Raw genomic sequence first — 115,343 nt, 5'->3', positions numbered from 1 at the left:
AGAAGACGCTGGCGCGGGCCTGCGGTGGCGTCCATCTCGATGCCGGCATCATGATCGCGCTCAACCCGGTGCTCGGGCGCGAGAACGCCGGCGAAACCTTCGCCGACATGGTCGAGGCCCGCAAGCTCGACCCGGCCAAGCTCGACCTGCATTTCAATTACCAGGCGCTCAGCACGGTTGCCGCGCGCGGTGCCGCGCCCGGCACCTGGGCCGACTACGTAAAGCCGTTCGGCCAGGTCGTGAACGGGCTGATCAAGCGCGGCTTCAAAGGCCCGTTCGTGCTGGCCGACGGCCGGCCGGTGCACGATGCCGGCGGATCCGAAGTGCAGGAGCTCGCCTTCACGCTGGCACTCGGCCTCGCCTATCTGCGCATGCTGGAAGCTGCCGGGATCGATCTCGACGCGGCGCGCGCGGCCGTCTCGTTCCGGCTCAGCGCCGATGCCGACCAATTCCTGACCATGGCCAAATTCCGCGCGCTACGCCGCCTCTGGGCAAGGATCGAAGAAGCCTGCGGCCTTGCGCCGAAGCCGATCTTCGTCAACGCGCAGACCGCGTGGCGAATGCTGACCCAGCGCGATCCCAATGTGAACATGCTGCGCGCGACCATTGCGACCTTTGCCGCCGGGCTCGGCGGCGCCAATGCGATCACCGTGCTGCCGCACACACTGGCGCTCGGCCTGCCCGATGACTTCGCCCGGCGCGTGGCGCGCAACACCCAACTGGTGCTGCTCGACGAGTCCAATCTCGCCAAGGTGTCTGATCCCGCGGCCGGTGCCGGCGGCATCGAGACGCTGACCTCGCAGCTCTGCGAGGCGGCGTGGACGCTGTTCCAGGAGATCGAAAGGACCGGCGGCATCTTCCCCGCACTCGAGCAGGGGCTCATCCAGAAGAAAGTCGCCGCGACGCGGGCGCAGCGCGAAGCCAATGTCGCGAAGCGCCGCGATGTGCTGACCGGCGCCAGCGAATTCCCGAACCTGCACGAAGACGTCCTCGCAGTGCTGAACGTGAAGCCGTTGGCGCCGATGTCGACGGCCGATGCCAAGATCAAGTTCGACGCCCTCGCGCCGATGCGGCTCGCCGAGCCCTTCGAGGCGCTGCGCGACAGATCGGACGCCGCGCTGAAGGCACGCGGCGCGCGGCCGAAGATTTTCCTCGCCAATCTGGGCACGCCGGCCGACTTCACGGCGCGGGCGACCTTCGCAAAAAGCTTCTTCGAGACCGGCGGGATCGAAGCCATCGACAGCGAGGGTTTTGCCGACCCGGCGGCGCTGGCGACGGCCTTCAAGGCCTCCGGCGCCGCGATGGCGTGCATTTGTTCCTCGGATAAGGTCTATGCCGTCAGCGCCGCGGAGGCCGCCAAGGCCCTTCACGGCGCCGGAGCAAGGCATATCTATCTGGCAGGGCGGCCCGGCGACCAGGAAGCGGCGCTGCGGGCGGCCGGCATCGGTGAGTTCGTCTTCGCCGGCGGTGACGCGCTGGCGACATTGCGCGACGCCTATCGGCGGATGGAGCAGGCATGACGGCTGAGGCACCCGCGAAACCCGTTCTGACCGGCGGCTGCCAATGCGGCGCCGTCCGCTTTGCGGTGTCCACGGCGCCGAACCGGGTCAGCATCTGTCACTGCCGGATGTGCCAGAAGGCCTCCGGTGCGCCGTTCGCCTCCTTCGCCGATATCAACAAGGAGGATTTCGCCTGGACCCGCGGCAAGCCGGCGGCGTTCAAATCCTCCTCGATCGCCGAGCGCGACTTCTGCGCCGCCTGCGGCACGCCGCTCAGCTTCCGCCGGATCGACGGTCCGCGCATCGAGATCATGACCGGCGCCTTCGATCGGCCCGACCGGGTGATCCCGACGCAGCAATTTGGAACCGAGTCCCGCCACGGCTGGGTGGTCGGCATCGCCAACCTGCCGAGCCAGACCACGATGCAGAATTACGGCCCGGACAAGATGGCGACCATCGTCAGCCATCAGCATCCGGACCATGACTAAGGAAGCCAAGGAATGACCCGCATTCCCAATTTCGCCGATGTCGCCTTCCAGCCCGTTGCCACCGCGATGCCGACCGCGAGCGCCGAGCCCTGGCTGACGCCCGAGGGCATTCCGGTGAAGTCCGTCTACAGCGAGGCCGATCTCCAAGGCATCGACTTCCTCGAGACCTGGCCGGGCATCGCGCCCTATCTGCGCGGCCCCTATCCGACGATGTATGTCAACCAGCCCTGGACCATCCGGCAATATGCCGGGTTCTCCACGGCGGAGGATTCCAACGCGTTCTATCGCCGCAACCTCGCGGCCGGACAGAAGGGTCTCTCGGTCGCGTTCGACCTTGCCACCCATCGCGGCTACGATTCAGATCATCCGCGCGTATCCGGCGACGTCGGCATGGCCGGTGTCGCGATCGATTCCATCTACGACATGCGCACGCTGTTCGCCGGCATTCCGCTCGACCAGATGAGCGTGTCGATGACCATGAACGGCGCGGTGCTGCCGATCCTCGCGCTGTTCGTCGCGGCCGCCGAGGAACAGGGCGTGCCGCCGGAGAAGTTGTCGGGCACCATTCAGAACGACATTCTGAAAGAGTTTATGGTGCGCAACACCTACATCTATCCGCCGGCGCCCTCGATGCGGATCATCTCCGACATCTTCGCCTACACCTCGCAGCGGATGCCGAAATACAATTCGATTTCGATCTCCGGCTACCACATGCAGGAAGCCGGTGCGACGCAGGACCTCGAACTCGCCTATACGCTGGCCGACGGCGTCGAATATTTGCGCGCGGGCTTGGCCGCGGGTCTCGACGTCGATCGTTTTGCCCCCCGCCTCTCTTTCTTCTGGGCGATCGGCATGAACTTCTTCATGGAAGTCGCCAAGATGCGCGCCGCGCGGCTGCTGTGGGCCAAGCTCCTGAAGCAGTTCAACCCGAAGGACCCGCGCTCGCTCAGTCTGCGCACGCACTGCCAGACCTCGGGCTGGTCGCTGACCGCGCAGGACGTGTTCAACAATGTGATGCGCACCACAATCGAGGCGATGGCGGCCACCCAAGGCCACACCCAGTCGCTGCACACCAACGCGCTCGACGAGGCCTTGGCGCTGCCGACCGATTTCTCGGCGCGCATCGCCCGCAACACGCAATTGTTCCTGCAGCAGGAGAGCGGCACCAATCGCATCATCGATCCCTGGGGCGGCTCTTACTATGTCGAGCGGCTGACCCAGGATCTCGCCAAGAAGGCCTGGGGTCACATCCAGGAGGTCGAGGAACTCGGCGGCATGGCCAAGGCGATCGAGGCCGGCGTGCCGAAGCTCAGGATCGAGGAAGCCTCCGCCAAGACCCAGGCGCGGATCGATGCCGGCCGCCAGGCGGTGATCGGCGTCAACAAGTTCAAGCCGGAGAACGAGAGGCCGATCGACGTGCTGAAGGTGGAGAATTCCACCGTGCGACGGTTGCAGATCGACAAGCTGGCGCGGCTCAAGACGGAGCGCAACCAGACCGACGTTGATGCGGCGCTGGCGGCGATCACCCGCTCGGCAGGTGAAGGCAACGGCAATCTGCTGGCCCTGGCCATTGATGCTGCGCGCGCCAAGGCCACCGTCGGCGAGATTTCGGACGCGATGGAAAAAGTGTTCGGCCGCCACCGCGCCGAGATCAAGTCGATCACCGGCGTCTACAAGCGAGAGGCAGCGGCGATGTCCAACAAGGTCGAGAAGGTGCAAGAGCTGATCGACGCGTTCGAGGAGGCCGAAGGTCGTCGTCCCCGCATCCTGGTCGCCAAGATCGGCCAGGATGGCCATGACCGCGGCCAGAAGGTGATCGCTTCCGCCTTCGCCGATGTCGGCTTCGACGTCGATATCGGGCCGCTGTTCGCAACCGCCGACGAAGCCGCGCGGCAGGCGGTCGAGAACGACGTCCACATCCTCGGCGTCTCCTCGCTCGCCGCGGCGCACCTCACCGCGGTACCGGAACTGAAGGCCGCGCTGAAGAAGCACGGCCGCGAGGACATCATGATCATCATCGGCGGCGTGGTGCCGCCGCAGGATTATGATGCGCTCTATGCCGCCGGCGCCGAGGCGATCTTCCCGCCGGGCACCGTGATCTCGGAGGCTGCCGAGGAGTTGATCCACAAGCTCAACACCCGGCTCGGCCACAGCGAGGCGGCGGAGTAGCACCGCCGCGCCTGCCCTCTCCCACTTGGAGTTTTCCATGCGCGCCGCTCGCTTGACGACGCCTGTCCGCATCATTGGTCTTGCCGGCGTGCTCGCCTGCCTCTGCCTTCCAGCGCGCGCTGCTGATCCCAAAGCCGATCCGAAGCCCGATGCCACGATCAAGAATGCGAGCATCGAGGCCAGCGTCTATCTCGACGACAAGATCAAGGCAGATAGCGCGCTGTCCGCCGATTGCCTCGCCGAAGGCCGAAAGTGGATAGACAAGCAGGCCGCCGAGGCTGCGAACGACCGCAAGCAGGAGCCCGACCTCTTCAAGGAACGCGGCGGTTATTCTTTCGAGCGCAAATATTCGGTGCGCTCCGTCGTCGACGGCCGCTACATCAGCGTGCTGCGCGATGACTACATGAACACTCTGGGCGCGCATCCGAACTCAGACGTCAACACTATCCTGTGGGACACGACGGAGAAGAAGCGGATCAGCATCCGCCCCTTCTTCACCGAGACCGCCGACCACGGCCCGACGCTGTCGGCAATGCGCAAGGCCGTCATTGCCGCGCTCAACGCCGAGAAGAAGCGGCGCGATGCCGGCGAGACGGCGACCGCCGAATGGTACAAGGAGCTCAAGCCGACCCTGCTCAAGATAGGCGCCGTCACGCTGGCGCCGTCGACCGTGTCAGGCAAGAGCTCCGGACTGACCTTCCACTACCCGCCCTATGCCGTCGGGCCCTACGCCGAAGGCCAGTACGTGATCTTCGTGCCGTGGGAAACGCTGAGGCCGTATCTGACGCCGGAAGGCGCGAGAATCTTCGCCGGCGCGCGGCCGAAGGGCGACGCGGACGAGCAGCAATAGTTCGTAGCCCGCATCAGCGAAGCGATATGCGGGAACGGTTTCCCTTGACATCGCAGAGGCTGTCATCGGGCGCGCGTACGCGCGACCCGTTGGCTCACCCGGGCTACGGGTTACTGCACGATTTCTGGATAATGGAAGAATGCCGCTGAGTTGCCCGACGTGTCAAGCCTTGTCGAACGCCGGCAGCCGCCGGCTACTTTGCATGGGGTTGTTTTCGATATTTTGGCAATGCGCCCCTGCGACGTGCCCAATCCGCGTTCCCCTCGCCTGCCATGACCAGCCGTTGTAAACCTAGACCATGACCCCCTCGAAGCCCGCCTCTCCCGACATCCGCGCCCTCGCCCGTGACCTCCGCGCCGGCCACCGCGCCGCGCTGGCGCGGGCGATCACGCTGGTCGAGAGCCGGCGCGGCGATCACCAGGCGGCGGCGCGCGAGCTGGTGCAGGCGCTGCTGCCCGACACCGGCAAGGCGGTGCGGGTCGGCATCACCGGCTCGCCCGGCGTCGGCAAGTCGACCACCATCGATGCGCTCGGCATGTTCCTGATCGAACGCGGCCACAAGGTCGCAGTGCTGGCGGTCGATCCGTCCTCGGCGCGCACCGGCGGCTCGATCCTCGGCGACAAGACCCGGATGGCGCGGCTCGCCGTCTCCGACCAGGCCTTCATCCGCCCCTCGCCCTCCTCGGGCACGCTCGGCGGCGTCGCGGCGAAAACCCGCGAGGCGATGCTGCTCTGCGAGGCCGCCGGCTTCGACGTGGTGCTGGTCGAGACCGTCGGGATCGGCCAGTCTGAGACCGCGGTCTGCGACATGACCGACTTCTTCCTGGCCTTGATGCTGCCGGGTGCCGGCGACGAATTGCAGGGCATCAAGAAGGGTCTGGTCGAGCTTGCCGACATGATCGCGATCAACAAGGCCGATGGCGACAACCTCAAGCGCGCCAACCTCGCTGCTGCGGACTATCGCAGCGCGCTGCACATCCTCAGCCCCCGCTCCGAGCACTGGCATCCGCCGGTCGAGACCTATTCGGCGCTGACCGGCGCCGGGCTCGACAAGCTCTGGCAGAAGATCCTCGATCACCGCACCGCGATGAACGCCTCGGGCGAATTCGCCGGTCGCCGCAGGGAGCAGCAGGTGAAGTGGATGTGGTCGATGCTGGAGAGCCGTATGATGGCGCGGCTGCGCACGGACGCTGCGATCCGCACCAAGGTGAAGAAGATGGAGGCCGAGGTCGCGGCGGGCCGCATCTCGCCCGCGGTCGCCGCCGAACAGATCGCGGAGATGCTGCATTGAGCGGGAAGCTTCGCATCCTGCTCACCGGCTTCGGCCCGTTCCCAGGCGCGCCGTTCAACCCGACCATGCCGCTGGTGAAGCGGTTGACCGCGCTGCGCCGCCCTGCCTTCGACGACGTTGCGCTATCGAGCCACATCTTCCACGTCACCTACGCCACCGTCGATCGCGAACTGCCGGAGCTTATCGCACGACACCGCCCGCAGGCGCTGTTGATGTTCGGCCTCGCCGGGCGCACCGCGTATCTGCGGATCGAGAGCCGCGCCCGCAATGCGGTCACCACCCTGTTCCCCGATGCCGGCCACCAGCACGCACGCAAGGGCTCGATCCAGGGCGGTGCCGATGCGAAGGTGTTCGGGCCACACACCGAGAAATTGCTGCGTGCAGCGCTCGCGACCGGCATCGACGCGCGCGCATCGCGCGATGCCGGCAGTTATCTCTGCAACTATCTCAGCTGGCGCGCGATCGAGGCCGTCAACGGCAACAACAGCCTGCACCTTGTGCAATTCGTCCACGTGCCGGCGCTCGCCCATGACGGAACGGCAGCCCCGGGCAAATCAGCGATCACGCTGGAGGCGCTGGTCGATGCCGGCGAGGCCATGCTGATGGAGCTGGTGAAACTGACGCGGCAGGCCGCGCGCGCGTGAGCGATGCTGGTCGGGGACTTCTCTCGAACAGAAGCACTGCGTCTCGGCCTCGCCATTGGTGAGGCCAGCCTACTGGACGGCAGCGTACAAATCCCAAGCCCCCGGGATGCCTTTGAGATCGAACGAGCCGCGCTCCGCGAATTTCAATCCGGCTCCTGCGACCAGGTCGGTCACGACGCGCGATACGAGCACTTCGTTTGCGTCCGACCGCCCCATCACGCGAGCGGCGACGTGGACGGCTATTCCGCCAACGTCGCTGCCGCGTACCTCAATCTCGCCGGTGTGCAGTCCGGCGCGCAGCGGCAGGCCGAGCTGGCGCGCGCCTTCGCCGAGTGCGAGGGCGCAGCGAACGCCGCGTCCCGGTCCATCGAACGTCGCCAAGATGCCATCGCCGGTATTCTTCACCAGCTTGCCTCGATGCCTCTCGACGACCTGCGCTGCCAAGCGGTCATGCGAATCGAGCAGTTCGTGCCAGCGGCGATCACCAACCTCAATGGCTTTCGTCGTGGAGTTGACGATGTCCGTGAACAGGACGGTAGCCAGCACACGATCAACTTCCTCTCCTGCCTCCGGTCGGTGACCGGTGACAAATTCCTCGATATCGCCAATCACTCGTTCGCATTCGGTCGTAAAGAAGACGCCGTGCGGAAGACCCTCATATTCGATGTATCTCGCGCCGGGGATTGCAGCCCCCAGCTTTCGTCCCTCCGACACGGGCACCACGGCATCGGCCTGGCTGTGCAGCACGAGAGTTGGGACGCGCACGCTCTGCAACACGGGCGTAACGTCGATCAGTCGGTTCATCACCATGATCGCCTTGAAGGCACCGGGGCTGCAACTCATCCGCTCGAACTTGCCGAGCGCCGCGAGCTGCTCTTGAGAACCGTCCGTCAGACCGACGACGTTCTTCATCATCTGCCCCGAGCCCCAGTTTGCGACAGCCCTGTCGGCAAACGCCTCGAACTGGGCCGCGGGGATCGAGTAGCCGGCGCGCACGAAGCCTCCGACCAGAACCAGGTGGGAAACACGGTCTGGGTGTGTGGCCGCAAAGAGGACGCTCATGGGACAGCCTTCCGACATGCCCAACAACACCGTATTGCGGGATCCCGCCGCATCGAGCACGGCGCGAACGTCATCCATTCGCTCTTCCAATGACGGCACCCCGGACACACGATCGGACAATCCTTGACCGCGCTTATCAAAGCTTATGATCCGGGCGAAGCGCCCTAGCCGCTGCGCGTTGCCGCTTATGCACGGCAACTCATGTACGACCTCAAGGTGGGAGATCGAACCGGGCACGATCAGAAGGTCGATCGGCCCCTCTCCGGTCACATGATAGGCAATATTGACATCGCCGCTGCGCGCGTATTGCGTCCGGGGCATAATGAAATCGGCCATATCCAACTCCAGTACCGCGACGTGTTGAAAAAGCTTTTCGTGGCAATGTCGAAAGACGAAATGAGAAATACTAGCACACGACGCAGGTCTCCATTGGAGAAAATGCCGCCGATCTGGACCTAGGGTGGCCTTCGCCGGGACGACGAGGTGTGGGGAGAACTGCGATCTCCGCTCCAGCGTCGGCGCCTCTGGAACACTGGATCACCCGGTTTCGCTTCGCGGGTGATGACGCCGCGAAATCGCTCTTTGAAGATGTGAACAGGCTCCACCCAGGGTTAACCCTACCGCCAACAATCGCCCGGTTGCGGCGGCGTGTTCACCATGCGGCGGCGGGTTTCGCGCTACCACTCGACCGCGAACGTCACCGCTCGCGACTATGTGCGAGGGCCATGCCCATGGACGTCAACCGCCGCCATCTGATCGGAGCAACCGCCGCCGGCGCAGCCGGTGCGCTCGCGATGTCGCCGGATGCTGCGCGCGCCGCGCAATCTGCCGGCTCGCTCGGCCGCGACGTCACGCAATATGGCGTCCGCCCCGGCAGCCCCGACGACCAGACCCGCAATCTGCAACGCGCGATCGATGACGCCGCGCGTGCGCAGGTGCCGCTGGCGTTTCCGCCCGGCGTCTATCGCAGCGGCCTGTTGCGGCTTGCGCCGGGCAGCCAATTGATCGGCGTGCGCGGCGCCAGTCGGCTCGTCTTCAACGGCGGCGCCTCGCTGCTGGAAGCCGAAGGCGCCGGCGGCATCGTGCTGATGGGTCTTTCCTTCGACGGCGGCAGCATCCCGCTGCCGGCGCGGCGCGGCCTCGTGCATTGCCTGTCCGGCCGCGACATCCGCGTCACCGATTGCCAGTTCACCGGCAGCGGCGGCAGCGGCATCTGGTTCGAGCAGATGGCGGGCGACGTCAGCAACAATGTCTTCACCGACATCGCGAGCACGGCGCTGGTGTCGTTCGACGCGCTGGGCCTGATGGTCGCGCGCAACACCATCAAGGGCACCAACGACAACGGCATCGAGATCCTGCGCACCGCGATCGGTGATGACGGCTCGATCGTCGCCGACAACCGCATCGAGGACATCAAGGCCGGGCCCGGCGGCTCCGGGCAGTACGGCAACGCCATCAACGCGTTCCGCGCCGGCAACGTGATCGTGCGCGGCAACCGTATCAGGAACTGCGACTTCTCGGCGGTGCGCGGCAATTCGGCGTCCAACATCCACATCACCGACAACAGCGTCAGCAATGTCCGCGAGGTCGCGCTCTATTCGGAGTTCTCGTTCGAGGCAGCTGTCATCGCCAACAACACCGTCGACGGCGCCGCGATCGGCGTCTCCGTGTGCAACTTCAACGAAGGCGGCCGGATCGCGGTGGTTCAGGGCAACATCATCCGCAATCTGCTGCCGAAGCGCCCCGTCGGCACCGACCCGAATGACGGGGCCGGCATCGGCATCTATGTCGAGGCCGACAGCACGGTCTCCGGCAATGTGATCGAGAACGCCCCGACCTTCGGCATCGTCGCCGGCTGGGGCAAGTACCTGCGCGACGTTGCCATTACCGGCAATGTGGTGCGCAAGGCGTTCGTCGGCATCGGCGTCTCGGTGGTGCCGGGCGCCGGCTCCGCGCTGATCAATAACAACATGATCTCGGAAACCCCGGGCGGCGCGGTGGTCGGGCTGGATCACGCCCGCCCGATCACGTCAGATCTGTCGGTGGGCGGCGCCCAGCAATATGCGCAGCTGACGGTTGGCGCCAACGCGGTGCGGCGTTAGCGCCGGATCCCTACAACGCGTTGCGCAGCAACGGATAGCGCCGCTGGATGGTGTCGAGATCGAGCACCGGCGGCGGCATGACCGGAGGGCGCGTCTCCAGCGGCGGCGCATCAGCCACGGTGGTGGGCTCCTCCAGCACCTCAGCCGCCGTCTCCAGCGCGGCCGCGACCGCGGTCATCGCAGCCTCCGCCAATGTCGCGGCCTCCGACCGGCGCTCCGGTGCCGGCGAGATGCGGCGCGGCGGCAGGATCGATGTGCCGCGGCCAAGCCAGGACAGGTCGATCGGCGAATTGTCGAGCGAAGCTTCGCGGGTCAGCAATTCCTGCCAGATCTCGACCGCAGCCCGTGCTTCCCTGATGTTCTCAAGAAAGGCCTGCTCGCTGTGATAGCGGCGCCAGCGTCCGGTTTCGAACAGTTCGGTAAGGTGTTCCAGCCTTTGCTCGGCGAGGTTGCACCAGCGTGCAACGATTTCCTGGCCTCTGGCCACGTCGGTCCGATGTGTCATTCAAACTTGCCCGCAGGGAAAGAAACGGACGCAGACGCAACCGAACCGAATCAACTGGACGCGACGCTGATATTCTGTGGAAAAGGTAAATAAAGTCTAACTAAATTCTTAATCGGGAACGGGCGATGAAAGAAGTCCGCTCGACTACGGAGTTTCTTGCGTGAACCATCGTCAAGTCATCGGCTTGCATGGTGGCGATGCGCATCGTTTCCACGGCCCGCGCAGCCCGATGATCCACAGCAATCGTCGCCGCTGCCGCGCCGTTCGCGATCGCCCTGCGCGCAGGCTCTGAGGCGTCGGCCGAGTTCAGCCAGCCGGTCATGTAAAGGTGTCCCCCAAAAGCAAAGACCCGTCCGGGGGGACAACCGGACGGGTCAAAGCCATATGGGCGCTTGGGGTGGATGGGCGCTCGCGCCTGATATAGCCGGGGAGGGATAAACCGCTCCCACACACATAAGTCGTGAGAGGAAGGCGGACGTTCAAATCCTCGGCGATTTTTTTAACCTTTTCGCCGTGCGGTTCCGCCGCACCGTTTCAGGCGTTCTGCGTTGAAAATCACGGCGTGGGATAGCGATTTGCAGCGGAAACCTCCGATGCGATCGACCGCGCGGGTTCATTCAACGCGCGGCTCACGGAAGTGTTATTGCTGTTGGGAGTCGGCAGGGCTGCGACGGTTTGTCCACGACCGCGACAACAGCTGCGTCTGGTCCGGCCACAAGTGCCCCAAGCCGGCGCAGAACCGTCGGCCGGCGTTTAAGGTGTTTCGACCGCGAGGCTGACGATCTTCTCTTTCTGCAAACGGGCAATCAGCGCGGCGACGCTGTCCTTGTCCATCGCGCGGAACTGCAAGCGGAACATGCCGCCCTTCCCGTCAACGATCGAGCCCTGGTAATTGTCCAGCAGCGCGGAGATGTCGGCGATCCTGGCATCCGGCGTGAAGCGCACCAACAACCGCGTCGGCGTGGCGGCCACGCTGGCACCGAGGTCGCGGGTGATCGGCGCACTCGGCGCAACGGCCGCGCTCGGCGCTGCGGGCGCGCTGCGTTGTTCAATGGCATCAAGCGAGGCGGTCTGGAACGAAGCCGGCTGGCTGCGCATCAGCACTGCCCCGATCACGCCCGCCTGCAACAGCACCACGACCGCACCGAGGCTGGACGACCAGGCCAGCGTCCGCGGCGACAATCTGGAAAAGAACTCCGAGATCCCGGCCGATACGCGCGCGCCCGCCGACGGCTTGCGCTCCGGCTCGGCGTCGATCGCGGCAAACAGCTTCTGCATGGCGCGCTGCGAGGGCGCACCGAGGCTCTCGTTGAGGCCGATGGTCTCGGCATATTCCTCGCGGATGACGGCATATTGCCGGGCGAGCTCCGGATCGGAGGCGAGCGCATCCTCGACACGGCGCGCGTCACGCGCGTTCAGCGTGCCGGCCGCGTGCCAGGGCAGCAGCATCTCGACATCGTCAGGATCTTGGCCCTGCACTTTCTTGTTGCTCGCAGCCATCATGGCCAACCTCGCTCGACACCGGCTGCCTTCAGCAACTCGGCAAGTTTCTTGCGCGCATAGAACAGGCGCGTCTTCACGGTATTCTCCGGAATCCCCACGATCTCAGCGACATCTTCCACGGATTTCTCGTGATAGTAGACAAGATCGACAATTTCCCGATGTTCCGCCGATAGTCCCGTCAGGCACTTGCGCAGCGTGTCACCGGTGTCCTTCTTCTGCACTACCGTTTCCGGATCGTCGGACGTGTCCTCGATCGCGTTCGCGGCCTCATCGTCCAGTTCGGCGTCTTTCCTTCGCCGCAGCGAAGATAACGCCTTGAACCGGGTAATCGCCAGAAGCCAGGTTGAAACGGCGGATCGTCCCTCGAATTTGCCCGCCTGACGCCACACGTCCAGAAAGACCTCGCTGATGAGGTCCTCCGCCACCTGTTCGTCCCGCACCAGCCGAAGCCCGAAGCGGTACACCCTGACATGGTGCCGTCCGTACAGCACCTGCATGGCAAGCCGGTCGCCTTGAGCGATCCGAGCGATCAGAACATCGTCTGAAGCCGCCTGTGTCGCGCTCAATGGCCGTCTCGCAAAGTTGGTCTGAGGGGGGTGGCGCGTGGTTCGACGCGAGAGCCAAGATTCTTCACATTACGGCAATGTCCGGACCGCATGTGTGATCTATGACACAGCCGGCGATTCCAATGAGGGAAAATCGTCGGCGACTCCAAAGATGGTATCATAATACTCTTAACTCTCGCAGGCATATTCCGCGCGGGACCATAGCAAGGCTTCGCCGCCATGCCAGCGCCGTCGCGAAGCGCGCTGCCGCGCGAGCCGGCGGCACGAGCGCTCCCGGCCAAACCCAGCCAACCGGATTCTCCTTACAAAACAAGGATGATGCCCGCATTACACCGGAGCCAGATTCGGTTCCCAAAGATACCAAACCTAAAGGCTTTCCCACTTAGATTTTCGCCAGATTTCAGCAATGGCGAGACCATGGGCAGCGCTGCGTCGTCACTTCCCGGCCCGATCGCGAACGCATCGGACAGCGGCCGTCCCAGGCTGACGCGCGAGCGCCTGGCGCGCCGGGCGAGGCAACGCCGCCAGATCCAATCGATGATTGCCGCCTGTTTCGTGCTCGATGCCGTCGTGCTGCTGATCTACGCGCATGCCGGCACCACGTCCGTTGCAGTGGCAACCGGGTATGCCCTGACCGGCCTCTGTTTGGTCGCCGTCTACGTCGTGCTCTCGGAACGCGGCTTTCACGAGCACTTCCGCGACCACTACCTGGTCGCACCGCAATCGGCCGTCAACATGGTGAACCTGCTGCTGTTCACCTACATCGCGCCGGAAGTCGGCGTGCTGTTCCTCTGCAACCTGTTCGTGGTGTTCGGCTTCGGCGCGCTGCGCACCTCAGCGCGGCAGACCGCTGTGGTCTGGACCATCATGGTGCTGGGCCTGGCCGCTCTGTTCCTCGGAACCGACAAGCCGATCGGGATGCCGACCGCCACAAAGATCGACCGCCTCGCCACCATGGTGGTATTCGCGCTCACCATCGGGCGCTGCATGTATCTCGGCATCTTCTCGAGTTCGATGCAGCAATCGCTTTATCAAAGCGGCCTGAAGCTGAAGGAAGCCTACCGCCGCATCGAGGAGCTCGCCGAGCTCGACGAGCTGACCGGCACCTCCAATCGCCGCAGCATCATGCGCACGCTCGAGGACGAGATCGCACGCTGCACCCGCAACGGCAGCGCCTGCGCGGTCGCGCTGATCGACCTCGACCATTTCAAGCGCATCAACGACGTCTACGGCCATCCGATCGGCGACGAGGCGCTGCGCACCTTCGCCATCGGCATGTTCGCCAATCTGCGCAGCATCGATCGCTTCGGCCGTTACGGCGGCGAGGAATTCCTGCTGGTGCTGCCCGGCCTGTCGCAGGACCAGGCGACGCGCGCGCTCGAGCGACTGCGCGCGATCATCGCCGACCTCGACTGGAGCGCGTTCTCGCCGGGCATGCGGGTCACGATCTCGGCTGGCGTCACGACACTGAAGCCGCAGGAAACCTCCGACACATTGCTCGCCCGCGCCGATGGCGCGCTTTACGCAGCCAAGGCCAGGGGACGCAACCGTATCGCCAGCGCCTGAAACCCCTTCATTTTCTCGATTCGGCGACGGAGAAACCGCCGCCACCGCTCCAGGACAGAGTCATGAGTTCGAAGCCCGCGACCGCCCCCGAAAATCTGCTCGACGAGTTGCAGACCACCCTCGCCCACGGCACCGTCGCACGCCGTGTCGAGACGCTGCGCCGGGTGACCGACCTCTTCATCAACGGCTCGGTGAGTTATTCGGACGAGCAGATCGTGCTGTTCGACGACGTCTTCCAATGCCTGCTCGAGCACATCGAAAGCTCGGCCAAGGCGCTGCTCGCCAACCGCCTCGCCCCGATCGACACCGCGCCGCCGCAGACCATCCGGACGCTGGCATTCGACGACCTGATCGAGGTCGCAGGCCCGGTGCTGACGCTGTCGCCGAGGCTCGACGACGACACCCTGATCGAGATGGCGCGCAGCAAGAGCCAGGCGCACCTGCTCGCGATCTCCAACCGCAAGACGCTGAGCGGTGCCGTCACCGACGTGCTGGTGCTGCGCGGCAATGACGAGGTGATCCAGAGCGCGGTCAACAATCCCGGCGCGGAATTCACCGAGCGCGGCTTCACCCGCCTGATCAGCCGCTCCGAGGGCGACGAGAACCTGTCGACCTGCGTCGGCCTGCGCCCGAACATCCCGCGGCATCTCTATCTCAAGCTGGTCGCGAAGGCCTCCGATACGGTCAGGCAGCGGCTCGAGGCGGCCAATCCGCAGCAGGCCAAGGAGATTCCGATCGCGGTGAAGGAAGCCACGCGACGCGCGCGCTCGGCCCCCGCTGCCGTGACGTCAGACACCACCATTGCGCACGCGCTGGTCAAATCGCTCTATCAGGACGGACGGCTCGACGAATTCCAGCTCGCGGCCTTCGCCGAGGCCGGCAAGTTCGACGAGACCAACGCCTCGCTCGCCGCGCTCGCCAACGTCTCGGTCAGCATCGCAGAGAACATGATGATCGAAACCCGCGCCGAGGGTGTGATGATCCTGGCCAAGGTCTCGAGCCTGTCATGGTCGACGGTGCGATCGATCATCAACCTGCGCGACGAGATCTCGGGCGCCGAACCGACCGACTTGCAAGCCTGCAAGGACACCTATGAGCGGCTGCGACCGTCGACCGCGCAGCAGGTGCTGCGCTTCCATCGCATGCAGCAGTCCGCGCCCGCGGCTTAGATGGTTGTTTGACGCGCTTTCTTCACGCGAAGCGCGACCGCTTCGCTTGAAAACGCTCTAATACCGCAACGCCCGATTTCCCATCAGCGCGCCGACACTCGCGACGATCGCGGTCGCCAGCGTGTACCAGGTGGCGACGAACAGCGGCGAGTCATCGGTGCAGTGCGATGCATAGACCGTTGCCGCGAGCCCTGCCGACAGCAGGCCGGCCACGGCACCTGCGACCGCCGGCCGCGCCGGCGCGCCCTGCCGCAGTCCGTACAGCGCGGCGACCAGCAGCGGCAGCGACATCGCGGGGATCGCGGTCATGCACGCCATCGAGTTCTTGCCGATCAGGCGTGTCATCATCGGCGTCCGCTGTGGCATCATCATCTCGCCGCTGATTGCGGCAACGAGGATGCCGGCCGGAATCAGCAGCCACCAGCCGAAGCTGCGCAGCGAAGCTTCCGGCCGCGACAGATGCAGGCTGACCGCGATCGCCGAGGCCGCGAGCGCCAGCGTCACCGCGAATTTCAGGTCGAAGAACGGATTATGCATCGCGCTCATCACGTCCGGTCGCACGCCGAGCTCGGCGAAGAAGATCAGCAGCGAGACCGGCGCCGCAGCCAGCAGCGCCAGCATCAGCGCCAGGCCGATCGGACGCCCGCGATAGGCATTGTCGGCGGTAAGGGTTCGAATGAGTTGATCGGTATCCATGCTCATCGGTCCCGTAATTTCGCGGTGAGGCTCGCAAGCCCGCGATGCAGTGCGACCCGCACCGCGCCCTCGGTCATCGAGAATTTCGCCGCGGTATCCTTGATCGAGGCACTGTCGACCGCAATCGACTGCAGGACGTCGCGCTGCCGCGCCGGCAGCGCCTGGAGCTGCGCAGTAACCTCGCCGGGTGAGGCCGTCGGCTCCGGTGTTTCCCCCGGCAGCGTCTCGGCGAAATCATCGATGTTGACGAAGATGCGCCGGCCGCGGCGGCGCAGCGCGTCGATCAGCTTGTTGCGCGCGATCGCGAACAGCCACGGCGCGAACGGCGCGTTCGCGTCCCAGGTCTGTCGCTTCAAATGCACCGCCAACAAGATGTCCTGCACGATGTCCTCGGACTGATCGACCGGTTGTCCCGCGCGCGCCAAGCCGCGTCGCGCCGCGGCACGGAGTACCGGCGTGATGGCCTTGAGCAGGCGATGATACGCCGCGTCATCGCCTGAAATGGCCGACCGCATCAGGTCGGTCCATTCATCCTCACGTTCGCGCACGCAGGCTCCTGAATTGCAATTCGGCCGATCTTTCAGTTCGTTACGCGGCAAGCCAACAATATCACGAATTCGTGATCGCGATCTTCCGGCCGGGCCGCGCCGAGCATCAGCCTCAAAGAATCGCTCCGGCGGGTTTGCAGACGGAACGGCTCATAACACCGATCGGTCCGACAAGCATCGGGGCTGCCGCCGTCGATGGCCTGATAGGACGAAATTGCCCAGCTTTCGCCCCCTCAGGCCCGAAGATTCCCTCTTTTTGCCCCGGTGTGGACACGCAGCAGGGTCTCTTTTCGCGTTTGGGCGGGCAAAATGGGGAGATCATCAGAATGAAGATCAAAGCCAGCGGGCGCTTGGCCTTGATGGTTGCGACAGGGCTGACAGGGCTTTGCCTGTGTCTCGCAGCGCCGTTGCCGGCGCATGCGGCCGGTTCGGACGCATCAGCATCAAAGTCCGACAGCGCGACCGACGCATCCGCGCAGCAGAGTTCGCGGCATGGCCGGCGCCATGCCCGTCACCAATCTGCCAAGACGGCTGAGAAGACGGCCGACAAATCCGAGAGCAAGAAGGCTGCGAGCACTGCCGGCAGCGTGACGTCGGCGGGCATGCCCGCCACGGTCGCCAATGCCAATGCGGAGCTGACCTCCGGCGACGGCAATGCGAGCCCCGCGCCCGCCAGCGTCAATCCCATGATGGCGGCCTCCGACAAGCCCGCCGACGCGCAACCCGATAGCAACGTGGTCGCGTCCGACCAGCTCAACGATGTCGACCGCGCCCTGCAGCAGGAGCAGCCGGCGGAACCGCCGCAACCGGCTCAACCGCAGACCGCGCAGCAGGAGGCACCTGCGCCGCAGCCCCCGCCTGTTACCGCAGCCGCACCCAAGCCGGCCCCGGTTCTGGCAAGCAGCGACAGCGCGAGCCTGGACCAGACCTCGCTGATCGGGAAGATCTTCATCGGGTTTGGCGCCCTGCTCACGGTGGCTTCCGCCGCACGGATGTTCATGGCCTAGCCAAGGCGGCCCGCGGCCTGTGGCGCAGCAGCGCCGCAGGCGCGGCCCAAAGCCTCGGTTCAGCCACTTGAAGCGCATCCCGTCAGCGGGCACATTGCCCGCCAAATCAGGCACGGGGTTTGCGTCATGGCTACGTTCGAATTCATCATCGTCGAGAGCAAGGGACCGGTCGGCGTCATCACGCTGAACCGACCGAAAATGCTGAATGCGCTGTCGTTCGGCGTGTTCCGCGAGATCGCGGCGGCGGTCGACGATCTCGAGGCCGACGACAAGATCGGCTGCATCCTGATTACCGGCAGCGAGAAGGCCTTCGCCGCCGGCGCCGATATCAAGGAGATGCAGCCGAAGGGCTTCATCGACATGTTCAACAGCGACTTCACGGCGATCGGCGGCGACCGCGTCGCGCGTTGCCGCAAGCCGACCATTGCGGCGGTCGCCGGCTATGCGCTCGGCGGTGGCTGCGAGCTCGCGATGATGTGCGACATCATCATCGCCGCCGACACCGCCAAGTTCGGCCAGCCGGAAATCACCCTCGGCACCATCCCGGGCATCGGCGGCACCCAGCGGCTGACCCGCGCCATCGGCAAGTCGAAGGCCATGGACCTCTGCCTCACCGGGCGGATGATGGACGTAGCCGAAGCCGAGCGCGCGGGCCTGGTGTCGCGGATCGTTCCGGCCGACAAGCTGATGGAAGAGGCGCTCGCCGCAGCCGAGAAGATCGCCTCGATGTCGCGTCCGGCTGCTGCGATGGCCAAGGAAGCCGTCAACCGCGCGTTCGAGACGCCGCTTGCTGAAGGCATGAATGTCGAGCGCAACCTGTTCCACTCGACCTTCGCGCTCGAGGATCGCTCCGAGGGCATGGCGGCGTTCATCGAGAAGCGCAAGCCGGTCAACAAGAACCGCTAGCCCATTCGGCTTCGCTGCAATGCCGCGGTGACGAGCGCGCGATAGGCGCGCTCGGCAACATGCGTCGGCTTGTCGAGGCCGAGCCGCGCCAGGCATTCGCGATCGGCGGCATCGGGCGGATGCCGCATACCCTGCCACAACAGGCCGGCGAGTTGCAGCGGCGCGCGCTGCGCCTGCTGCAAGATTTGCAAGGCCGGAATCAGCCGCTGCTCGACATCGGTGAAGTCGCTGCCGAACGGGAATGACGGCAGGAGCCCGGCGTCACGCGCGGGCTTTAGAGCGGCGCCGATGCGCTCGGGATAATTTTCGCGGTGAACCGCTGCTATCTCGTGGCTGCGCGGCAGCTTGCCGGCATCCTTGGCCTGCCGCATCAGCTCGCTTTGGAAACGCGAGTCCGAGACCTGCAACATCGCGGCGATCACGTCCGCGTCGGATTTCCCACGCGTATCCGCGACGCCATACTCCGTGACGAAGACGTCGCGCAGATGTCGCGGAATGGTCTCGTGGCCGTAGGACCAGCGGATGTTCGACTCCGCCTGCTTGCCGGACTGATGGGTCGCCTCCAGCGCCAGCACCGAGCGCGCGCCCTCCAGCGCAAACGCCTGCGCGACGAAATTATACTGGCCGCCGACGCCGCTCACGACCTGGCCGTTCTCGAGCCCGTCGGAGACCGCCGCCCCGAGCAGCGTCGCCATCATCGCATTGTTCACGAAGCGCGCATCGACGCGGGCGCGGCGCTTGCCCGCTTCGTCGCCGAAGATCTCGTTGGTGAAGGACACGGGCATCATCTCGATCCGCGCCAGCTGCTCGCCCGGCATCTCACGCAGCGCGCGGTAGAAGGATTTCGGCCCGAGGAAGAACGCGCCGTGCAGGATCACGCCGTCGACGTCGCGCTTGAGGATGCCGGCGTCGATCAGCCCGAGGAATGCCTCGAACAGCATCTCGCTGACGCCGTAGAGGCCCTTCTCGAACGGCCCGGTCTCGGCCGCCGCGAGCTGCTGGGTGCCGGGTGCAAGGCGCTGCATGATGCCGTGGAATTGGGCGTTGTCGCGATGGCGGACCACGAGCCCCTGCGCCAGCGCGTCGCCGACCTGCCCGATGCCGATCTGCAGCGTGCCGCCATCGCGGACCAGGCCCGCGGCATGCAATCCGATCGCATATTTGGTATCGCTGATCGGCTCCGATGGCGGCGCAAACAGCGGAAAATCGGTGTCCGGACTGTCGAGGACTGCGGCGAATTCATCCGCGGGCAAGTCGCCGGGGCCGGGCATGAACGGCAACTCGGAATTGACCTGGCCGACCAGCTTGAACGACGCCCGCCCCTGCGCCCTCGCGCGCAGTACGTCGAGCGTCGTGTCGGTGTTGCAGCTCAAACTGTAGCGCGGCACGCCGTCGACCATGCGCTTGGCGACCAGCTGGGGGACGACGTTCAATCCGCGTGACAACAAATATGACGCCGCGTGGGTGTAATTGGCGGAAATGTAATTCTGCTGGGCGATTGGCCGATACAGCCACTGCCCTGCGAGGAAGAAGAACTCGATCACCTTGATGTTGGGCGGAAGCGCGCCGTGATGCAGTGTCTCCGCATAGGCCAGGTCCGGATAACCGCCGAACAGCCGATCGATCACCGGGCCGATGAAGCGTTGTTCGAGCATGCTCTTCGGCTTCGGCTTTTCCAGCGTCAGCGCCGAGAACAGCGTCAGGTTGATGGAGCGGTCGGCGACCGCGCGCGCATACAGCGCATTGACGACGTGGTTGGCCTTGCCGAGGCCGAGCGGCAGCCCGACCACCAGTTCGGTTCCGACGTCACGAATGATGTATTCCGCGATCGCCTCGGGGTCAGAGAAAAGCTTGGGCATCTGCAATGAACCCGGGCAGGCAGTGGATAACCGGCGTCGCTGAATCGACGACCGGCGGTTCGAACTTATACTTCATATGACAGTTGCGTTCGCCTGTGACGAACCGGCAACAGACAAGAACCGAAATGATGTGCAGATGTCGCGTGGCGGTTTGCCTGTGGCGGCGCCGCCCCGTAAACAGGTAGATGTGTCGAAGGCGTCGGCGGAGGCGGACTGCCGGGGTTTTGGTGTGCGGGATCACATGGTTGAGCGTGCCGCGGATATTGGCGAGGTAGCGAGGCGCGTGCTTTTGTCGGGCATCGGCCTTGGCGCCTTGGCATGCGCGCTGCTGACCTGTCCCGCAGCCCGCGCCGAGAGCCTGCCCGAAGCTCTGGTCAAGGCCTATCAGACCAATCCACAGCTCAATGCCGAACGGGCGCGCCAGCGCGCCACCGACGAGAACGTGCCGCAGGCGCTGGCCGGCTACCGCCCCCAGATCGTCGCGGGTCTCTCGGTCGGCCTGCAGGCGGTGCGTGACCAGCTGCCCGGCAATGTCATCCAGACCGCGACGCTGAAGCCCTGGCAGATCGGCGTCACGGTGACCCAGACCCTGTTCAACGGTTTCAAGACCGCCAACAGCGTCCGCGTCGCCGAGCTGCAGGTGCAGTCCGGCCGTGAGGCGCTGCGCAATGTCGGCCAGGGCGTGCTGCTCGACGCCGTCACCGCCTATACCAACGTGCTGGCCAACCAGACCCTGGTCGAGGCGCAGCGCTCCAACGTCGCCTTCCTGAAGGAGACCCAGGCGATCACCCAGCGCCGCCTCAATGCCGGCGACGTCACGCCGACCGACACCGCCCAGGCCGAGGCCCGGCTCAATCGCGGCCTCGCCGATCTCAACGCCGCCGAGGTCAACTTCGCGATCAGCCAGGCCACTTATGCGCAGGTGATCGGCAACCCGCCATCGCAATTGCGGCCAGCCGAGACCACCGACCGGCTGCTGCCGCGCAGCCGCGAGGACGCGATTGCATTGTCGCTCCGCGAGCATCCCGCCGTGACCGCGGCCGGCTTCGACGTCGACGTCGCCTCGACCTCGATCCGCGTCGCCGAAAGCAGCCTGATGCCGAACGTCTCAGTGCAGGGCAGCGTCAGCCGCGCGCGTGATACCGACACCACGCTCGGCTCCTTCGGCACCGATCAGGCCTCGGTGATCGGCCAGATCACCCAGCCGATCTACGACGGCGGCACCGCGGCCTCGCAGACCCGGCAGGCCAAGGAAGTGGCGGCGCAGAGCCGGCTGGTGCTGGATCAGGTGCGCAATCAGGCCAAGACCGCCGTGGTCAGCGCCTGGGTCGCCAATGAGGGCGCCAAGATCGCGGTGTCGGCCTCCGAGTCGGAGGTGAAAGCTGCGGAGGTTGCGCTGGCCGGCGTGCAGAAGGAAGCCGCCGGCGGCCAGCGCACCACGGTCGACGTGCTCAATGCCCAGCAGGATTTGATCACGGCGCGGGCGCGGTTGATCGGTGCGCAGCGCGACCGCGTGATCGCTTCGTACACGCTGCTCAGCGCGGTCGGGCGCCTCGACGTCAAGACGCTCAATCTCAAGACGCCGGACTATCTGCCCGAGGTGCATTACCACCAGGTCCGCGACGCGTGGCACGGCCTGCGCACGCCGTCGGGACAATAGGTTTTGTGGAACCGTTCGCGCGGCGAACGGACCCTTTCCGCCCGCTCTCTCCGCCGATAACCTCCCGCCTCGCCGGCCATCAACAATGCCGGTGCGCGGAGTGCGCGCATAACAGCCGAGCACGCAGGGAGACGTCCAATGCTGACGCGACGCGATATGATGCTGGCTTCCATCGCAGCCGGAGTGACCATGACCAGCAGCAACGCATTTTCCAAGGCATCGCAACCATCGACCGCGGTGAACTTCGACGTGCCCGCCGGTGCGTGCGACTGCCACACCCACATCCATGGCGATCCCGCCAAGTTCCCGTTCTTCGCCGGCCGCGTCTACACCCCGGAGCCGGCCTCGCCGGAAGAGATGAGCGCGCTGCACAAGGCGCTGCATGTCGAGCGCGTGGTGATCGTGACCCCGAGCGTCTACGGCCCCGACAATTCGTCGACGCTGTTCGGCATGATCGCTCGCGGGCCGACCGCGCGCGGTGTCGCCGTGATCGACGACAAGACCAGCGAGGGCGACCTTGATGCCATGCACAAGGCCGGTTTCCGCGGCATTCGCCTCAACCTCGCGACCGGCGGCGTCAACGATCCCAATGTCGGCCGGCAGCGCTTCTCGGCCGCGATCGAGCGGATGAAGGCGCGCGGCTGGCATGTGCAGCTGTTCACCAGCCTCGCCATGATCTCCGCGATCAAGGATTTGGTCGCCACCGCACCCGTGCCTGTCGTGTTCGACCATTTCGGCGGCGCCGAGGCCGCGCTCGGCACTGGCCAGCCGGGGTTCGGCGACCTGCTCGCGCTGGTCAAATCCGGCAAGGCCTACGTCAAGATTTCCGGAGCCTACCGCGCCTCCAAGCTCGCGCCCGATTATGCCGACGCCGCGCCGCTGGCGCAGGCGCTGATCGCAGCCAATGCCGAGCGCATCGTCTGGGGCACCGATTGGCCGCACCCGGATTCGGTGACGCCACCGGGCAAGCAGGTCACCGACGTGACGCCGCTGTATCAGATCGACGACGGCCGCCTCCTCAACCAGCTTCCGGTCTGGGCGCCGGACGCCGCGGTGCGCAAGACCATCCTGGTCGACAATCCGGCACGGCTCTACGGCTTCACCTGATATTGTCCTTCGGCCGGCGCGAGAAGTAGGAGATCAGCACCGGCAGGGTGATCAGGATCACCAGCGGCGCCAGCATCATGCCGGTGACGACGACGATGGCGAGCGGCTTCTGCACCTGCGAGCCGATGCCCTCCGACACCGCCGCCGGCAACAGGCCGATGCCGGCGACGACGCAGGTCATCAGCACCGGACGAAGCTGCAATTCGCCGGTGCGGATCACCGCGCGCATCCGGTCGTAGCCTTCGTCGATCAGCTGGTTGAACTGCGACAGGATGATGATGCCGTCCATCACAGCGATGCCGAATAGCGCGATGAAGCCGATCGCCGCCGACACGCTGAACGGGATGCCGGAGATCAAAAGCCCGAGCACGCCGCCGAAGATCGCCATCGGGATCACGCTCATCGCCAGCATGGTGTCGACCATCGAGCCGAAATTGAAGAACAGCAGCACCGCGATCAGCACGAGGCTGATCGGCACCACGATCGACAGCCGCTTGATCGCGTCCTGCAGATTGCCGAACTCGCCGACCCATTCGAGACGCGAACCGGGCGGCAACTGGACCTGCTCGTTGACCTTCTGCTGCGCCTCCAGGATCGCGCTGCCGAGGTCGCGGTCGCGCACCGAGAACTTGATCGGCAAATAGCGTTCCTGCTGCTCGCGATAGATGTAGGCAGCGCCCGACACCAGCTTGATCGAGGCGACCTCGCTCAGCGGGATCTGCGTGACCCCGCCGTTGGGATTGCTTGCCCCGATCCGGAGGTTCTGGATCGCCTCGGCGCTCTTGCGATAGTCCGGCGCGAGCCGAACGATGATCGGGAAGTGCCGGTCGCTGCCGGGCTCGTAGAGATCGCCGGCGGTGTCGCCGCCGACCGCGACCTTGATGGTGGCGTTGATGTCGCCCGGGGACAGGCCGTAACGCGCCGCCCGCGCACGATCGACGTCGATCTGGACGGTCGGCTGGCCGAGCGAGGTGAACACCGCGAGGTCGGTAATGCCTTGCACGGTCGACAACACGGACTTGATCTTGTTGGCGGTGTCGGTCAGCGCCTGCAAATCGTTGCCATAGAGCTTGATCGAATTTTCGCCCTTCACGCCCGACACCGCTTCCGAGACGTTGTCCTGCAGATATTGCGAGAAGTTGAATTCGACGCCGGGGAACTTGTCCTGCAACTGCGCCAACAGTTGCGCGGTGAGTTCGTCCTTGTCATGTGTGTTTGGCCATTCGCCGGCCGGCTTCAGCGGCGCGAAGAACTCGGCATTGAAGAATCCGGCCGCGTCGGTGCCGTCGTCGGGACGGCCGTGCTGCGACACCACCGACACCACCTCGGGTCGGTTGCGGATCAGCTTGCGCATCTCGTTGACATAGGCGTTGCCCTCCTGCAGCGAGATCGTCGGCGGCAGCGTGGCGCGGATCCACAGATTGCCCTCTTCGAGCTTGGGCAGGAATTCGAGGCCGAGGAAGCGCACGCAGATGACGGTCGTGACGACGAGGCCGGCGGCGCCGGCCATCACGATCTTGCGGTTGGCGATCGCCCAGTTCAGGGCCGGCAGGTAGATCGCGTCGAGCTTCTTGACGATCCAGGTCTCGGTCTCATGGATATGCGCCGGCAGCACGATCGCGCTCAGCGCCGGCGTGATCGTGAAGGTCGCCAGCAGGCCGCCCGCCAACGCATAGGCATAGGTCCGCGCCATCGGCCCGAAGATGTTGCCCTCGACGCCGCCCAGCGTGAACAGCGGCAGGAACGCGGCGACGATGATGGTTGCGGCGAAGAAGATCGAGCGCGAGACGTCGGCGGCGGCCGACAGGATCGCATGGCTCTTCATGCCCATGACAGTATCTTCGGAGATATGGCTCTGCTCGGCCTCCGACAGCGCCGTGGTCTGCGACAATCGGCGGAAGATCGCCTCCACCATGATGACGGTGGCATCGACGATCAGGCCGAAATCGATCGCGCCGACCGACAGCAGGTTGGCGGATTCGCCGCGCAGCACCAGGATGATCACTGCGAAGAACAGCGCGAACGGGATCGTCGCGCCGACGATCAGCGCGCTGCGGAGATCGCCGAGGAAGATCCACTGCAGCAGCACGATCAGCAGGATGCCGACCACCATGTTGTGCAGCACGGTGTGGGTGGTGAGCTCGATCAGGTCCTTGCGGTCATAGATGCGTTCGATCTTGACGCCCGGCGGCAGGATCGTCGAATTGTTGATCTGGTTGACCAGCTGCTCGACGCGGGCGATCGTCGGCGAAGATTGCTCGCCGCGGCGCATCAGCACGATGCCCTGCACGATGTCGTCGTCACCATCGATGCCGGCGATGCCGAGTCGCGGCTTCTCGCCGATCGTGACCGCGCCGATGTCCTTGACCAGCACCGGATTGCCGCCGGACTGCGCGATCATGGTGTTGGCGAGATCGTCGATCGAGCGGATCAGGCCGACGCCGCGCACCACGGCCGACTGCGAGCCGATGTTCACGGTGTTGCCGCCGACATTGATGTTGGCGTTGGAAACCGCCTGCAGCACCTGCGGCAGCGTCAGGCCATTGGCGACCAGCTTGTTGAAGTCGACCTGGATCTCGTAGGTCTTGGTCTTGCCGCCCCAGCCGGTGACGTCGATCACGCCGGGCACGGCGCGGAAGCGGCGCTGCAGCACCCAGTCCTGCAGCGTCTTGAGGTCGAGCACGCTGTAGTTTGGCGGCCCCTTCAGCCGGTAGCGGAAGATCTCGCCGATCGGGCTGGTCGGCGAGATGCCGGGCTGCACGTTGCCCGGCAGTGGGGCGAGTTGCGACAGCCGGTTCAGCACCTGCTGCAGCGCCTCGTCATAGGTGTAGTCGAACGAGAACTGCAGTTTGACGTCGGAAAGGCCGTACAGCGAAATGGTACGGATGGTCTTCAGGTTCTTGATGCCGGCGACCTGGGTCTCGATCGGGATCGTGATGTAGCGCTCGATCTCCTCGGCCGAGAGGCCCGGGCTCTGGGTCACGATGTCGACCATCGGCGGGGTCGGATCGGGATAGGCTTCGATGTTGAGTTGCTGGAACGCGAGCAGACCGCCGATGATGACGATGGCGAACAGCGCCACCATCAAGTAGCGGCGATTGACGGCGATTGCGACAAGGCGATCCATTCAGATCGGAGCTTTCAACGGTGAGGATTTGTCTTGCTGAACATAGTCGATCCGGAAAAGCCGGGTCCCCGATTTCCGGATCATGCGTCGTTAGGTGCCGGACGCGGCGCGGTCGATGAAGAGGCTTCCCTTCGTCACGATCTGCTCGCCCGGCTTGAGGTTGCCGGCGACCTCGACGAGATCGCCATTGATGAGACCGGGCTTGATCTGACGCAGCTCGATGCTCTTGTCGTCGGGCTTCGCGACCCAGACGCGAACCTGATCACCCTCATAGATCAGTGCCTGCTTCGGCACGCCGACCGCCGGATGCTCGCCCTTCGAATACAGCGTCACGTTGGCGAACATCTCCGGCTTCAGCCGGTTGTCGGCGTTGTCGATGGTGGCGCGGACCAATAGCCGGCGCGAGGTCGGGTCGATCGCCGCGGCCACGTAGTTGATCCGGGCCGAGAACACCTTGCCCGGCAGCGCCATCACGCTGAAGCTGGCATCCTGCCCGACCGCGACATTGTCGGCATCGGACTCCCGGACATAGGCGATCAGCCAGACGGTGGAGAGATCGCCGATCACATAGACCGGGTCGCTGGCACCGGTCGAGACATACTGGCCCGGACCGGCCTTGCGCTGCACGATGGTGCCGCCGAGCGGCGCGAACACCGTCGTCTCCGGATTGAGCCGGCCCTTCTGCTGCAGCGTGGTGATGGCGTCGTCGCCGAAGCCGAGGATGTGCAGCTTGTTCTGGGCGGCTTCCAGCAAGGTCTGCGCCGAGCGCGCATCGTTCTGCGCCTGCACCAGCGTCGCCTGCGCCTGCTGATAATCCTTCAGCGGGATCGCCTTGCCGTCGGACAGGTCCTTGGCGCGCTTCTCCTGGATCGCGGCAAGGTCGAGCGCCGACTGCGCCTTGTTGAGGCCTGTCATCGCGGCGACATAATCGTTTTGCGCCTGCACCGTGTCGGCGGCTTCGATCACGAACAGCGGCTGTCCCTTGGTCACGCTCTCGCCCGGCCGCACCAGCAGACGGGTAACGCGGCCGGTATAGGGCGAATACACCGGGGTCGAGCGATCCTCATCGATCCCGATCTTGCCCTCGGTCACCAGTTCGGAGCGGAAGGTGTGCTCGGCCACCGGCTGGAAGGTCAGGCTGGCCCATTCGGGCGCGGTCGGGGTGTAGCGTGATCCCCCCTTGCGGGACTGGCTGGAAACCTCGGACGACGGCGTCGGCTTGGCCGCGCTGAGGCGCATATAGCCGTAGACGGCGGCACCGGCCACCGCCGCCACCACCACCACCGTCACCAGCCGCGGTCGGCTAAGGGTCTGCATTCGTTTGCTAAGCTCTCTAAGCATGCGGTCCGAGGCTCGGTCGTTGCAGCTTCCGGGGGGACGGCCGCAACGGTGCGCTAATAGTGCCGAATTGGTGTCGCAAACAACCTAAAAAACGCGGTTCGGCTGCGCTTGAGGTTAAAGTTTGGTCGGCATGAACAACGGCTGAATGTCTCATCCGGGAAACTCCGGGGGATTGCTGCCGAGCGGCATGGCCGGGCGGGACCAATGCGCCGGGGTCCGCGACAGAATCGCCGCGTGCCGGACCGAGCTCAGGGTGCCAAAACCGGACGGAAGCTGCTCGATGAAGGGCTGCACCGCGTCCGCCTTGAGGTCCTCGGTGGCAAGGCCGCCTTCAAGACGGCCGAGATTCCACAGCCAGCGCCCCGACTGCGCCAGCGACACCCGGACGTGCCAGCTGCCGCCCTCGCGCGCCTGACGGGCCCTGGCCATCATGGCGCCGAACGCCATGAAATATCCGGTGGCGTGGTCGAGCATCTGGGCCGGCAATTCCTTCGGTCCGTCGACGCCTGCGGCCTGCCCCTCGGCGTGATTGAAGCCGGTCGTGGTCTGCACCAGCGAATCGAAGCCGCGGCGCTCCGCCCATGGTCCGGCATGGCCATAGGCCGACAGCGTCACATAGACGATCCCGGGATTGATGCGCGCTGCCTCCTCCGGCGAAAAGCCGAGCCGTGCGATCGCCTGCGGACGATAGCCCTGCGAGAGGATATCGGCCTGCATCACGAGGCCGCGCATCGCAGCCCGGCCCTGCTCGCTCTTCAGCTCGATGAGGCTCGTCAGCTTGCCGCGGCCGGTGTCGATGGTCAGCCACGGGATCGCCGGCAGGTCGGGACCGGAGATCAACAGCACGTCGGCGCCATGCGCCGCGAGCGTGCGCCCGGCGACGGGGCCTGCGATCACACGCGACAGATCGAGCACCCGGATGCCGGCCAGCGGTCGGCCGCCGGCGGGCCATGGCTTGGGTGCGGCCTCGCCGATCTTCTCGATCGAGATCAACGGCAGTCTTGCCAGCTCCTTGGCATGAGGCGTCGCCGACCATTCGTCATATGAGCGCATCAAGGCGACGACGCCGCCGGCGGCATAGGCCGCGGTCTCGAACGCCTCGCCGTCCCATTGCAGCAGCGCGGCCTGGACGTCATCACGCTCGGCGTTGCAGCCAAGCACCTTGCAGACCGCGTCGCGGTGATGCGGAAAATTGGTGTGGAGCCGGACGAAGCGGTTGTCGCGCGTGCGGTAGACGCCGGCGATCTTGTCCCAGGCCGGCGGCGGCGGCTTGCCGTCCACGCGCAGATAGCGCTCGCTGCGGCATTCGACGACGGCATGGCGGATATCGACCGCGACCTTCTGCCCCTCACCGCTGCGGGCTTGCCAGATCTCGGCCGCGGCAAGGCCGGCCGCTGCGATCGGCGCCTGCGCGGCGGCTGCGACCCGAAAGGACGACGGCAGTTGCGGCTCGCTGCCGGTCAGGCTGACCGCATCAAGCGCGGACGGCTCGCCGCCGGCGCCGGTCCAGAGATCGGCTAGGATTTCACGGATGCCCTGCATGCGCATTCCTCTTTATGATCCTTCTATGCCCGAGCATGATGACAAAAAGGCGGTCCCTGATCTCTGCCGAACCCGAACAGGAGTTGCAATGGCTGCCATCGATCCCCTTACCGCCGGCGGTGTCTTCCTCGCGACCGCGGCGACCGACGCGGTCTATGTGATGTTCACCTCGGCCGTCGTGGCGCGCAAGCGCGTGCCGGCGGCGACCTGGAGCAGCGTCTGGTACGTGCTCTCGTCCTATGCGGTGATCAGCTACACCGAGAACTGGCTCTACGTTGCGTTCGCCGCACTCGGCTCATGGGTCGGCGCCTATGCATCGATCACCTTCCTGCACCGCCCGCCGGGTGGACCACCGGTGGGCGCCGCGGTGGAATAGTGTGCAGCTGTGCAAGAATTCATCCGTCCGCGAAGGCAGGCCGCTTGTAAGCTTCACGTCAGTTTCACGTAAGCTACGTGTCAGCATTCTCGCGACACGAACTGTCCGAGCTTTGCTTGTCTTTCCGCCCTCCTCTCACAGAGGGCGCAGGGAAAGCCGGGTGCCGATCGCACCCATGGGCCCCGAGCAAAGAGGTAGAACGCTCGGGGGTAGGACCACAGGTGTAACCGGAGCAATCCGGCTTTCCCTGCGCGATGGCTTACGGCTTACTTCGTGCTCTCCCCGGCGAGACTGGGCTTTGTTGTCACCGCCGGTGCAAGACGCTTGGCGTCTTGCAACAGGACACCTACCACTAGGGCGTCAGGACCACACGACTTCACCGTCCGCTAGCTGCGCGCACTCGTCAGTTGCGCGAGCAGCGTCCACCGCATCTCGACCCGCGTTCGTGACGACCGCGAAGCGCCCCTCGTGTCGGGTGAGACGGCAGCATTGAACATCTGAGTTGGGTCACGAGTCAAGTTAAATTCTGAAAAGCCGAATGAATGAATTGCCGGCCAGTAGGAGCGAAACCCATCATTGGCGCCGCGGAGAGCAATTGATGGATTTCGCTTCGCTCTACCCATCCTACAGGTCACGCGTTGAAAGCGCCTACCGGACCGGGCGTCCGGCAGAAGCTGCACCCCGCTACCTCACTTCAGCGCAGCCTGCCCGGCGAGCGAGATCACATTGTCCTGCGAGCCCGAACCGCCGCTGACGCCGATGGCGCCGACGATCTTGCCGTCGACGATCAGGAGATTGCCGCCGCGCGAGGCGATCACGTCGTCGAGGGTTGTGAGATAGTTGAAGTAAGCTCCCTTGCCGATCAGATTCTCGAAGGCCAGCGTGGGCCGGCGATAGCGCGTCGCGGTGCGGGCCTTGTGTTGCGAGACGCCGATCGAGGCGTATTGGCAGTTGTCCTGCTTCTCGAAGTAGACGAGCTCGCCGGCCGGGTTGACGATCGCGATGCAGAACGCATTCCAGTTTCGCTTCTGGGTCTCGGCGACCGCGGCAGCGGCAACCTTCTTGGCGGTCTCGAGGTTGATCGGCTCGCCATAGGGCGGCGGCGCGAGCGCATCGGGGACGACGTCGTTGGGATTGTCGGGATTGGAGGGCACCTGGGCAAACGCGCCGGTGGCCGTGACGAACGCGATGCAAGCCGCGCCGATGAGCGCAGTGAGATAACGCATGGAGTGCTCCCGAATGTTGTCGTTGCAAACCCCGGATCGATCGTCCGGGCGGCGGGACGATAGCAACTGATCCGTGGCGCACAAGGCGGGATGGGATTGGGTGCACCGCGATATTCGCTTGGCTACAATGAAAATCGCGTGACGCGCGGGAATATCGAGGTCGCGCAGTGCTGCGATGGACGCTACAGTCCGCGCGCATCAGCAAAGGATATGCGAATGGATCTGGGTTTGAAGGGAAGAAATGCCATCGTGCTCGGCGGCACGCGCGGCATCGGGCGGGCGATCGCGGCGACACTGGCCGGCGAAGGCGCGGGCGTCGCGGTCTGTGCCCGCAATGCCGAGCAGGTCGCGGCCAGCGTTGCCGAGTTGAAAGCTGCCGGCGTGCGCGTCGCCGGCGCGGCCGTCGATATCACCGACGCAGCGGCGTTGAAATCATGGATCGCCGGTGCCGCAGCCGAACTGGGCAGCATCGACATGCTGTTCTCCAATGCAGGCGCGATGGCGCAAGGCGGCGATCCCGCATCATGGGAGCAGAATTTCCGGCTCGACGTGCTCGGCGCGGTGAACGCCTTCGAGGCCGCGCGGCCGTTCCTCGAGGCGAGCGGCGAAAAGACCGGCGATGCGGCCTTCGTCATCATCTCGTCGATCTCGGCAGCGCAGGCAGATCGCGCCGGCTCGTATGGCCCGATCAAGGCGGCGCTGGTGCACATGGCGAAGGGACTGGCGCGGCAATACGCAGCGAAGAAAATCCGCGTCAACGTGGTGTCGCCGGGTACGGTGTATTTCAAGGGCGGCGTCTGGAACATGGTCGAGCAGAACACGCCCAAGATCTATCAGGACGCGCTGGCCCGTAACCCGACCGGCCGCATGGCGACGCCCCAGGAGATCGCCAGCGCCGCGGTGTTTCTGGCGAGCCCTATCTCATCGTTCACGACAGGCTCGAACCTCGTTGTCGACGGCGCGATCTCGAACCGGGTGAATTTTTAGCGGAACACTTCACCGCATATTCGATGTCGTCCTGGCGAAAGCCAGGACCCATTACCCCAACTGCCAAGTGTTCCGCGGCGCTGGGGCCACGATCCCTACGGCAACGGAATTCGGTGGTTATGGGTCCTGGCTTTCGCCAGGACGACGATGAGGGGATAGACGGCCCAACAACCACCGTCATCGCGCAGCCACTAGTGAAAATCCCGGGACGGCGGCAGGATGCGGACGTTGCGGGGGTGGCGGATTTTTTGCGGCGAGTTGTCGCCGTGATCGCGGCGGTCGTCGTTCAGCGGCTCGATCAGCGCGGGGCCCGCCGGCACCGAATGCTTGCGGGAGAGGGATTCGTTGGCGAGGCCGATCAGATCGTGGGAACGGTCGATCAAGCGCTGCGCCACCAGATGCGTCACGCCCTCCGGGCTGCTCTGGATATAGCCCTCGACCAGGATCAGGCGCGCGCCCATCACCTCCTTGCGGTACTGCTCCATCACCTTGGGCCACACCACGATGTTGGCGATGCCGGTCTCGTCCTCCAGCGTCATGAACACCACGCCCTTGGCGCTGCCCGGCCGCTGCCGCACCAGCACCACGCCGGCGCAACGGACGCGGCGGCGATCGTTGCTCCGGTTGATGGTGTGGCAGGCGACGACGCGTTCCCTGGTGAACATCTCACGCAAGAATTCCATCGGATGGCCCTTCAGCGACATGCGGATGGTCTGATAGTCGGCGACCACCTGCTCGGGACGCGGCATCTCCGGCAGCGGCTTTGCGCCCTCGTCCGGCTGTTCGCGCGCGGTGGCGGCCTCGAACAGCGGCAGCGCCACATCGTCGGGCAGCCGCCGGACCGCCCACAGCGCCTCGCGGCGGTCGAGCCCGAGCGAGCGGAACGCATCGGCATCGGCAAGCAGGATCAGCGCGCGTTTGGGCAGAGCGGTGTCGCGGGCGAAGTCTTCCAGCGAGGTGAACGGCCGGCGGTTACGCGCGGCGACGATGCGGTCGGCCCAGTCTTTCTCCACTTCGTTTAAGGCCGCGCGGGAGGTGGTTGGGCTCTCTCCCCCCTTGCGGGGGAGAGTTGGAGAGAGGGGTAAGCCACGACCACCGCCCGTGCGGCTCACCCCTCTCCCTACCCCTCCCCCGCAAGGGGGGAGGGAACCCGCCCATTCGTGCCTCCCTGACTCATACACGTCTACGTTTCGCGCGCTATGCTGCGCCTGCATTCGTTTCAACCGCTGCTCATCCGGATCGAGCCAATGAAATCCGTCGATCTGGCGGAAGCCGAGCCGCACCGCGCAGTGATCGCCGACCTTTTCCTCCAGCGTGTTCTGCGCAAAGCTGAAGGAGACATCGACCTCGCGCACGGTAACGCCGTTGTTGCGGGCGTCACCGACGATCTGCGCCGGGGCATAGAAGCCCATCGGCTGCGAGTTCAGCAGGCCGCAGCAGAATGCATCGGGATGATGGTGCTTCAGCCATGAGGAGATGTAGACGAGCTGGGCGAAACTCGCAGCGTGGCTTTCCGGGAAGCCGTAGGAGCCAAAACCCTTGATCTGGTCGAAGCAGCTGCGCGCGAACTCCGGATCGTAACCACGCGCCACCATGTTGCCGACCAGCTTCTCCTCGTAAGTGCCGATGGTGCCGAGATTGCGGAAGGTCGCCATCGAGCGGCGCAGGCCGTTGGCCTCCTCCGACGTGAAATGCGCCGCCTCGATCGCGATCCGCATCGCCTGCTCCTGGAACAGCGGCACGCCGAGCGTCTTGTGCAGGACATTGTAGAGCTCGTTCTTGTCGCCCTGGTCGGGCGCAGGCGACGGATAAGTCACCTGCTCCTGCTTATTCCGCCGGCGCAGATAAGGATGAACCATGTCGCCCTGGATCGGGCCGGGGCGCACGATCGCGACCTCGATGACGAGGTCGTAGAAGGTGCGCGGCTTGAGACGCGGCAGCATGTTCATTTGCGCCCGGCTCTCGACCTGGAACACGCCGAGCGACTCGCCGCGGCACAGCATGTCGTAGACTTCCTTTTCGTCCGGCGGGACGGTGGCGAGTTCCCAGCGCTTGCCCTTGTGGTGATCGATCAGGTCGAAGCATTTGCGGATGCAGGTCAGCATGCCCAGCGCCAGCACGTCGACCTTCATCATATGCAGCGCATCGACGTCGTCCTTGTCCCATTCGATGAAGGTGCGGTCGTCCATCGCGGCATTGCCGATCGGCACATAGGTGTCGAGCCGGTCCTGGGTCAGCACATAGCCGCCGACATGCTGCGAGAGATGGCGGGGAAACTCGATCAGCTCGGTGGCGAGCGCGACCGCGAGGTTGATCATCGCATTTTTCGGATCGAGCCCGGCCTGCCGCACCTGCATGTCGTTGAGGCCCTTGCCCCAGCTGCCCCAGACGGTGTCGGCGAGCGCAGCGGTGACGTCCTCGGTCAGCCCGAGCGCCTTGCCGACATCGCGGATCGCGCTGCGCGGACGATAATGGATGATGGTGGCGATGATCGCGGCGCGGTGGCGGCCGTAGCGGCGATAGACATATTGCATCACCTCCTCGCGCCGCGAATGCTCGAAATCGACGTCGATGTCGGGCGGCTCCAGCCGCTCCTTGGAGATGAAGCGCTCGAACAACAGATCGACCTTGGTCGGATCGACCGAGGTGACGCCGAGCACGTAGCAGACCGCCGAATTCGCCGCCGAGCCGCGCCCCTGGCACAGGATGTTCTGGCTGCGCGCATAGTGAACGATGTCGTGCACGGTGAGGAAGTAATGTGCGTATTTCAGCTCGGCGATCAGCGTGAGCTCCTTGTTCAGGGTCGCGCGAAGTGTGTCGGTGATATTGGCGACGCCGCCAAAATATTTATCGACGCCAGCCCAGGTCAGGTCTTCCAGATGCTGCTGCGCGGTCTTGCCCGGCGGCACCGGCTCGTCGGGATACTGGTATTTGAGCTGGTCGAGCGAGAACGAGATGCGCCCGGCAAAGCGCATGGTTTCCGCGATCGCATCCGGCAGATCGCGGAACAATCGCATCATCTCATGCGCCGGCTTGAGATGCCGCTCGGCATTGGCCTCGAGCCTGCGGCCGATAGCCTCGATCGTGGTCTTTTCACGGATGCAGGTCAGCACGTCCTGCAACGGGCGGCGCGCGGGATGGTGATAGAGCACCTCGTTGGTGGCGAGCAGCGGCACACCGGCCTCGGTGGAGAGACCATGCAGCCGCGCCAGGCGACGCTTGTCGTCGCCGCGATAGAGCAGGCTTGCGGCAAGCCAGACGCCGTCGGCAGCGCTGGCCTTCAGTTGCGCGAGTACGTCGAGCGCTTGCTCCGCTTCGAAACGATGCGGCAGCGCCAGCACCAAAAGCTGGCCTTCCGCGAAATCGATCAGATCGGGCAGCGTGAGCCGGCACTCGCCCTTCTCGATGCGGACGATGTCATCGCCACGCTTGCCGCGGGTCAGCAGCTGGCACAGCCGGCCATAGGCGGCGCGGTCGCGCGGATAGACCAGGATGTCGGGCGTGCCGTCGATGAAGACGATGCGGGCGCCGATCAGGAGTTTTGGCGGATGAAGAACCTTCTCGCTGTCGAGCTCCTTCCAGGCCCGCACCACGCCGGCCAGGGTGTTGTGATCGGCGAGCCCGATCACGGGGATCTTCAGTTCGCTCGCCTGATGCACATAGGCGCGCGGATCGGAGCCGCCGCGCAAGAAGGAGAAATTGCTGGTGATGCCGATCTCGGCATAGTCGGGCAGAGGTGTTGTCATGCGAACAGCCCGTGCACATACCAGTGGGCCGGAACGGACTTACCCTCTTCGTCCCGCAGCTCGCTCTCATAGAGACCATCACGAAAGATCCAGAAGCGCTGGCCCTCGGCGTCCTCGACGCGGAAGTAGTCGCGCGTCAGCGCCGCGCCATCCTGCTTCCACCATTCCATCGCGATCCGTTCGGGGCCCTCGACCCGCACCACCGCGTGCAAGGCGCGTCGCCAGGTGAATTGATGCGGCGGGCCGTCGGGCACGCTCGCGAACGGCACCTTGATCGGCTCGGGCTGCTCGAACAGCCTGAGCGGCCGCAGCGGCGGCTCGCCCATGACGCGCTCCGGCCAGGCGGCGGCGCTTGCCGCGGCCAGATGGTGCTGCGCCGGCAGCGCGAGCGCTGTGCGTTCGGGGATGTGGCTTTCCAGCGGCAGATGCACGACGACGCGCTTGCCGCCGATGCGGGCGGCGATGCGGTCGATCAGCGCCGAGATCTCGTCATTGTCGTGCACTGACGTATCGAGATCGCGCTGCTGCTGCACCACGATCTCGGTACGCCCGGCGGCAAGACGAATGAGATCGAAGCCGAAGCCGGGATCAAGCGGATCGTTGAGCGCATCGAGCCGCTCGCGGAACAGGCGGTCGATCATCTCCGGCCGCGTCACCGGCCGCCCGGTCTCGACCATGATCGCGCGCACCGCACCGTCGGTGCGAAAGAAGCTCGCTTCCAGCTGCCGCGCGCCCTTGCCCTGCTTGTCCATCGCCGCAACCAGCATTTTAGCGAGGCTCGAGAGCGTCAACGCGATCACGGTGTCGGTCGCGATCGGTTCCGGGAAACGCTTCTCGACAATGTAATCGGGCAGCGGCTTGCGCGGGCTGATCGGGGCATCGCCCCGCCCGAGCGCGTGACCGAGCAAGCTGGTGAAGGCTGCGCCAAACCGCGCCGATATCTCATGCGGCGCGCGCGCGGCGACATCGCCGACGCTCTTCAGGCCGGCGCGGCGCAGGCCGGTGGTGATCGCGGCATCGGCGCCGAGCGCCGACACCGGCAGCGGGCCGACCGCCGCCGCCTCCTCGCCATCGGCGACAATCTTGCCCGACGCGTGGCGCGTCAGCGTGCGCGCCGCGATCGAGGTGCCGGCAATGGCCGCGCTGACGGCAAAGCCGCGTCGGCTCAGCGCATGGGTCACGATCTGCAGCAGCGCTCGCTCGCCGCCGAACAGATGCGCGCAGCCGGTGATGTCGAGGAACAGCCCATCAGGCGCGTCGAGCGCGACCAGCGGCGTGAAGCGGTCGCACCAGTCGGCGATGTCGTTCAGCGTCTTCAGATCGGCGGCCGGATCGGCATCATAAACCGTGAGCTCCGGGCAGATCGCCCGCGCATTGGCGAGCGGCAACCCGATCGACAGCCCGGCGCGTACCGCAGCCTCGTCGATGGCATGCAGCAGGATCGCGTTGTGGTCTTTTGCCACCACGACGCTGGGAAGAACGTTGCTTAACCCATTCGTGAGGGACGCACTGACGGAAGGGTTCCCTCCCCCCTTGCGGGGGAGGGCTAGGGAGAGGGGTAAGCCGCATACGCCGGCGTCCGTGGCACCCCTCTCTCCAACTTCGAGAGCGAGCTCCGCTCGCCTCGGACCCCGCAAGGGGGGAGAGAGCCCAACCGATGTGCTCACCTCACTTGAAGGTTCAGCCACCTCCCGCGTCTCAGCTTGCGAGACGATGTCCTGCGCGAGCTTGCGCTTGATGCGGTCGATGGGCAGGCGCGGCAGCCACAGGCTGAGGATGCGCCGACGGTTCACTGAATTGGCACTCATCACATTTCCATTCCATGATCCATCGCCCGACCGGGCCATGACGGTTGCGCACGAGTTCGGCCTCGACGCGCGGCGCGCCCCAGGCGCTTGCGGCCTGGCCGGGCGGCGAATGCGCCGCGCGCACGATCCAGCGCGTCTCCGCGGTCGAGGGGATCGGAGCGGCCGCGATCCGCAACACCAGCGCGGTGACGCCGGAGGCTTGCGCAGCCAAGGTCAGCTTGCGGCTGGCGACGAGATCGAGCTGGCGCGCCTGACCCCAGATTTCGAGCACGACCGCGCCAAGCGCATCGCAAGCAAGCGCATCGGCCGCGGTGCGCAGGCCGCTGTCGACATCGGCAGCACGCACCACAACCAGCAGACGCGGATCGAGGCCGAGTTCGGCAAGGCCGCGCATCGACAGCGCGCCGTTCTCGCGATCGGAAAAATCCTGCCGCACCCAGACCAGCGGCTTGCGTACTGATATCCGTCCGGCGAGCCCCGCGATAAAGCCGGTCGCAGCACCGCTTTGATGGCCGGCGGCGAACACCTCGTGCAACGCGGCTGGCGCAAGCCCGCCGCGCAACATCGCGTCCGCACCGGCGTGGCCGAGCGCGATGCGGTTCGGCATCGCCGCTTCCAATGGCGCCTCGATGCGCGCGATGCTGCCGCGCAGAGACGCAAGCGTACCCATGCGTGCGCCGTTCATATGCGCCGCTCCTTCCCAACCAAAATTTGAGGCCGTCACTGATCTGAACAGAGAACCAGGGACTGGCCCATTTGTTCATGATATGTTCTAATATAAAGCTAACAGGGCCCGCGGAGTCAATCGGATTGGTGAGCCCATCGATTCATCAGTGGAATCAATGGGATTCAGCAGCCCCAACCGGACGGGCCCTGCTCTTCCGCAAGTCAGGCGCGGGAGGCCCCGAAAATGACGGCGTGACGGAAACGGAGCAATCGCATGCGTATCATCGTGCTCGACAACGACACCGATTTCGAGGGCTGGCGCAAGGCAGCGCGGCGCCTGGCGACACATGACGTGAAGCCCGCGGAAGTCACGTGGACCATACGCCGCGACGACAAATTGTCGTCGGCTGCCTGCGCGAATGAATTGCCTGATGCACCGCAGGCGCAGTTCAACGTGTCGGCCAAATTCCTCGAGCTGGCAAAGGCCGCGGTCCTGCATCGCGACGATCAGCGCTTCGCCCTGCTCTATCGTCTGCTGTGGCGGCTGCGCAGCCATCACGATCTGCTCAGCGCCACTGACGATCCCGACGTCGCCGAGGTCCACGCGATGGCGCGCGCGGTCTATCGCGACATCGACCGGATGCACGCGCAGCTCCGCTTCCGCGAGATCGGCCGCGAGCGGACGGCGCATTACGTCGCCTGGTTCGAGCCGGAGCATCGCATCGTCGAGCTCGCCGCGCCTTTCTTCGCCGGCCGCTTCGCCGACATGCCGTGGTCGATCCTCACTCCCGACGTGTCAGCCCATTGGGATGGGCACGCGATCTCGATCACGCCGGGCGTCGCCAAGTCCGAGGTGCCGAGCGAGGATCGGATCGAGGAGGCTTGGCGGCGTCATGACAACGGCTTCTCCAATCCCGCGCGGCTGAAAATGATGGAGATGCCGCAGGCCTATTGGAGGAACCTGCCGGAGGACTCGATCATTAAGCCGTTGATCGAAGACGCCATGCGCATGACCAGCGGCCCCTTCATCGCACGCAAGACGGCCGAGCCGCAGCAGCGGCAGGATCAGCCGATGCCCCGCAAGCAGCCTCAAGCTCACGATACAATTGCCGCCTTGCGCGCAGAGGCCGTCAATTGCCGCGCCTGCCCGCTGTGGAAAGACGCAACCCAGATCGTGTTCGGCGAGGGGCCGCAAAGCGCGACACTGATGCTGGTCGGCGAGCAGCCCGGTGACAAGGAAGATCTTGCCGGTCATCCCTTCGTCGGACCGGCCGGGCAGATGCTCGATCGCGCGCTCGAGGACGCCGGCATCGATCGCAGCAAGGTCTACATCACCAACGCGGTGAAGCATTTCAAATTCGCGCAGCGCGGCAAGATCCGGCTGCATCAGAAGCCGGGCACAACGGAGATCCGCGCCTGCCGTCAGTGGTACGAGCGCGAGCTTGCCGCCATCAAGCCGGAGCTCGTCGTAGCGCTCGGCGCCACCGCAGCGCAGAGCGTGCTCGGCAAGATCACTCCGATCAACAAGAACCGCGGGCGCCTGATTAACCACGACACCACCAAGGTGCTCGTCACGGTGCATCCATCCTATCTGTTGCGATTGCCCGACGAGAAAGCCAAGGCGCTGGAATATCAGCGCTTTGTCGACGACCTGAAAATCGCCGCGGATCAATTGCGCAATTCGGCTCGCGCGGCCTGAGTTCCACCGAACCAACGGAACCAGGGAACCACACTTCAACGTGAAATTGTTCTCAGCGGCAACAAATCCCTACAACCTTTAATTGATCCGTGGTACTGTGACATGTTCCGCAGGTAATCGGGCGTCATGTTCACGCCATGGCGTACCCCGAGGCGGGCGCGCCGCGCGGTTTGCTAGCCCCGATCGTGCGGCGCGCCACCTCATCTCTCCCTCCTCTCGCTGACATTGCGCGCCGGACTTGTCCGGATCGTCAGGCTTGCGCGCGCTCCGGGCGGCGTTGGCTGTGTGATCTTGTCCGCACATGTCTCTCCCTGCGAAAATCAGGGAGCAGGCCTGCGCCGCGATTGGTGATCTTCCGTTGCCGAAGATTGCCGCGAGGCTGCGAAGGCGCGTGCACAGTCAACACGTTGTCCAGGAATTCGGCCGGATTTCCACCGCCATGGCAGTCCCGCTCAGCTCACGGGCCGAATTTCAATTGCCTGTCATATGCATCGATCAAAATCGGAGGCATTGGGACAGGAGTTTACCATGAGCGATATGGCGTTACCCGGCTCGATCGAGCCCGCCTTGAAAAAGGGTCCGGACCTCGACAAAGGCTTCCACCCCATGACCGGGGTTATTTATTTGGGCGTGGTTGCGGCCGCGCTGCTGTTCGTTGCCTACAGCATCTATGCCGACGTCGACGCCACCGGCACGCGCGTCACGTCGTTCCTGCCGTACATCATGCTGTTCGTCGCGCTGCTGATCGCGCTCGGCTTCGAATTCGTCAACGGCTTCCACGACACCGCCAACGCGGTCGCCACCGTGATCTACACCCGCTCGCTGCCGGCGCATGTCGCCGTCGTCTGGTCGGGCATGTTCAACCTGTTCGGCGTGTTGCTCTCGAGCGGCGCCGTCGCGTTCGGCATCGTCTCGCTGCTTCCGGTCGAACTGATCCTGCAGGTCGGCTCGAGCGCCGGCTTTGCGATGGTGTTCGCGCTGTTGATCGCCGCCATCCTCTGGAATCTCGGCACCTGGTGGCTCGGCCTGCCGGCGTCGAGCTCGCACACTTTGATCGGATCGATCATGGGCGTCGGCATCACCAACGCGCTGCTGCGCGGCCGCGACGGCACCTCTGGCGTGGACTGGACGCAGGCCGCCGGCATCGCCAAGGCGCTGCTGCTGTCGCCGCTGTTCGGCTTCGTGCTCGCGGCCGGCCTGCTCTACATCCTCAAGGCCGTGCTGGCGCGCGCCACTCCGGCGCTGTTCGGCGAGCCGGTCGGCAACCAGCCGCCGCCGTGGTGGATTCGCGGCATCCTGATCCTGACCTGCACGCTGGTCAGTTTCTTCCACGGCTCCAACGACGGCCAGAAGGGCATGGGCCTGATCATGCTGATCCTGATCGGCACCGTACCGACCGCCTATGCGCTGAACCGCGCGCTGCCCGCCAGCCAGATCGAGTTCTTCGCCGCGCATTCGACCGCGGCCAGCAAGGTCATCGAAGGCAAGGCCGCCGGCTACAACGTGATCGGCAACCCGCGCCCGGCCGTGACCAACTATGTCGCCGAGCACCAGATCAACGAAGGCACCTTCCCGTCGCTGGCGGTGCTGGTGACCGACATCGGCAAGCAGGTTTCGCAGTACGGCTCGCTGGCCAAGTTCCCGGCTGACGCGGTCGGCAACACCCGTAACGACATGTACCTGGCGTCCGAAGCGATCCGCTTCCTGATGAAGGACAAGGAAGCCGAGCTCTCCGCTGCCGACGTCGCCACACTGACCGAGTACAAGGGCTCGCTCGATGCCGCGACGAAGTTCATCCCGAGCTGGGTGAAGTTCGCCGTCGCCATCGCGCTCGGCCTCGGCACCATGGTCGGCTGGAAGCGCATCGTCGTCACCGTCGGCGAGAAGATCGGCAAGACCCACCTGACCTACGCGCAGGGCGCCTGCGCCGAGATCACGGCGGCCGCGACGATCGCTGCGGCCGACGGCTACGGCCTGCCGGTCTCGACCACGCATGTGCTGTCGTCAGGCATCGCGGGCACCATGGCGGCCAACGGCTCCGGCCTGCAATGGTCAACGATCCGCAACATCGCGATGGCCTGGGTGCTGACCCTGCCGGCCGCGATGATCCTCTCGGGCGTTCTGTACTACGTGTTCTACCACGTGTTCTGATGCCCCTTGCTTTCGGCGCGGTAACGCGCCGGACAGACGGCCCGCACCTCAGGTGCGGGCCTTTTGTTTTGTGGCCGTGGGACGCTCGCTCAGGCGGCGTAAGCCTTCGCAACCTCGGCCAGCAGGCCGCGTGTCCATTTGTGCAGGCCTGACTTGGCCGTCCTGGCGCTCCAGTACATGTCGATCGAGATCGGCACGCGGAACGGCAGCGACGCGACGTGCAGGATGCCGCGCATCGCCCGCGCCAGATGATGCGGGATGGTCGCAACCAGCCTTGTGCCGGTGATGATCCGCTCCAGACTGTCGTGGTTCGGCAGGCTGACCATCGGCGCGATCTCGATCTTCCGCGCCTTGAGCGCCGCGAGATAAAGCGGCTGCCACTCGCCGCTATGGGTGATGAAGACATGCTCGGCCTTGGCGTAGGCCGACAGCGCGATCCGTGCGCGCGCCAGCGGATTGGCCGGATCCATCACGCAGACATAGTGATCGGTGAGGACATGGCGCCTGAAGAAACTTTCGCCGACGATCCCGACCGGACCCAGCACGATGTCGCACTGGTTCTGCTTGAGATGGACGTCGCCATGGCCTGCGGCATCGAGCAGGACGAGGCGAACCTGCGGCGCGCCGGCGCGCAGCCGCGCGCTGAACTGCGGGATCAGGGTCTGGCGTTCGTGATAATTGCAGGAGATCGTCACGGTACCCTGCGCGGTTGCCGGGTCGAATTCGACTGGTGAAGCAAGCCCGTCGATCTCGCCGATCATGTCCCGCGCCCAGCCGACCAGCGCCGCGCAGCGCTCGGTCGCCGTCACGCCATTGCCGCTGCGGACGAACAGCGGGTCGTGGAGCGCTCCGCGCAGCCGCTCGATCGCATAGCTGATGGTAGACTGGTTGACGTCGAGCCGCTGGGCCGCGGCCGAGAACGACTGCATATCGTAGACCAGCACCAGCGTCCGCAAGGTCCCGATGTCGATCGGATCGATCGAGGAATTGACCGCCACGCTGCACCTCCCGCATTGCCGGCGGTCCAGCCTAGCACAATGTCATTGAATAATTCGATGGACTATATCAATCCCATCGAATTGAGTGATTACCCCTCCAGCGCTAGCCTCTGCAAAAAAGCGCTCCGGGAGGATCCATGGCCAGCAGCGTGCCCGTCGTCACTGACATCGCCTATCAGGACCTGCTCGACGACCCCTATCCGATCTTCCGCCGCCTGCGCGAGCTGGCGCCGGCGGTGTATGTCGAGCCCGCCAAGCTGACGCTGGTGACGCGCTTCGACGACATCACGCGGATCGAGCGCGATCCCGCGACCTACTCGGCCGACAATCCCGCCTCGCTGGTCAACAAGGTGATGGGGCCGACCTTCATGCGCAAGGACGGCACCGAGCATACGATCGGCCGCAAGGCGATCGAGCCCTCGTTCCGCCCGGCCACGATCAAGGAGCATTGGGCACCGCAATTCACCGCGATCGCGAACAAGCTGATCGATGATCTGGCGGCGGCCGGTGAAGCCGATCTATTCGCGGCGCTGGCTGCGCCGATGGCCTCCCTCAGCCTGATGGCCATGATCGGCTTTCGCGCGATGCCGTGGCAGACCCTGGCCGAATGGTCGCAAGCCTTGATCGACGGCGCCGGCAACTATGCCGCCGATGCCGAGATCGAGCGCAAGGCGATGCAGGCGAGCGCCGATGTCGACGCCGCGATCGACGCGGTGCTCGACGATCACCGCAGCCACCCGAATCCGTCGATCCTGTCCTCGATGATCCATGCCGATCCGCCGATGCCGATCGAGGGCATCCGCGCCAACATCAAGGTGATCATCGGCGGCGGGTTGAACGAACCGCGCGATGCGATCCTCACCCTCGTGCTCGGCCTGCTGGAAAACTCGACGCAGAAGGACAATTTGCTGGCGAAGCCGGAGCTATGGCCGGCCGCGTTCGAGGAAGCGGTGCGCTGGATCTCGCCGATCGGCATGTATCCACGCCGCGTCACCCGCGATGTCGATCTCTCCGGCACCACGCTGCCCGAGGGCCTTCAGATCGGCCTCTGCGTCGGTGCCGCCAACCGCGACGGCAATCGCTTTGCCGAGCCTGATCGCTTCGACGTGACGCGGCCGAAGCAATCGCACCTGGCGTTCGGCGCCGGACCGCATTTCTGCGCCGGCACCTGGGTGTCGCGGCTCACCGTCGGCAAGATCGTGGCGCCGATGCTGTTCGCGCGCCTGCGCCATCTGCGCCTCCGCGAGGAGGCGCCGCCGGTCGTCCGTGGCTGGGTGTTCCGTGGCCCGGTGACGCTGCCGGTGCGATGGGATGCGTGAGGCTCACGCCGCCAGCGCGTCCTCCACGATCTTCACGAAGTACGAGGTGCCGTACACGATCGCCTCGTCATTGAAATTGTAGGCGGGGTGGTGCAGGCCCGCGCTGTCACCGTTGCCGCAGAAGATGAAGGCGCCGGGCCGCGCTTCCAGCATGTAGGAGAAATCCTCGCCGCCCATCAGCGGCGGCATCGTGTGCACGTTGCCGTCGCCGGCCACTTCCCTGGCGATGCGGGTCGCGAATTCGGTCTGCGAGGGATGATTGACGGTGACGGGATAGCCGCGCTTGTAGTCGAGATCGATCCGCGCGCCGGTCAGCTGGGCCACGCCCTTGACCACTTCGCCGATGCGCTTCTCGATCAATTGCCGGACCTCCGGGGTCAGGGTGCGGACGGTGCCGCGCAGCACCGCGGTCTGCGGGATCACGTTGCGGGCGTTGCCGGCATGGAATTCGCAGATCGAGATCACGGCGGAATCCAGCGGATCGACGCTGCGCGACACGATCGACTGCAGCGCGGTGATCAGCTGCGCGCCGACCATCACCGAATCGATGCATTTATGCGGCCGCGCGGCGTGGCCGCCGAGCCCTTCGATGTTGATATTGACCTCGTCGGTGGATGCCATGATCGGGCCCGGACGGATCGCAAACGAGCCGATCGGAATTCCCGGGCCGTTGTGCATACCGTAGACCTGCTCGATGCCGAAGCGATCCATCAGGCCGTCCTTGATCATGGCGGCCGCTCCTGCCCCGCCCTCCTCGGCGGGCTGGAAGATCACCGCCACGTCGCCGGCGAAATTGCGCGTCTCGGCGAGGTAGCGCGCGGCGCCGAGCAGCATCGCAGTGTGGCCGTCATGGCCGCAGGCGTGCATCTTGCCCGGCGTCTTCGAGGCGTAAGGCAAGTTGGTCTCTTCGTGGATCGGCAGCGCGTCCATGTCGGCGCGCAGGCCGATCACCTTGACGTCGCCCTTGGCCGGCCCCTTGTTGCCCTTGATGACCCCGACCACGCCGGTCTTGCCGAGCCCGGTCACGACCTCGTCGCAGCCGAATTCCCTGAGACGGTCGGCCACGAATGATGCAGTGCGGTGCACATCATAGAGCAGCTCGGGGTTTTCATGGATGTCGCGGCGCCAGGCCTGGATATCGGGTTGCAGATCGGCGACGCGGTTGACGATGGGCATGAGAATTCTGGCCTCGGAGGTTGGACGAACGTCCTGTCTAGCATGCAAGAGCCAGTCCACCCAAACAGATGAGGCATGCCGCTGGCTGGGGCCCGCATTCATAAACCGGATGCAGCATGTTCCTCCGGCAGGGCGGCCAGCCGACTTCAAGGCTGTTAGTGTCGGGCTTGATGCAATCGCATCCGACCAAAGCCCAATGGTACGGGAGATACCCCGTACCGATACTACCCGAGGTTTTCCGCAGCGAATCCTCTCGCCGTCCAAAGAAGGAGCGGCTGCATGACGCCGGATCAAGCGGTCCTGTTTTCCACCATCATCCTGCTGGTGCCGATGGGATACTTCCTGCTGGCGGCGCCGGCGTTCCTGCTGGTGAAGCTCGACGTTCCGCCCGTCACCCGCCTGCTGCGCGGCATGTTCAACGCCTACTTCCTGGTGCTGACCGTCTCCGGTGTGATCGGGACACTCGCCTTTGCCGCAGCGGGCCGGCCGGTCACCGCACTTTGCATCGCCCTGATCGCCGGTTTTGCCGTGCTGGCGCGGCGATGGTTCCTGCGCCGGCTCGATGCCGAAGCAGACGCGCGGGACTCAGGCGATCCGACCGCAGTGCGGCGGCTGCGCCGGCTGCATTGGGGCGGCATGGCCTGCAACGCGGTACAGGTGTTCGCGCTGGTGGCCAGCATTCCCTACATGGCGCCGCTGCCCTAAACCTCACGTTTTCCGGTGCGGATCATACTTCGAAAGCACGTCCCTGAGGTAATCCCGGCTCTTCCATTCCGGTGCGGGCGGCTCGTAGCCAGGCCGGGGAACGAACAGGTTCGCCGGCACATCCGCTGAAGCGCCCATCAGGTCCGGAACGTAGCGCGGGCAATTCGGGAAGATCTCGCATTTGACGCGCACGACAACCTTCGCGCCATGGTGCCTGGCAAGCGTCTCCGGGTCGTCGTGGATCGTTGCTTGGCCTCGGACGCGCGTTCGAAACGTCTTGCCGTCGAGGCGGACAAACAGCAACCCGATATTCGGGTTGCGATGAATATTGCCGAGCGTGCGGTACATGTTGTTGCCGTCATACTCCGGGAATTCAAGCGTATCGGGCCCGGTGATCTTCACGAAGCCGGGATCGCCGGAACGCATCGAACAATCGACGTTGTCCTGATAGCTCGTCGCAATGAAGAAGAATCGCGTCTCCTCGATCAGCTTGCGGTCCTGCTCCCAGAATTCGAAATGGAGGCGATGCTTCTCGAGGCCGTCTGCAACGCGACGGCCGTCGAAGCGGTCCTGCAATTCACGCATTCCATCGTGGTAAAATGCGGCGCGGACTGGGTCTGCCACAGGAATCCTCCACCAAGTTGAGCAATCCATCTACACGGAGAAAGCCTATTCATTCGGAATGGGCGTGAAAAGCTGTCCAAGTCCGAATTATGCGAAAAGGCGTCGAGCCCGGCATTCGCCGTCGGGCTTGTCTCGACCGGCTGCGTCTGACTAATAGGAAGTCAACAAAAGACGTTTGCCGGGAACGAGGACATGCCGCGAAGGCTTGAGGGTGACTACGACTACATTATCGTCGGTGCGGGCACGGCGGGCTGCATCATGGCCAACCGTCTGTCGGCCGATCCGAACAAGCGCGTGCTGCTGCTGGAAGCCGGCGGCAAGGACAACTGGATCTGGTTTCACATCCCGGTCGGCTATCTCTTCGCGATCGGCAACCCGCGCTCGGACTGGATGTTCAAGACCGAGGCCGAGCCTGGCCTCAACGGCCGATCGCTCGCCTATCCGCGCGGCAAGGTGATCGGCGGCTCGTCGGCGATCAACGCCATGATCTCGATGCGCGGCCAGGCCGCGGACTACGACCACTGGCGCCAGCTCGGCCTCACCGGCTGGAGCTACGACGACGTGCTGCCGGCATTCAAGAAGCTGGAGGATCACTTCCTCGGTGCGAGCGAGCATCATGGCACAGGCGGCGGCTGGCGCATCGAGGCGCCGCGGCTGTCGTGGCAGATCCTCGATGCGGTCGGCGACGCCGCCGAGGAGATGGGCATCAAGCGCATCCCGGATTTCAACACCGGTGATAACGAAGGCACCAGCTATTTCCACGTCAACCAGAAGCGCGGCCGGCGCTGGTCGTCGGCGCGCGGCTTCCTCAAGCCGGTGCTGAACCGCAGCAATCTCAGACTCGAGACCGACGTGCTGGTCGATCGCCTGATCATCGAGAGCGGCCGTGCCGCCGGCGTGCTGTTTCGCCAAGGCAATGAGGCCGTGGAGGCGCGCGCCAGGGGAGAGGTGATCCTCTGCGCCGGCGCGATCGGATCAATCCAGGTGCTGCACCGCTCCGGCATCGGCCCGGCCGAATGGCTGTCGCCGCTCGGCGTCGACATCGTGGCTGACGTGCAGGGTATCGGCCATAATCTGCAGGATCATCTGCAGCAGCGCGCGATCTACAAGGTGTCGGGCGTGCGCACGCTGAACGAGACCTACTACAATCTGGTTCGCCGCGGCCTGATGGGCCTCGACTATGCGTTCCGCCGCCGCGGGCCGCTGACCATGGCGCCGTCGCAACTCGGCATCTTCACGCGCTCGGATGCGACGCGTTCGCGCGCCAACATCCAGTTCCACGTACAACCGCTGTCGCTCGACAAGTTCGGCGATCCCTTGCACCGCTTCCCCGCGATCACGGTCAGCGCCTGCAATCTGCAACCGACTTCGCGCGGCACCGTGCGCATCAAATCGACCGCCCCCGACGACAAGCCGTCGATCGCGCCGAATTATCTCTCGACCGCCGACGACCGCCAGGTCGCGGCCGACGCGATCCGCACCACGCGCAGACTGATGAAGCAGACAGCGCTGGAGAAATACCATCCCGAGGAGTTCCTGCCGGGTCCCTCGGTCGGCGACGACGACGCCTCGCTCGCCAAGGCCGCCGGCGACATTGGCACCACGATCTTCCACCCCGTCGGCACCGCGAAGATGGGACTGGCGAACGATCCGATGGCCGTGGTCGACGAGCGGCTGCGCTTCTACGGCCTGCACGGGCTGCGCATCGCCGATGCCTCCGTGATGCCGACCATCACGTCCGGCAACACCAACACGCCGACCGCGATGATCGCCGAGAAGGCCGCGGCGATGATCCTGCAAGACGCGCGATAGAAGCCGATGGCGCAGCCGCAGCGGATCGTGGTTGGCGATAGCGGCGCGCAGATCGCGCTCGCGCGTTGGGGCGAAGCGGCTTCCGGCAAGCCGCCTGCGCTGCTACTGCACGGCACCGGCTTTGTCGCCGAGGTCTGGACCGAGGTCGCGGAGACACTGGCCTCCGACTACACCGTCTATGCGCTCGACCGCCGCGGCCATGGCCTGAGCCACAAGCCGGCCGCCGATCGCTATCACTTCCAGGATTTCGCCGACGACCTGTGCATGGTCGTGGAGCGGCTCGACCTCCATGACATCTACGGCGTCGGCCACAGTGCCGGCGCCACCGACCTGATGCTCGCCACCAAGCTGATGCCGGACCGCTTCGTGCGGCTGTTCGTGACCGAGCCAACCGCGATGGATCCGCGCACGCCGCGCACTGGTGGCCTCAGCGGCATCGCGAGCGGATCGGTGCAAGGCGTGCTGCGCCGCCGGGCCGAGTTCGACAATGCGGACGATCTGTTCCGCCGATTGCGTGCCGCGCCGGCCTTCGCGCCGTGGACCGAGCCGTCGTTGTGGGCCTATGTCCATCACGGCTATGCAAAACTCGACGACGGCCGCATGCGACTCCGCTGCACGCCGGAGATCGAGTCGGCGCTGCTGGGGCCGATCTTTGAGGCCATGGAGCAGATCTACCGCGGCGACGGCCGCGGTAATCCATTCCCCTGGTTCTCCGAGATCGCCTGCCCGGTCCGCATCGCCACGGCCGAGCAGTCATGGCCGATCTACAAGGAGATGGCCGACCGCGCCGCGACGCTGATCCCGCACGCCAGCCGCTGCACGTTCCAGAACGTCGGCCATTGCGTCGCGCAGGAAGCGCCGGATTTGATGGTTGCTGCGGTCAGGGCGTTTGCCGCGCGCTGATGGCGGCCGATCGCCAAGTCATCGTTGATCGCCAATGTGCTTCACCGAATAGACCGGTGCGCGCACCGGCTGGATCGTCAGCCGATAGGCGATCAGGTTGGTGCCATCGAATGCTTCGAGCAGATAGTCGCAGACGGGACAGTGATACTCACCCTTGGCGCCGGGTTCGGACCACAGCTCCAGCCGCCGGAAACCTGCGCCACAGCACGCGCACGTGACATCCGCTTTCCGCACGATCGACCTCTTGGCTGCACTCTGCAGGACGCAAAAGAATTGGTGAACTCGGCAAGAAATGTGTCTTTCGCCTGACCGAGAGGCGAGACCAAATGTCATGGAACCCTTCAGACTATTCTAGCCCGGTTGCTTCGGCAGCAAAGTGCAGATTGTGCCTGAGGACGTCTGTTAGCAGTTCTCTTTCGCGGTTGTTTGAAAGCGCTGCTGCAGCGTGCGGCATGATGAAGACGGATTGCGTTCCGTTGATCTACGTCAATCTCGCGCACCGAAATTGTCGCAGTTTCTCCGTTCGCAATTTCGTCCGTTAGGGAGGACACGCCATGCTCCGTTGTATCCTCGCCGTTCTGGCGGCTCTGGTTCTCGTTACCATCTGTCTGATTCCTGATGGCGCCTATGCCCGCCGCGGTGGAGGTGGCGGCGGCTACCGCGGTGGCGGAGGCGGCGGAGTTCACCGCGGAGGCATGCATGCCGGCGCCGGAAGGATGCATGCGGGTGCCGGAAGGGTCCATGGCGGCGGATATCGCGCTGCCGGCCGCGCGCGCCCCTCGCATCCGATCGCAGGACGCCCGGGCTATCCGGGTCGACCGGTTGCAGGTCGCCCCGGCCGTCCGGTCGCAGGCTATCCCGGTTATGGCGGTCGCTACTACCGACCTGGCTGGGGCGTTGGTGCTGCCGCCGCCGGCGCTGCCGCTGCCGGCGCCTACTACGGCAGCTACGGCTACTACGGAAACCAGAACTGCTACTACAATGAATACAATCAAATGGTTTGCCCGCAGTATTGAGAGCCATTCGATCAAGCCGGGATGCCTGCTTGGTGCCGCTGCGCCGCGGCGTCTCGTTGATGAGACCCGCGGCGACCTCCTCTGCTTGCACCTCAGGGAGATGAACCGATGGAGTACGGCGCCTTCAGCGACGCGAGCCTGAAGATGATGCACGAGGCGGTTCGCGGCGCGCTCCAGGCCGACGATGAATTCGAGGGCCGCGGAGAAAAGCCGGTGTTTCGGGTTCGGACGACAGCCGAGTGGAAGCGCCACGCCGGCCATCTCGAGGACGAGATGTCGAGGCGAGGACTTCAGGTCGAAATCATCGACTGGACGAGCCGGCAGGGCGAGTTCGCACTGTGAGATCGTCGCCGGCGCAAGCGGTCACGCAGTCCCGGATCCACGACCAAGCCGGCTCGTTCCTGCTCAGACCGGCCCGTGCGATCCCGGCGGCACCATGTACAGCGTCATGGCGAAGATCGCGTAGATAAACACCAGCAAGGCGCCGATGAACCATGCCGACCGCCCGCTATTGGTGATGAAGCAGGACGTGACGGAGGCGATCATGACCATCGTCACCGCGCCCGGCCAGAACTGCAAGTCCATCGGCTTCGGACCGATGACATAGCTGAGAAGAACCAGTGCCGGCGCAACGAACAACGCGATCTGGGACGCGCTTCCGAGTGCGATGCTGACGCTCATGTCGAGCCGGTCCTTGCGCGCCGCGGAGAACGCGACCGCCATCTCGGCCGCAGCGCCGACCAGCGCGACGATGATGAAACCGACGAACGCCGAGCTCAATCCCAGCGTCTCTCCCGCCTTCTGCACCGAACTCACGAATATCTCGCTCACCAGGGCAACCAGCACCGTCACCACGAGCAGCGTGCTCACGGCCAGTCCGATCGGCCAACCCGCGCTACCTGCCTCGGCGTGCTCCCCGCTCTCAAACAACTCCTTGTGAGTCTTGAGCGAGAACAGCAAGCCGAGTGCGTAGGCACAGATCAGCAACACTGCGAGGCCCGTGCTGAGCGTCTGTGCCATGACTTGGCCTCTCGCCGGATCGAGATCGGCAACGGCTGCGGGCGCAAGCAGCGCAATCGTCGCCATCAGCAGCAGCGCCGCATACATCCTCCCGCCGGCCCGATTGTATTCCTGAACATGATGGCGGAGCCCACCGAGCAGAAATGATGCGCCGAGCATGAAGAGTGAATTGGTGACAATGGCGCCGGCGATCGACGCCTTGACCAGCATGTATTCCCCGGCATGAAGCGCGGCGATCGCGATGATCAATTCCGTCAGGTTTCCCAGTGTCGCATTGAGCAAGCCTCCGATCGCATCGCCGGTTTTCTCGGCGACGCTCTCCGTTGCGTGGCTGAGAAGGGCAGCGAGCGGCACGATGCTCAGGACCGCGAGCACAAACAGAGCCGTGTGAGCGGCGGGGGCGACGTGTTCGACCACCAGCACAATCGGCACGAAGACCAGCATCCAGAGCAGTGGATTGTGGCGAATTTCCTTGAGCAAGAGCTGCATGGGACCGCCCGGTCGGTGGGAGTTGGACAGCAATTTCTGAACACCGCGGTTCGATCTGGCTTGATCTAGCTCAATCGGGCGCCGCGGCTTTGCCGGTCATTGCAAGGGATTTCGCGGAATTTTGCGAACGGTCAGAAGCGCGTCCCTATCTCCGGCTTCTTACCCTTTGACCTAAGTCAACTCGCCGCTGATCCGCTTGTGCGCTTCTTTCCCGGGACTTCCACGACAAGCAGTTCAGGAGCTCGCAATGACGAGGACCGCAGCCGCCGCAGCTATTGCACTTTTGGTGACAACCTCGTCTCTCGCCTTCGCAGCGGAGACATCGTCGACTGTCGGCGCGGCGCCACCCAGCGCCGCCGACCTGAAGAGCCTGACCGACATGCGCGTCGGCATCGTCAAGGCCGCCTTGCAGCTAACCCCCGATCAGGAGAAGTACTGGCCGGCCATTGAGGACGCGATCCGTAACAGGGCAAAAAACCGGCAGGCCCGGTTGGAGCGGATCGCCGAATTGCACGAGAACGGCCCGATGGACGGGCTTCATGAAGGCAATCCCGTCGAGTGGATGCAGCGCAGAGCGGACCGGCTCATCCAACGCGGGACCGACCTCAAGAAGCTCTCCGATGCCTGGGAGCCGCTTTACAAGACATTGAGCGACGACCAGAAGCGAAGAATGGCCTTCGTCTCGTTCGCCGTCATGCGCGGCGTGCGCAACGCGATCGAACAGCATGGCGGTCCGGAAGACGAGGACGAATAGGGGCAGACGGCCGCTGGCGCTCGACTGATGTGAGCGCACGCAGCACTAGCCAAAATAAAACGCCGCCCCCTTTCGGGGACGGCGGAAGCCACTCACGCAGTACTGGAACGCTTTTTGGTATTTGCCGTGGTGCTCGGCGTGATGCCGGCTCGCTTCGGCGAATGAAGTCCGCCATTCTTACGCAGCAGCGCTGACATTATGCTGACGGCTGCAAGACAGCTGTGTTGCGGCCGTTCATCTATGTTGCGGGGCGCATCGCCGCATGATTGGACGCGGCATCGTCTGCGTCGAACGCCGGTCACGGTGGCGGCGGGTAACGGTCGAAGGTCGGCAACTCATGCGCGGCTTCCATCCAGCGCAGCCGCTCCGCGACCTGGATGTGCACCACGGCCGGCACCGCGTCGGGATCGTCATAGGTGCCGCTCTGAATGTCGATGATCCCGGGCAACATGTTGCCGTTGATGTAGAAAAGCCCGGTGCCGCAATTCGCGCAGAAGTGCCGCCGGCCATGTTCCGAGGATCGATAGACCTTGGGCTGGCCCTTGATCACCTTGACGGCCTCCTCGGCATACATGGTCCAGCCAACCATCGGCGCACCGGCGTGACGCCGGCAATCGCTGCAGTGACACAGCGCGTGAACGAAGGGTTCTCCGATTACTTCATAGCGAATCTCGCCGCAGTGGCAGCCGCCGGTGACGTGAGCCATGGTTTCCTCCGACCGATCAGTGGTTTGCCGGATCGATAACGTTGCAATGCGTGGGGCTTCAATTGCGCATCTTGACCTTGCGTCCACCTGTCGCGCGGATCCTCCAGCACGCCGCCGGCCCAGCCCCTCACGAAATCGTCATCCCCGCCCTCAACCCCCTCCAAAGCCCCGGGAATAAACCCCAGGGCGCGCCGATCACCTCCCCGGAAACCCAATCCCTGGGCCCACGGGAGACTTGTCATGAGCGGACACGATCACAATCACCACGATGAGGAGAAGGGCGTCAGCCGACGCAAGGTGCTGGAATGCATGACCTGGGCCGGCACCGGCGTGCTGTGGACCGTCACCGGCGGCGTGCCGCATTCGCTCGGCATCGTCGGCTCGGCGAAGGCTGCCGAGGCCACCGGCATGACCTTCATGCAGATCAGCGACAGCCATGTCGGCTTCGACAAGCCGGCCAATCCGAACGCCATCGGCACGCTGGAGGAGGCCATCAACAAGGTCCGGGCGATGCCGGTCAAGCCGTCCTTCATGATCCACACCGGCGACATCACGCATCTGTCGAAGGCGTCCGAATTCGATGACGCCGATCGCATCATCTCGCAGGCCAAGCTCGACGTGCATTACGTGCCGGGCGAGCACGATTTCATCGACGAAGAGGTCAAGCTCTACAAGGAGCGTTACGGCAAGGGCACCAAGGGTCCGGGCTACTACTCCTTCGACGCCGGCGGCGTGCATTTCGTCGGCCTCGTCAACGTGGTCGACCTCAAGGGCGGCGGCCTCGGCAATCTCGGCAACGAGCAGCTCGAATGGCTGGAGAACGACCTCAAGGGCCGCTCCAAGTCGACGCCGATCGTGCTGTTCGCCCACATCCCTTTGTGGACGGTCTATCCGCAATGGGGCTGGGGCACCGAGGATGGCGCCCGCGCGCTGGAATACGTCAAGGGTTTTGGATCGGTCACCGTGCTCAACGGCCACATCCACCAGGTGATGCAGAAGGTCGAGGGCAACGTCACCTTCCACACCGCGCGCTCGACGGCGTTCCCACAGCCGGCGCCGGGGGCCGCCCCCTCGCCCGGCCCGATGAAGGTCGAGGATGCCAAGCTGCGCAGCATGCTCGGCGTCGCCAGCATCAACTTCAAGCAGAACACCCAGCCGCTGGCGATCATCGACACGCCGCTGCAGGGCTGACCCGACAAGGCCAAGGGAAGACACCGATGAGTTCGATCAATCGACGCGACTTCGGGATCGCCGTGGTCGCAGCCATGCTGCTGCCGGTAACGGCGGCCCGCGCCGAAGACATCGCGGTCCATATCGACAATTTCTCGTTCGCGCCGAACCCGCTCGACGTGAAGGTCGGCACGACCGTGACCTGGACCAACCGCGACGACATCCCGCACACCGTGGTGTGTGCGGGCAAATTCCGCTCCAAAGCCATGGATACCGACGGCACCTTCTCGTTCACCTTCACGGAGCCGGGCGAGTACAAGTATTTCTGCTCGCTGCATCCGCACATGACAGGCAGTATCAAGGTTGGGTAACGTGACCACCCATACAATCACAACCATGCCCGGTCGGTGGCCCGCAGCCCCCGCCCGGGCACAAGCCGTCTCTCGACATGCCGGGCAGAACACGATGGTTGTCAACGCGTCGCAAGACGATCCCGAAAAGGCGCGGCGCTTCCGCGAAGCCGCGCTGCCATACCTTGACGACGCCTATACGCTGGCGCGCTATCTGCTGCGCGATGCCGCCGACGCCGAGGATGCGGTGCAGGAATGCTATCTGCGCGCCTACAAGCATTTCGACAGTTATCGCGGCCCTGCGATGAAGCCATGGCTGTTCGCGATCCTGCGCAATGTCTGCCGCGCCGAATACGCAAGGCGCAAGACCGCCCCCACCGCGGTCGAGGAGCTACCCGAAGGCCGCGAGCAGACCCCGATGTGGAACGAAGCTCCGGAGACCCCGGAAAAGCAGCTGCTGCGCCGCTTCGACGGCGACACCGTACGCAAGCTGGTGGCGGCACTCGCCGAACCGTTCCGCGAGACCTTCGTGCTCAGGGAAATCCAGAATCTATCATACCGCGAGATCGCCGATGTCGCCGCCGTGCCTGTCGGCACCGTGATGTCCCGCCTCGCGCGCGCCCGCGCCATGCTGCGATCGGCCTGGCTTGCGGAACAGGAGCAAGTGAAATGACCTGCGAGGAAGCCGAAGTGCTGATCCACGCGCTGATCGACGGCGAACTCGATGCCGGCCATGCGCGCGAAGTGGAAGCCCATGTCGAGGGGTGCGCGCATTGCGCCGCTCTCATGAAGGAGTATCAGGAGATCCGCCAGGCGATCGCCGAGAGCGACGTGCGCTACAAGGCGCCGCTCGAATTGCGCCGCAAGATCGAGAAGGCATTGCCGCAGCCGCAGGCCGCGCCGAGCCGGCGCTCGGTGCTGCGCGGCTTTGCGATGGGCTCGGCGGTATCGGCCATGGCCGCGACCGGCCTGGTTGCGATCGTGCTGCGCAATGACGACGAGCAGCGGATCGAGAACGAGGTGGTGTCGGCGCATCTGCGCTCGTTGCAGGCCGGCCACCTGATCGACGTGGTCTCGACCGATCAGCATACGGTCAAGCCCTGGTTCAACGGCAAGCTCGACGTCTCGCCGCCGGTGATCGATCTCACCGCGCAGGGCTTTACGCTGATCGGCGGCCGGCTCGACTACGTCAACGCCCGCGAGATCGGCGCCGTGGTCTACAAGCGGCGCCAGCACGTGATCAACCTGTTCGTGGCGCAGACCGCGAACACCGAACGGAAGGCAGCGCAGACCTCGACGCTGCAAGGCTTCAACATCCGGCGCTGGAGCGACCGCGGCCTGAACTACTGGGCGGTCAGCGATCTCGGCGCCGACGAGCTGACCGAGTTCGGCGACAAGTTCGAGGCCACGATGCGCGCGAACAAGGAAGGGTAATGGTAGGGCGGATTAGCCGAAGGCGTAATCCGCCAAGCTTCTCGAACGTCGCGGCGGGTTACGGCTTCGCCTAACCCGCCTTACGTTTCTTCGAGCTTACGCCGACTTGCGCACCGCGTTGTCGACCAACGTCTTGCCGAGCGACCAGATCGCGCCGGGGACCTTGTGACTGCCGGCGATCACGTCGTCGAACGACTTCTCGATCCAGCTGCAGTCCTCTTCGGTGATCGTGAGCGGCGGCAGCAGCTTGATGGTGTGCAGGCCGTGACCGGCGACCTGGGTCAGGATCTTGTGATCCTTGAACAGCGGCACCGTGATCAGCTGGCAGAACAGGCCCTTGTTGGCGGTCTCCAGTAGATTCCACGACGCTTTCAGCCGCAGCGATTTCGGCGGCCCGAACTCGACGCCGATCATCAGGCCCTTGCCGCGGACTTCCTTCATCAATTCATAGCCCGGCACCATGCGCGTCAGCGCGAGGCGGAGCTCGGCGCCGCGCTTGGCGGCGTTCTCGACCAGCCTCTCGGCCTTGATGACGTCGAGCGTCGCGATGCCGGCGGCCATCGCCAGATCGTTCTTCGCAAAGGTCGAGCCATGCACGACCGCGCGATCCATCTGGTTGAAGATCTTGTCGAAGATGTTCTTGCGCGTCAGCAGCGCGCCGATCGGCACGTGGCCGCCGGAGAGCGCCTTCGCTAGCAGCACCATGTCGGGCTCGATGCCCCAGTGCTCGATCGCGAGGAATTTGCCGGTGCGACCGATGCCGGTTTGAATCTCGTCGGCGATGAACAGCGTGCCATATTTGCGGCACAGCGCCAGCGCGCCGGGCAGGAACTCGTCGGTGGGCATGTTGACGCCCTTGCCCTGGATCGGCTCGACGATGAACGCACCGACCTGGCGCGACGACAGCGCCTTCTCCAGCGCCTCGAGATCATTGAAGGGTATCGGGGTGCAGCCGGGCAGTAGCGGCTCGAAGCCGCTGCGGAAATTCGAATCATCCGTCAGCGACAGCGCTCCGTAGGACAGGCCATGGAACGAATGCCCGCAATAAACGATGCCAGGGCGGCCGGTCGCGCCGCGCGCGAATTTGATCGCAGCTTCGACGGTTTCAGCGCCGGAATTGGCGAAAAACACCTTGTCCAGATATGGAACGTATTCCAGCAGCCGTTCCGCGAGCACGCCGGCGAGCGTGGAGACGTCGAGCTGCACCAGATTGGGCAGATCGGCGTCGAGCACGCTCTTCAGCGCCTGGCGCAGGGCCGGATGATTGCGGCCAATCGCAAAAACGCCAAATCCGCTCAATAGATCGAGGTAACGAGCCCCCTGACGATCGAAGAGGTATTGGCCTTGCCCCTTCTGGAAGCCGACGTCGTAGCCGATGGTCTTGAGGACGCGAACGAGCTGCTCGTTGAGGTGACGCGTGTGCATGGCACCGCGCTGCCCCTCGCGCTCCACAAAAATCTCGGAAACGTCTAAATTGGAACTTACCATTCGTTACATACGTCGGTTGATGGCCATCTCGTCAACTTAAAACGCTCGCTAGCGGCGTTTTGACCCCCGCTCGGATCGTCGAGTTAAGCACAGGTTTGGACCATGTTGCACTGCCCAAGAACTTTCGCGCGCACAATAGCCTTTTCGGGTTTATTTTTGGCCACCGTATTATCACCGGCACTTGCAGCGGACCCGACCGGCGACTGGAAGGTCGCTGATGGTGTCGCCACCATCCGCGTCGCCCAGTGTAATGGCAACATGTGGGGGGCAGTGTCTTGGGAAAAAACCCCCGGCGGCAAGGATAAGAACAATCCTGATCCTGCGAAGCAGAGCAGGCCGACGCTCGGCATGCCGATTCTGATCGACATGAAGAAGAAGGCCGGCGCCGATGCGTGGGAAGGCCAAGTCTACAACGCCAAGGACGGTCAGCTCTACAGCTCGACCATCAAGCCGGTCGGCACCGATCAGCTCGAGATCCAGGGCTGCGTGCTCGGCTTCCTGTGCGGCGGCGAGACCTGGACCCGTGTCGGTCCGCCGATCCCGATGAGCGTTGCCGGCAACCCGGCGGCCGCAGGCAACTCTGCGGCGAAGGGCGCCCTGCCCAAATCAACAGCGCCGCAGAACCAGAAAACCACCGGCGCCGTGCCGCCTGCTACCAAGCCAGGTCAAAAGCCGGCAGCCCACACCCCGGGCAACGCCAATGCGTCGGCTGACACAGTGGGTGATATCTGCCTGCTGCCGGACATCGCGCGGCCGACGCACTGACACGTCTAGCATCGCTCGGCCTGCGATTGCAGCTTGGCGGCATCAGCCGCCAAGCCGGATCAAAAGCAGGCTGCCGACGCGTCAGGTGACGTCGTTGGCGATATCCTCGTCCTTGAGGGTCTCGCGCGGCTTGCCCATCAGCGCCGGCTGGAACAGCAGCACCGCCGCCAGCGTGGTGACGAGCGACAGCGCAAGCAGCTTGCCCATGCTCGCGGTGCCGGGATGGCTGGACAGCCACAGGCTGCCGAACGCGGTCGCCGTGGTCAGCGCGCTGAAAAAGATCGCCCGCGTCAGGCTCGACTGCAGCAGGTTCGTCCTGCCCTGCCGCCATGCTGTGACATAGTAGATCTTGAACGCCACACCGACGCCGAGCAGCAGCGGCAGCGCGACGATGTTGGCGAAGTTGAGCGGCAGCCCGATCAAGACGCAGATCTCCAGCGTGACGATGCCGGCGACCAAGAGCGGCACCAGCGTCATCAGCACGTCGACGACACGGCGCAGCGCCAGCCACAGCAGCAGGCTAATGGTGACCAGCGCCAGAATGCCGGCGTGGATGAACGCATTCACGATGACATCGCCCGACTTCAGGATCGAGACCGGTCCGCCGATCGCGGTCGGCTCGGCGGCGAGCACCGCGTCGGCAAAGCGGCGCAGATTGTCGTTGTCGTTGGGATCGCCCTTCGGCTCGACCTCGACACGCATCAGGCCGTCCTTGGTCTTCCAGCTCTGGACCAACTCGGGCGGCAGGTTCTGCAGCGTGACGGTCTGGGCCTGCAGCGTGTTGCGGAGCTGATCGAACACGATCTTCATCGGCGCGACGAAGACGTCCTGGGCCTTGTCGCGGGTGGCCTGGGTCGAATCGGCAAGCTTCTGCAGGGCGTCGGCGAGCCGGCGCGCGGCAACCGCACCCGGTCCCTTGCCGTCGCCCGCGGTCCTGCGCAGGCTGTCGACCGAGCTCTTCAGCGACTCCACATTCTCCTGATCCGACGGCGCCGGATCGACCGAGTCCGGGTTGAGCGCGGGGCCGAGCGTCTTGGCCGCCTGCGCGATCAGCTTCAGCTTGGCCGGCTGATCATCAGGCACGAAGCTTTCGAGCGACATCACGCGCGATACTTCCGGCAATTTCTCGAGCTTGGCCTCGATTGTCTTTACGTCGGCTTCCGAGCGCGTCATCACGTTGATGGCGTTGGCGCCGGTGTTTGGATCCTTCCTCAGATCGAGGAAGGTGGCGATTGATTCCGCCTGCTTGTTGCGCAGATTGATCGGGTTGAAGTCGAACTTCATCCAGTGCAGCAGCGGCAGGCCCGCGACGGCGACCAGCAGCGTGCCGACGATGATCGGAACGCGACGCTTTTCCAGGAAGTGGTCGAGCGGCGCCAGGAAGGCGTAGCCGACCGGCTCCTTCTCTCCCGGAGGGTTGAGCAGGTCGAGCAGCGCCGGCAGCACCGTGATGCTGGTGACGAACGCCACCAGCATGCCGGCGCCGGCGATCTTGCCGAGCTCGGAGATGCCCTTGTAGTCGGTCGGCAGGAAGCACAGGAAGCCGGCGGCGGTCGCCATCGCCGCAAGCGACAGCGGCACCGCCGAGCGGCGAGCCGCGTTTTCCAGCGCCAGCGTCAGGTTGTCGTTCTTGTAACGCTCGGAGCGGTAGCGCACGCTGAACTGGATGCCGAAGTCGACGCCGAGTCCGACGAACAGCACCGCGAAGGCGATCGAGAGCAGGTTCAGCGATCCGACCATCATCAGGCCGACCGCGGTGGTGAGCGCAAGGCCGATGAACAGGTTGACGAACACGGCGAAGATGATCTTGCCGGAGTGCAGCGCCAGCCAGAGGATGATCAACACGATCACCACAGTGCCGATGCCGTTGGTGATCGCACCGTCCTGCACGGTGGCGTATTCCTCGTTGGCGATCGGCACCGGTCCGGTCAGGCGGACGCGCGCGTGATATTCGGTCGGGAATTTCAGGTCGGCGGCCGCCTGGCGGATCGCATCGGTCGCGGCCTTGCCGGGCTCCAGCGCCGAATAGTCGATGATCGGCTTGATCTCGATGAAGGCGCGCTTGTCCGAATCGGTCAGCGGCTTGTCGCTGGTGAGCTCGCGCCAGGAGAAGGTGGCGCTGCCCTTGTTGAGGACGGTCTCGACAGTCTCGGAGATCAGGTTGAAGGGCGGCGCGGCATTGTCGAGCTTGACCTGTCCGCGCTTGACGCCGGCAAGGCCGGTCTCGAGCGCGCCGGTCAGTCCGCGAATCGAGGGATCGCCGGCCATGATTTCGATCAGCGGCGCGGCCGATTCGAGCTGGCCCGCCACCTTGCCGACCTCTTCGGTCGGCAGGAACAAGAGGCCGTTCTTCTCGAAGAATTCGCCGGAGCCGAGCGCGGTGATCGCCTCGAAGTTCTTCTTGTCGGCCTGCAGCTTCGCGGTGAGCGCCTTCGCGGCCGAGCTGGTCAGCTCGGGCGTCGCTCCTTCGACGACAGCCAGGATCAGTCGCTCGCGGTCAAAGGCTTCCTCGAACTGGTTGTCGCGCTTGCGCCAATCCAGATCCGGCGAGATCAGCTTGTTGATGTCGGTGTTGATCGAGAAGTTGCGGGCCGTATAGAAGCCGGCGCCGATCGACAGCAGCACAGCGAGAATGACAACCGGAAGGGCAAAACGCGTACAGGTCCTAACAACGGAGACGACAATATTTGTCAGCACTTCGTTTCTTTCTAATCTCGGGGAAGCATGGCCGAAAACGCCCGCTCTGTAGCGGAGTTCCGGGGACCGATCTAATGTTGTTTTGGTTACCTTCCTCGACGGGATGGCGAGGAGGTTCCAAACCACAGGAACGGCCGCGAGTGGCCGGTATAAACCGCATCAGTGGGCGATAAAGTGACGAACAAGTGAGGGGGACGGAGGGTCGCAGGGCCCCGATTCCATACCATATTACCTCAAATGTCCTTTGGCATAGGCCCCGCTATCCTTCGAGACGCTACCTTTTTGCCACAAATCCCTGTATTTCCATGCGCTTGGGGCGACGATCCCGTGCAGGAACTGTGATGGCGCGGACATTGCAACTGACGTTGCAAGGTCCGACTTGTGGAGTGCGTTGCCGAAAAGGCCGCAGGGCATTGAAAGAGATTGGTGCGATTTGCGTAACGGACGACCGATGGAAGTGTTTCTTGCCCAGCCGCGCGGCTTTTGTGCGGGCGTTGTGCGCGCGATCGAGATCGTCGAACGCGCGCTCGCGAAGTATGGCCCGCCGGTCTATGTCCGCCACGAGATCGTGCACAACAAGCACGTGGTCGAAAGCCTGAAGAAGAAGGGCGCAATCTTCGTCGAGGACCTCTCGGAGGTGCCGGCCAGGGCGGTGACCGTGTTCAGTGCCCATGGCGTCGCCCGGAGCGTCGAGGAGGAGGCGGAAGCCCGCGACCTGCCGGTGCTCAATGCCACCTGCCCGCTGGTCACCAAGGTCCACAATCAGGGCAAGCGCTATATCTCGAAGGGCCGCGCCCTGATCCTGATCGGGCATGCCGGCCACCCCGAGGTCGAGGGAACCATGGGACAGGTTCCGGGGCCGGTTTTCCTGGTCCAGAACGTTCAGGATGTGGCGGAACTGAGGCTGCCGACCGACAGTCCGGTCGCCTACATCACCCAGACCACCCTGTCCGTGGACGATACCAGGGACATTATCGCGGCCCTTCAGGCAAAATTTACAGATATTCAAGGCCCGGACATCAGGGATATCTGCTATGCGACACAGAACCGCCAATCTGCGGTAAGGGACCTAAGCAAGCTGGTGGACGTCATTTTGGTGGTGGGGGCCGCCAATAGTTCCAACTCGAACAGGCTTCGTGAGATCGGCACCGAGGTCGGCGTCGCGAGTTATCTCATTGCCGATGGGAGCGAACTCAACCCGGATTGGCTGAAGGACGCGAAGGCCGTCGGCATCACCGCGGGTGCATCGGCACCCGAAGTTCTGGTCGACGATGTCATCGAGGCTCTGCGGCGCATCGGACCGGTGTCGGTCTCCGTCGTTCCGGGCCGAGAAGAGAATATCGAATTCCGGCTGCCAGCCGAATTGACTGCGGGCTGATCTGAACCCACTTCCCTTTGAATAAGTGCAGAAAGAAAATCGTCTAATGGCTATACCGTTCTTCAAGGAAATGCGTATCGGCGGTTATCTGATCAAGCAGAAGCTGCTTGGCCGCAAACGCTATCCGCTCGTGCTGATGCTCGAACCGCTATTCCGTTGCAACCTCGCCTGCGTCGGCTGCGGCAAGATCGACTATCCCGATGCGATCCTCAATCGCCGCATGACGGCGCAGGAATGCTGGGACGCGGCCGATGAATGCGGCGCGCCGATGGTGGCGATCCCCGGCGGCGAGCCGCTGATCCACAAGGAGATCGGCGAGATCGTGCGCGGCCTCGTGGCGCGCAAGAAGTTCGTCTCGCTGTGCACCAACGCATTGCTGCTCGAGAAGAAGCTCGATCTGTTCGAGCCGTCGCCCTATCTGTTCTTCTCGGTGCATCTCGACGGCCTGAAGGACCATCACGACAAGGCAGTGTCGCAGAAGGGCGTGTTCGATCGCGCCGTCTCCGCGATCAAGGCGGCCAAGGCGCGCGGCTTCACGGTCAACGTCAACGCCACCATCTTCGACGGACATCCGGCCGAGGAGATTGCCAAATTCCTCGACTTCACCACCGAGCTCGGCGTCGGCGTGTCGATGTCGCCGGGTTATGCCTATGAGCGTGCGCCCGACCAGGAGCACTTCCTCAACCGCACCAAGACCAAGAAGCTGTTCCGCGACGTCTTTGCGCTCGGCAAGGGCAAGAAGTGGAACTTCATGCATTCCGGCCTGTTCCTCGACTTCCTCGCCGGCAACCAGGAATACGAGTGCACGCCCTGGGGCATGCCGGCACGCAACATCTTCGGCTGGCAGAAGCCCTGCTATCTGCTCGGTGAAGGCTACGCCAAGACCTTCAAGGAGCTGATGGACACCACCGATTGGGAGACCTACGGCACCGGCAAGTACGAGAAGTGCGCCGACTGTATGGCCCATTGCGGCTACGAGCCGACCGCGGCGACCGCTGCGATCAACAACCCGCTGAAGGCGATGTGGGTCGCACTGCGCGGCATCAAGACCACGGGCCCGATGGCGCCCGAGATCGACATGTCGAAGCAGCGTCCGGCGCAGTACATCTTCGCTGAGCAGGTCGAGAAGAAGCTTTCGGACATCCGCCGCGACGAGGCTGCGGCCGCCGCCGCCAAGCAGCAAGCGAAGGCTTCGACTGCCGCCTGAAGCTCGATGTGAGCGAAAGCAGAAAGTTCAAAAGCCCCGGTTCAGCGAACCGGGGCTTTTTTGTTGGATCAGGATGCCGCCTGCTGTTCCAATCTCGTCCGCAGCAATAATTGCTCGATCTCCGCCGCACGCGGCGCGCTGAGCGTGCCGCGCTCGATCCCGAGCGGGACATTGCGCAGCGCCAGTTCGCGATACAACGCACCCGAGGACGGGAACCGCTCGTCGAGGGCGCGGAGATGCTTGAGGATGGTGCCGACATCGCCGCGCGCCACGCAGCCGCCCATGCCGTTGGCCAATCCGCCGTCGAGCACGGCCGCGACCGTACCTCGCAGCAGCGGCATCATCGCGCGCAGCGCGTCGGCCTCGCTGGCGCCAAAGCTCTTCCAGAGCTCGACGCCTTCCTTGAGCAGCGCGATCAGGAACGGACCGACATAATAGGCCGAGGCGTGATACAGCGCCCGCACGCCGGCCGGCAGCGCCAGCGGCTCGCAGCCGATCCGGGTCGCGAGCCATTCGAGGTCGCGCCTGAACTCGCCCTCGGCCTCGATACCGACAGTGCATCCGCGCAGCCCCTCGAGCGCAACGTCGGGATTTGCGAACATCTGCATCGGATGAAAGCCGCCGGTGACCGCGCCGGAGGCTTTGGCATGGTCGAGCGCGGCGAGCTCGGTCGCGCCGCTGCAATGGACCACGCGGTGACGCGGCTGCCAGCGCAGATCACGGCAGACCGGCAGGATCGCATCGTCGCTCACGGTGAGGAAAACCATCTCGCAACTGTCGACGACCTGCTGCGCATCCGGCATCGGCCGTGCCGACGGGACGCGGGAGCCGAGACGCTGCGCGGCATCGGCACCGCGGTTGTAGAACGCCGCGACATTCAGATCAGCGCGGGCGAACGCCGGCGCGAGCGTTTGCGCGACCCGGCCGGCGCCGATGAAGCCGATCCGCAGCGCCGCCAGCGACGTGCTCACTGCGCGTAGCTCCCGTCGATGCGGTCGAGCCTGCGCCGCAGCGCCGGCCATTCCAGCAGGCCATAACCGGCTTGCAGATTCTGCGCCGCTTCATTCATCGTCGGGTTGGTGTCGCGCTCATTGTCCAGCGTGATCTCGGTGCCGGCAAAGCAGGTCACCGTGTTGCCGATCGCCAGTTCGGTCGGCGCGTGCAGCGGCCGGCCGCAGCCGAGCGCATCGATCTGGATCCGGCAGGCCTGCTCCAGCCAATAGATCGCGTTGAACGCCTGCTGAATCGTGGTGCCGCACACCAAGAGGCCATGATTGCGCAGGATCAGGACGTTGTTGCGGCCGAGATCGGCGACGACACGGTCGCATTCCTCGCGATCGATCGCGGGCCCCTCGAAGTCGTGATAGCCGATCCGGCCGTGAAATCGCATCGCGGTCTGCGATAGCGGCAGCAGTCCCTCGGCAAGCGTGCTGACCGCCGTGCCTGCCCTGGTGTGGGTATGCAGAACGCACTTCACATCGGGCCGCGCGCGATGGATCGGCGCGTGCAGATAGAAGCCGGCGACGTTGACGCTGTAGCCGTGATCGGGCTGCAGCAGGGTCCGACCTTCGATATCGATCTTGACCAGGTTCGACGCCGTGATCTCCTCGTACAGCATGCCGTAGGGATTGATCAGATACTGATCGTCATGCCCCGGGACCTGGGCACTGATGTGATTGTAGATCAAATCAGTCATGCCATAGAGCGCGACCAGACGGTAGCACGCCGCGAGATCGACCCGGGTCGCCCATTCCTCTTCGCCAACGACGGCCCTGATATCGTTGACCGCACACACTTCGCTCTGACGCATGTTACTGGGGCCCTTGGTAGCGGATGACGGAGGCGCGTTCGAGGATGCCGCTGAGGCCTTCCGACGATGGAAGCGCACCGAACACGTGCATCGCGTCGGCGCCGAGCCTCGATTGCACGAACAGATCGGCGGCTGCGGCATCACTGTGCTTCAGCATCTCGGCGGCCTGCAACGCATGCGCCATGCGGGTGACCAGCGCCCGCGCATGCCCGTCGTCCGGATAGCTGGCCTGCAAGCGATCGGCGAGGTCGTCGGTGCTCCGGTCATAGATCGGATTGAGGCCCCTGCTCGCGCGCAACTCGTCGATGAACGCGTCCCGGCAATTGGCATCGCGCTGCATGGCCCGCAGCACGTCCATGCACATCATGTTCGAGGTGCCTTCCCAGATCGAATTCAACGGCGCCTCGCGATACAGCCGCGCCATCGCATTCTCCATGATGAAGCCGTTGCCGCCGTGCACCTGCAGGCATTCATAGGTGAAAGCCGGCGCGCGCTGGCAATTCCAGAACTTCATCACGGGGGTCGCGACCCGCGCCAGCAACCGCTCGTGTTCGCTGCTTTGCAGGCTGTCGGTCGCGCGCGCGACGCGGAACGCACCAAGCATAGCCGCCTCGCTCTCGAGCGCGAGGTCGGCAAGCACGTTGCGTTGCATCGGGAGCTCGGACATCGGCTTGCCGAACGCGGTTCGGCTTTGCGCATGATTGATGGCAAGGCTCAACGCCTGCCGCATCAGTCCGGCGGAGCCGACCGCGAAATCGAGCCGTGTCAGATGCGCATGCGACAGGATCTCCGCGATGCCGCGGCCCTCTTCGCCGACCAGGATCGACCAGGTGTCGTGATACTCGATCTCGCTCGATGCGTTAGAGCGGTTGCCGCATTTGTCCTTCAGACGCTGGATATGGATGCGGTTGGCGCTGCCGTCCGGCAACAGGCGCGGCACGAACAGGCAGCTGACGCCGGATTGGGTGCGCGCCAGCGTATAGAAGCCATCGGCGACCGGCACCGAGAAGAACCATTTGTGGCCGGTGATCGCATAGATCTCTCCATGCGCGCCGCGCTCGACGAAGCGCGCGGTGGTCTGGGTCTCGCGCAGATCGGAGCCGCCCTGCTTCTCGGTCATCGCATAGCCGATGACCGCCGCACGCTTGGCCTCGATCGGAAGTCGGCGCGGATCGTAACCCGCCGCCAGCGTTCGCTCGCGCCACAGCGCGAATTGCGGCTTGCCGGTAAATCCGGCGATGGCGGCGTACGCCATCCCGGTCGGGCAACCGACGCCGTTCTCGATCTGATTCCAGAGATAGCTCAGCGCCGCGCGCGCCAGATGGCCATGCGGCTCGCGCGTCGACCAGGCGAGGCTATGCACCTCGCTCTGGAACGCCAGCGCCATCAATTGATGCCAGGCCGGATGGAATTCCACCCAATCATTGCGGTTGCCGTAGCGGTCATGAGTCACGAGCTTCGGCTCGTGCTCATTGGCAAGCCGCGCCGCCTCCTGCACGGCCTCGTCGCCGGCATGGGCGCCGAGTGCAGACAGCTTGCCCTGCGCCCACGGCGCCAGCTTCGCGATCAGGCCGCTCAACGCGCGGTCGTCATCGAATGCGTTGAAGCCTGTCGCGGGCCGCGCCTGGTTGCGGACTTCATGGGTCGCAAACGGACTGGCTTTGGTTTCAGCGACGGCTACTGGCTGGACACGCGCATTCATGCGGACGCTCTCGATACAGGGGTCAATTCAGGCGTGGCGTGGCGAAACAGCATGCGCGCGGCGAGCCCTGCGATCGATTGCGCGATCGCCTTCGCCGCGTCGGAATCGGGAGCCGCTTCGGGCGCCAGCGGACCGACCAGCGCCTCCATGAACGCGCCGGTCACACAGGATGCGGCGACATTCGCGTCGATCTCGACGAACTCGCCGTTGGCGATGCCGCGCCGGACCAGACGTGCGATCTGATCGGCGAGCGCGGCCCGGTATTTCAGGCGCGCCGCGTCGATCTCGGGTTCACAGGGTTCGGCGATCAGCGCGTACGCCAGCCGGCGGCCGCGCATGGCGCGGACCGAGAATGTGTAGATCGCATCCACCAGGCATTGCGACGCCGATCCCTCGGCCTCGACGATCGCGGCGACCACGGCCACCTCGCGCTCAGACACCAGCCCAAGCACCTGCGCGTACAGGTCCGCCTTCGAGTCGAAGTAGCGGTACACGCTGCCCGTGGCCACGCCGGCCCGTGCGGCGATCAGTGCGATCTGGGCGTCCTTCCAGCCGCTCAGCGCCACGGCTTCCCTCGCCGCATCCAGGATCCGCGCCTTGGTCTCGACCAGCTGATTGAGGCGAACCGCTGCGATTGCCATAGTGAACCTTAATTCATGAATACAGGATCATAATTCATACTCGGTTGAATGCCGGGGTCTGTCAAGCGTCCACAGGCTCACTGCGGCGCCAGGACGCGTCCTGCCGCCCCCAGCGCGGCCGCCGCCCCACAGACCTATTGAGGGACGCCGCCACACGGCAGGGCTCAGGCCCGCCCCAGCGGGCAAATACGGAGCTCGCAGCCCCTGCTGAGCGCACGAGGCCGGCACGGAGCGGCGTCGAGCCAAATCGTCGACCAAAAAAGCAAAAGGCCCGATCGCAACGCGATCGGGCCTTTGTTTTGAGCTTAACCCGTCCCAGCTCGGGACGGTTGGATCAGGCCGCCTTCGCCGTCACCAGGACGTCGTCCACCGGCATCAGCACCTCGTTGCCGAGCAGGAAGCCGCGGCAGCTGCGTAGCGAGCGCAGCGCGCGATTGAAGTCGATCCCGGTCGACACCAGCGCCCGCAACGTCCGCGGATTGCGCGCGATGCCGCGCAGCACCTTGCGCAGGTCGATGTCGCCGTTCGGCTTCACTGCTGACTTCGCCAGCTCCGGCAGCGCCCGGTGCGCGGGATCGCTGATCACGCGCAAGGCCGCGAACGGAATGCCTGCTTTGGCGGCATAGGCTGCCGCGATATGGCTCTCCATATCGACCGCAGCCGCGCCTGTGATCGAGCGCAGCGCGGCCTTGCAGGCCTTTGCCGCGATCACCTCTTCCACGCCAGCGAGGCCGCCACGGACGATCCTGCGGCGCTTCAGCGCGGCGCTGGTGATCATCTCCTCGTTCAAGGCGGATGCGGCCAGGAAACGGGTATCGCCCGACATCACCTCGGTCGCGACCACGACGTCGCCCGATTTCAGCGACGGGTCGAGCCCGCCGGCCACGCCGAACGAAATCACGCCACGGAAGGTCTTCGGATCCAGCGTCTCCAGCAGTTCACGCAGTTGCTGCGGATCGCTCGAGCTACAGATCACGATCATGCCGGGGCCTGCCGCGATGCGGGCCTCCTGCACCAATCCAGTCACAATCAATACCGGCCGAGGATCAATTCTGCCCACGGTCGCGGCGGCCCCCGCCTCAACAATCACATCCCGACCCCTACCACCCTGCTATTGGTGCTTCTCAAATTCCGATACCGCGCCAGCGCCCAGAGCGGAAAGAACTTCGAGTAGCCATGATATCGCAAGTAAAATACCCGCGGAAACCCCGTAGCCGTGTATCGCTGCTCGTCCCACAGCCCTTTTTCCGTCTGTGTTGCCTTTAGGTACTCCACCCCCCGCGCAACGGCGGGGTTTTCGACCTCTCCGGCCGCCATCAATCCAAGCAAGGCCCATGCCGTTTGCGAGGACGTCGATGGCGCAACTTCATAACCCTTGTAATCCAGCCGGTAACTGACGGCGTCCTCGCCCCAGCCGCCGTCCTGATTCTGGACCAACGCCAGCCAGTCTACCGCTTTCCGAATCATCGGGTCGTTGCGATCGATCCCTGCGACATTAAGCGCACACAGCACCGACCAGGTGCCGTAGACATAGTTGAGGCCCCAGCGGCCATACCAGGAGCCCTCGGCGAGCTGGGTGCGGCGCAGATAGGCGATACCGTCGGCCATCGCCTTGCTGCTCTCGGCGGTCTCGCCGAGTTGGCCCAGCATCGAGATGCAGCGCGCGGTGACATCCTCGGTCGGCGGATCGAGCAAGGCGCCGTGGTCGGAGAACGGGATGTTGTTGAGGTAATATTCGAGGTTGTTCGCGTCGAACGCAGCCCAGCCGCCGTCGCGGCTCTGCAGGCCCTCGATCCACTCGCGGCCGCGCGCGATCGCCTCGTCATATTCCCGGGTTCCAGAATGACGGCGGACGCGGTCCATTGCCATCACAACCACAGCGGTGTCGTCGAGATCGGGATAGTGGTCGTTGTTGTACTGGAACGCCCAGCCGCCGGGACGAACGTCCGGCGCCTTCACCGCCCAGTCGCCCTTCAGGTCCAGCACCTGGCGCGGCTTCAGCCAGTCGAGGCCCTGCTTGGCCTTGGCGAGCGTGTCGTCGCCGCCAGCTTCCTGCAGCGCATGACAGGTCAGCGCGGTGTCCCACACCGGCGAGACGCAGGGCTGGCAATAGGCCTCGTCGTCGCCGATCACCAGCAGCTTGTCGATGCCGCGGCGGGTGATGGCGCGCGGCGGGAAACTCTCGTCCTTGCCGAGCGCCTCGTACATCATGACGATGTTGGCCATCGGTGGATAGATCGCGCCCATGCCGTCTTCGCCGTTCAACCGCTCCTCGGTGAAGGCGAGTGCGGCGTCGATTGCGCGCTGACGCAAGCTGTTCGGAAACATCGGCTCGATCACGCGCAGCACGGCGTCGAGCGAGCGGAACAGATAGAACCAGCTCGCGCTCTGATGCGGCGCCTTCGGCGCCATGCGGACCGATTTCGGATCCTCCAGAAACAGTTCGTCGATGCCGACGCCCTTCGGGTTCTTCGCGCGCGGCTTCAGCGCGGCGAGCACCATCAGCGGCACCATGGTGGTGCGCGCCCAATAGGAAATCTTGTTGATGTGGAAGGGCGACCACATCGGCAGCAGCATGATCTCGATCGGCAGCACCGGCGTCGCCCGCCAGGTCACGACGCCATAGAGCGCGAGCAGGAAGCGCGTGAACACATTGCTGGCCGAAGCGCCACCGCGCGAACGGATCGCCTCGCGCGCCCGCACCATATGCGGCGCATCGACGGAATCGCCGATCATCTTCAGCGCGAAGTACGACTTCACGCTGGCGCTCATGTCGAACGGGCCATCATGCACCAGCGGCCAGCCGCCATGCGTGCCCTGGACGCGACGCAGATAATTGCCGATCTTGGCCTCGAGCCCGGCATCGACCGGCTCGGCGAGATAGTGACGCAGCAGGATGTACTCGGCCGGAATGGTGCTGTCGGCCTCGAGCTCGAACACCCAATGTCCGTCGGACTGGCGATAGCCGAGCAGCGCTTCGGTTGCCTTGGAGATGCTCTTCTCCAGCGCGACCGGGTCGACTGCAACGCCGTGATCTCTCGAAAGCATTTCGCTCGCTATCCTCTTCATCGCGGACCGGCTGATCGAAAGCCGCGGCCGCTCCCGAAGATGATCCGATCAAATCGGATCATCTTCTCATTCATTTGTTGGTCGCATTTTCTTCACGCGAACCGGTAACCACTTCGCTCGAAAATGCTCCAACAGGTCGAATCTCGAATCTAGCGCCTGGCCAGAACCAGATCGGCGGCGCGATCACCCGACCGCACCGATCCCTCGATGGTTGCTGGCAACCCGGTAGCAGTCCAGTCGCCGGCAAGGAACAGGTTTTTTTGCGCCGTTGCGGGCCCCGGACGCAGGGCATTCTGCTCCGGCGTTGCCTCAAATGTGGCACGGCGTTCGCGCACGATCTGCCAGGGCGGCAAGTCGCCGGAAACGCCGGATGCCTTGCAGATGTCGCGCCAGATCGCCTGCGCGAGCTCTTCGCGCGGCATGTCGACCAGCCGGTCGCCATTGCTGATCGTCACCGACAGCCGTTGCGGGAACGCGAACAGCCATTCCACGAGGCCACCGACCACGCCGAGAATGGGCGCAGCGTCGCGCGGCGGATCGACGCGGAAATGCGCGTTGACGATGGCGCGGAATTTGGTCGGCGTTTTCAGGCCGGGCAACAGCGATGCCGCGGCGCGCGGCGGCACCGCGAGCACGACGGCATCGTCGGCCGCCAGCGCGATCTTGTCGCCACCGCCGAAATCGAGCTCACTGATGCGATCACCGGACATGCCAAGCGCACGCAATTCGTGACTGAACTGGACGCTGTGGCCCTGCTCCTGCAGCAGCTTCACGGCCGGCTCGATCAGGACCGAGCTCAGACCGTCGCGCGCGATCAGCGGGCGGCAGGCCTGCCCACCGGCCAGCAGCGTCTCGCGCACGATGGCGCCGGCCAGCCCGGCCGAGCCCTCCGGCGGATCGACGTTCAACGCGGCCAGCAGCAGCGGCTGCACCAGCCGGTCATACAGCGTGCCCTTGCAGGGAATGGTGTTGCCGACCAGCGCACCGGTGCCGGCCCAGGCCAGCGGCGCCAATGCGAGATAGTCGCGCAGGGTCGTGTCCGGAACGCGGCGTGCCTCGTCGAACACCCACAGCGGCAGGCGGGAATCGCCGAGGTCAAGCTGCCAGCGCTGGCCGCCAGCCAGATCGACGAACGGAAACTGCGCGCGCGCAGGGCCCACGAGGCCAGCCTCGGTACCGATCGAGCGCGCGTAGCTCAGCGCATGGCGGTTGCCCGACAGCAGCAGATGGTTGCCATTGTCGATGGTGAGATTGGTGGCGGCGTCGAAATAGGAGCGGCAGCGGCCGCCGGCCTGCTGCGTCGCCTCGTGCACGGCCACTTTGTAACCGCCATTGGCGAGCCGCACGGCGGCGGAGAGGCCGGAAATACCGGCACCGATGATATGAACGGTCTTTTGCATCAGATGATCGCGTAACGAAGAAGAATGCCGATCTTGGCGGCCTTGGACACGCGCACCGGCTCACGTGGCGCGGCGAAGCCGCGCGCGATCAACAGATCGAGGATCGCGCGGTAGTATTTCGACATGATCCGGGGAGCGCGCACGGCGCGGCGCGAATTGCGCTTCATGATCTCGTCGGATTTCTGGAAATGCATCTTGGCGCGCTCGGCGAGCGGCGCGCACACCTTCGGCAGCGCGCGGTCGGCGGTGACGCGGGCCGGGTCGTCGTTGGTGATGCCGGCGTGCCAGAGCCATTCGCGCGGCAAATAGAGCCGGCCGAGACCGGCATCCTCGTCAATGTCGCGGAGGATGTTGGTGAGCTGCAGCGCGCGGCCGAGGTGATAGGCGAGCTCGATGCCGTCCTCCTCGGGAAGGCCGAACACGCGCACCGACAGCCGGCCGACCGCGCTCGCGACGCGATCGCAATACAGATCGAGCGTCGCGAGATCCGGCGCGCGGATGTCCTGCGGCACGTCCATCTCCATGCCGTCGACGATCGCGACGAAATCCTCGCGCTTCAGGCCGAAGGCCTTCACCGAGCCGACATAGTCCTTCAGCCGCTCCGGCGGATGCCCGGCATAGAGCGCGTCGATATCGTCTCGCCACTGCTGCAGCGCCGCCAGCCGCTCCGGCCGCGGGCCGTCGGAATCGGCGATGTCGTCGACCTGCCGGCAGAAGCTGTAGATCTGGAACATCGCCTCGCGCTGCGCGTGCGGCAGGATGCGCATCGCGGCATAGAACGAGCTGCCCGACGCGGTGCTTCCGTAATTTGCGTTGGCCGCCGCCTCGACACTCATGCGCCTGCCGCCGTCTTGGAGACCGCACGGCGGCCGGTCGCGCGCTGCGCGGTCTCGCCGGCGACACCGCCGAGACTTTGCAGCAGCAGTTCAACCTTGCTCAGATGCACGCGCTCGCTGAGCGGATCGCGCACTTTCAGCATGGTGACGATCTTGTCGGCGAACGCCTGGATCACCGAGATCTCGAGCCCGAGCCGGAAATCCTTCACCTCGGCAGCGAGCGACTTGCTCTGGTCGAGCAGCGCCTCGGTGCGCACCGCGAGCGCCTGCAGGCATTTGAGCAAGGCCGGCTGCGACTTCGCCTCGCCGAGCATCTCGACCGTTGCACCCGTGGCAGCCAGCGCATCGCGCGGCAGGTAGACGCGGTTCAGGTTGCGGTAGTCCTTGCCGCAATCCTGCAGATGATTGTTGATCTGCAATCCGGCGCACAGCGCATCCGACGCCGCCCAGGTCGAGGTATCCTCGCCGTGGACATCGAGCATGAAGCGCCCGACCGGCATCGCCGAGTAACGGCAATAGTCGATCACGTCGTCCCAGTTCTCGTAGCGCAGCTTGGTGACGTCGAGGCGGAACGCCACCAGCACGTCGAGCGCGTGCCGCGGCGGCATGCCGCGCTCGGCGAAGGCCCGGCGCAGATTGACCGCCTCCTTCTGGGTCTCGCCGTTGCCGAGCAGCTCGGCCTCCATGAGGTCGAGGTAGCGGAGCTTCTCCGCAGGCTGCAACGTGGCATGATCGGCGATATCGTCGGCGGTGCGGACGAAATTATAGAAGGCCAGGATCAAGGCGCGATGCCGCGGATGAATGATCCACGACGCGACGGGAAAATTCTCGTCGCGGTGGGTCTTTCCGGATCGCAGGTCGCTCGCGGTGGTCATGGGAAATTTGGGCTACACTGGTCATGGCACGACGCAGGCGCGAACGGTCGGGCGCATGCGGGGGATTTGCGAGCCCCATATAGGGGAATACGCCACCAAAACCAATGCTATCTGTGACCGCCAGCATAAGCGGCCGCGGCCGGCATGGCTGCCAGCCGCGGTGTCGATAGCGGTCCCTTGAGACCTGAATTCGGTCTTACTGGCCGTGGGTCTTCAGCACCTGGTCGCAGGCGGCACTGATCTTGCTGCGGTTCTGCTGCAGGCAGGCGAGAATGGTGAAATCGCCCTGATCAATCACGGAGCGGCAGTGACGCTGCACGTCGCGCGTGCAGGCCTTCTGCTCATCGGGTGTACCGCGTCCCTGCTGCTGCTGGGCGACGGCGCTGGACGCGAGCGGGATCGACAACAGGGCAAGAGCCAAGAGAAATTTACGCATCGTATTCCTTCATTTCCGACAGCAGAAAATCTGTTCCCGAAACGCGTTTCGGCATGGCCGGGACGGATTTTGGGGATTGCAGACGCCACGTAACGCGGCAACGGATTGACGACAAGCACCGCTAAATGCGGCTAAATTTGCGGCGCTGTAAACCCCCACATAAGCCATTGATTCGAAAAAGTGATTCATGCCATCACTTTGTCGCGTTTGACTATTGCGGGCAGCACTTGCGCAAAGCTACATGCCGTCATGAGGCATGCGGTTTCTGATTCTGTTCGATGACAATAAAGGCGCTGGGACGGCGCTTCTGTCGTTTGAACCTAACATTCTTCGGTGACACTAAACCTTCGATGCGGCGAGACGCTGTCTTGCGTGGGAAGCGTTGATTTTGATGGGAAAATTCACAATGAAACTGTTTGGTTCCAGCCTTTATGGTCAGGCTCTCAGGGCTGTGGGCGTCGGCGCCGCACTGATGCTGTCTGCCTCCGCCGTCCAGGCCCAGGCCAGCGGTCCCTTTGCCGGCTTTGCCGGCTCGTGGAGCGGAACGGGCACGGTGGCGTTGTCCAACGGCACGACGGAACGAATCCGCTGCAAGGCTGATTACAAGGTCGCGCCATCGGGCATGAGCCTGAAGCAGTCCCTGCATTGCGCCAGCGACAGCTACAAGTTCGACCTCTCCAGCGATGTCACCAGCCAGGGCGACCGGATCTCCGGCAATTGGAGCGAGGCCAGCCGCAACATCTTCGGCAATCTGCAGGGCACCGCGGGCGGCGGACGGATCGACGTGTTCGTCGAGGCCTCCGGCTTTGCCGCGAACCTGAACCTGCAGACCAACGGCTCCAAGCAGGTCGTGCAGATCGACTCCAAGGGTGAGATCCGCGGCGTCTCGATCACGATGACGAAGAGCTGACGCTCCGCCGCCGATTTCGCCGGTCAACAAAAAAGGCCCGGTTCCGAACGCTTCGGAACCGGGCCTTTTGTTTGTCAGGACATCAGGCCTTTTCGATCGGCGCGGGCTGCCCGCCCTTGCCGCGCAGCTTCTGCGACAGGTTGATCAGGAACATCGAGGTCGGCCGCAGGATGAAGAGGTCCGCGACCAGGGCTGCGACCATCGAGAACGCGCTGAGCCAGCCGAACAGGCGCAGCGACGGCAGGTCGGAGAACACGGTGACGACGAGGCCGCAGGCCAGCACCACCGTGGTCAGGATCAGTGCGGGTCCGACCAGCACGGTGGCGCGCTCGACCGCGAGTTCCGGCGTGACCCCCGGCTTGGTCTCCAGCCGCAGGCGGTTGAGGAAGTGGATGGTAGCGGAAAGGCCGAGGCCGAACGACACGGTCAATGCCACCACGCTGGCGAATTGCAGCCCCTCCCCGAGCAGCCACAGCACGGTGCCCGATAGCACCACGGGGAAGATGCCGGGCAGGATGCAGGAGAACATCACCACGACCGAGCGGAACGCGAGCCCGATGAAGATCGCGACCAGCAGAAACTCGATGGTGAGACCGTGGTTGAGCTTCTCGATCATGTTGGCGCTGTTGCGCGCAGCAATCACCGACAGGCCGGTGACGGCGATCTCGTAACCGGGATGCTCGGCGCGCACCTTGTCGAGCGAATGATCGAGCTTGTTCACCACCGGAAGCAGCTGGCTCGAATCCAGATCAGGAACCCGGCCCGACACCACGACCGCGTCCTGATCCTTCGAGATGAAGCGCCGCACGAGATGTTCGGGAATCACGCTGACATATTCCTTCAGCGTCGCGACATCGTTGCTGCCGGCCTTTTCGGCGAGCCAGCGCCGCAGGGTTTCCAGCGACCAGACGTTGCCGACGCCGGCCGAGTCCTCGACCATCGCGTGAACGTCGGCGATCGTCTTCAGCGTCTCCGGCGAGTAGAGCGATTCACCCTTGGGGAATTCGATCAGGACGTCGACCGGGTTGGCGCCGGTCAGCTTGGCATCGAGCCGGCTCGATGCCTCCACCGCCTGCCGCTTGTCCGGCACCTGGTCGGCGAGCCGGTAACGCGGCTCCAGATTGGCATAGATGATGCCGAGGCCGCCGACGACGATCAGCGCGAGCAGGCTGAAAAGCCCGGGACGGCCGACCATGCGCACCGCGATCCAGTAGCAGAAATTGCGCAACGCCTGCACGCCGGCATCCGCGCTCTGGAACTTGACCGCAAAGACCTTCTCGTTGCGCACCAGCAGGATGCCGAACACCGGCACCAGCGACAACACCGCGACCAGCGCGATGATGGTCGCCGCAAGCCCGGCCTCGCCGAATTTGCGGATCAGGTCGGAATCCGAGAATTGCAGCGCGATGAAGGAAATGCCCGCCGTGCCGTGGGTCAGCACGCAGGCCGGGCCGACCACCAGCACCGCGTTCTTGAACGCGGTGAACTTGTCCTGCCCCGCGATCAGCCGGTCGCGTGCCGCGAATGTCAGCTGCATCGAGTCGGAGAAGCTGATCACCATGATGAGCGGGGTCATCACGTTGAGGAACATGTTGAGATTGAAATTGGCCCAGCCGAGGCCGCCGAGCGCGAGCAGGATCGCGATCATCGGCGGGAATGCCGCCGCCACCATGAACGATATCTTGCGGAAGAAGATGATGGCGATGACGCAGCCGGCCAGGATGCCGAGGATGTTGTAGGTCAGGCCATCGCGCTCGACCGCGTTGCGGATCTCGAGCTGCATGACCGGCACGCCGGACAGCTGGGCATTGAGCCCGCTGCCGCCGAGATCGTCGGCCATGATCTTCCTGATGTCGCCGACTACCTTGCCGAGCTTGTTGCTGCCGACCACCTCCGGCTCGAGCGACAGCACGACCAGCGCGAGCGTGCCGTCCTCCGACAGCAGCTTGCCGCGGATGATCTCGTTGCTTTTGATGGTCTCGACGAATTTGTCGTAGGCCGCGCCCTCGGGGAGTTCATTCGGGAACAGCGCCGCCGGCAGCTTGCCTGGCTCCGGCGCCTGGCGTGCGGAGAACAGCGACACCAGGCCGCGCACGCCCTCGACGAGCTGCAGGTCGGTGACCATGTCGCGCAGCTTGCCGAGATTGTCGCGGGACAGCAGCGTCTTGCCTTCGACCACGACGAGGACGTCGAACTCGGTCGCCGGGAAGCGCTTGGTCACCGCCTCATATTGCTTGTAGTCTTGGGAATTGGAGCGGAACAGCTGCGACAGCGAGTCGTCGATCTTGATCCGGTGGATGCCGAACACGGCGCCGATCAGCAGCAGAACCAGGACGACGCAGGACAGGATCGGCGCCCGCATCGGGATCAGGCCGAGACGCTCGATCCCGAAGGCGATGCTGGGGCCGGATCGCGGCTCTTCGACCTTCCCGACGTGGACCTGACTTTCGGAATTCTTTTCGAGCATGCCCTGTCCAGTTCTGCAAACGGCTCAATCTGTCTAGCTTGGGTCTAGGGGCGCGAATGAGGCGGGTGAGCGCGATTGTTCGGCGCTAGTCCTTGAAAACACGCGAATATTGACCGGCGCCGGTTTTACCTGTCCGCCCTCTTGCTCGCAAGCGCGAGGCACGCGCCAAATCGACGGGGAACCGCCGATATCAGCCATTAAGTAACTGATTTGCCACACCCTGGGAGCGCATTCTGTGACGATCCACCGCCGCTTTCATCCTTCAATGCGACCCCGGTGATCTGGCGTGCCAAGCCTTCGCGCACAAGCCAGGCGATTCTGAATGCGGCGTCCGCATAGCTCAGCCCGGCACGGTGGATGTTGGAGACGCAATTGCGGTCGGCATCGGTCAAACCGATCCGCGGCGCGAAGGTGAGATAGGCGCCGAGGCTGTCGGGTGCGGACAGGCCCGGCCGCTCGCCGATCAGCATCACCAGCATACGCGCGCCGATGATGGCGCCGATCTCGTCACCGAGCGCGACCCGCGCCCCCGAGGCGACGATCACCGCACCCGCATCGCTCCTGTCGGCCGCAAGCTGCGGCAACAGATGCCGGAGCAATTCGACCGCGTGCACATTGACCGCCGTCGGCGACAGGCCGTCACCGATCACGATGGCACAGGAGCACGCGGTGACGCCGCTGCCCTCAAGCGATCGCCGCGATGCCGAATCCAGCATGCGCCCGAGGTCGGGCCGGCGCAGGTAGTCGCGCCGGCTGTGCGCCTGGCTCGACACCTCAAGCGGCGTGATGCCGAGACCGCCAAGACCGGCGGCAATGCCGCCGACATCGAACGCGGCGTGAACCGCGTCGCGGGCGCGGGCGTGGTCAAGCGTGAAGGAGAGCAACGCGTTGGTCGGCAGGCTGGCCCCGGACCGGCCGAGACCGACGCGCGCCGGCGTCAGGTCGCGCAAATCGGAAAGCGCAGGGGGCGATGGCACCGGCGGTGTCGTCATGCTGTCATTCGGCGGGAACGGACGCCTCGCGCAGCCGGATCGAGTAGTTCGAGGCGTTCTGCCGGCCGCTGGAGGCTGCACGCGCAAACGTGATCAGATGATGCGCGACCAGCGTCGCGGAGATCAGCCCCTCGATGTCACCGCGCTTGAGCCGGCCGAGCGCAAACTTCCAGAACACCCGCCTGTAGTCGCCGAGCACGCCGACCTTCCAGAAGATGTTGCGCAGCATGATCAGGCCGCGCCGGATGTTGGCCCAGCTCTTCATCTCCGGGCTGACTGGCACCTTGATGCGGTTGGCATAGGTGTAGTTGCACTGATGCAGATAGCGCTCGAACAGCTTCTTCGGCTCGTAGGCGATTTCCATGCATTTGCGCCAGGAACTGACCACGTCCTCATAGGGCAGCAGGAACTCGACATTGGAGTCGCGGCCCTCGTCATCGACCAGGCGCCCCGCTTTCTCAAGCCGGTCCCACAGCGGCGTCTTCGGCAACGCCTGCAGCAGATTGATGGTGAGCAGCGGAATCCGGGATTCCTCGACGAAGGAAATCAGCGCGTCGCCGGTCTGCGGCTTGTCGGTATCGAGCCCCATGATGATGCCGGAGACGACCTCCATGCCGAACGAATTGATGGTGCGCACGCCCTCCAGGATCGGAACCATCATGTTCTGATCCTTGTGCATGGCTTTCAGCGCATCGGGATCCGGCGTCTCGATGCCGACGAAGATCGTCACGAAGAACGCCTCGCGCATCTTCTCCAGGATCTCGGGCCGCTTGGCGATGTTGAGCGTCGCCTCGCAGGCAAGGCGCGTGACATAGCCGGTCCGCTTCTGCCACTCGATCAGATGCGGCAGCAATTCGCTCGCAGCCTTGCGGTTGCCGATGAAATTGTCATCGACGAAATACACGGTGTCGGTCGCGCCGCACGCACGCAGCTTGTCGAGCTCGGCGATGATCTGCTGCGGCGATTTCAGCCGCGGATTGCGGCCATAGAGCCCGGGGATGTCACAGAACTCGCATTGATAGGGGCAGCCCGAGGAGAACTGGATGCTGCCGAGAAAGTACTTCTTGGTCTCGGCGAGCTCATAGGCCGGCAGCGGAAAGTCCGTCATCGGCAGGCGGTCGACGGTCTTCAGCACCACCTGCTCGTCGGGACGGCTGGTGTCGTCAGCCAGGCGCCGGATCAGCTCATTGGTGGCGTCGCCGAGCTCGCCGACATGAAGGTAGTCGAATGCGGGATAGTAGTCCGGGCAGGCACTGACCGACGGACCGCCGATCGCGACCACCAAGTCATGGTCATGGGCGCGGTGGCAGATGTCGTTCATCTGCTGGCGCTGGATGTGCATACCGCTGACGAACACGGCCTCCGCCCACGCGAAATCCTCCGCGGTTGCGGGCCGCAGGTTCTCGTCGACGAAACGGACCGACCAGTTCTCCGGAAGGTATGCGGCGATCAGCAGCAGGCCCTGCGGCGGCATGAACGCCTTGACGCCGTCAGTCAGGGCATAGGAGTGCTCGAAGGTCCCAAACGACGACGTATAGCGCGGAAAGACGCAGAGGATACGCCGTGCTGTCTCTATGCCCTCAGCTCTCATCAATACGACCCCGAAGCACCTGCAAATCTAACCACGGCGCGGAACGCTGGGCCAGAAATTCTTCAACATTGTGGCACTACCTAACGTCACAACGCCGAGATAGTTGCTCTGCAGAATTTCGCTATCCCGTCAGGTCAAGAGCCTGGCTGCGAGGTCGGGCAGCCGCTCCGCATCGTCAACAAGGCGGAAGTCCTGCCCGGCAAGGCCGACACGCGCGAGCCAGGCGTCGAATTCGGGCGCCCGCTTCAGGCCGAACAGGTCGCGGATGTAGAGCGCATCGTGAAACGATGTCGACTGATAGTTCAGCATCACGTCATCGGCGCCCGGCACGCCCATGATGAAATTCACGCCGGCGGCCGCAAGCAACGTCAGGAGATTATCCATGTCGTCCTGATCGGCCTCGGCATGGTTGGTGTAGCAGACGTCGATCCCGAGCGGCAGGCCGAGCAGCTTGCCGCAGAAATGATCCTCGAGCCCGGCGCGGATGATTTCCTTGCCGTCATAGAGGTATTCAGGACCGATGAAGCCGACCACGCTGTTGACGAGCAGCGGATCGAACGCGCGCGCCACCGCATAGGCGCGCGCCTCGCAGGTCTGCTGGTCGACCTGGTGATGGGCGTTGGCCGACAGAGCCGAGCCCTGCCCGGTCTCGAAATACATCACATTGTCGCCGACCGTGCCCCGGTGCAGCGACATGCCGGCTTCGCGCGCCTCGCGCAGCAACGACAGGTCGACGCCGAAGCTGCGGTTGGCCGCCTCGGTGCCGGCGATCGACTGGAACACGAGATCGACCGGCAGCCCCTGCCCGATCAGCCCGAGCGTGGTCGTGACATGGGTGAGCACGCATGCCTGCGTCGGAATCTCGAGCCGCGTGATGATGTCGTCGAGGAGCCGCAGCAGGGTGCCGATCACTTTCGGATCGTCGCTCGCCGGATTGATCCCGATGCAGGCATCGCCCGATCCCAGCAGCAGCCCGTCGAGGATCGAGGCGGTGATGCCCTTGGGGTCGTCGAACGGATGGTTGGGCTGCAACCGGGCGCTCATGCGGCCGCGCAGACCGATGGTGTTGCGGAACGCGGTCGTGACATCGCATTTCTTCGCCACCAGGATCAGATCCTGGTTACGCATCAGCTTCGACACCGCCGCCACCATCTCCGGCGTGATGCCGCGCGAGATCTTCCTGATCGCTTCGCCAGTGGCCGCATCCGACAGCAGCCAGTCGCGGAAACCGCCGACGGTGAGCGATGACACCGGCACAAAGCCGGCAACGTCGTGGCTGTCGAGGATCAGGCGCGTGACTTCATCGTCCTCATAGGGGATAACCGGCTCGTCGAGGAATTGCTTGAGCGGAAGGTTGGCCAGCGCAAGCCGCGCGGCGATCATCTCCTCCGCGCTGTCGGCTGCGATGCCGGCCAGGCGGTCGCCGGAACGCGGCGGCGAGGCCTTGGCAAGCAGGACGCGCAGATCATCGAATGCGTAATTGGTGGCGTCGATTGTGTGACGATAGAGCATGGGAGTTCGCGTCGAGGCCGGGGCAATTTAACCTAGCATCTCTTTGCGAAAGTCGTGCCATCGGCTTCACCGCCTCGCGCGAGGGGGATGTTGATGAGTGATGATGATGGCGGGCCGTCACTCGACAGTGCCGCAGGACGGCGGAACATGAGAGGTTCGGAGCGCCTCATAAGACATTGGGATTATTTAGAGATTTAGCCAGCTGCAGCCAGCGCAAAACACGCTTGTTAAGACATTATCCATGAAGATTTTGCATAAGCTTTAATTGGCCGAAGGTACTCCCCGGCCCTTTGGAGTGCCCGCAATGCCCGCCCCCGTCACATCTCCCATCTCCAGATCCCGGCCTCCAATGGCATCCCGATTCTCGCTTGCTGCCCGGCTGTACTCGACGTTTGCGCTGATTGCGGCGCTGACCGCGGCCATCACCTTCCTGTCCGACTACAACGCGCGACGCAACGCCGAGCTGACCGAGGCCGTCGACCTCGCGAGCCGCGCCGCGCTCAATGTCGAGCGGGTCAATTCACTGGTCTATGCCGTGGTGATGGAATCCCGCGGCATCTACATGTCGACCGATCCGGCAGCTGTGAAGAAATACGGCGACGGGCTGCTGGCGTTCAACGACCGCATCCTCGGCGTGGTCAAGAACTGGGAAACCCTGCTGCAAGCCGACGACGCCACCCAGTTCGCGGTGTTCAAGAAACGCATCGAGCAGTTCATCGAGTTCCGCAAGGAGCTGGTTCGGCGCGGCATCGAGATCGGCGCGGCGGCCGGGCGTGAGTGGGGCGACAACGACGCCAACCGCGACGTGCGCAGCGCGCTGAACAAGGATCTCGAGGCGCTGTCCAAGGTCTATGCCGAGCGCAGCAAACGACTGGCACAGCAGACCGACGCCAACCGGGCGTTGGCGCTGCTGCTGACCGGGCTCGGTGCAGCCGCCCTGATCGTGGTGGTGCTCGGCGTCTTGATCATCGCCCGCTCGGTTGCCCGGCCGCTGTCGCAGATCACCACCACCATCAAGCGTGTCGTCGAGGGCGACGACCATGTCGAAGTGCCCCATGTCGGGCGAGGCGACGAGATCGGCGCCCTGGCGCGCGCCATCAAGGTGTTCCAGGAGGCGATGGATCGCAATCGCAGTCTGAACGCGCAAGTCCTGCAGGATTCGGAGGCCCGCGACGCGCGTGGCCGGCACATCGAGAGCTTCGTCGACGCATTCCGCGGCACCATCGGTGAGGTGCTGCGCGCGGTGCACGACAACGCCGCGACGATGCGGCAAACCGCGCAGACCATCGCGACCGTCGCGGCGGACGCCAGCGGCCGGGCGGTTGCCGCGGCCGGCGCCACCGAACAAGCCTCGAGCAACGTCTCCGCGGTGGCTGGCGCCGCCGAAGAGCTCTCTGCTTCGGTCGAGGAGATCGGCCGCCAGGTCAAGCAATCCTCCGGCGCGGTCGATCAGGCCGGCGTGCGCACCGACCGGTCGATCACCGAGATCGAGAGCCTTGCCGCAACCACCCAGCGCATCGATGGCGTGCTGAACCTGATCCAGGCGATCGCCGAGCAGACCAATCTGCTCGCGCTCAACGCCACCATCGAGGCCGCCCGCGCCGGCGATGCCGGCCGCGGCTTCGCCGTCGTCGCGCACGAGGTCAAGGCGCTGGCCGGGCAGACCGCGAAGGCAACCGCCGAGATCAGCGAGAATGTCGGCCTGATCCAGGCTTCCACCCGCAACTCGGTGGCCGCCGTGCGCGAGATCGGCCAGGCCGTGCGCGAGATCAGCGACGTCACCACGAACATCGCAAGCGCGATCGGCCAGCAGGACGCCGCCACGCGCGAAATCTCCGCGAACGCGCAGATGGCCGCCCAAGGCAACGAAACCCTGGTCACAAACGTCGGCTCGCTGCGCGACGACATGGATCAGACAAGCAAGGCAGCGGAATCCGTGCTCGCGGCGTCGAACGATCTGACCGCAACGGCCGAGACGCTGTCGCGCGAGGTCGAGCAGTTCTTCCACAATTTGCGCATCGACGCCGCAGACGGCATGCGCCGGACCGGAACCTGAACGGATCGCGCGATCTGTCGAAGGCCGGCGACAGGTCCCGGCCAATCCGGATGGTTAAGACTCCCCCAACGCACGCGCATAAATTGCCTGCGCTTCAGGTCGCCTTTCTCAATTTGATGCCCCCATAGAAAACGTCAAAGCGCGGCGGCGCGGGGGAAGTGGAAGCGAGCAATGAACGGGCCTGTGCCAAAGCCGAAGGCGGTGCCGACCAAACGGCTGCTTGCGCTCGGAATCGGCCTCGTCCTGGGCTTTTCGGCGATCTGCGCATCGATCCTGTGGGAGATGGCGGGCAAGGACTATCAGCATGCAAAGGAAGGCGCCACCAACCTCGTCGCCTCCATCGCCAGCGAGATCGACCGCAACATCGAGCTCTATGACCTCTCGCTGCAGGCGGTTGCCGACGGCGTCAAACTGCCGGAGATCGGCAAGGTCAGCCCGGAGCTTCGCCAGGTCGTGCTGTTCGACCGCGCCGCGACAGCCAAGGACCTCGGCTCGATCCTGGTGCTGAATGCAGCGGGAGACGTCACGCTGGATTCCCGAACATTGACGCCGCGGGCCGCGAATTTCGCCGATCGGGACTTCTTCCGGGTGCATCGGACCCAACCGGACAGCGGACTGTTCATCAGTGCCCCCTGGGTTACTCCGGAGGGCGAGTATCTGATCAGCCTGAGCCGCCGCATCAGCAATGACGACGGCTCGTTTGCCGGCGTGGTCGCCGGCAGCATGCGGCTCAGCTATTTCCACAATCTGTTTCGCAAGCTGAACTTCGGCCTCGGCGACAGCATGACGCTGTTCAACACCGATGGCGTCATGCTGATGCGAGCGCCGTTCGAGATCGGCAAGATCGGGCAGAGCATCAAGGACTCGCAGGTCTTCAAGCAGTATCCGGCGCGGCAATCCGGCTCCTACAAGACGAAATCACTCGTCGATCATGTCAGCCGGCTCTATGTCTTCCAGGCGGTCGGACAACATCCCCTGATCATCGCCGAAGGTCTCTCGCTCGACGGCATCTATGCCGATTGGTGGCAGCAGGTATGGCTGATCGGCAGCGTGGTGGCCGCGCTGTGCGGTTTCTCGATCGTGCTGATGTTCTATTTGCTGGCCGCTCTCAAGCGGCGGGCCGCCGCGGAACGCCGGCTCGCGCACCTTGCAAGCACCGATGCGTTGACCGGCCTCGCCAACCGCCGCCGTCTCGACGATACGCTGGACGCCGAATGGCGGCGCGGCATGCGTGCGAAGTCGTCGGTTTCGCTTCTGATGATCGACGTCGATCATTTCAAAGCCTTCAACGACACCTACGGACATCAGGCCGGCGACGCCGTGCTCGCCACCGTGGGACGTTGTATCGCTGCCAGCGCCAAGCGCGTCACCGATCTAGGCGCGCGTTACGGCGGTGAGGAGTTTTCGGTGCTGCTGCCAGGCATCGGCAAGGCCGGTGCGTTGGACGTCGCCGAACAGATTCGCGCGAAGCTGACGGCTGCACGCGAATCCGAGCAGGAGTTGCCGACCGTCAGCATCGGGGTGTCCTGCCTCGTGCCCGACCACGAGCGCACGTCGCGCGATCTGCTCAAGGCCGCGGACCTTGCGCTCTATCAAGCCAAACACGAAGGCCGCGACCGCGTCGTCGTCAGCCCGATCGGATGGGATAAATCAGGCAAGCGGCAGGTCGCCTGATCGTGGTCTCGCGCCCCGCTCCGCTCACTCGACCGGCAGCACGTCGACCGCGACGCTGAGCTTCTGCTTGCGCGCGCCGACGATGACGCCGTCGACCGGCGAGACGTCGGCGAAGTCGCGGCCGATGGCAAGGATGATGTGGTCGTTGGCGACCATCAGATCGTTGGTCGGATCGAACCCGACCCAGCCGAGCTCGCTGCCGCACCAGACCGAGACCCAAGCATGGGTCGCGTCGGCGCCTTGCAGCCGCGGCTGGCCCGGCGGCGGAATGGTGCGCAGATAGCCGCTGACATAGGCCGCGGGCAGACCGAGGCCGCGCAGGCCTGCGATCATCACATGGGCAAAGTCCTGGCAGACGCCGTGGCGCTTCTCGAATACGTCGCGCAGCGGCGTCGAGATCACGGTCGCCTTGGGATCGTATTTGAAGTCGTTGCGGATGCGCCGCATCAAGTCGGCCGCACCGATGAGGATGCCGCCCCCGGGTGAAAAGCTCGCGGATGCGTAAGCCGTCACCGGCCGCAGCACCGGCACCAACGCGCTGGCAAAGACGTAACCGACCGGCGAGGCCGCATCGAGGCTCAATCCTTCGAAGGCGTGATCGCGCACGTTCTCCCAGGGCGGGCTCGCGGCGTCACGCGCCGGCGGCTGTCGCGTCACCGAGACCCGCGAGCGGGAATCGATGCGAAGGCTGCGATGCGCGGTCTCGATCAGGACGCTCTCAGTCAGCGTACCGAAGAAGTCGCGCCGGCTGGTGCGCTCCGCGGGCTTCGGGCGAATCTCGACCGCATGCGAGATCAGCTGCTGCCCGTCGCCGCTGATCGGCTCCAGCCGCAGCGAGCAGCGCGCGAAGCTGACCTGGGTCTCGTAGCTATAGGTCGTGACGTGACGGATGTCGTAGATCACGCCAGCCCCGTGAGCTTCTCCGGCCGGCTGGCATTCGGTCCGTGCGGGAAATAATGCAGCCCGACCGCGTCGGCGAGTCCGAGCAGATCCTGCTCCAGCGCGAACAGCGTCTTGACGTCGAGGCTGCCGGCTTCGGCCGTCGTCAGCATCGCCTCGAGGGCAACCGCGAGCCGCTGCGGTCGCTCGATCAGGCCATGCTCTTTCAGGGTCGGCAGCGCAGCGATATGTTCGTTCAGCGCTGCGACCTGGAACGCCACCGAGCGCGGATTGTAGGGGTCGAGCACCGCGAGATCACGCACCGGCGTGAGCAGCGGCTGCACCAGATATCGCGAGCGATAGGTGATCTGGCAATCGACCAGCGTCAGCAGGACGTCGAGATCCTCGTCACCGGCCTCGTCATAGGCAAACTGGCGCGCAAAGCGCGTGGTGTTGATGGCCCGCTCGGCGCGGCGGCCCATCTCGAGGAAGCGCCAGCCGGCGGCGCGGTTCATGTTCTCCTGCGCGAGGCCGGCGAAGCTTGCGAGCTCCTGCAAGGTCAATTCAGCGGCGCTGACGACGCCGTCATCGTCATGCACCTCGATCGCGAGCCGCTCGGCCATTTCGGTGATGACCTGCCAGGCGTCCGGCGACAGCCGCTCGCGGAGCGAGGTCGCGGTGCGCTGCGCCGAGCGCACCAGCGACAACGCCGAGCCGAACTTCTCCTCGTTCTGCAGCGCTTCGAGCGCAACCTTGGCCGGATTGGCGCGCGCGGTCTGCGTGGCCGCGCCCCAGGTCACCAGCAAGCGCTGGATGCGCTCGGCCGAATGCATCGCCGTCGCGTTGCCGTTCGAATTCGCCCGCGCCGGATCGCGCAGCGGCGTGCACAAGGCACGGATCAGGCGAATGGTGGCCTCGGCGCGCTCGAGATAGCGGCCGAGCCAGAACAGATTGTCGGCGGCGCGGCTCGGCAGCACGCCGGCGATGCGCCGGATGCGGACGGTGTCGACCGCCGGCAGCAAGGTCGAGGTCGCAACCGCCTTATCCGAGACCACCCAGACGTCGGCGGAGACAGCGCCATCGCCCATCGACACCGCACGCGCATCGGCCCGATCGGCAATCCGGCAGAAGCCGCCGGGCAGCACCGTCCAGCCGTTCGGCGTCGCGGCGGCGAACACCCGCAGCACGAACGGACGCGGCGCGATCCGGCCGTTCTCCCACACCGGCGTGGTCGACAGCCGCACCAACTCCTGTCCGACATAGTCGATGCCGCGATGGCTGATCGCGTCCTTCAGACGATCGCGGTCCGCTGCCGACAGTTGGCCGGGGAGCACCGGCCCATGGCCTGGAAAATCCGGCACGCCGCGGCCATAAGCGCCTTCGATCGCGAATTCGTCGAGCCGCGACAGCACCTCCTCGCGGGCTGACTTCTGACCACACCACCAGGTCGCGATATGCGGCATCATCAGGTCTTCGGAGAGCAGGCGACGGCACAGATTGGGCAGGAAGCCGAGCAGCGCCCGCGCCTCCATCACGCCGGAGCCCGGCATGTTGGCGACCACGACGCCGTCCTTGCGCAGCACCTCGACGAGGCCGGGCACGCCGAGATAGGACGAGGCGTCGAGCTCGAGCGGATCGAGCATGTTGGAATCGACCCGGCGCAGCAGCACGTCGAGCCGCTTCAATCCGGCGACGGTGCGGATGTGGATGCGGTCGCCGGAAACCGCGAGATCGTCGCCCTCGACCAGCAGGAATCCGAGATAGCGCGCCAGCGTGGCATGCTCGAAATAGGTCTCGCTGAAGGCGCCGGGCGTCAGCAGACCGATCCGCGGCTCATCGCGGTCGGCGCTGGCGCGAAGCGAATCGCGGAACGCTTCGAAGAACGGCGCGACGCGCTCGACATTCATCGACTTGTAGAGATTGGAGAAGGCGCGCGACAGCACCAGGCGGTTTTCCAGCGCATAGCCCGCGCCCGACGGCGCCTGGGTGCGATCGCCGAGCACCCACCAGCGGCCGTCGGGCCCGCGGCCGATGTCGGCGGCATAGAGATGCAGGTAGCGGCCGCCGGGCGGCTTGATGCCGCTGACCGCGCGCAGATATTCGCTGCTGCCGGCGATCGCGGCCGCGGGGATCGCGCCATCAGCAACGAGACGGCCGTCGCCGTAGAGATCCGCCAGCACCATTTCCAGAAGCTGCGCGCGTTGCGCGACACCGGCGGCCAGCTGGCGCCAGTCGGCGGCATCGATGATCAGCGGCAGATGGCTGAGCGGCCAGATCCGGTCCGAGGTGTCGCCGGGCGCCCGATAGGTGACGCCGGCCTCGCGCAGATGGCGATCGGCGGAGGCGAAGCGGCGCTCGATATCGGCCGGCGACAGCGCGGCAAAGGCGTCGAAGAAGCGGGCCCAGGCCGGCCGCGGCGCACCGCTCTCGGCGATATATTCGTCGGGAATGCCGGGCAGCCGGACGTAGTCGCGGGTCCATTGCGCCATCCGGCGCTGGCCGGGCCGGGCCCTGCTCTCCTGACTGCTCCCGCCTTGGCCACCCGATCCAGTCATTCCACTTCCCCTGAGCCCAATTACTGCAGGAGCGGCGTCCGCAAGTCGAGGGTCAAGGGAAACTCAATTGTGCGTTCCTCCGGCGGCGTTTCGATCTTGCCGGGGGTATGACCGTGCTCCTGGAAGCGCGCCAGCCGCCGCGCCTCGGCCTCGTAGGAATTGACCGGCTTGGTTTCATAATTGCGGCCGCCGGGATGGGCGACGTGATACACGCAACCGCCGAGCGAGCGGCCGTTCCAGGTGTCGATCAAGTCGAATGTCAACGGCGCGTGCACCGGAATGGTCGGATGCAGGCCCGAGGCCGGCTGCCAGGCCTTGAAGCGGACGCTGGCGACCGCCTCACCCGAGCGGCCGGTCTCGGTCATCGGCATTCGCCTGCCGTTGCAGGTGATGACGTGGCGGCCCTCGACGAATCCGGTCGCCTTCACCTGCAACCGCTCGACCGACGAATCGACGTAGCGCACCGTGCCGCCGGAGGTGCCCTCCTCGCCCAGCACGTGCCACGGCTCCAGCGCCTGCCGCAGTTCGAGGCCGACGGCACCATGATGGACGCGGCCGAAGGCGGGGAAGCGAAATTCGAGCTGCGCCTGATACCATTCCGGCTCGACGTCGTAGCCGGACTGCTTGAGCTCAGCGAGCACACCAAGGAAATCCTCCCAGAGGAAATGCGGCAGCATGAAGCGGTCATGCAGCGCGGTGCCCCAGCGCACGAACTTGCCCTGCTGCGGCTCGCGCCACAGTTTTGCGATCAGCGCGCGGATCAGAAGCTGCTGCGCCAGCGACATCCGCGGATCAGGCGGCATCTCGAGCGCGCGGAATTCGACCAGGCCAAGCCGGCCGGTCGGGCCATCGGGCGAATAGAGCTTGTCGATGCAGATCTCGGCGCGATGGGTGTTGCCGGTGATGTCGACCAGGATGTGCCGGAACAGCCGATCGACCAGCCACAACGGCGCATCCATGCCCGGCGGCGGCACGTGCGACAGCGCGATCTCCAGTTCATAAAGTCCATCATGCCGCGCCTCGTCGATGCGCGGCGCCTGGCTGGTCGGGCCGATGAACATGCCGGAGAACAGATAGGACAGCGACGGATGCCGCTGCCAATACAGCACGAGGCTCTTCAGCAGATCGGGCCGGCGCAGGAACGGCGAATCCTCCGGCTTGCTGCCGCCGACCACGATATGGTTGCCGCCGCCGGTGCCGGTGTGGCGGCCATCGATCAGGAACCGATTGGCGCCAAGCCGCGTCTTTGCCGAGTCCTCATAGAGACCGAGCGTGATGTCGACAGCTTCGCGCCAGCTCTGCGCGGGCTGCACGTTGATCTCGATCACGCCGGGGTCCGGCGTCACCTTGATCACCTCGACGCGCGGATCGAACGGCGGCGAATAACCTTCGACATGCACCGCGAGCTGCGTTTCCTCGGCGGTCGCCTCGATTGCCGTGATCAGCTCGAGATAGTCGTCGACCTTCTCGACCGGCGGCATGAAGACACAGAGCACGCTGTCGCGGACTTCGATCACCATTGCGGTGCGCACCGGCAGCGGTTCGGGGATGTGCTTCAGCGCCTGCTTCAGCTCCGCATCGGCAAGCGCCTCGCGCGGCGCCATCGGATCCTGCTCGACGATGTAAGGATAGTCCTCGGGCGGAACATGTTCGAGCGAGCCGATCGGCAGCCGCAGGCCGAGCGGGGAATCGCCGGGTGATGCGAACAGATGGCTGCGGCGGATCTTCCAGTGCTCACTGCGCCAGCGCGCAGGGATTTTGTCGGCAAGTGGCGTCCAGCGCTGGATCGGCAGCACAAAGCCCTTCGGCGTCGTCAGTCCCTCGTCGAACACCCGCGCCAGGCGCGCGCGCTCTTCGGCATCCGTCAGCTTGGAGTTCTCGGGCGTAACGTTGGCCGGCAGCCCGGCTTCACGCTGCAACCAGAACGCCGGATCTTCATAGGCCGGCATGACATAGTCGGCGCCGAGTCCGAGCTTCTTCGCAGTGCCGACGGCAAAGCGCTCGGCATCGGCCACCTCGGCCTTGCGCGAATTCTCAATGCTGGCGATCAGATCGGCGTTCTTCCAGATCGGCTTGCCGTCCTTGCGCCAGTAGAGACCGAACGCCCAGCGCGGCAGGCTCTCGCCAGGATACCATTTGCCCTGGCCGTAATGCAGCAACCCGCCCGGCGCGAACCGCGTCCGCAGCTTGCGGATCAATTCGTCAGCCAGCGCGCGCTTGGTCGGGCCGACCGCGGCGACATTCCACTCCGGCGATTCCAGATCGTCGACCGACACGAAGGTCGGCTCGCCGCCCATGGTCAGCCGCACGTCGTCTTTCGTCAGATCGGCATCGACCTGCTCGCCGACCCGGTCGAGCCGAGCCCAGGAATCATCCGAGAACGGCCGGGTGATCCGCGGCGCCTCTCGGATCCGCTTGACGTTCATCTCGAAGCCGAATTCGACATTGGCGAAGCCGGCGGTGCCGGTCACCGGCGCCGCCGAGCGATAATGCGGCGTGGCGCAAACCGGAATGTGCCCCTCGCCCGTGAGCATGCCGGAGGTGACGTCGAAACCGATCCAGCCAGCGCCCGGCAGATAGACCTCGGCCCAGGCGTGCAGATCGGTGAAATCGCTCTCGACTTCGCGCGGCCCCTCGAGTGGATCGATGTCGGGCCGCAGCTGGATGAGATAGCCGGAGACGAAGCGCGTAGCGAGTCCGAGATGGCGCAGCGCCTGGATTAAGAGCCATGCCGAGTCGCGGCAGGAGCCGGAGCCCGCTGCCAGCGTCTCTTCCGGCGACTGGATGCCGGCCTCCATGCGGATGACGTAGCTGATCTTCTTCTGCAGCTGCGCGTTCAGCTCGACCAGGAAGTTGACGATAGAGTCGGCCTTGCGCGGAATCTCCTTCAGATAGGCCGTGAGCAGTGGGCCGGGCTCATCGGTCTCGAGATAGGGCGCGAGCTCGGTCTTGAGATCGGCGGGGTATTCGAATGGAAAAGCGTTGGCGTAAGGCTCGACGAAGAAGTCGAACGGATTGACCACCGTCATCTGCGCGGTGAAGTCGACCTCGACCTTGAGCTCGGTCGCCTTCTCCGGAAATACGTAGCGAGCCAGCCAGTTGCCCTGCGGGTCCTGCTGCCAGTTCACGAAGTGATTAGCCGGCGTGACCTTGAGCGAATAGCTCAGGATCGGCGTGCGCGTATGCGGCGCGGGCCGGAGCCGAATGGTCTGGGGCCCGAGATCGATCGGCCGGTCGTATTTGTAGTGCGTGACGTGATGCAGTGCGACGAAGATCGACACGGACCGAGGACTCCAGCAGCTTTTTTGAGCAGAACACTGGTTCCGGTATGGATCAAGCACTAACAACGGGCAGCGATTGCCCAGGAAATATCCGCGTGACGTCACGAGGTCAGCAATGGCCGCGGCCGATCGCCCTCACCGGCTAGCGGCCGATCGCTCCGGATACCTGCGAAGCAAGCTGCTCGGCAAGCATATGATAGCCTTCGGGCGTCAGGTGCACGCCGTCGGGCTGATGCGGAAGTCCGCCCAGCATGCCGTTGGGGAGCATGATCACCTTGATGCCGCGGGCGCTGAGACGGCTTTGAATATCCGCTGTCCGGTCGGGGCTGCCCTTACGCCGGTCGTTGCCGCCCGGCTGCAAGATCACCGCACGGGTGCCGTTCGGGACCGCCCGGTCGAGCCGTTGCAGCATCCCTTCGGTGGTGTCGCCATTGATGCCGGCGTTGACGATACGGACGTTCAATCCCTTGGCCCGCAGGATCGCTTCGAGCTGCGCGGGATAGGCCTGATTGCGCGCAACGCCCTTGCCGTAGGTGTTGCTCGCGCCCAGCGCGACGATGGTCGTGGCGTCAGCCGAAACGGCGCCGAACGTCAAAGCGGCTAGAAATGCGAGGCATCCAACAATTCCGAACCGAAGCGCGCGCATGTGTCCTCCGTCCAGTCCGTAACCCGGACGCAGGGAAGCGTATTCAGGGACGCCGCGTCAACAGAACTCGTCGTCCCTGCGAAAGCAGGGACCCATAACCACCGCCCATGGTGATGCGAAAGGTGTCTACCACCGCTCTTGATCGATGGATTACGCGGTACGGGTCCCTGCTTTCGCAGGGACGACAGCGGAGTGTAAGGCTAGATCGCAGCCCTAAACTACATCGTTGCGCCGAGCACCCACGGCGCAAACTCGGCGCCGCCGAAGTCAAAACTCTCGCTCTTGGTCGGCTGGCCCGAGGCGGTCTTGAGGATGAGGTCGAAGATGCGCTGGCCGCATTCCTGCACGCTCTCCTCGCCGTCGAGGATGGTGCCGCAATTGACGTCCATGTCGTCTTCCATCCGCTTGTACATCGGCGTGTTGGTGGCGAGCTTGATCGACGGCGCCGGCTTGCAGCCGAACACGCTGCCGCGGCCGGTGGTGAAGCAGACGAGGTTAGCGCCGCCGGCGACCTGCCCGGTGGCGGCAACCGGGTCGTAGCCGGGCGTATCCATGAACACGAAGCCCTTCTTGGTGACGGGCTCGGCGTAATTCAGGACGTCGACGAGGTTGGTGCTGCCGGCCTTGGCCATCGCGCCGAGAGACTTCTCCAGGATCGTGGTGAGGCCGCCGGCCTTGTTGCCGGGGCTCGGATTGGCGTTCATCTCGGCGCCTTCGCGCTGGGTGTATTCCTCCCACCAGCGCATCAGGCCGACCAGCTTCTCGCCGACCTCGCGGCTGACCGCGCGACGCGTCAGCAAATGCTCCGCGCCGTAGGTCTCGGGCGTCTCCGAGAGAATGACGGTGCCGCCGTGACGCACGAGCAGATCGCTCGCCGCACCAAGCGCCGGATTGGCCGACACGCCGGAGTAACCGTCCGAGCCGCCGCATTGCAGTGCTACGGTGAGCTCGCTCGCGGGTACCGCCTCGCGCTTGACCTTGTTGGCGTCGGCGAGTGCTTCCTTGACGAAGGCAACGCCGGCTTCCACGGTCTTGCGCGTGCCGCCGACCTCCTGGATGTCCATCGCACGCAGCCGGCCGGCAAGCTTCTGCTCCTGCATCAGGCCGCCGATCTGGTTCACCTCGCAGCCGAGGCCGAGCACGATGACGTTGGAGAAATTGACGTGGCGCGCATAGCCGCCGAGCGTGCGGCGGAGCAGCGCCAGCGGCTCGTCCTGGGTCATGCCGCAGCCGGTCTTGTGGGTCAGCGCGACGACGCCGTCGACATTCGGGAAGTCAGCCAGCGGATTGTCGCCGGTGAACGGATTCTTCTTGAACATGTCGGCGACGATCCCGGCGACATGGGCGCTGCAATTCACCGAGGTGAGGATGCCGATATAGTTGCGCGTCGCGACGCGGCCGTCGGCGCGGCGGATGCCCTCGAACGTCGCCGGCAGATCGAAGTTCGGGACCGGCTTGACGTCGACGCCATAGGCATAGTCCTTGGCGAAATCGCCCATGCCGCAGTTCTGGGTGTGCACGTGCTGGCCGGGCGCGATCGGCTGGGTCGCGAAGCCGATGATCTGGCCGTAGCGGCGGATCGGCTCGCCCTGCGCAATCGGCTTGATCGCAACCTTGTGGCCGGCCGGAATCCGATCGACCGTGGTGACGCCGTCGGTCACCTCCAATCCCGGCGGCAGGCTCGCGCGCGCGATCAGGACGCTATCGTCGGCGTGCAGGCGGATCACTTGAGCCGAGGCCATGGGAGTTCTCCTTGGTGCTTTCTTCTTCACCTCTCCCCGTCCTTTGCGGGGAGAGGTCGGATTGCGTCAGCAATCCGGGTGAGGGGCGAGGCACGATGTCAATTGCAACGATGGTGCTCGCCGGATAGATGCCCCTCACCCCAACCCTCCAAGAGCCAGCTTCGCTGGTCTCGGCCCCGTGAAGAACGGGGCGAGGGAGAGGATCGAGTTACGCCTTGCCGCCGGACTTCTCGCGGGTCTGGTTGACCTGCATCTTGGCGTAGACCTGCATCAGGCCGACTTCGTTCGACAGCGTCACGAGCTTGAAGCCCATGTTGATCGCGCGCACCGCGCCTTCGGCGCCGGAGCAGTGGATGCCGGGGTTGAGGCCGCGCTTGCCGCACTCCTTGATGATCTTCTCGTAGATCTTGAGGATCTCCGGCTCGTCGCGATCGAGCTTCGGCACCAGGCCGTAGGAGAAGCCTAGATCGGACGGGCCGATATAGACGCCGTCGATGCCTTCGACATCGAGGATGGCTTCCATGTTCTCGACCGCGGTCTTGGTCTCCATCATCGGCAGCAGCACGATCTCGTCGTTCGCGGTCTGCTGATAGCTGCCGGCCGAGCCATACATGCCGGAGCGGATCGGGCCGTTGGAGCGCACGCCCTTCGGCGGATACTTGGCATACGAAACGAGGTTCTTGGCTTCCTGCGGCGTGTTGACCATCGGGCAGATCACGCCATAGGCGCCGCCGTCCAGCACCTTGCCGATGATGCCGGGCTCATTCCAGGGCACGCGGACCATCGGCGTCACCGGATGGGCATGCATCGCCTGGAAGCATTGCACCATCGACTGATAATCCTGCACGCCATGCTGCATGTCGACGGTGACGCTGTCGAAGCCGCATTGCGCGATCACTTCGGCCGAAAACCCGGAGGGGATCGCGAGCCACGCGTTGACCACCGCCTTACCCGATGCCCAGACCTGCTTGACCTTGTTTGCCATTGATTGCGTTTCCTTTTGTGGTTCTCGAAGGTTTTCTTGAAGGGTTTTCTTGGAGAGCAGGCCTCAGCTGGTCGCCCGCTGGATCGAGACTTCGCTGACGCCGACTTCGCGCGCGGTATTCACTATCGCCGCCCAGGTGTCGTCAGGCAAGGGGATGCCGTTCTTGGTGCGATCGGCGCGGGTCTTGCGCTCGGGATCGCCCGGAACCAGCACGGAATCCGTGCCCGCGATCGGCTTGGTGGCGCGGATGAAATCGGTGTAGCGGGTGATTTCGCCGTCGAAGAAGTTGCTGGTGTCGATCACCTTGGGATCGATGTAGAACGCCATCATGCCGTTGGCGAAGCGGCGGTCCGACGATGTCGCACCGGTGCCGGTCAGCGCGCCGCCGAGCAGCTCGCAGATAAAGGCGAGACCCGAGCCCTTGTGATCGCCGAAGGCGCGGATCGCGCCGGTTCCCTTGGTGTGGTCGCGCGGTCCGTCCGGCGTGTATGGGCCATACAGAACATGCGGATCCTCGCTCAGCGTGCCGTCGGCATCGACCAGCGCGCCGATCGGCAGCTTCTTGCCGCCCCGGCTCGCGACCAGGCACTTGCCCTCGGCGACGACTGAAGTTGCGAAATCGAGCACGATCGGATCCTGGCCCTGGCGCGGAATGCCGACGCAATAGGGCGCGGTCGACAGCCGCTTCTCGACGCCGCCATAGGGCGCGACCAGCAGCGAGCCCGCCGCGGTCACGAAATGAATTGAAACGAGGCCTTCGGCGGCGGCCATTTCGGCCCAGTCGCCGACGCGGCCGAGATGGCCGGAATTGCGCAGCGCGACCGCAGCAAGCCCCGCTTTCTTGCACTTCTCGATGCCGAGCCTCACCGCAACCGGCGTGACGGTCTGGCCATAGCCGAACTTGCCATCGACGACAGCGAGCGACGGCGTGTCGACCACCACCTCGGGGGTCTGGTTCGGCACGATCGAGCCCATCTTCTTCCACCGGACATAAACCGGCACGCGGATCACGCCGTGACTGTCGTGCCCGGTGAGGTTCGCCGTCGTCAGGTAGGTCGCGATGCGCTTCGCCTCTTCCGCAGACGACTCCGAATGCGAAAACACCTCGGACACGAAGTTGATGAGATTATCGACTTTGATGGTGACCATGAAAAACCAGCTCGCTCAGTAAAGCACGGGACGTTGTCAGGCGTGGGTCTTGGCGTGGCCGCCGAGATAGGCGGCGGCGATGGCCTCATTACCCCACAATTCGTCGGGCTTGCCACCGAGCACGATCCGCCCGGTTTCGAGGACAAAGCCGTGATCGGCCACCGAGAGTCCCATGCGCGCATTTTGCTCGACGAGCAAGACCGTGGTGTCCTTCCTGATCTGCGAAATGATGCGGAACACCGCCTGCACGATCACAGGTGCGAGACCGAGCGACGGCTCGTCGAGCAGCAACAGCCGCGGCTTGGCCATCAGCCCGCGCGCCACCGCGACCATCTGCAGCTGGCCGCCGGACAGCGTCCAGCCGAGCACGTTGGAGAACGAGCGGATATCCGGGAACAGATCGAACATCGCGTCGGCTTCGCGCGAAATCTGCGACGCCGAGACCTTCCGGTTCGACGCGCCGAGCATGATGTTCTCTTTCACGGTGAGGCCCGGAAACACGCGGCGGCCTTCCGGAACATGCGAGATGCCGAGGCGCACGATCGCTTCCGGCCCGAGGCCCGCGATCGAATGACCATCGAACATGATGTCGCCGGAGGTGGGCTTGGCGAGACCGGAGATCGCGCGCAGCGTGGTCGACTTGCCGGCACCGTTGGCGCCGAGCAGCGTGACCACCTGGCCCTGCTCCACGGCGATGGTGACGCCGCGCAGCGCTTCGATCTCGCCGTAGCGGACCACGAGATTGCGGATTTCGAGCAGCGGCATCATTCGCTCCCGAGATAGGCGGAGACGACGTCGGGATGGCGCAGCACCGCCATCGATTCGCCGTCCGCGATGCGGCGTCCGAAGTTCAGCACGGTGATGTGCTGGGCGGCTTCCGAGACCAGCGTCATGTCGTGATCGATGATCAGGATGGTGAGGCCTTGCACTGCAATGCGCTTGAGCAGCTCATGCAGCTCCAGCTTCTCGGTCGAGTTGAGGCCGGCGGCCGGCTCGTCGAGTAGCAGTAGCGTCGGGTTCGAGGCCAGCGCCCGCGCGATCTCGATCAGGCGCTGGTGGCCGTAGGAGAAGCTCGAGATCAATTCGTTGGCGCGGCTGCCGAGTCCGACGAAGGTCAGCGCCTCCATCGCCCGTTCGGTCAGCGCGTCATCGCCCTTCCCGATCATGGTGTTGCCGGGCCGCTCGGCACCGATCTCGACATTCTCCAGCGCCGTCATCGAGCGGAACAGGCGAATGTTCTGGAAGGTACGTCCGAGACCCGCGGCAGTGCGTTGATGCGGTGCCATGTTGGTGATGTCGGTGCCGTCGAGCACGATCTTGCCTGATGTGGCCTTGTAGAGGCCGGACAGCACGTTCAGCGTCGTGGTCTTGCCGGAGCCGTTGGGCCCGATCAGCGCATGCACGCCGCCGCGCTTCACCGCGATGTCGACACCGTCGACCGCCTTGAGGCCGCCGAAATGCTTCGAGAGCCCGGTGACCTCGAGCACGATGTCGCCACCCGTGGTCGCGGGCTTGAGGTGAAGCGCTCCGGCAACGGGCGGCGCCTTGGTGTGCGCACGCCAGCGCGTGAAGGCGTCCGACACGAAGCCCCAGATGCCGTCAGGCATGAAGCGGATGATCAGGATCACCGACAGGCCATAGATGGCGAGGTAGAGACCCGGCACACTCTTGAGGAAGCGCAGCCATTCCGGGATCAGGATCAGCAGGCCGGTGCCGATCACCGAGCCGACCGGCGAGGCGACGCCGCCGAGCAGCGACATGGTCAGGAACTGGATCGATTCCGCAAACGAGAACTGGTCCGGGCTGACATAGGCGAAGCCGCCGGCGAACAGGCCGCCCGCCAGGCCACCGAGCACCGCGCACACCGCAAAGGCGGAGACCTTGGTCCGGAACACATCGATGCCGTTGACACCGGCCGCGAGCTCGTTGTCACGCACCGCCCGCATGGCGCGGCCCAGCTTGGTGTCAGGCAGATGCCAGACCAGATAGCCGACGATCGCGAGCATCGCGACACAGAAAGCCAGATAGCTCTGCGAGGACTGGAACAGCTCGGGCCGGCGGATGTTGGCGACGCCGTCCGGTCCGTGGGTCACGCCGACCGCGTTGATCATCACCAGCGTCACGATCTGCTGGAACGAGATCGTCACCATCGCAAGGTAATGCCCGCCGAGCCGCAGCGTCGACATGCCCAGGAACGCACCGGCAACCAGCGTGATCGCGCAGGCGCCGACCAGGCAGAGCCAGAAGTTCAGGTGCAGGTCGGCGGTCCCGAGGCCGACGGCATAAGCGCCGAAGCCGAAGAACGCGGCCTGCGCCAGATTGATCTGGCCGCACAGGCCGAGCACGACCGACAAGCCGAACACCGCGATCGAGAAGGTCGTGGCCTGCAGCAGGATGTTGAGGATGTAACCGTCGAACTGCATGCTGGCGGCGAGCGCCACCAGCACCGCGGCGCCGAGGAAATACGGCAGATGCCGGATGATCAGCGGCTTCGAGCGCACGGCGGGCGCCGGGATCATGTTGTCGCTGGCGCTCATGCTTTCTCCGCGACGCGTTCGCCGAAGATGCCCTGCGGCCGGAACACCAGGAAGGCGATCAGCACCAGGAAGGCAAAGCCGTCCTTGTACGGCACCGAAATGTAGGCGGCGCCGAACGTCTCGATCACGCCGAGCGCGAGGCCGCCGACGATGGCGCCCGCAACATCACCGAAACCGCCGATGATGGTGGCAGCAAACGCCTTCAACGCGATGGTCGAGCCCATCTGGATCGAGACGAACAGCACCGGCGCCACCAGGATGCCGGCGAGACCGCCGAGCACGGCCGAATAGATGAAGGTGATCATGATCATGGTGGAGACGGAAATGCCGAGCAGCGAGGCCATCTCCTTGTCCTGCGAGGTCGCCTGCAGCTTCTTGCCGAGCAGCGTCTTCTCGAAGAACCAGAAATTGAACAGCACCAGAAAGATCGTGACGCCGATGATCAGAAGATACTGGCTGTCGAGATAGACCGGGCCGAGCTGGATGCCGGGCGTATCGAACCAGCCCTGCAGCACCTGCGGCTGCGGACCATAGATCGCGAGCACCGAGTTCGACAGCAGGATCGAGGCGCCGATGGTGGCGATGATCACGGGCAGATAGGTGCGGTGGCGCAGCGGATAGTAGACGCCGAGATTGAAGATGACGCCGAGCAGCGCCATGCCGGCAAGCGCAATCACGAAGGACAGCCAATAAGGCAGGCCGAGCTCGACGCAGACCACCATCAGATAGGCGGCGACCATCGAGAATTCGCCCTGCGCGAAATTCACCACGTTGGTGGCGCGGAAGATCAGCACGAAACCGAGCGCGACCAGCGCGTAGACCGCGCCGATGCCGATTCCGGTGAATAGCAGTTGGAGAACCAGATCCATGACAGCGCTCGATCAGAACAGTGTGCGCAGTAGATCGGCCCCGCCGCGTTCAACGGCGAGGCCGAGCCGCGATCAATCGTTGAAGTCGATGTGCTTGTCGTAGACGATCTTGCCCTTGTCGTTCTTCACGACATTGTAGCCGTGCAGACCGTCGCCGTTCTTGTCGAAATTATATTCGCCTTCGGCGCCGGCGAATTTCTGCGTCGCCAGAATGGCCTCGCGGATCTTGGTCGGATCGGTCGAGCCGGCCTTGTTGATCGCCGCCGACAGGATGGTGATCGCGTCATAGGGCCAGGCGCTCTGGTTGTCCGGCGCGGTCTTGTAGGCATCGCGGTAGGACTTGCCGAACGCCTTCGCAACGTCGCTCGAATCTTCGGCGAAGTCGGCGACGCCGTAGGTGCCGAACAGCGCAGGGCCGGCGAGCTTGGTCGAGGACACCGCCACCACCGAGGGCGAACCGACCCAGGGAATGTTGACGCCGAGCTGGCGCAGCTGCCGGGCAAAGATGCCGAGATCGTTCTCGAAGGTGAAGTAGGTGCCGAGCACGTCGGCGCCGGACTGCTTCACGGCCAGCACGACCGGGGTGAAGTCCTGGCTCTGGTTGGCGTAGCCCTGGTCGAGCACCGGCGGCGCGCCGAGCTTGGTCAACGCTTCGCTGAGCGCCTTGCCGCCCGCGGTGCCGAAGGCATCGGTGGAATGCACGATCGCCCATTTCTTCTTGCCGAGCGTGTTGACGCCGTAGTCGGCGATCACGCGGCCGGAATAATTGTCATTCGGGCGGAAGCGGAACAGCCAGGGATTGCCGGAATGGGTGAGATCCGGATTGGTGCCGCCGATCATGACCGGCTTGCCGACCTTGATCACGTCGGGGGCCATCGCCTGCACCTGGGTCGAACGGATCGAGCCGAGGAAGGCGACGATGTCGGATTGCGCGGCGAGCTTGGAGAACGCCAGCACGATGCCCGGATTGGTGGTCTGGTCGTCCTCGATGACGAGTTCGACCTGCTTGCCGAGCACGCCGCCGGCCTTGTTGACCGCGGCCAGCGCCAGCTTGGCGCCGTTCTGGGCCCACAGCCCCTGCTCCGCGGCCGGACCGGTCACCGGCACGCACATGCCGATCTTGATCGTCGCGCCCTGCGCCCACGCGCTGCGCATCAGCGCCGGAGCAGCGAGACCTGCCGCCAAGCCGGCGGAAAACTCACGCCTCGTCAGTTTCATTCAATCCTCCCTTGATGGCGCCGAACTTGGATGCCGGCTGCATTGAGACGAGCTGGACGCATAGACCCGTTGCCCGATCCGCGGCCATCAAAACAGCGCGACGAACAAACATTAACGCCGCTGCAGCGCACAAGACGTGCAACGGCGACAATCGATCCAAACGTATCGACCCAGCTAAACATGATTGCACATTGCACGCAATAGCCAAAACTTCGCTGGCGGCGGTGCGTAAATGCCTGCTACGACTAATGTGACCGACGGGCAGTCATCGATGTCGATTCCAAGAGCGAAATCGCAGACCAGACGGAAGCAGCCAGCCTACGCGCTGATCAAGAGCGCATTGGCAAAGCACATCCGGGCCGGCGATGTGCCACCCGGCGCTGTCCTCTCCGAATCGGCGATCGCAACCTTGTTCGGCTCCAGCCGCTCGCCGGTGCGGCAAGCCTTCGAACAGCTCGAGCATATCGGTCTGGTGCGCCGGTTCGACGGTCGCGGCGTCATCGCCGGCAAGCGCAACGTCGATCCACGGCGCATTCCGATCACACCGGAGATGTTCGGATTGACCGACGGCCCGGTCGAGGCTGTGCGCAGCGATGCCTGGGACACGCTCTATTACAAGCTCGAACGCGAGATCATCTACCGCTCGCTGTTCGGACGCTTCCGGGTCAGCGAGTTGGCGCTGGCGCGGCACTTCCGGGTCGGACGTACCGTCGCGCGCAATTTGCTACTCCGTGCGCAGGCGATCGGAATCCTGGAGAAAGGCGCCAAGGCGCATTGGTACGTGGTGCCACTGGACGAGGATCGCCTCCGCGACATCTTCGAGGTGCGCGCCACCCTCGAGCCGCTGCTGCTGAAATCCGCCGCGGCAAGGATTCCTGCAGCGCTGCTTGACCGGATGGCCGAGCGGCTGCGCGAAGGGATCCAGTACCGTGACGGCGTCGGCGTCGGCGAACTCGACGAGATCGAGGGCGACCTGCATATCCGCTGCCTCGGCTACGGCATCAATCGCGAGATGCTCGAAGCGCTCAAGCGCACCCACTGCGCTTTCGTGATCGGCAAGCACATTCAGGTCGCCCTCACCGCACCACAGATCGATTCCTTCATGGACGAGCATCTGGTGATCATCGAAGCCCTGCGCGCCCGCGACGGCGACGCGGCAGCGACGATCCTGCGCCGCCATATCGAATGGTCGCATTCGAAGGTCGCGGGCTGGATCGCCGAATTCCGCACCATCAACGTGATCTCGCGCGTGCCCTACATGGCCTGAGCGGCATGGCCCGCAGGCCGCGGCTACTCTTCGGCCGCGACCTCGGCGTCATCGGCCGCGCCCATTCCGGCAAGGCTCGCTTCCAGCGCGCCCAGCATCTCCTGCAACTCCGCAAGCTTGCGCACGCCATAGCGCTTGGTAATGGCGGCGTAGATCACCTCGGACGTCGGCGCCACGGCCTCGATCAGCTTCAGTCCCTTGGCGGAGATCGAGACCACCGCGCGCCGCGCGTCGTTTTCCGCCGCCTTGCGCTCGATCAGCGCGCGCGCCTCGAGATCGCGCAGGATTCGCGACAGACTCGGGCCGAGCAGAAACGCCATGCGGGCGAGCTCGGTAACCTCGATCTCATCGACCGCGGTGAGCGCACGCAGGATCCGCCACTGTTGCTCGGTCAGGCCGTGATTGCGCAGCGACGGACGGAATTGCCGCATCACCGCTTCGCGTGCGCGGAGCAGCGACATCGGCAATGAGCGCGAGAATTCGCGCATCGGGGTCCGTCGCGCCGACGCGTCGTCCTCCGGCCGTATCTCATCCAACTTCTTGCGCGCCATGACTAATCCCGATCGTGATGACGTCTCTTTGAGATGTCGTCACGATCTATCTCTCTGTTTGAGCATGATCCTGATCGGAGAACCGGTACCCACTTTTCCGGATCATGCAACATAATCGCAAACTTTTGCACCGCAGCATGCCCGGATTCAGTTTGCGGGAATTCATTTAACATGTTAATCATCTCCCGACATCCACTTTTGTGTAGCACGCATGGCCCTCTCCAAGGACGATATCCGCGCTGCCGCCGAGCGGCTCGACAACGCGGAAAAGACCCGCAAGCAAATCCGCCAGCTTTCGCTGGAATACCCCGGCATTACCCTCGAAGACGCCTACGCGATTCAGAAGTCCTGGGTCGAGATGAAGGTGGCGCAGGGGCGCGTCGTCAAGGGCCACAAGATCGGCCTGACCTCGAAGGCGATGCAGAGCGCGCTCAATATTGACGAGCCGGATTCCGGCATCCTGCTCGACGACATGTTCTTTGCCGATGGCGGCCTGGTGCCGACCGACCGCTTCATCGCCACCCGGGTCGAGGCCGAGCTCGCCTTCGTGATGAAGCACCGCCTCGCTGGGCCGAACTGCACCCTGTTCGACGTGCTCAACGCCACCGACTTCGTGGTGCCGGCGCTGGAGATCCTGGATACGCGTGTGGAACGCGTCGATCCCGAGACCAAGGCGACGCGCAAGATCTTCGACACCATCGCCGACAACGCCGCTAATGCTGGCATCGTGCTCGGCGGCCGGCCGATCCGCCCGCTGGAGGCTGATCTGCGCTGGATCGGCGCGCTCTGCTTTAGAAATGGCCAGCTCGAGGAGACCGGGCTCGCGGCCGGCGTGTTGAATCATCCGGCAACCGCGGTGGCGTGGCTCGCCAACAAGATCGCGCCGAACGGGCTGGCGCTGGAGGCCGGCCAGGTCGTGCTGGCTGGCTCCTTCATCCGCCCGATCGAGACCCGCAAGGGCGACACCATCCAGGCCGATTACGGACCTTACGGTTCCGTGAGCTGCTACTTCGCCTGACGCACCCAGCAGGAGCGCTGCATGCCGCATTTCACGCTTGAATATTCCGCCAATCTCGACGGTCTCGTCGACATGGGCACGACGGTTGAGGTGGTCCGCAAGGCCGCAGTCGAGACCGGCATCTTCCCGCTCGGCGGCATCCGTGTCCGCGCCATCAAGTGCGAGCACTACGCGATCGCCGACGGCCGCAAGACTTACGGCTTCCTCGACATGGTGCTGCGGCTCGGCGAAGGCCGCGACCTCGCCGCCCGCAAGAAAGCCGGCGATCACATTTTCAAGGCGCTATCGGCCCATCTCGATCCGGTCTTCGCCAACAGCAAGTTCGCTCTGTCGTTCGACATGCAGATCAACGACAAGGAAACCAGCTGGAAACGCAACAACATCCACGACGCACTGAAGGTGGAGACAGTCAATGGATAAAGCGACAGCGAAGTCATCAGCCGACGTGTTTCAGGCCAACCGCGATCGCGCCGGTCCATTGCTCGCGAAGTTAAAGGCCGACGGCATCGGCAATGTGATCGACGGCAAGGTCGTGCCGGCGGCATCCGGCCAGACCTTCGAGACCAGATCGCCTGTTGACGGCACGGTGCTCGCGACCGTCGCACGCGGCAATGCCGAGGATATCGACCGCGCGGCAACCGCCGCGGCCAAGGCCTTCAAGGCCTGGCGCGACATGCCGGCGGCGCAACGGCGCAAGGTGCTGCATCGCGTCGCCGATGCGATCGAGGAGCGCGCCGACGATATCGCCGTGCTCGAATGCATCGACACCGGCCAGGCGCACCGCTTCATGGCCAAGGCCGCGATCCGCGCGGCGGAGAATTTCCGCTTCTTCGCCGATAAATGCGGCGAAGCCCGCGACGGCCTCAACACGCCCTCGGACGAGCACTGGAACATCTCGACCCGCGTGCCGATCGGCCCGGTCGGCGTGATAACGCCGTGGAACACGCCGTTCATGCTCTCGACCTGGAAGATCGCGCCGGCGCTCGCGGCCGGCTGCACCGTGGTGCACAAGCCCGCTGAATGGTCGCCAGTGACCGCCGATATGCTGGTCAAGCTCGCCAAGCAGGCCGGCCTTCCCGACGGCGTGCTGAACACCGTGCATGGATTCGGCGAAGAGGCCGGCAAGGCGCTGACCGAACATCCCGCCATCAAGGCAATCGGGTTTGTCGGCGAAAGCTCGACGGGCTCGGCGATCATGGCGCAGGGCGCACCGACCCTGAAGCGGGTGCATTTCGAGCTCGGCGGCAAGAACCCGGTGATCGTGTTCGACGACGCCGATCTCGACCGCGCGCTCGATGCCGTGGTGTTCATGATCTACTCGCTCAATGGCGAGCGTTGCACCTCGTCGAGCCGGCTGCTGGTTCAAGCGAGCATCGCCGACAAGTTCGTCGAGAAGCTGACCGCGCGCGTCAAGGCGCTGAAGGTCGGTCATCCCCTCGATCCCGCGACCGAGATCGGGCCGCTGATCCATGAGCGGCATCTCGCCAAGGTCTGCAGCTATTTCGACGTCGCCAAGAAGGACGGCGCCACCATCGCAGTCGGCGGCAAGGCGCATGACGGCCCCGGCGGCGGCCATTATGTGCAGCCGACGCTGGTCACCGGCGCCAACGCAAACATGCGCGTCGCACAGGAGGAGGTGTTCGGCCCGTTCCTGACCGTGATCCCGTTCAAGGACGAGACTGATGCCATCGAGATCGCCAACGGCGTGCAATACGGCCTGACCGGCTATGTCTGGACCGGCGACATGGGCCGCGCGCTGCGCGTCGCCGATGCGCTGGAAGCCGGCATGATCTGGCTCAATTCGGAAAACGTCCGCCATCTGCCGACCCCGTTCGGCGGCATGAAGTCATCAGGCATCGGCCGCGACGGCGGCGACTACTCGTTCGACTTCTACATGGAAACCAAGCACGTCTCGCTCGCGCGCGGGACGCACAAGATTCAGAAACTGGGAATTTAACCAGCACTCGTCATTCCGGTGCGACGCTTGGCGGCGAGCCCGGAATGACGAACCAAAATTGAGGAAACACCGATGCCCGCTCCGACCCACGTTTTCGATCCGCCGTTCAACATCATCCGTTGCAGCCATGCCGTGCTCGACGTCACCGACCTCGACAAGAGCGCCGCGTTCTACGAGAAGACGGTCGGCCTCCACGTCGAGGACCGCGACGACAAGTCGGTGTATCTGCGCGCCAGCGAGGAGCACCAGCATCACTCGGTGGTACTGCGCAAAGCGGCGAAAGCCGCCTGCAACCGGCTCGGCTTCAAGGTCGGCAATGACGCTGACCTCGACAAGGCCGCCGCCTTCTGCTCCGAGAACGGCATCACCTATGCCTTCGTCGAGCAGCCGTTCCAGGGCCGCACGCTGCAATTCACCGATCCGTTCGGCTTCCAGATCGAACTCTACGCCACGATGGAGAAGCGCCCGCATCTGTTACGGCGTTACGACCTCTACAAGGGTTGCCATCCGCAGCGGCTCGACCATTTCAACGTGTTCGCCGCCGAAGTGCAGGACACCGTCGATTTCTACGCCCGGCTCGGCTTCCGCCTTACCGAATATGCCGAGGAGGATGGCGACAATGGCCGCATCGCAGCCGCCTGGATGCATCGCAAGGGCAATGTCCACGACTTCGCCATCACCAACGGCAAAGGTCCGCGCCTGCACCACATCGCCTATTGGGTGCCGACTGCGATGAACATCGTGCATCTCTGCGACGTGATGGCCTCCTCCGGCTTCCTCAAGAACATCGAGCGCGGCCCGGGCCGGCACGGCATCTCAAACGCCTTCTTCCTCTACATCCGCGATCCCGATGGCCATCGCATCGAGCTCTACACCAGCGATTATTTCACCGGGGATCACGACCATGAGCCGCTGCGCTGGTCGCTGCGCGATCCGCGCCGCCAGACGCTGTGGGGCGCGCCGGCGCCGCGCTCCTGGTTCGAGGAAGGTTCGACCTTCGCAGGGCAGGCGGTGCGCGAGCCGCGCTTCGTCGCCGACGTGCTGGTTGCGGACTAACGCACGCCTCCATCCACCCGTCGTCCCTGCGAAAGCAGGGACCCATAACCACAGAACCCCATTGCTACCAGGATAGTCGCCCCGCGTGCCATAATGTGAGGCCTGTGGTTATGGGTCCCGGCTCGCGCTTCGCTTGGCCGGGACGACATCAAGAATTGGATCGCTAATGTCAGCCCCTCGCCTCGCCACCTATTCCGTCAATGGCGCCACCAGCTATGGCGCCGTCACCGACACTGGGATCGTCGACCTCTCGTCGCGCTTCGCCAAGGATTATCCGACCTTGCGCGAGGCGATCGCCGCCGGTGCGCTGAGCAAGCTCGTGGAAGACGCCGCCAAGCGATCGCCCGACCACGCGCTCGACGCGGTCGCCTGGCAGCCGCCGATCCCGGCGCCGGACAAGATCATTTGCATCGGCGTCAACTATCCGGACCGCAATGCCGAGTACAAGGACGGCTCAGACGCGCCGAAATACCCGAGCATGTTCCTGCGGGTGCCGCGCTCCTTCGTCGGCCATAACACGCCGGTGGTGCGGCCGCGGATCTCGCCGCAGCTCGACTATGAGGGCGAGCTGGTACTCGTGATCGGCAAGGCCGGCCGACACATTCCGGAAAGCGCCGCGCTCGATCACATCGCCGCGATCACGCTCTGCAATGAAGGCACCATCCGCGACTGGGTGCGGCACGCCAAGTTCAACGTGACCCAGGGCAAGAACTTCGATTCCACCGGCAGTTTCGGGCCATGGATCGTGCCCTACAGCAGCGAAGCGCAGATTGCTGATATCCGCCTGACCACGCGGGTCAACGGCGAGGTCAGGCAGGACGACCGCACCTCGCGCTTGATCTTCGGCTTCCGCTACCTCATCAACTACATCTCGACTTTCACGACATTGGTTCCCGGCGACATCATCGTCACGGGGACGCCGACCGGAGCGGGTGCGCGGTTCGATCCGCCGCGCTATCTGAAGCCCGGCGATGTCGTCGAGGTCGAAGCCGAAGGCGTCGGCATCCTGCGCAACGGCGTCGTCGACGAAGCCATCTAACCCCGCAAGCAAGTGGACAGTGCCATGACCTCAACATCCGGCGGCGAAGCGATCGTCAACGGCCTCGTCGCTCACGGCGTCGACACCGTGTTCGGCCTGCCCGGCGCGCAGATCTATGGCCTGTTCGATGCGTTCCACCAGGCGCAGCTCAAGGTGATCGGCGCCCGGCATGAGCAGGCCTGCGGCTACATGGCGTTCGGCTACGCCCGCTCCTCCGGCAAGCCCGGCGTGTTCAGCGTGGTGCCCGGCCCTGGCGTGCTCAACGCCTCGGCGGCGCTGCTCACTGCCTTCGGCTGCAACGAGCCGGTGCTGTGCCTGACCGGCCAGGTGCCGACGCAATTCCTCGGCAAGGGCCGCGGCCATCTGCACGAGATGCCGGATCAGCTGGCGACGCTGCGTACCTTCGTGAAATGGGCGGAGCGGATCGAATATCCCGACAACGCGCCTGCGATGGTGTCGCGCGCCTTCCAGGAGATGCTGTCGGGCCGGCGGGGCCCGGCGTCGCTGGAGATGCCGTGGGACGTGTTCACCCAGCGCACCCAGGTCGCAGCCGTCAAGCCATTCGATCCGTTGCCGGCGCCGCAGCCCGATCCGGATCGTATCAAGGCGGCCGCCGATCTGATCGCCGGCAGCAAGACGCCGATGATCTTCGTCGGCAGCGGCGCCATCGAGGCGCGCGAGGAAATCCTCGAACTGGCCGAGATGATCGACGCGCCTGTGGTCGCCTTTCGTAGCGGCCGCGGCATCGTCTCCAACACGCACGAGCTCGGGCTCACCATGGCCTCGGCCTACAAGCTATGGCCGAAGACCGATCTGATGATCGGCATCGGCACCCGCATGGAGCTGCCGACGATGTCGCGCTGGCCGTATCAGCCGACCGGTCTGAAATGCGTGCGTATCGACATCGATCCGGTCGAGCTGCGGCGCTGGCCGGCCGACGCTGCCGTGATCGCCGACGCCAAGGCTGCGACCGCCGACCTCGTCGCGGCCGTCCGCAAGGCCGGCTACAGCAAGACCTCGGGCCGCCGCGCCGCGATCCGCGAGGCGACTGCCGCGACCGAGCAGGAGATCCAGCGCATCCAGCCGCAGATGGCCTATCTGAAGATCCTGCGCGAGGTGCTGCCGGCGAACGCCATCGTCACCGACGAGCTGTCGCAGGTCGGCTTCGCCTCCTGGTACGGCTTTCCGATCTACGAACCGCGCACCTTCGTCACCTCGGGCTATCAGGGCACGCTCGGCTCGGGCTTCCCGACCGCGCTCGGCGCCAAGGTCGCCAACCCGAACAAGCCGGTGGTCGCGATCACCGGCGACGGCGGTTTCATGTTCGGTGTGCAGGAGCTTGCCACCGCGGTGCAGTTCAAGATCGGCGTGGTGACGTTGGTGTTCAACAACAACGCCTATGGCAATGTCCGCCGCGACCAGCGCGAGCGCTTCGACGGCCGCGTCGTCGCCTCCGACCTGGTCAATCCGGATTTCGTCAAGCTCGCGGAGTCCTTCGGCGTCGGCGCCGCGCGCGTCACCTCGCCCGATCACTTCCGCCCCGTGCTGGAGAAGGCGCTGGCCGACGGCGGGCCCTACGTGATCTCGGTGGAAGTGCCGACGGATTCCGAAGTCTCGCCCTGGGCGTTCATCCATCCGGCGCGGAATAACTAGGCGCTCTTCACGCCGCGGTGCAGCCGCGACGCGGCGATCACGAGCAGGCCGGCTCCGGCGACCGACCAGCAGGCGACCGGCGCCCAATGCACCAGCGGCGCATAGTCCGGCATCTTCTGCAGGCCGCCGGCGACCGCCGCCATCCGCGCAAAGGTCGCAAGCGCCAGCGCCGAGAACACGAGGCCGGTGACTTTGCCCTCCGCGCCGGTCTCGCCGATCGCGAGCGCCGCGGACACCGCGCTCATCAGCATGCAGCCCCAGGCCGCGCCCGCCATGAACTGCGCTGCGATCAGGACGTTGAGGCTTCCGGCGATCTCTGCGGCAACGATGGCGAAAGCACCGAGCAGTCCCGCCGCGCCCATCACGATCAGGCCGCCACGATGCTTGACGACGATGCTGGCCGGAAACATCGCGATGTTAAAGCCGATCCAGAACACCGGCATCAGCCATTGCAGCTCATTCGATTTGGCGAAGCGCAAATAGAACGGGGCGCTGTTGATGTTGAAGTGCAGCTGATAGCCGAGCGAGAGCAGCACCATCGATCCGATCAGGAACATCGGCACCGCGCCGAGCCGCTTTGCGGGCGCGGGGAGCCGCACGGGCTCTGTCTCCGCCGCGACGCGCCGTTCGATCCCGGAGAACGCGAGCGCCGTCAGCAGCAGCACGGCGCCGGATAGCACGAACGGCAGTCGCGCATCATGATCGCGCAGCACGACGCCAAGATAGGGCGAGACCGCGCCCGCGATGCCGTAGCCCAGCATCGCCAGCGCGGCGAGGAACGGCACCGACGGCTGCGCGCGATATTTTCCAAGCAGCGTCAGCGGCGGCGCGCGCAACGCAGATGACGTCACCGCCCAGATCACGATCAGTCCGATCAGCCAGACCCTTGCACCCGGCCCGGTGCCGGCGACATAAGGCAGAGCGATGAAGGCAGCGCAGGAGATCGCGGCAACGATGCCGACGAACAGGCCGAGACGGCCGACCAGGATCGAAATCCTGTCGGCGGCCATGCCCATCGCGGTATCCGTGATGGTGAAGATGGCCTGATCCATCATCAGGATCAGGATCACGGTTGAAGGCGCGATGCCGACTTCGGCGCACAGCTTCGGCAAATAGATCAGGTAGGTGGTCCAGCCCAGCGTGAACACGAGCTGCAGCACGGCGAGATAGACGCCGGTACGATTGACCGCGCGGTCGGCCTTGGTGGTCATGTCAGGAGCTTAGACCACCCGCCTCGTTTGCGGGAGGGTCAGCGGACCTTGCGGAAGGTCAAATTGATGCGCTGGCGGCCAAGCACGCTGTGCTCGCCGTCGGCGAGCGGCGCCACGCCGTGATAAAATAACCGTGACGGCCCGCCCCACACCGCAACATCACCATGTTCGAGCCGGTAGCGGCGCGGCGTATCGCTGCGCTTCAGCCCGCCGAACAGGAAGATCGCCGGCAGCCCGAGCGAGATCGAGACGATCGGTGCGCCGTAATCGAGTTCGTCCTTGTCCTGATGCAGCGACAGTTTTGCACCGGGCACGTAGCGGTTGATCAGGCAGGCTTGCGGCGCGAAGCCGTTGAAGCCGACTTCATCAGCGGCGTCCGCTGCGAGCCTGCGCAACACGTCCGGCATTTCGGGCCAGGGCTGTCCGCTATCAGGATCGATCGGATCATAGCGATAGCCGCTCGCGTCGGAGACCCAGCCGACGCTGCCGCAATTGGTCATGGCAACCGACATGCGGTGGCCGCCGGGCGTGATCAGATGCCGGAACGGCGCCTGCTTGACGATGACGCGCAGCGCCGGGATCAGCTCGGCCTCGAACGGTCGGACAAAGCCGCGCAGCAGCACCGCACCATCAGCGATCGTCTCGCGCGGCGGCCTTGCATCGCCAATTGTCTCGAACAGATCAGCCGCCACGCTTCACTCGCATTCACTTTGCGTCGTGGAAGATCACACCGATGGTGTGGCGATGGCCGGAACGAATCCGGCTTACGCCGTGGCGCAGATTGACACGATACGGCCCCCGCGTCCCCTGCACCGGACGGTGATGCACGGCAAACGCCACCGCATCGCCCTTGGTGAGCGGCACCACCTCGGGCCGCGACTGCATCCGCGGCCGCTGTTCGGTCAGCACGAACTCGCCGCCGGTGAAATCGCGCCCCGGCTGCGACAGCAGGATCGCGACCTGGATCGGAAATACGTGCTCGCCATAGAGATCCTGATGCAGGCAATTGTAATCGCCCTCGCCATATTGCAGCAGCAGCGGCGTCGGCCGGGTCTGCCCGGCCTCGTGGCAGCGTTTCAGGAACGCTGCATGCGACGGCGGATAGCTGATCTCGATCCCCATCGTTTGGTTCCAGCGATTCGCGGTCGCGGTCAGCCGCGCATACAGCGCCGGCCGCAGCTCCGCGATCAGGTCCGGCAGTGGATAGGAGAAGTACTTGTATTCGCCACGGCCAAAACCGTGGCGGCCCATCACGACCTTGCTGCGGAACCGGTTGTCGTCGGGATAGAGCGCCGCGATGGCATCGCATTCCTCCGGGGTGAGCAGGCCACTGAGGACGGCGCAGCCCTGCCCGTCGAGCTCGGTCGTGATGTGGCCCCAGTCGAGCGCGTCAACGCGGGCGAGGCTGCCGGTGGATGGGCGGGTGAGGGTTTTGGCTGTTGCTGTCATGGGGTGGAATCTGGCCCATGAACACGACTCGCGCCACCCGATTTCCGGCGGGAACATGCTCTTGAACGCACCCCAATCTCGCTGTCGTCCCGCCGAAAGCCGGGACCCATAACCACCGTTGCCAGTCGTTGAGATCGCTGGGGCCGCAGCGTGCCAAACCACCATATCCTGTGGTTATGGGTCCCGGCTTTCGCCGGGACGACGCGTGCAAGGAGTGTTAGCTAACCTTTCCGACGCGACTTGCGGCGGGGTCAGCCCCTGACCGGCAGCGTGATCACGTCGTAGCCGTGGCTGATCTTCCGCTTCTTCACCGGATCTTCCAGCTCGAACTCGAAGCGGCTGGCGGGACGGATGCCGCCCTTGGCGGCGAAGGTGCCGCCGAACATGGCGCAGCCGTCGGGCAACGCTCCCTTGTCGAAGCCTCGGGCGATCAGGTCCTTCACCGGCAGCATGTGATCGAGCGTACCTTCCTGGTAGAGCACGCGCTGACCGCCAATCGTCGCCCAGGAGCGTAGCACCAGCTGGTCCCAGTGACCGATGACGTCCTCGAGCTCCCAGAGCTCGGAAGCCATCGGCTTGTCGCACATCTGCTTCGACACCGTGACGCTGTAGCTCTCGACCTTGCGATCGGTATGGTCCGAGCCGCAGCCGACGAAGATGCGGCCCTGCCAGCCGATCAGCACGAACTCGACCTCGCCGCTCGAATCCTCGCCGCAGACCTCGATGGTGTCGGCAAAGGTCAGCCGGCGGGCCGAGCAGCGGTAATAGATCGGCGTCGTCGCGGGCCGCGCGATGCCGAGTGCTTCGAGCTCGGCGATGTGCTTGTCGCGCGCCACCGGGTCCCGGCCGGTCCAGCCGGCGATCACGGCTTGCTTGATTTCAAGCGTGAGCGGCGTGGCGACGCCCTTGTCGTCGATGTTGAAGGTGAGATCAAACACGGATCACGGTCTCCATTCCGGCCGCAAGCTCGAAGATGCGGCGATCCGAACCGCCCGCGGCGGCGAGCATCAGGCCGACCGGCGCCTCGCCCTCGCGATGCGCCGGCAGCGAGATCGAGCAGCCGTCGAGCACGTTGATCAGCGAGGGGTTGCGCAGCGCGCGCAAATTCTCGGTGGCGAATGCCTTGTCGTCGGCAAGCGCCGCGATGCTCGGCGGCAGGTTCGCGGTGGTCGGCAGCACCAGCGCGTCATACGGCGCGATCCGCGCCTCGGTGCGGGCAATGAAGGAGCGGCGCGCGTTGATGAGGTCGATATAGTCTGCCGCCAGAAAGCCCTCGCCGCGCTGGATCCGCACCGCGACGCGGGGATCGTAGATGTCGCCCTTGCTGGCAAGCAGGAACCGGTGCCAGGCATAGCTCTCGGCCGCCGAGAACCCGCCCTTGACGTTCATCAGGCCGACATCGAGAAATTCAGGCACCTCGATGCGCTCGATCAGAGCACCGGCACGCGACAGCGACGCGAGCGCACGCTCGAAGGTTTTTGCCACGGCATCATCGAGATCATCGAGTGCGACCGTGGTCGGCACCGCGAGCCGCATGCCCTTGACCGGGCGCGGGGTGAGCGGCGCCACCGGCTCGTCGGCCAGCACCGCATCGAGCACCGCACAGCAGGCCACCGAATTCGCCAGCGGGCCGTAGCTGTCCAGCGTGAACGACAGCGGCACGCCGCCATCGAGCGGAATCCGGCGCTGCGTCGGCTTGTAGCCGACGATGCCGTTGAAGGCTGCCGGGATCCGGCAGGAACCGCCGGTGTCGGTGCCGAGCGCGCCGAACGCCATGCCGTCGGCGATCGAGACCGCCGCGCCCGAGGACGAGCCGCCGGGCACATGGCCGACGCTCCGGTTCCAGGCGCTCTTCGGCGTGCCGTAATGCGGATTGATGCCGATGCCGGAGTAGGCAAACTCGGTCATGTTGGTGCGGCCGATCACGATGAAGCCGGCGCGCTTGAGCCGCGCCACGACAGGCGCGTCGGCATCCGCCGGCGCGGAATCCTCCAGCGCGCGGGAGCCTGCGCGCGTCACCTGCCCCTTGATGTCGAACAGGTCCTTGATCGAAACCGGAATGCCGGCAAAGGGCGACGGCGCGGCGTTGGCCTTGCGCAGCCGATCCATGGCATCGGCGGCTTCCAGCGCCGCATCACGGTCGACATGAATGAAGGTGCGCTGGCCCTCGCCTGCCGGATCGGCAATCCTGGCGATGCACTGCTCGACGAGCTTGCGGGCAGAGGTCTTGCCGCTGGCGAGATCGGCGGCAAGGGAGGCGAGTGTCGGATGATCGGGCATGGTTTTCACTTCACGGCTTGCACTTCACGGCGTGCGCTTCATGGCTTGCAGCTGATTGTCGCGCGAACCGGGGCCGATTTCCAGTGCGCCGGCCCCTAGCTTCGCATCACTATCACTTCAGCCCGAAATAAGCGCGATGCAGCTCTTCATTGC

General features: G+C 64.8%; 96 protein-coding genes (2 of these 96 cut by a window edge). 41 read left to right on the top strand and 55 right to left on the bottom strand.

Annotation, left to right across the window (positions count from 1 at the left end):
* From JQ616_RS24465 to JQ616_RS24440, 6 genes are all read left to right on the top strand, one after another.
* On the top strand, nt 1–1,520 hold the 3' portion of the coding sequence (locus JQ616_RS24465; protein WP_212018849.1) for a methylmalonyl-CoA mutase family protein. Its footprint begins 355 nt before the window's first position; only the last 1,520 of its 1,875 coding nucleotides appear in the window; its start codon lies off the left edge, out of view; the stop codon is at nt 1,518–1,520.
* A complete protein-coding gene (locus JQ616_RS24460; RefSeq protein WP_212018847.1) occupies nt 1,517–1,987 on the top strand; it encodes a GFA family protein in 471 nt (156 codons plus the stop codon). Before JQ616_RS24465 ends, JQ616_RS24460 begins: the two co-directional genes overlap by 4 nt.
* Nucleotides 1,988–1,999: 12 nt before the next feature.
* Entirely contained in the window at nt 2,000–4,156 is a 2,157-nt protein-coding gene (scpA, locus tag JQ616_RS24455; protein ID WP_212018845.1) for a methylmalonyl-CoA mutase, read from the top strand.
* Between the two features lie 37 nt (nt 4,157–4,193).
* Nucleotides 4,194–5,006 (top strand): DUF3298 and DUF4163 domain-containing protein, encoded by an 813-nt coding sequence (locus JQ616_RS24450; RefSeq protein ID WP_212018842.1) that lies wholly within the window; start codon nt 4,194–4,196, stop codon nt 5,004–5,006.
* 298 nt (nt 5,007–5,304) lie between these two features.
* The gene (gene meaB / locus JQ616_RS24445) at nt 5,305–6,297 is read left to right on the top strand and encodes a methylmalonyl Co-A mutase-associated GTPase MeaB (RefSeq protein ID WP_212018840.1); all 993 of its coding nucleotides are present in this window, start codon (nt 5,305–5,307) and stop codon (nt 6,295–6,297) included.
* A complete protein-coding gene (locus JQ616_RS24440; protein ID WP_212018838.1) occupies nt 6,294–6,941 on the top strand; it encodes a pyroglutamyl-peptidase I in 648 nt (215 codons plus the stop codon). The genes meaB and JQ616_RS24440 overlap by 4 nt, the downstream gene beginning before the upstream one ends.
* A gap of 69 nt (nt 6,942–7,010) precedes the next feature.
* On the opposite strand, the gene JQ616_RS24435 is transcribed toward JQ616_RS24440, so the two are convergent.
* Nucleotides 7,011–8,339, bottom strand: coding sequence for an adenylate/guanylate cyclase domain-containing protein (locus JQ616_RS24435; RefSeq protein ID WP_212018836.1), 1,329 nt, complete (start codon nt 8,337–8,339; stop codon nt 7,011–7,013).
* A gap of 395 nt (nt 8,340–8,734) precedes the next feature.
* Here JQ616_RS24435 and JQ616_RS24430 point away from each other — a divergent pair, with 395 nt between their 5' ends.
* Nucleotides 8,735–10,105 carry a TIGR03808 family TAT-translocated repetitive protein gene (locus JQ616_RS24430; RefSeq protein WP_212018834.1) on the top strand — a complete coding sequence of 457 codons (1,371 nt, stop codon included), beginning with the start codon at nt 8,735–8,737 and terminating at the stop codon, nt 10,103–10,105.
* Nucleotides 10,106–10,115: 10 nt separating this feature from the next.
* Here JQ616_RS24430 and JQ616_RS24425 read toward each other — a convergent pair whose 3' ends face one another.
* The 4 genes from JQ616_RS24425 to JQ616_RS24410 all read right to left on the bottom strand — a co-directional run bounded on the left by JQ616_RS24425 (nt 10,116) and on the right by JQ616_RS24410 (nt 12,679).
* Nucleotides 10,116–10,610, bottom strand: a complete 495-nt coding sequence (locus JQ616_RS24425; protein ID WP_212018832.1) for a TIGR03809 family protein — start codon at nt 10,608–10,610, stop codon at nt 10,116–10,118.
* 100 nt (nt 10,611–10,710) lie between these two features.
* Nucleotides 10,711–10,932: a hypothetical protein gene (locus JQ616_RS24420; RefSeq protein ID WP_212018830.1), complete on the bottom strand. Its 222-nt coding sequence runs from the start codon at nt 10,930–10,932 to the stop codon at nt 10,711–10,713.
* Between the two features lie 431 nt (nt 10,933–11,363).
* Nucleotides 11,364–12,110: a hypothetical protein gene (locus JQ616_RS24415; RefSeq protein WP_212019154.1), complete on the bottom strand. Its 747-nt coding sequence runs from the start codon at nt 12,108–12,110 to the stop codon at nt 11,364–11,366.
* Complete coding sequence (locus JQ616_RS24410; protein WP_163160500.1) at nt 12,110–12,679, bottom strand: sigma-70 family RNA polymerase sigma factor; 570 nt, start codon at nt 12,677–12,679, stop codon at nt 12,110–12,112. The genes JQ616_RS24415 and JQ616_RS24410 overlap by 1 nt, the downstream gene beginning before the upstream one ends.
* A 417-nt stretch (nt 12,680–13,096) precedes the next feature.
* Between JQ616_RS24410 and JQ616_RS24405 the strand changes: the two genes are divergently transcribed.
* A complete protein-coding gene (locus JQ616_RS24405; RefSeq protein WP_212018828.1) occupies nt 13,097–14,245 on the top strand; it encodes a GGDEF domain-containing protein in 1,149 nt (382 codons plus the stop codon).
* A gap of 62 nt (nt 14,246–14,307) precedes the next feature.
* Entirely contained in the window at nt 14,308–15,414 is a 1,107-nt protein-coding gene (locus tag JQ616_RS24400) for a DUF2336 domain-containing protein (protein ID WP_212018825.1), read from the top strand.
* A gap of 57 nt (nt 15,415–15,471) precedes the next feature.
* On the opposite strand, the gene JQ616_RS24395 is transcribed toward JQ616_RS24400, so the two are convergent.
* Together JQ616_RS24395 and JQ616_RS24390 are read right to left on the bottom strand one after the other, a co-directional pair.
* Complete coding sequence (locus tag JQ616_RS24395; protein ID WP_212018824.1) at nt 15,472–16,110, bottom strand: NrsF family protein; 639 nt, start codon at nt 16,108–16,110, stop codon at nt 15,472–15,474.
* A gap of 2 nt (nt 16,111–16,112) precedes the next feature.
* Nucleotides 16,113–16,658, bottom strand: coding sequence for a sigma-70 family RNA polymerase sigma factor (locus tag JQ616_RS24390; protein WP_212018822.1), 546 nt, complete (start codon nt 16,656–16,658; stop codon nt 16,113–16,115).
* 71 nt (nt 16,659–16,729) lie between these two features.
* Here JQ616_RS24390 and JQ616_RS24385 point away from each other — a divergent pair, with 71 nt between their 5' ends.
* Both JQ616_RS24385 and JQ616_RS24380 read left to right on the top strand, forming a co-directional pair.
* Nucleotides 16,730–17,665 (top strand): hypothetical protein, encoded by a 936-nt coding sequence (locus JQ616_RS24385; protein ID WP_249137165.1) that lies wholly within the window; start codon nt 16,730–16,732, stop codon nt 17,663–17,665.
* Nucleotides 17,666–17,791: 126 nt separating this feature from the next.
* A complete protein-coding gene (locus JQ616_RS24380; protein ID WP_212018820.1) occupies nt 17,792–18,571 on the top strand; it encodes an enoyl-CoA hydratase in 780 nt (259 codons plus the stop codon).
* On the opposite strand, the gene JQ616_RS24375 is transcribed toward JQ616_RS24380, so the two are convergent.
* Nucleotides 18,568–20,430, bottom strand: coding sequence for an acetyl-CoA hydrolase/transferase C-terminal domain-containing protein (locus JQ616_RS24375; RefSeq protein ID WP_212018818.1), 1,863 nt, complete (start codon nt 20,428–20,430; stop codon nt 18,568–18,570). The genes JQ616_RS24380 and JQ616_RS24375 overlap by 4 nt on opposite strands.
* 241 nt (nt 20,431–20,671) lie before the next feature.
* Between JQ616_RS24375 and JQ616_RS24370 the strand changes: the two genes are divergently transcribed.
* Together JQ616_RS24370 and JQ616_RS24365 are read left to right on the top strand one after the other, a co-directional pair.
* The gene (locus JQ616_RS24370) at nt 20,672–22,090 is read left to right on the top strand and encodes a TolC family outer membrane protein (RefSeq protein ID WP_249137164.1); all 1,419 of its coding nucleotides are present in this window, start codon (nt 20,672–20,674) and stop codon (nt 22,088–22,090) included.
* Between the two features lie 138 nt (nt 22,091–22,228).
* Nucleotides 22,229–23,197, top strand: coding sequence for an amidohydrolase family protein (locus JQ616_RS24365; protein WP_212018816.1), 969 nt, complete (start codon nt 22,229–22,231; stop codon nt 23,195–23,197).
* Here the strand turns inward: JQ616_RS24365 and JQ616_RS24360 are convergent.
* From JQ616_RS24360 to JQ616_RS24350, 3 genes are all read right to left on the bottom strand, one after another.
* Nucleotides 23,190–26,324 (bottom strand): efflux RND transporter permease subunit, encoded by a 3,135-nt coding sequence (locus JQ616_RS24360; protein ID WP_212018814.1) that lies wholly within the window; start codon nt 26,322–26,324, stop codon nt 23,190–23,192. The genes JQ616_RS24365 and JQ616_RS24360 overlap by 8 nt on opposite strands.
* A 90-nt stretch (nt 26,325–26,414) precedes the next feature.
* The gene (locus tag JQ616_RS24355) at nt 26,415–27,665 is read right to left on the bottom strand and encodes an efflux RND transporter periplasmic adaptor subunit (RefSeq protein WP_212018812.1); all 1,251 of its coding nucleotides are present in this window, start codon (nt 27,663–27,665) and stop codon (nt 26,415–26,417) included.
* Between the two features lie 150 nt (nt 27,666–27,815).
* Entirely contained in the window at nt 27,816–29,207 is a 1,392-nt protein-coding gene (locus JQ616_RS24350; RefSeq protein WP_212018810.1) for a CoA transferase, read from the bottom strand.
* Between the two features lie 88 nt (nt 29,208–29,295).
* Here JQ616_RS24350 and JQ616_RS24345 point away from each other — a divergent pair, with 88 nt between their 5' ends.
* Nucleotides 29,296–29,583, top strand: a complete 288-nt coding sequence (locus tag JQ616_RS24345) for a hypothetical protein (protein ID WP_028345379.1) — start codon at nt 29,296–29,298, stop codon at nt 29,581–29,583.
* Nucleotides 29,584–30,272: 689 nt separating this feature from the next.
* Here the strand turns inward: JQ616_RS24345 and JQ616_RS24340 are convergent.
* Nucleotides 30,273–30,809 (bottom strand): GlcG/HbpS family heme-binding protein, encoded by a 537-nt coding sequence (locus JQ616_RS24340; protein WP_212018808.1) that lies wholly within the window; start codon nt 30,807–30,809, stop codon nt 30,273–30,275.
* 216 nt (nt 30,810–31,025) lie between these two features.
* Here JQ616_RS24340 and JQ616_RS24335 point away from each other — a divergent pair, with 216 nt between their 5' ends.
* On the top strand, nt 31,026–31,796 hold the full coding sequence (locus JQ616_RS24335) for an SDR family NAD(P)-dependent oxidoreductase (protein WP_212018806.1): 771 nt from the start codon (nt 31,026–31,028) through the stop codon (nt 31,794–31,796).
* A gap of 191 nt (nt 31,797–31,987) precedes the next feature.
* On the opposite strand, the gene JQ616_RS24330 is transcribed toward JQ616_RS24335, so the two are convergent.
* The 3 genes from JQ616_RS24330 to JQ616_RS24320 form a co-directional block, all read right to left on the bottom strand.
* Nucleotides 31,988–35,542, bottom strand: a complete 3,555-nt coding sequence (locus JQ616_RS24330) for an error-prone DNA polymerase (RefSeq protein ID WP_212018804.1) — start codon at nt 35,540–35,542, stop codon at nt 31,988–31,990.
* A complete protein-coding gene (locus JQ616_RS24325) occupies nt 35,539–37,179 on the bottom strand; it encodes a Y-family DNA polymerase (RefSeq protein WP_433995998.1) in 1,641 nt (546 codons plus the stop codon). The genes JQ616_RS24330 and JQ616_RS24325 overlap by 4 nt, the downstream gene beginning before the upstream one ends.
* Before the next feature lie 61 nt (nt 37,180–37,240).
* The gene (locus JQ616_RS24320; protein ID WP_212018800.1) at nt 37,241–38,035 is read right to left on the bottom strand and encodes an ImuA family protein; all 795 of its coding nucleotides are present in this window, start codon (nt 38,033–38,035) and stop codon (nt 37,241–37,243) included.
* A gap of 255 nt (nt 38,036–38,290) precedes the next feature.
* Here JQ616_RS24320 and JQ616_RS24315 point away from each other — a divergent pair, with 255 nt between their 5' ends.
* Together JQ616_RS24315 and JQ616_RS24310 are read left to right on the top strand one after the other, a co-directional pair.
* Entirely contained in the window at nt 38,291–39,715 is a 1,425-nt protein-coding gene (locus JQ616_RS24315; protein WP_212018798.1) for a UdgX family uracil-DNA binding protein, read from the top strand.
* A gap of 528 nt (nt 39,716–40,243) precedes the next feature.
* Nucleotides 40,244–41,866: an inorganic phosphate transporter gene (locus tag JQ616_RS24310; RefSeq protein ID WP_212018796.1), complete on the top strand. Its 1,623-nt coding sequence runs from the start codon at nt 40,244–40,246 to the stop codon at nt 41,864–41,866.
* An 89-nt stretch (nt 41,867–41,955) separates the two neighbouring features.
* Here JQ616_RS24310 and JQ616_RS24305 read toward each other — a convergent pair whose 3' ends face one another.
* Nucleotides 41,956–42,864 (bottom strand): LysR family transcriptional regulator, encoded by a 909-nt coding sequence (locus JQ616_RS24305; protein WP_212018794.1) that lies wholly within the window; start codon nt 42,862–42,864, stop codon nt 41,956–41,958.
* Nucleotides 42,865–43,001: 137 nt separating this feature from the next.
* Between JQ616_RS24305 and JQ616_RS24300 the strand changes: the two genes are divergently transcribed.
* Complete coding sequence (locus JQ616_RS24300; RefSeq protein WP_212018792.1) at nt 43,002–44,183, top strand: cytochrome P450; 1,182 nt, start codon at nt 43,002–43,004, stop codon at nt 44,181–44,183.
* A gap of 3 nt (nt 44,184–44,186) precedes the next feature.
* On the opposite strand, the gene JQ616_RS24295 is transcribed toward JQ616_RS24300, so the two are convergent.
* Nucleotides 44,187–45,359, bottom strand: a complete 1,173-nt coding sequence (locus JQ616_RS24295) for a M20 aminoacylase family protein (RefSeq protein ID WP_212018790.1) — start codon at nt 45,357–45,359, stop codon at nt 44,187–44,189.
* A gap of 279 nt (nt 45,360–45,638) precedes the next feature.
* On the opposite strand from JQ616_RS24295, the gene JQ616_RS24290 reads away from it, so the two are divergent.
* The gene (locus JQ616_RS24290; protein ID WP_212018788.1) at nt 45,639–46,064 is read left to right on the top strand and encodes a hypothetical protein; all 426 of its coding nucleotides are present in this window, start codon (nt 45,639–45,641) and stop codon (nt 46,062–46,064) included.
* A 3-nt stretch (nt 46,065–46,067) separates the two neighbouring features.
* Here the strand turns inward: JQ616_RS24290 and JQ616_RS24285 are convergent, their stop codons facing one another.
* The gene (locus JQ616_RS24285) at nt 46,068–46,688 is read right to left on the bottom strand and encodes a pyridoxamine 5'-phosphate oxidase family protein (protein WP_212018786.1); all 621 of its coding nucleotides are present in this window, start codon (nt 46,686–46,688) and stop codon (nt 46,068–46,070) included.
* Nucleotides 46,689–46,880: 192 nt separating this feature from the next.
* Between JQ616_RS24285 and JQ616_RS24280 the strand changes: the two genes are divergently transcribed.
* Together JQ616_RS24280 and JQ616_RS24275 are read left to right on the top strand one after the other, a co-directional pair.
* Nucleotides 46,881–48,500 carry a GMC family oxidoreductase gene (locus JQ616_RS24280; protein ID WP_212018784.1) on the top strand — a complete coding sequence of 540 codons (1,620 nt, stop codon included), beginning with the start codon at nt 46,881–46,883 and terminating at the stop codon, nt 48,498–48,500.
* Between the two features lie 6 nt (nt 48,501–48,506).
* The gene (locus tag JQ616_RS24275) at nt 48,507–49,403 is read left to right on the top strand and encodes an alpha/beta fold hydrolase (RefSeq protein ID WP_212018783.1); all 897 of its coding nucleotides are present in this window, start codon (nt 48,507–48,509) and stop codon (nt 49,401–49,403) included.
* 18 nt (nt 49,404–49,421) lie between these two features.
* On the opposite strand, the gene JQ616_RS24270 is transcribed toward JQ616_RS24275, so the two are convergent.
* On the bottom strand, nt 49,422–49,637 hold the full coding sequence (locus JQ616_RS24270; protein ID WP_212018781.1) for a hypothetical protein: 216 nt from the start codon (nt 49,635–49,637) through the stop codon (nt 49,422–49,424).
* Between the two features lie 320 nt (nt 49,638–49,957).
* Between JQ616_RS24270 and JQ616_RS24265 the strand changes: the two genes are divergently transcribed.
* Both JQ616_RS24265 and JQ616_RS24260 read left to right on the top strand, forming a co-directional pair.
* Nucleotides 49,958–50,419: a hypothetical protein gene (locus JQ616_RS24265; RefSeq protein ID WP_212018779.1), complete on the top strand. Its 462-nt coding sequence runs from the start codon at nt 49,958–49,960 to the stop codon at nt 50,417–50,419.
* A 108-nt stretch (nt 50,420–50,527) separates the two neighbouring features.
* Nucleotides 50,528–50,761: a hypothetical protein gene (locus tag JQ616_RS24260; RefSeq protein WP_212018778.1), complete on the top strand. Its 234-nt coding sequence runs from the start codon at nt 50,528–50,530 to the stop codon at nt 50,759–50,761.
* 63 nt (nt 50,762–50,824) lie between these two features.
* Here JQ616_RS24260 and cax read toward each other — a convergent pair whose 3' ends face one another.
* Complete coding sequence (cax, locus tag JQ616_RS24255; protein WP_212018776.1) at nt 50,825–51,928, bottom strand: calcium/proton exchanger; 1,104 nt, start codon at nt 51,926–51,928, stop codon at nt 50,825–50,827.
* A 247-nt stretch (nt 51,929–52,175) separates the two neighbouring features.
* Here cax and JQ616_RS24250 point away from each other — a divergent pair, with 247 nt between their 5' ends.
* Complete coding sequence (locus JQ616_RS24250) at nt 52,176–52,682, top strand: Spy/CpxP family protein refolding chaperone (RefSeq protein ID WP_249137163.1); 507 nt, start codon at nt 52,176–52,178, stop codon at nt 52,680–52,682.
* 298 nt (nt 52,683–52,980) lie between these two features.
* Here JQ616_RS24250 and JQ616_RS24245 read toward each other — a convergent pair whose 3' ends face one another.
* Nucleotides 52,981–53,388 (bottom strand): GFA family protein, encoded by a 408-nt coding sequence (locus JQ616_RS24245; RefSeq protein ID WP_212018774.1) that lies wholly within the window; start codon nt 53,386–53,388, stop codon nt 52,981–52,983.
* A 240-nt stretch (nt 53,389–53,628) separates the two neighbouring features.
* Here JQ616_RS24245 and JQ616_RS24240 point away from each other — a divergent pair, with 240 nt between their 5' ends.
* The 4 genes from JQ616_RS24240 to JQ616_RS24225 all read left to right on the top strand — a co-directional run bounded on the left by JQ616_RS24240 (nt 53,629) and on the right by JQ616_RS24225 (nt 56,342).
* Nucleotides 53,629–54,579, top strand: coding sequence for a metallophosphoesterase family protein (locus tag JQ616_RS24240; protein ID WP_212018772.1), 951 nt, complete (start codon nt 53,629–53,631; stop codon nt 54,577–54,579).
* A 26-nt stretch (nt 54,580–54,605) separates the two neighbouring features.
* Nucleotides 54,606–54,929 carry a cupredoxin domain-containing protein gene (locus JQ616_RS24235; protein WP_212018770.1) on the top strand — a complete coding sequence of 108 codons (324 nt, stop codon included), beginning with the start codon at nt 54,606–54,608 and terminating at the stop codon, nt 54,927–54,929.
* 94 nt (nt 54,930–55,023) lie between these two features.
* Complete coding sequence (locus tag JQ616_RS24230) at nt 55,024–55,581, top strand: sigma-70 family RNA polymerase sigma factor (RefSeq protein WP_212018768.1); 558 nt, start codon at nt 55,024–55,026, stop codon at nt 55,579–55,581.
* Nucleotides 55,578–56,342, top strand: a complete 765-nt coding sequence (locus JQ616_RS24225; protein ID WP_212018765.1) for an anti-sigma factor family protein — start codon at nt 55,578–55,580, stop codon at nt 56,340–56,342. Before JQ616_RS24230 ends, JQ616_RS24225 begins: the two co-directional genes overlap by 4 nt.
* A gap of 96 nt (nt 56,343–56,438) precedes the next feature.
* Here the strand turns inward: JQ616_RS24225 and hpnO are convergent, their stop codons facing one another.
* Entirely contained in the window at nt 56,439–57,830 is a 1,392-nt protein-coding gene (hpnO, locus tag JQ616_RS24220; RefSeq protein ID WP_212018763.1) for an aminobacteriohopanetriol synthase HpnO, read from the bottom strand.
* 102 nt (nt 57,831–57,932) lie between these two features.
* Here hpnO and JQ616_RS24215 point away from each other — a divergent pair, with 102 nt between their 5' ends.
* Complete coding sequence (locus tag JQ616_RS24215) at nt 57,933–58,595, top strand: DUF2147 domain-containing protein (RefSeq protein WP_212018761.1); 663 nt, start codon at nt 57,933–57,935, stop codon at nt 58,593–58,595.
* A gap of 81 nt (nt 58,596–58,676) precedes the next feature.
* Here the strand turns inward: JQ616_RS24215 and JQ616_RS24210 are convergent, their stop codons facing one another.
* Nucleotides 58,677–61,292: an MMPL family transporter gene (locus JQ616_RS24210; RefSeq protein WP_212018759.1), complete on the bottom strand. Its 2,616-nt coding sequence runs from the start codon at nt 61,290–61,292 to the stop codon at nt 58,677–58,679.
* A 451-nt stretch (nt 61,293–61,743) separates the two neighbouring features.
* Here JQ616_RS24210 and ispH point away from each other — a divergent pair, with 451 nt between their 5' ends.
* Both ispH and hpnH read left to right on the top strand, forming a co-directional pair.
* Nucleotides 61,744–62,670 carry a 4-hydroxy-3-methylbut-2-enyl diphosphate reductase gene (ispH, locus tag JQ616_RS24205; RefSeq protein ID WP_212018757.1) on the top strand — a complete coding sequence of 309 codons (927 nt, stop codon included), beginning with the start codon at nt 61,744–61,746 and terminating at the stop codon, nt 62,668–62,670.
* Between the two features lie 46 nt (nt 62,671–62,716).
* Nucleotides 62,717–63,877 carry an adenosyl-hopene transferase HpnH gene (gene hpnH, locus JQ616_RS24200; protein WP_212018755.1) on the top strand — a complete coding sequence of 387 codons (1,161 nt, stop codon included), beginning with the start codon at nt 62,717–62,719 and terminating at the stop codon, nt 63,875–63,877.
* Nucleotides 63,878–63,945: 68 nt separating this feature from the next.
* Here the strand turns inward: hpnH and JQ616_RS24195 are convergent, their stop codons facing one another.
* The 10 genes from JQ616_RS24195 to JQ616_RS24150 form a co-directional block, all read right to left on the bottom strand.
* Nucleotides 63,946–64,848 carry a Rossmann-like and DUF2520 domain-containing protein gene (locus JQ616_RS24195; RefSeq protein ID WP_212018736.1) on the bottom strand — a complete coding sequence of 301 codons (903 nt, stop codon included), beginning with the start codon at nt 64,846–64,848 and terminating at the stop codon, nt 63,946–63,948.
* Entirely contained in the window at nt 64,845–65,687 is an 843-nt protein-coding gene (locus JQ616_RS24190) for a class II aldolase/adducin family protein (RefSeq protein ID WP_212018734.1), read from the bottom strand. The genes JQ616_RS24195 and JQ616_RS24190 overlap by 4 nt, the downstream gene beginning before the upstream one ends.
* Nucleotide 65,688: 1 nt before the next feature.
* A complete protein-coding gene (locus JQ616_RS24185) occupies nt 65,689–67,389 on the bottom strand; it encodes an acyl-CoA dehydrogenase family protein (RefSeq protein WP_212018732.1) in 1,701 nt (566 codons plus the stop codon).
* Nucleotides 67,386–68,030, bottom strand: a complete 645-nt coding sequence (locus JQ616_RS24180; RefSeq protein ID WP_212018730.1) for a TetR/AcrR family transcriptional regulator — start codon at nt 68,028–68,030, stop codon at nt 67,386–67,388. Before JQ616_RS24180 ends, JQ616_RS24185 begins: the two co-directional genes overlap by 4 nt.
* A 334-nt stretch (nt 68,031–68,364) precedes the next feature.
* Nucleotides 68,365–69,120, bottom strand: coding sequence for a phosphorylase (locus JQ616_RS24175; RefSeq protein ID WP_433995995.1), 756 nt, complete (start codon nt 69,118–69,120; stop codon nt 68,365–68,367).
* Entirely contained in the window at nt 69,117–71,078 is a 1,962-nt protein-coding gene (gene shc / locus JQ616_RS24170) for a squalene--hopene cyclase (RefSeq protein WP_212018727.1), read from the bottom strand. The genes JQ616_RS24175 and shc overlap by 4 nt, the downstream gene beginning before the upstream one ends.
* Nucleotides 71,079–71,248: 170 nt before the next feature.
* On the bottom strand, nt 71,249–72,499 hold the full coding sequence (gene hpnE / locus JQ616_RS24165; RefSeq protein WP_212018725.1) for a hydroxysqualene dehydroxylase HpnE: 1,251 nt from the start codon (nt 72,497–72,499) through the stop codon (nt 71,249–71,251).
* Nucleotides 72,499–73,335, bottom strand: coding sequence for a presqualene diphosphate synthase HpnD (hpnD, locus tag JQ616_RS24160; protein WP_212018723.1), 837 nt, complete (start codon nt 73,333–73,335; stop codon nt 72,499–72,501). The genes hpnE and hpnD overlap by 1 nt, the downstream gene beginning before the upstream one ends.
* Nucleotides 73,332–74,210, bottom strand: coding sequence for a squalene synthase HpnC (gene hpnC / locus JQ616_RS24155; protein ID WP_212018721.1), 879 nt, complete (start codon nt 74,208–74,210; stop codon nt 73,332–73,334). The genes hpnD and hpnC overlap by 4 nt, the downstream gene beginning before the upstream one ends.
* A gap of 196 nt (nt 74,211–74,406) precedes the next feature.
* Nucleotides 74,407–74,646, bottom strand: a complete 240-nt coding sequence (locus JQ616_RS24150; protein ID WP_050420121.1) for a hypothetical protein — start codon at nt 74,644–74,646, stop codon at nt 74,407–74,409.
* Between the two features lie 406 nt (nt 74,647–75,052).
* On the opposite strand from JQ616_RS24150, the gene JQ616_RS24145 reads away from it, so the two are divergent.
* Nucleotides 75,053–75,556: a hypothetical protein gene (locus tag JQ616_RS24145; protein WP_212018719.1), complete on the top strand. Its 504-nt coding sequence runs from the start codon at nt 75,053–75,055 to the stop codon at nt 75,554–75,556.
* An 82-nt stretch (nt 75,557–75,638) separates the two neighbouring features.
* Here the strand turns inward: JQ616_RS24145 and JQ616_RS24140 are convergent, their stop codons facing one another.
* The 4 genes from JQ616_RS24140 to JQ616_RS24125 form a co-directional block, all read right to left on the bottom strand.
* Entirely contained in the window at nt 75,639–78,023 is a 2,385-nt protein-coding gene (locus tag JQ616_RS24140; protein ID WP_212018717.1) for an efflux RND transporter permease subunit, read from the bottom strand.
* Between the two features lie 197 nt (nt 78,024–78,220).
* Nucleotides 78,221–79,015: an ethanolamine ammonia-lyase subunit EutC gene (gene eutC / locus JQ616_RS24135; RefSeq protein ID WP_212018715.1), complete on the bottom strand. Its 795-nt coding sequence runs from the start codon at nt 79,013–79,015 to the stop codon at nt 78,221–78,223.
* Between the two features lie 4 nt (nt 79,016–79,019).
* Nucleotides 79,020–80,606 carry a B12-binding domain-containing radical SAM protein gene (locus JQ616_RS24130; RefSeq protein ID WP_212018713.1) on the bottom strand — a complete coding sequence of 529 codons (1,587 nt, stop codon included), beginning with the start codon at nt 80,604–80,606 and terminating at the stop codon, nt 79,020–79,022.
* 129 nt (nt 80,607–80,735) lie between these two features.
* A complete protein-coding gene (locus JQ616_RS24125; RefSeq protein ID WP_212018711.1) occupies nt 80,736–82,118 on the bottom strand; it encodes an ethanolamine ammonia-lyase subunit EutB in 1,383 nt (460 codons plus the stop codon).
* 349 nt (nt 82,119–82,467) lie between these two features.
* On the opposite strand from JQ616_RS24125, the gene JQ616_RS24120 reads away from it, so the two are divergent.
* Together JQ616_RS24120 and JQ616_RS24115 are read left to right on the top strand one after the other, a co-directional pair.
* Complete coding sequence (locus JQ616_RS24120; protein WP_212018708.1) at nt 82,468–84,174, top strand: methyl-accepting chemotaxis protein; 1,707 nt, start codon at nt 82,468–82,470, stop codon at nt 84,172–84,174.
* Nucleotides 84,175–84,345: 171 nt separating this feature from the next.
* Nucleotides 84,346–85,848 carry a sensor domain-containing diguanylate cyclase gene (locus JQ616_RS24115; RefSeq protein ID WP_212018706.1) on the top strand — a complete coding sequence of 501 codons (1,503 nt, stop codon included), beginning with the start codon at nt 84,346–84,348 and terminating at the stop codon, nt 85,846–85,848.
* A gap of 24 nt (nt 85,849–85,872) precedes the next feature.
* Here JQ616_RS24115 and JQ616_RS24110 read toward each other — a convergent pair whose 3' ends face one another.
* From JQ616_RS24110 to JQ616_RS24060, 11 genes are all read right to left on the bottom strand, one after another.
* Nucleotides 85,873–86,751 carry a transglutaminase family protein gene (locus tag JQ616_RS24110; RefSeq protein ID WP_212018704.1) on the bottom strand — a complete coding sequence of 293 codons (879 nt, stop codon included), beginning with the start codon at nt 86,749–86,751 and terminating at the stop codon, nt 85,873–85,875.
* Nucleotides 86,748–89,282, bottom strand: a complete 2,535-nt coding sequence (locus JQ616_RS24105) for a circularly permuted type 2 ATP-grasp protein (RefSeq protein ID WP_212018702.1) — start codon at nt 89,280–89,282, stop codon at nt 86,748–86,750. The genes JQ616_RS24110 and JQ616_RS24105 overlap by 4 nt, the downstream gene beginning before the upstream one ends.
* A 20-nt stretch (nt 89,283–89,302) precedes the next feature.
* Nucleotides 89,303–92,563 carry a DUF2126 domain-containing protein gene (locus JQ616_RS24100; protein WP_212018700.1) on the bottom strand — a complete coding sequence of 1,087 codons (3,261 nt, stop codon included), beginning with the start codon at nt 92,561–92,563 and terminating at the stop codon, nt 89,303–89,305.
* Between the two features lie 142 nt (nt 92,564–92,705).
* The gene (locus JQ616_RS24095) at nt 92,706–93,209 is read right to left on the bottom strand and encodes a GDSL-type esterase/lipase family protein (RefSeq protein ID WP_249137161.1); all 504 of its coding nucleotides are present in this window, start codon (nt 93,207–93,209) and stop codon (nt 92,706–92,708) included.
* A 218-nt stretch (nt 93,210–93,427) separates the two neighbouring features.
* Nucleotides 93,428–94,951, bottom strand: a complete 1,524-nt coding sequence (locus tag JQ616_RS24090) for a UxaA family hydrolase (protein WP_212018698.1) — start codon at nt 94,949–94,951, stop codon at nt 93,428–93,430.
* Nucleotides 94,952–95,159: 208 nt separating this feature from the next.
* Nucleotides 95,160–95,936, bottom strand: coding sequence for an HpcH/HpaI aldolase family protein (locus JQ616_RS24085; protein ID WP_212018696.1), 777 nt, complete (start codon nt 95,934–95,936; stop codon nt 95,160–95,162).
* Between the two features lie 63 nt (nt 95,937–95,999).
* On the bottom strand, nt 96,000–97,085 hold the full coding sequence (locus JQ616_RS24080) for a malate/lactate/ureidoglycolate dehydrogenase (protein ID WP_212018694.1): 1,086 nt from the start codon (nt 97,083–97,085) through the stop codon (nt 96,000–96,002).
* 36 nt (nt 97,086–97,121) lie between these two features.
* A complete protein-coding gene (locus JQ616_RS24075; protein ID WP_212018692.1) occupies nt 97,122–97,850 on the bottom strand; it encodes an ABC transporter ATP-binding protein in 729 nt (242 codons plus the stop codon).
* Nucleotides 97,850–99,622 carry a branched-chain amino acid ABC transporter ATP-binding protein/permease gene (locus JQ616_RS24070; protein WP_212018690.1) on the bottom strand — a complete coding sequence of 591 codons (1,773 nt, stop codon included), beginning with the start codon at nt 99,620–99,622 and terminating at the stop codon, nt 97,850–97,852. The genes JQ616_RS24075 and JQ616_RS24070 overlap by 1 nt, the downstream gene beginning before the upstream one ends.
* Nucleotides 99,619–100,491, bottom strand: a complete 873-nt coding sequence (locus JQ616_RS24065; RefSeq protein WP_024579420.1) for a branched-chain amino acid ABC transporter permease — start codon at nt 100,489–100,491, stop codon at nt 99,619–99,621. The genes JQ616_RS24070 and JQ616_RS24065 overlap by 4 nt, the downstream gene beginning before the upstream one ends.
* A gap of 72 nt (nt 100,492–100,563) precedes the next feature.
* Entirely contained in the window at nt 100,564–101,709 is a 1,146-nt protein-coding gene (locus JQ616_RS24060) for an ABC transporter substrate-binding protein (protein WP_212018688.1), read from the bottom strand.
* 271 nt (nt 101,710–101,980) lie between these two features.
* Here JQ616_RS24060 and JQ616_RS24055 point away from each other — a divergent pair, with 271 nt between their 5' ends.
* On the top strand, nt 101,981–102,976 hold the full coding sequence (locus JQ616_RS24055) for a GntR family transcriptional regulator (RefSeq protein WP_212018686.1): 996 nt from the start codon (nt 101,981–101,983) through the stop codon (nt 102,974–102,976).
* A 23-nt stretch (nt 102,977–102,999) separates the two neighbouring features.
* Here the strand turns inward: JQ616_RS24055 and hpaR are convergent, their stop codons facing one another.
* Nucleotides 103,000–103,527, bottom strand: a complete 528-nt coding sequence (hpaR, locus tag JQ616_RS24050; RefSeq protein ID WP_212018684.1) for a homoprotocatechuate degradation operon regulator HpaR — start codon at nt 103,525–103,527, stop codon at nt 103,000–103,002.
* Nucleotides 103,528–103,738: 211 nt separating this feature from the next.
* Here hpaR and hpaH point away from each other — a divergent pair, with 211 nt between their 5' ends.
* The 6 genes from hpaH to JQ616_RS24020 all read left to right on the top strand — a co-directional run bounded on the left by hpaH (nt 103,739) and on the right by JQ616_RS24020 (nt 110,250).
* Nucleotides 103,739–104,545 carry a 2-oxo-hept-4-ene-1,7-dioate hydratase gene (hpaH, locus tag JQ616_RS24045; protein ID WP_212018682.1) on the top strand — a complete coding sequence of 269 codons (807 nt, stop codon included), beginning with the start codon at nt 103,739–103,741 and terminating at the stop codon, nt 104,543–104,545.
* 21 nt (nt 104,546–104,566) lie between these two features.
* On the top strand, nt 104,567–104,965 hold the full coding sequence (locus JQ616_RS24040) for a 5-carboxymethyl-2-hydroxymuconate Delta-isomerase (RefSeq protein WP_212018680.1): 399 nt from the start codon (nt 104,567–104,569) through the stop codon (nt 104,963–104,965).
* The gene (hpaE, locus tag JQ616_RS24035) at nt 104,958–106,502 is read left to right on the top strand and encodes a 5-carboxymethyl-2-hydroxymuconate semialdehyde dehydrogenase (RefSeq protein ID WP_212018678.1); all 1,545 of its coding nucleotides are present in this window, start codon (nt 104,958–104,960) and stop codon (nt 106,500–106,502) included. The genes JQ616_RS24040 and hpaE overlap by 8 nt, the downstream gene beginning before the upstream one ends.
* A gap of 72 nt (nt 106,503–106,574) precedes the next feature.
* Nucleotides 106,575–107,558 (top strand): 3,4-dihydroxyphenylacetate 2,3-dioxygenase, encoded by a 984-nt coding sequence (hpaD, locus tag JQ616_RS24030; protein WP_212018676.1) that lies wholly within the window; start codon nt 106,575–106,577, stop codon nt 107,556–107,558.
* Nucleotides 107,559–107,724: 166 nt separating this feature from the next.
* Nucleotides 107,725–108,597 (top strand): fumarylacetoacetate hydrolase family protein, encoded by an 873-nt coding sequence (locus JQ616_RS24025; RefSeq protein WP_212018674.1) that lies wholly within the window; start codon nt 107,725–107,727, stop codon nt 108,595–108,597.
* A gap of 24 nt (nt 108,598–108,621) precedes the next feature.
* Nucleotides 108,622–110,250, top strand: a complete 1,629-nt coding sequence (locus tag JQ616_RS24020) for a thiamine pyrophosphate-dependent enzyme (protein WP_212018672.1) — start codon at nt 108,622–108,624, stop codon at nt 110,248–110,250.
* On the opposite strand, the gene JQ616_RS24015 is transcribed toward JQ616_RS24020, so the two are convergent.
* The 6 genes from JQ616_RS24015 to JQ616_RS23990 form a co-directional block, all read right to left on the bottom strand.
* Nucleotides 110,247–111,461 (bottom strand): MFS transporter, encoded by a 1,215-nt coding sequence (locus tag JQ616_RS24015; RefSeq protein WP_212018670.1) that lies wholly within the window; start codon nt 111,459–111,461, stop codon nt 110,247–110,249. The two genes, JQ616_RS24020 and JQ616_RS24015, sit on opposite strands and share 4 nt — an antisense overlap.
* 38 nt (nt 111,462–111,499) lie before the next feature.
* Nucleotides 111,500–112,153, bottom strand: coding sequence for a DNA oxidative demethylase AlkB (alkB, locus tag JQ616_RS24010; RefSeq protein WP_212018668.1), 654 nt, complete (start codon nt 112,151–112,153; stop codon nt 111,500–111,502).
* Between the two features lie 13 nt (nt 112,154–112,166).
* Nucleotides 112,167–112,910, bottom strand: coding sequence for a 2OG-Fe(II) oxygenase (locus tag JQ616_RS24005; protein ID WP_212018666.1), 744 nt, complete (start codon nt 112,908–112,910; stop codon nt 112,167–112,169).
* Nucleotides 112,911–113,161: 251 nt separating this feature from the next.
* Nucleotides 113,162–113,848: a DUF2848 domain-containing protein gene (locus JQ616_RS24000; RefSeq protein WP_212018664.1), complete on the bottom strand. Its 687-nt coding sequence runs from the start codon at nt 113,846–113,848 to the stop codon at nt 113,162–113,164.
* A complete protein-coding gene (locus JQ616_RS23995) occupies nt 113,841–115,190 on the bottom strand; it encodes an amidase (RefSeq protein WP_212018662.1) in 1,350 nt (449 codons plus the stop codon). The genes JQ616_RS24000 and JQ616_RS23995 overlap by 8 nt, the downstream gene beginning before the upstream one ends.
* A gap of 112 nt (nt 115,191–115,302) precedes the next feature.
* Nucleotides 115,303–115,343 carry the 3' end of an ABC transporter ATP-binding protein gene (locus JQ616_RS23990; protein WP_212018660.1) on the bottom strand. 679 nt of this gene lie beyond the right edge of the window, so 41 of the gene's 720 nt are visible here — the last part of the coding sequence; the start codon falls outside the window, past its right edge; it ends in the stop codon at nt 115,303–115,305.

Source organism: Bradyrhizobium tropiciagri, from assembly GCF_018130545.1.
GTDB lineage: Bacteria > Pseudomonadota > Alphaproteobacteria > Rhizobiales > Xanthobacteraceae > Bradyrhizobium > Bradyrhizobium tropiciagri_A.
The sequence above is the reverse complement of the archived record's forward strand: the minus strand, read 5'-3'. Positions and strand labels throughout refer to the sequence as shown.

Coding starts and splice junctions, on each gene's coding strand:
- JQ616_RS24460 (WP_212018847.1), top strand. CDS start 1,517: ATGACGGCTGAGGCACCCGCGAAACCCGTTCTGACCGGCGGCTGCCAA.
- scpA (WP_212018845.1), top strand. CDS start 2,000: ATGACCCGCATTCCCAATTTCGCCGATGTCGCCTTCCAGCCCGTTGCC.
- JQ616_RS24450 (WP_212018842.1), top strand. CDS start 4,194: ATGCGCGCCGCTCGCTTGACGACGCCTGTCCGCATCATTGGTCTTGCC.
- meaB (WP_212018840.1), top strand. CDS start 5,305: ATGACCCCCTCGAAGCCCGCCTCTCCCGACATCCGCGCCCTCGCCCGT.
- JQ616_RS24435 (WP_212018836.1), bottom strand. CDS start 8,339: ATGGCCGATTTCATTATGCCCCGGACGCAATACGCGCGCAGCGGCGAT.
- JQ616_RS24430 (WP_212018834.1), top strand. CDS start 8,735: ATGGACGTCAACCGCCGCCATCTGATCGGAGCAACCGCCGCCGGCGCA.
- JQ616_RS24425 (WP_212018832.1), bottom strand. CDS start 10,610: ATGACACATCGGACCGACGTGGCCAGAGGCCAGGAAATCGTTGCACGC.
- JQ616_RS24420 (WP_212018830.1), bottom strand. CDS start 10,932: ATGACCGGCTGGCTGAACTCGGCCGACGCCTCAGAGCCTGCGCGCAGG.
- JQ616_RS24415 (WP_212019154.1), bottom strand. CDS start 12,110: ATGGCTGCGAGCAACAAGAAAGTGCAGGGCCAAGATCCTGACGATGTC.
- JQ616_RS24405 (WP_212018828.1), top strand. CDS start 13,097: ATGGGCAGCGCTGCGTCGTCACTTCCCGGCCCGATCGCGAACGCATCG.
- JQ616_RS24400 (WP_212018825.1), top strand. CDS start 14,308: ATGAGTTCGAAGCCCGCGACCGCCCCCGAAAATCTGCTCGACGAGTTG.
- JQ616_RS24395 (WP_212018824.1), bottom strand. CDS start 16,110: ATGGATACCGATCAACTCATTCGAACCCTTACCGCCGACAATGCCTAT.
- JQ616_RS24380 (WP_212018820.1), top strand. CDS start 17,792: ATGGCTACGTTCGAATTCATCATCGTCGAGAGCAAGGGACCGGTCGGC.
- JQ616_RS24375 (WP_212018818.1), bottom strand. CDS start 20,430: ATGCCCAAGCTTTTCTCTGACCCCGAGGCGATCGCGGAATACATCATT.
- JQ616_RS24370 (WP_249137164.1), top strand. CDS start 20,672: ATGGTTGAGCGTGCCGCGGATATTGGCGAGGTAGCGAGGCGCGTGCTT.
- JQ616_RS24365 (WP_212018816.1), top strand. CDS start 22,229: ATGCTGACGCGACGCGATATGATGCTGGCTTCCATCGCAGCCGGAGTG.
- JQ616_RS24360 (WP_212018814.1), bottom strand. CDS start 26,324: ATGGATCGCCTTGTCGCAATCGCCGTCAATCGCCGCTACTTGATGGTG.
- JQ616_RS24355 (WP_212018812.1), bottom strand. CDS start 27,665: ATGCTTAGAGAGCTTAGCAAACGAATGCAGACCCTTAGCCGACCGCGG.
- JQ616_RS24350 (WP_212018810.1), bottom strand. CDS start 29,207: ATGCAGGGCATCCGTGAAATCCTAGCCGATCTCTGGACCGGCGCCGGC.
- JQ616_RS24345 (WP_028345379.1), top strand. CDS start 29,296: ATGGCTGCCATCGATCCCCTTACCGCCGGCGGTGTCTTCCTCGCGACC.
- JQ616_RS24340 (WP_212018808.1), bottom strand. CDS start 30,809: ATGCGTTATCTCACTGCGCTCATCGGCGCGGCTTGCATCGCGTTCGTC.
- JQ616_RS24335 (WP_212018806.1), top strand. CDS start 31,026: ATGGATCTGGGTTTGAAGGGAAGAAATGCCATCGTGCTCGGCGGCACG.
- JQ616_RS24330 (WP_212018804.1), bottom strand. CDS start 35,542: ATGACAACACCTCTGCCCGACTATGCCGAGATCGGCATCACCAGCAAT.
- JQ616_RS24320 (WP_212018800.1), bottom strand. CDS start 38,035: ATGAACGGCGCACGCATGGGTACGCTTGCGTCTCTGCGCGGCAGCATC.
- JQ616_RS24315 (WP_212018798.1), top strand. CDS start 38,291: ATGCGTATCATCGTGCTCGACAACGACACCGATTTCGAGGGCTGGCGC.
- JQ616_RS24310 (WP_212018796.1), top strand. CDS start 40,244: ATGAGCGATATGGCGTTACCCGGCTCGATCGAGCCCGCCTTGAAAAAG.
- JQ616_RS24300 (WP_212018792.1), top strand. CDS start 43,002: ATGGCCAGCAGCGTGCCCGTCGTCACTGACATCGCCTATCAGGACCTG.
- JQ616_RS24295 (WP_212018790.1), bottom strand. CDS start 45,359: ATGCCCATCGTCAACCGCGTCGCCGATCTGCAACCCGATATCCAGGCC.
- JQ616_RS24290 (WP_212018788.1), top strand. CDS start 45,639: ATGACGCCGGATCAAGCGGTCCTGTTTTCCACCATCATCCTGCTGGTG.
- JQ616_RS24280 (WP_212018784.1), top strand. CDS start 46,881: ATGCCGCGAAGGCTTGAGGGTGACTACGACTACATTATCGTCGGTGCG.
- JQ616_RS24275 (WP_212018783.1), top strand. CDS start 48,507: ATGGCGCAGCCGCAGCGGATCGTGGTTGGCGATAGCGGCGCGCAGATC.
- JQ616_RS24265 (WP_212018779.1), top strand. CDS start 49,958: ATGCTCCGTTGTATCCTCGCCGTTCTGGCGGCTCTGGTTCTCGTTACC.
- JQ616_RS24260 (WP_212018778.1), top strand. CDS start 50,528: ATGGAGTACGGCGCCTTCAGCGACGCGAGCCTGAAGATGATGCACGAG.
- cax (WP_212018776.1), bottom strand. CDS start 51,928: ATGCAGCTCTTGCTCAAGGAAATTCGCCACAATCCACTGCTCTGGATG.
- JQ616_RS24250 (WP_249137163.1), top strand. CDS start 52,176: ATGACGAGGACCGCAGCCGCCGCAGCTATTGCACTTTTGGTGACAACC.
- JQ616_RS24245 (WP_212018774.1), bottom strand. CDS start 53,388: ATGGCTCACGTCACCGGCGGCTGCCACTGCGGCGAGATTCGCTATGAA.
- JQ616_RS24240 (WP_212018772.1), top strand. CDS start 53,629: ATGAGCGGACACGATCACAATCACCACGATGAGGAGAAGGGCGTCAGC.
- JQ616_RS24235 (WP_212018770.1), top strand. CDS start 54,606: ATGAGTTCGATCAATCGACGCGACTTCGGGATCGCCGTGGTCGCAGCC.
- JQ616_RS24230 (WP_212018768.1), top strand. CDS start 55,024: ATGGTTGTCAACGCGTCGCAAGACGATCCCGAAAAGGCGCGGCGCTTC.
- JQ616_RS24225 (WP_212018765.1), top strand. CDS start 55,578: ATGACCTGCGAGGAAGCCGAAGTGCTGATCCACGCGCTGATCGACGGC.
- hpnO (WP_212018763.1), bottom strand. CDS start 57,830: ATGGTAAGTTCCAATTTAGACGTTTCCGAGATTTTTGTGGAGCGCGAG.
- JQ616_RS24215 (WP_212018761.1), top strand. CDS start 57,933: ATGTTGCACTGCCCAAGAACTTTCGCGCGCACAATAGCCTTTTCGGGT.
- ispH (WP_212018757.1), top strand. CDS start 61,744: ATGGAAGTGTTTCTTGCCCAGCCGCGCGGCTTTTGTGCGGGCGTTGTG.
- hpnH (WP_212018755.1), top strand. CDS start 62,717: ATGGCTATACCGTTCTTCAAGGAAATGCGTATCGGCGGTTATCTGATC.
- JQ616_RS24190 (WP_212018734.1), bottom strand. CDS start 65,687: ATGCGTCAGAGCGAAGTGTGTGCGGTCAACGATATCAGGGCCGTCGTT.
- JQ616_RS24185 (WP_212018732.1), bottom strand. CDS start 67,389: ATGAATGCGCGTGTCCAGCCAGTAGCCGTCGCTGAAACCAAAGCCAGT.
- JQ616_RS24180 (WP_212018730.1), bottom strand. CDS start 68,030: ATGGCAATCGCAGCGGTTCGCCTCAATCAGCTGGTCGAGACCAAGGCG.
- shc (WP_212018727.1), bottom strand. CDS start 71,078: ATGCTTTCGAGAGATCACGGCGTTGCAGTCGACCCGGTCGCGCTGGAG.
- hpnE (WP_212018725.1), bottom strand. CDS start 72,499: ATGCAAAAGACCGTTCATATCATCGGTGCCGGTATTTCCGGCCTCTCC.
- hpnD (WP_212018723.1), bottom strand. CDS start 73,335: ATGAGTGTCGAGGCGGCGGCCAACGCAAATTACGGAAGCACCGCGTCG.
- hpnC (WP_212018721.1), bottom strand. CDS start 74,210: ATGACCACCGCGAGCGACCTGCGATCCGGAAAGACCCACCGCGACGAG.
- JQ616_RS24150 (WP_050420121.1), bottom strand. CDS start 74,646: ATGCGTAAATTTCTCTTGGCTCTTGCCCTGTTGTCGATCCCGCTCGCG.
- JQ616_RS24145 (WP_212018719.1), top strand. CDS start 75,053: ATGAAACTGTTTGGTTCCAGCCTTTATGGTCAGGCTCTCAGGGCTGTG.
- JQ616_RS24140 (WP_212018717.1), bottom strand. CDS start 78,023: ATGCTCGAAAAGAATTCCGAAAGTCAGGTCCACGTCGGGAAGGTCGAA.
- eutC (WP_212018715.1), bottom strand. CDS start 79,015: ATGACGACACCGCCGGTGCCATCGCCCCCTGCGCTTTCCGATTTGCGC.
- JQ616_RS24130 (WP_212018713.1), bottom strand. CDS start 80,606: ATGAGAGCTGAGGGCATAGAGACAGCACGGCGTATCCTCTGCGTCTTT.
- JQ616_RS24125 (WP_212018711.1), bottom strand. CDS start 82,118: ATGCTCTATCGTCACACAATCGACGCCACCAATTACGCATTCGATGAT.
- JQ616_RS24120 (WP_212018708.1), top strand. CDS start 82,468: ATGGCATCCCGATTCTCGCTTGCTGCCCGGCTGTACTCGACGTTTGCG.
- JQ616_RS24115 (WP_212018706.1), top strand. CDS start 84,346: ATGAACGGGCCTGTGCCAAAGCCGAAGGCGGTGCCGACCAAACGGCTG.
- JQ616_RS24105 (WP_212018702.1), bottom strand. CDS start 89,282: ATGACTGGATCGGGTGGCCAAGGCGGGAGCAGTCAGGAGAGCAGGGCC.
- JQ616_RS24095 (WP_249137161.1), bottom strand. CDS start 93,209: ATGCGCGCGCTTCGGTTCGGAATTGTTGGATGCCTCGCATTTCTAGCC.
- JQ616_RS24090 (WP_212018698.1), bottom strand. CDS start 94,951: ATGGCCTCGGCTCAAGTGATCCGCCTGCACGCCGACGATAGCGTCCTG.
- JQ616_RS24085 (WP_212018696.1), bottom strand. CDS start 95,936: ATGGCAAACAAGGTCAAGCAGGTCTGGGCATCGGGTAAGGCGGTGGTC.
- JQ616_RS24080 (WP_212018694.1), bottom strand. CDS start 97,085: ATGGTCACCATCAAAGTCGATAATCTCATCAACTTCGTGTCCGAGGTG.
- JQ616_RS24075 (WP_212018692.1), bottom strand. CDS start 97,850: ATGCCGCTGCTCGAAATCCGCAATCTCGTGGTCCGCTACGGCGAGATC.
- JQ616_RS24070 (WP_212018690.1), bottom strand. CDS start 99,622: ATGAGCGCCAGCGACAACATGATCCCGGCGCCCGCCGTGCGCTCGAAG.
- JQ616_RS24065 (WP_024579420.1), bottom strand. CDS start 100,491: ATGGATCTGGTTCTCCAACTGCTATTCACCGGAATCGGCATCGGCGCG.
- JQ616_RS24060 (WP_212018688.1), bottom strand. CDS start 101,709: ATGAAACTGACGAGGCGTGAGTTTTCCGCCGGCTTGGCGGCAGGTCTC.
- JQ616_RS24055 (WP_212018686.1), top strand. CDS start 101,981: ATGTCGATTCCAAGAGCGAAATCGCAGACCAGACGGAAGCAGCCAGCC.
- hpaR (WP_212018684.1), bottom strand. CDS start 103,527: ATGGCGCGCAAGAAGTTGGATGAGATACGGCCGGAGGACGACGCGTCG.
- hpaH (WP_212018682.1), top strand. CDS start 103,739: ATGGCCCTCTCCAAGGACGATATCCGCGCTGCCGCCGAGCGGCTCGAC.
- JQ616_RS24040 (WP_212018680.1), top strand. CDS start 104,567: ATGCCGCATTTCACGCTTGAATATTCCGCCAATCTCGACGGTCTCGTC.
- hpaE (WP_212018678.1), top strand. CDS start 104,958: ATGGATAAAGCGACAGCGAAGTCATCAGCCGACGTGTTTCAGGCCAAC.
- hpaD (WP_212018676.1), top strand. CDS start 106,575: ATGCCCGCTCCGACCCACGTTTTCGATCCGCCGTTCAACATCATCCGT.
- JQ616_RS24025 (WP_212018674.1), top strand. CDS start 107,725: ATGTCAGCCCCTCGCCTCGCCACCTATTCCGTCAATGGCGCCACCAGC.
- JQ616_RS24020 (WP_212018672.1), top strand. CDS start 108,622: ATGACCTCAACATCCGGCGGCGAAGCGATCGTCAACGGCCTCGTCGCT.
- JQ616_RS24015 (WP_212018670.1), bottom strand. CDS start 111,461: ATGACCACCAAGGCCGACCGCGCGGTCAATCGTACCGGCGTCTATCTC.
- JQ616_RS24005 (WP_212018666.1), bottom strand. CDS start 112,910: ATGACAGCAACAGCCAAAACCCTCACCCGCCCATCCACCGGCAGCCTC.
- JQ616_RS23995 (WP_212018662.1), bottom strand. CDS start 115,190: ATGCCCGATCATCCGACACTCGCCTCCCTTGCCGCCGATCTCGCCAGC.